Annotated in this window: 101 protein-coding genes and 3 pseudogenes; 42 read left to right on the top strand and 62 right to left on the bottom strand. The window is 61.3% G+C overall.

The genetic code is table 11. The annotated features are described in order from the left end of the window. Nucleotides 1–430: pseudogene (locus UP10_RS39865) on the bottom strand (DUF3363 domain-containing protein); the annotation flags it as partial. Nucleotides 431–811: 381 nt separating this feature from the next. On the opposite strand from UP10_RS39865, the gene tnpA reads away from it, so the two are divergent. From tnpA to tnpC, 3 genes are all read left to right on the top strand, one after another. After that, nucleotides 812–1,717, top strand: a complete 906-nt coding sequence (gene tnpA / locus UP10_RS46230) for an IS66 family insertion sequence element accessory protein TnpA (RefSeq protein ID WP_044592618.1) — start codon at nucleotides 812–814, stop codon at nucleotides 1,715–1,717. Continuing rightward, entirely contained in the window at nucleotides 1,714–2,067 is a 354-nt protein-coding gene (gene tnpB, locus UP10_RS39855) for an IS66 family insertion sequence element accessory protein TnpB (RefSeq protein WP_044592617.1), read from the top strand. The genes tnpA and tnpB overlap by 4 nt, the downstream gene beginning before the upstream one ends. Nucleotides 2,068–2,136: 69 nt before the next feature. Then, nucleotides 2,137–3,666 carry an IS66 family transposase gene (gene tnpC / locus UP10_RS39850; RefSeq protein WP_044592616.1) on the top strand — a complete coding sequence of 510 codons (1,530 nt, stop codon included), beginning with the start codon at nucleotides 2,137–2,139 and terminating at the stop codon, nucleotides 3,664–3,666. Nucleotides 3,667–3,767: 101 nt separating this feature from the next. Here tnpC and UP10_RS43715 read toward each other — a convergent pair whose 3' ends face one another. The 8 genes from UP10_RS43715 to UP10_RS39820 form a co-directional block, all read right to left on the bottom strand. Further along, nucleotides 3,768–4,685, bottom strand: a complete 918-nt coding sequence (locus UP10_RS43715; RefSeq protein WP_245322188.1) for a lytic transglycosylase domain-containing protein — start codon at nucleotides 4,683–4,685, stop codon at nucleotides 3,768–3,770. Further along, nucleotides 4,682–5,191, bottom strand: coding sequence for a S26 family signal peptidase (locus UP10_RS39845; protein WP_044592615.1), 510 nt, complete (start codon nucleotides 5,189–5,191; stop codon nucleotides 4,682–4,684). Before UP10_RS39845 ends, UP10_RS43715 begins: the two co-directional genes overlap by 4 nt. Further along, nucleotides 5,188–5,652: a DUF2840 domain-containing protein gene (locus UP10_RS39840; protein ID WP_044592631.1), complete on the bottom strand. Its 465-nt coding sequence runs from the start codon at nucleotides 5,650–5,652 to the stop codon at nucleotides 5,188–5,190. The genes UP10_RS39845 and UP10_RS39840 overlap by 4 nt, the downstream gene beginning before the upstream one ends. A 194-nt stretch (nucleotides 5,653–5,846) precedes the next feature. After that, on the bottom strand, nucleotides 5,847–6,149 hold the full coding sequence (locus UP10_RS44960; protein ID WP_156180721.1) for a hypothetical protein: 303 nt from the start codon (nucleotides 6,147–6,149) through the stop codon (nucleotides 5,847–5,849). Then, complete coding sequence (locus UP10_RS39835; RefSeq protein WP_044592630.1) at nucleotides 6,146–6,430, bottom strand: helix-turn-helix transcriptional regulator; 285 nt, start codon at nucleotides 6,428–6,430, stop codon at nucleotides 6,146–6,148. The genes UP10_RS44960 and UP10_RS39835 overlap by 4 nt, the downstream gene beginning before the upstream one ends. A 135-nt stretch (nucleotides 6,431–6,565) precedes the next feature. Then, a complete protein-coding gene (locus UP10_RS39830) occupies nucleotides 6,566–7,036 on the bottom strand; it encodes a DUF2285 domain-containing protein (protein WP_349644006.1) in 471 nt (156 codons plus the stop codon). Nucleotides 7,037–7,142: 106 nt separating this feature from the next. Further along, entirely contained in the window at nucleotides 7,143–7,265 is a 123-nt protein-coding gene (locus UP10_RS46225) for a transcriptional regulator domain-containing protein (protein WP_502692433.1), read from the bottom strand. 206 nt (nucleotides 7,266–7,471) lie between these two features. Further along, nucleotides 7,472–7,753 (bottom strand): DNA -binding domain-containing protein, encoded by a 282-nt coding sequence (locus UP10_RS39820; protein ID WP_044592613.1) that lies wholly within the window; start codon nucleotides 7,751–7,753, stop codon nucleotides 7,472–7,474. A gap of 117 nt (nucleotides 7,754–7,870) precedes the next feature. On the opposite strand from UP10_RS39820, the gene UP10_RS43710 reads away from it, so the two are divergent. Beyond that, nucleotides 7,871–8,122: a helix-turn-helix domain-containing protein gene (locus UP10_RS43710; RefSeq protein ID WP_082077528.1), complete on the top strand. Its 252-nt coding sequence runs from the start codon at nucleotides 7,871–7,873 to the stop codon at nucleotides 8,120–8,122. Between the two features lie 181 nt (nucleotides 8,123–8,303). On the opposite strand, the gene UP10_RS39815 is transcribed toward UP10_RS43710, so the two are convergent. Beyond that, a complete protein-coding gene (locus tag UP10_RS39815; protein ID WP_044592612.1) occupies nucleotides 8,304–8,585 on the bottom strand; it encodes a DNA -binding domain-containing protein in 282 nt (93 codons plus the stop codon). 110 nt (nucleotides 8,586–8,695) lie between these two features. On the opposite strand from UP10_RS39815, the gene UP10_RS43705 reads away from it, so the two are divergent. After that, complete coding sequence (locus tag UP10_RS43705) at nucleotides 8,696–8,980, top strand: helix-turn-helix domain-containing protein (protein ID WP_082077527.1); 285 nt, start codon at nucleotides 8,696–8,698, stop codon at nucleotides 8,978–8,980. Nucleotides 8,981–9,167: 187 nt separating this feature from the next. Here UP10_RS43705 and UP10_RS39810 read toward each other — a convergent pair whose 3' ends face one another. The 4 genes from UP10_RS39810 to UP10_RS39795 all read right to left on the bottom strand — a co-directional run bounded on the left by UP10_RS39810 (nucleotide 9,168) and on the right by UP10_RS39795 (nucleotide 14,028). Then, a complete protein-coding gene (locus tag UP10_RS39810; protein WP_044592611.1) occupies nucleotides 9,168–9,470 on the bottom strand; it encodes a DUF736 domain-containing protein in 303 nt (100 codons plus the stop codon). A gap of 1,118 nt (nucleotides 9,471–10,588) precedes the next feature. Further along, complete coding sequence (locus UP10_RS39805) at nucleotides 10,589–11,518, bottom strand: DUF2493 domain-containing protein (protein WP_197087019.1); 930 nt, start codon at nucleotides 11,516–11,518, stop codon at nucleotides 10,589–10,591. A gap of 337 nt (nucleotides 11,519–11,855) precedes the next feature. After that, nucleotides 11,856–12,881, bottom strand: coding sequence for a DUF7146 domain-containing protein (locus UP10_RS39800; protein ID WP_044592610.1), 1,026 nt, complete (start codon nucleotides 12,879–12,881; stop codon nucleotides 11,856–11,858). A gap of 187 nt (nucleotides 12,882–13,068) precedes the next feature. Next, nucleotides 13,069–14,028, bottom strand: coding sequence for an ArdC family protein (locus tag UP10_RS39795; RefSeq protein ID WP_044592609.1), 960 nt, complete (start codon nucleotides 14,026–14,028; stop codon nucleotides 13,069–13,071). Between the two features lie 1,157 nt (nucleotides 14,029–15,185). Between UP10_RS39795 and UP10_RS42445 the strand changes: the two genes are divergently transcribed. Next, on the top strand, nucleotides 15,186–16,496 hold the full coding sequence (locus tag UP10_RS42445) for a site-specific integrase (protein WP_050044046.1): 1,311 nt from the start codon (nucleotides 15,186–15,188) through the stop codon (nucleotides 16,494–16,496). Nucleotides 16,497–16,567: 71 nt separating this feature from the next. Here the strand turns inward: UP10_RS42445 and UP10_RS39780 are convergent, their stop codons facing one another. The 3 genes from UP10_RS39780 to UP10_RS39770 all read right to left on the bottom strand — a co-directional run bounded on the left by UP10_RS39780 (nucleotide 16,568) and on the right by UP10_RS39770 (nucleotide 20,723). After that, nucleotides 16,568–17,347 (bottom strand): enoyl-CoA hydratase/isomerase family protein, encoded by a 780-nt coding sequence (locus tag UP10_RS39780; RefSeq protein ID WP_044592607.1) that lies wholly within the window; start codon nucleotides 17,345–17,347, stop codon nucleotides 16,568–16,570. 80 nt (nucleotides 17,348–17,427) lie between these two features. Further along, nucleotides 17,428–19,527 (bottom strand): molybdopterin oxidoreductase family protein, encoded by a 2,100-nt coding sequence (locus UP10_RS39775; protein ID WP_044592606.1) that lies wholly within the window; start codon nucleotides 19,525–19,527, stop codon nucleotides 17,428–17,430. A 125-nt stretch (nucleotides 19,528–19,652) separates the two neighbouring features. Continuing rightward, entirely contained in the window at nucleotides 19,653–20,723 is a 1,071-nt protein-coding gene (locus UP10_RS39770) for an ABC transporter substrate-binding protein (protein WP_044592605.1), read from the bottom strand. A gap of 149 nt (nucleotides 20,724–20,872) precedes the next feature. Here UP10_RS39770 and UP10_RS39765 point away from each other — a divergent pair, with 149 nt between their 5' ends. Both UP10_RS39765 and UP10_RS39760 read left to right on the top strand, forming a co-directional pair. Then, complete coding sequence (locus tag UP10_RS39765; protein ID WP_044592604.1) at nucleotides 20,873–21,847, top strand: Bug family tripartite tricarboxylate transporter substrate binding protein; 975 nt, start codon at nucleotides 20,873–20,875, stop codon at nucleotides 21,845–21,847. A 47-nt stretch (nucleotides 21,848–21,894) separates the two neighbouring features. Further along, a complete protein-coding gene (locus UP10_RS39760) occupies nucleotides 21,895–22,593 on the top strand; it encodes a molybdate ABC transporter substrate-binding protein (protein ID WP_044592603.1) in 699 nt (232 codons plus the stop codon). Nucleotides 22,594–22,612: 19 nt separating this feature from the next. Here the strand turns inward: UP10_RS39760 and UP10_RS39755 are convergent, their stop codons facing one another. Next, a complete protein-coding gene (locus tag UP10_RS39755; RefSeq protein ID WP_044592602.1) occupies nucleotides 22,613–23,419 on the bottom strand; it encodes an SDR family NAD(P)-dependent oxidoreductase in 807 nt (268 codons plus the stop codon). A gap of 99 nt (nucleotides 23,420–23,518) precedes the next feature. Here UP10_RS39755 and UP10_RS39750 point away from each other — a divergent pair, with 99 nt between their 5' ends. The 7 genes from UP10_RS39750 (at nucleotide 23,519) to UP10_RS39720 (ending at nucleotide 30,212) form a co-directional block, all read left to right on the top strand. Beyond that, nucleotides 23,519–24,253 carry a GntR family transcriptional regulator gene (locus tag UP10_RS39750; protein ID WP_044592626.1) on the top strand — a complete coding sequence of 245 codons (735 nt, stop codon included), beginning with the start codon at nucleotides 23,519–23,521 and terminating at the stop codon, nucleotides 24,251–24,253. 51 nt (nucleotides 24,254–24,304) lie between these two features. Next, the gene (locus tag UP10_RS39745; RefSeq protein WP_245322187.1) at nucleotides 24,305–25,351 is read left to right on the top strand and encodes a TRAP transporter substrate-binding protein; all 1,047 of its coding nucleotides are present in this window, start codon (nucleotides 24,305–24,307) and stop codon (nucleotides 25,349–25,351) included. 24 nt (nucleotides 25,352–25,375) lie between these two features. Beyond that, complete coding sequence (locus tag UP10_RS39740) at nucleotides 25,376–25,888, top strand: TRAP transporter small permease (RefSeq protein WP_044592624.1); 513 nt, start codon at nucleotides 25,376–25,378, stop codon at nucleotides 25,886–25,888. Nucleotides 25,889–25,903: 15 nt separating this feature from the next. Continuing rightward, a complete protein-coding gene (locus UP10_RS39735; RefSeq protein ID WP_044592601.1) occupies nucleotides 25,904–27,199 on the top strand; it encodes a TRAP transporter large permease in 1,296 nt (431 codons plus the stop codon). A 93-nt stretch (nucleotides 27,200–27,292) separates the two neighbouring features. After that, nucleotides 27,293–27,979, top strand: coding sequence for a cyclase family protein (locus tag UP10_RS39730; RefSeq protein ID WP_044592600.1), 687 nt, complete (start codon nucleotides 27,293–27,295; stop codon nucleotides 27,977–27,979). A gap of 26 nt (nucleotides 27,980–28,005) precedes the next feature. Beyond that, complete coding sequence (locus tag UP10_RS39725; protein ID WP_050044044.1) at nucleotides 28,006–29,013, top strand: Bug family tripartite tricarboxylate transporter substrate binding protein; 1,008 nt, start codon at nucleotides 28,006–28,008, stop codon at nucleotides 29,011–29,013. Between the two features lie 104 nt (nucleotides 29,014–29,117). Next, nucleotides 29,118–30,212: an amidohydrolase family protein gene (locus tag UP10_RS39720; RefSeq protein ID WP_044592598.1), complete on the top strand. Its 1,095-nt coding sequence runs from the start codon at nucleotides 29,118–29,120 to the stop codon at nucleotides 30,210–30,212. A 73-nt stretch (nucleotides 30,213–30,285) separates the two neighbouring features. On the opposite strand, the gene UP10_RS39715 is transcribed toward UP10_RS39720, so the two are convergent. Together UP10_RS39715 and UP10_RS39710 are read right to left on the bottom strand one after the other, a co-directional pair. Next, a complete protein-coding gene (locus UP10_RS39715) occupies nucleotides 30,286–30,567 on the bottom strand; it encodes a hypothetical protein (protein ID WP_156180717.1) in 282 nt (93 codons plus the stop codon). 123 nt (nucleotides 30,568–30,690) lie between these two features. Beyond that, nucleotides 30,691–31,431: a Crp/Fnr family transcriptional regulator gene (locus UP10_RS39710; protein WP_044592623.1), complete on the bottom strand. Its 741-nt coding sequence runs from the start codon at nucleotides 31,429–31,431 to the stop codon at nucleotides 30,691–30,693. A 553-nt stretch (nucleotides 31,432–31,984) separates the two neighbouring features. On the opposite strand from UP10_RS39710, the gene UP10_RS39705 reads away from it, so the two are divergent. Then, the gene (locus UP10_RS39705; protein WP_245322186.1) at nucleotides 31,985–32,248 is read left to right on the top strand and encodes a hypothetical protein; all 264 of its coding nucleotides are present in this window, start codon (nucleotides 31,985–31,987) and stop codon (nucleotides 32,246–32,248) included. A gap of 15 nt (nucleotides 32,249–32,263) precedes the next feature. Here UP10_RS39705 and UP10_RS39700 read toward each other — a convergent pair whose 3' ends face one another. Genes UP10_RS39700 through UP10_RS39680 form a run of 5 tightly spaced genes read right to left on the bottom strand, consistent with a single transcriptional unit; the run spans nucleotide 32,264 to nucleotide 36,817 of the window. Beyond that, nucleotides 32,264–33,103 carry a phosphodiesterase gene (locus UP10_RS39700; protein ID WP_044592595.1) on the bottom strand — a complete coding sequence of 280 codons (840 nt, stop codon included), beginning with the start codon at nucleotides 33,101–33,103 and terminating at the stop codon, nucleotides 32,264–32,266. 8 nt (nucleotides 33,104–33,111) lie between these two features. Then, nucleotides 33,112–34,170: an ABC transporter ATP-binding protein gene (locus UP10_RS39695; protein WP_044592594.1), complete on the bottom strand. Its 1,059-nt coding sequence runs from the start codon at nucleotides 34,168–34,170 to the stop codon at nucleotides 33,112–33,114. After that, on the bottom strand, nucleotides 34,167–34,952 hold the full coding sequence (locus UP10_RS39690; RefSeq protein WP_044592593.1) for an ABC transporter permease: 786 nt from the start codon (nucleotides 34,950–34,952) through the stop codon (nucleotides 34,167–34,169). Before UP10_RS39690 ends, UP10_RS39695 begins: the two co-directional genes overlap by 4 nt. 3 nt (nucleotides 34,953–34,955) lie before the next feature. After that, entirely contained in the window at nucleotides 34,956–35,771 is an 816-nt protein-coding gene (locus tag UP10_RS39685; protein ID WP_044592592.1) for an ABC transporter permease, read from the bottom strand. A gap of 38 nt (nucleotides 35,772–35,809) precedes the next feature. Further along, nucleotides 35,810–36,817 (bottom strand): ABC transporter substrate-binding protein, encoded by a 1,008-nt coding sequence (locus UP10_RS39680; RefSeq protein ID WP_044592591.1) that lies wholly within the window; start codon nucleotides 36,815–36,817, stop codon nucleotides 35,810–35,812. Nucleotides 36,818–37,010: 193 nt separating this feature from the next. Between UP10_RS39680 and UP10_RS39675 the strand changes: the two genes are divergently transcribed. Continuing rightward, nucleotides 37,011–38,162: a zinc-dependent alcohol dehydrogenase gene (locus tag UP10_RS39675; RefSeq protein ID WP_044592590.1), complete on the top strand. Its 1,152-nt coding sequence runs from the start codon at nucleotides 37,011–37,013 to the stop codon at nucleotides 38,160–38,162. Between the two features lie 45 nt (nucleotides 38,163–38,207). Here the strand turns inward: UP10_RS39675 and UP10_RS39670 are convergent, their stop codons facing one another. The 8 genes from UP10_RS39670 to UP10_RS39635 all read right to left on the bottom strand — a co-directional run bounded on the left by UP10_RS39670 (nucleotide 38,208) and on the right by UP10_RS39635 (nucleotide 46,688). Then, nucleotides 38,208–38,912: an ABC transporter ATP-binding protein gene (locus UP10_RS39670; protein WP_044592589.1), complete on the bottom strand. Its 705-nt coding sequence runs from the start codon at nucleotides 38,910–38,912 to the stop codon at nucleotides 38,208–38,210. Nucleotides 38,913–38,916: 4 nt separating this feature from the next. After that, nucleotides 38,917–39,687, bottom strand: a complete 771-nt coding sequence (locus UP10_RS39665; protein WP_044592588.1) for an ABC transporter ATP-binding protein — start codon at nucleotides 39,685–39,687, stop codon at nucleotides 38,917–38,919. Next, nucleotides 39,684–40,670: a branched-chain amino acid ABC transporter permease gene (locus tag UP10_RS39660; RefSeq protein WP_050044043.1), complete on the bottom strand. Its 987-nt coding sequence runs from the start codon at nucleotides 40,668–40,670 to the stop codon at nucleotides 39,684–39,686. The genes UP10_RS39665 and UP10_RS39660 overlap by 4 nt, the downstream gene beginning before the upstream one ends. 7 nt (nucleotides 40,671–40,677) lie before the next feature. Beyond that, on the bottom strand, nucleotides 40,678–41,562 hold the full coding sequence (locus tag UP10_RS39655) for a branched-chain amino acid ABC transporter permease (RefSeq protein ID WP_044540313.1): 885 nt from the start codon (nucleotides 41,560–41,562) through the stop codon (nucleotides 40,678–40,680). A 52-nt stretch (nucleotides 41,563–41,614) separates the two neighbouring features. Next, a complete protein-coding gene (locus tag UP10_RS39650; RefSeq protein WP_044592587.1) occupies nucleotides 41,615–42,868 on the bottom strand; it encodes an ABC transporter substrate-binding protein in 1,254 nt (417 codons plus the stop codon). Nucleotides 42,869–42,934: 66 nt separating this feature from the next. Continuing rightward, the gene (locus UP10_RS39645) at nucleotides 42,935–45,328 is read right to left on the bottom strand and encodes a xanthine dehydrogenase family protein molybdopterin-binding subunit (RefSeq protein WP_044592586.1); all 2,394 of its coding nucleotides are present in this window, start codon (nucleotides 45,326–45,328) and stop codon (nucleotides 42,935–42,937) included. Then, nucleotides 45,325–45,798 (bottom strand): (2Fe-2S)-binding protein, encoded by a 474-nt coding sequence (locus tag UP10_RS39640; protein WP_044592585.1) that lies wholly within the window; start codon nucleotides 45,796–45,798, stop codon nucleotides 45,325–45,327. Before UP10_RS39640 ends, UP10_RS39645 begins: the two co-directional genes overlap by 4 nt. An 8-nt stretch (nucleotides 45,799–45,806) precedes the next feature. Then, nucleotides 45,807–46,688, bottom strand: a complete 882-nt coding sequence (locus UP10_RS39635) for an FAD binding domain-containing protein (RefSeq protein ID WP_044592584.1) — start codon at nucleotides 46,686–46,688, stop codon at nucleotides 45,807–45,809. Between UP10_RS39635 and UP10_RS39630 the strand changes: the two genes are divergently transcribed. Next, nucleotides 46,617–47,960, top strand: coding sequence for an LLM class flavin-dependent oxidoreductase (locus tag UP10_RS39630; RefSeq protein WP_349644005.1), 1,344 nt, complete (start codon nucleotides 46,617–46,619; stop codon nucleotides 47,958–47,960). The two genes, UP10_RS39635 and UP10_RS39630, sit on opposite strands and share 72 nt — an antisense overlap. 16 nt (nucleotides 47,961–47,976) lie before the next feature. Next, nucleotides 47,977–48,849: a polysaccharide deacetylase family protein gene (locus tag UP10_RS39625; RefSeq protein ID WP_044592621.1), complete on the top strand. Its 873-nt coding sequence runs from the start codon at nucleotides 47,977–47,979 to the stop codon at nucleotides 48,847–48,849. A gap of 6 nt (nucleotides 48,850–48,855) precedes the next feature. Here UP10_RS39625 and UP10_RS39620 read toward each other — a convergent pair whose 3' ends face one another. From UP10_RS39620 to UP10_RS39610, 3 genes are read right to left on the bottom strand one after another with little or no spacing between them, the layout of a single operon-like run. Next, nucleotides 48,856–49,512, bottom strand: a complete 657-nt coding sequence (locus UP10_RS39620; protein WP_245322185.1) for a TetR/AcrR family transcriptional regulator — start codon at nucleotides 49,510–49,512, stop codon at nucleotides 48,856–48,858. Nucleotides 49,513–49,538: 26 nt separating this feature from the next. Next, nucleotides 49,539–50,093, bottom strand: a complete 555-nt coding sequence (locus UP10_RS39615; protein ID WP_044540320.1) for a flavin reductase family protein — start codon at nucleotides 50,091–50,093, stop codon at nucleotides 49,539–49,541. A 9-nt stretch (nucleotides 50,094–50,102) separates the two neighbouring features. Continuing rightward, a complete protein-coding gene (locus tag UP10_RS39610) occupies nucleotides 50,103–51,329 on the bottom strand; it encodes an acyl-CoA dehydrogenase family protein (protein WP_044592581.1) in 1,227 nt (408 codons plus the stop codon). A gap of 681 nt (nucleotides 51,330–52,010) precedes the next feature. Here UP10_RS39610 and UP10_RS39605 point away from each other — a divergent pair. After that, nucleotides 52,011–52,196 (top strand): hypothetical protein, encoded by a 186-nt coding sequence (locus UP10_RS39605; RefSeq protein WP_044540324.1) that lies wholly within the window; start codon nucleotides 52,011–52,013, stop codon nucleotides 52,194–52,196. Nucleotides 52,197–52,980: 784 nt separating this feature from the next. Beyond that, nucleotides 52,981–53,241: a hypothetical protein gene (locus UP10_RS39595; protein ID WP_044592579.1), complete on the top strand. Its 261-nt coding sequence runs from the start codon at nucleotides 52,981–52,983 to the stop codon at nucleotides 53,239–53,241. A gap of 27 nt (nucleotides 53,242–53,268) precedes the next feature. Here UP10_RS39595 and UP10_RS39590 read toward each other — a convergent pair whose 3' ends face one another. After that, nucleotides 53,269–53,622 (bottom strand): phasin, encoded by a 354-nt coding sequence (locus UP10_RS39590; RefSeq protein WP_044592578.1) that lies wholly within the window; start codon nucleotides 53,620–53,622, stop codon nucleotides 53,269–53,271. Nucleotides 53,623–53,855: 233 nt separating this feature from the next. Between UP10_RS39590 and UP10_RS39585 the strand changes: the two genes are divergently transcribed. After that, nucleotides 53,856–54,041, top strand: a complete 186-nt coding sequence (locus tag UP10_RS39585; protein ID WP_044592577.1) for a hypothetical protein — start codon at nucleotides 53,856–53,858, stop codon at nucleotides 54,039–54,041. 20 nt (nucleotides 54,042–54,061) lie between these two features. Here UP10_RS39585 and UP10_RS39580 read toward each other — a convergent pair whose 3' ends face one another. From UP10_RS39580 to UP10_RS39570, 3 genes are all read right to left on the bottom strand, one after another. After that, entirely contained in the window at nucleotides 54,062–54,217 is a 156-nt protein-coding gene (locus UP10_RS39580; protein ID WP_349644004.1) for a hypothetical protein, read from the bottom strand. Between the two features lie 196 nt (nucleotides 54,218–54,413). Next, nucleotides 54,414–55,547: an alpha-hydroxy acid oxidase gene (locus UP10_RS39575; RefSeq protein ID WP_044592575.1), complete on the bottom strand. Its 1,134-nt coding sequence runs from the start codon at nucleotides 55,545–55,547 to the stop codon at nucleotides 54,414–54,416. 163 nt (nucleotides 55,548–55,710) lie between these two features. Further along, the gene (locus tag UP10_RS39570; protein ID WP_044592574.1) at nucleotides 55,711–56,730 is read right to left on the bottom strand and encodes a GlxA family transcriptional regulator; all 1,020 of its coding nucleotides are present in this window, start codon (nucleotides 56,728–56,730) and stop codon (nucleotides 55,711–55,713) included. Between the two features lie 63 nt (nucleotides 56,731–56,793). Between UP10_RS39570 and UP10_RS39565 the strand changes: the two genes are divergently transcribed. From UP10_RS39565 to UP10_RS39550, 4 genes are all read left to right on the top strand, one after another. Continuing rightward, entirely contained in the window at nucleotides 56,794–57,507 is a 714-nt protein-coding gene (locus UP10_RS39565; RefSeq protein ID WP_044592573.1) for a hypothetical protein, read from the top strand. Between the two features lie 77 nt (nucleotides 57,508–57,584). Beyond that, nucleotides 57,585–58,799 carry an MFS transporter gene (locus tag UP10_RS39560; protein WP_245322184.1) on the top strand — a complete coding sequence of 405 codons (1,215 nt, stop codon included), beginning with the start codon at nucleotides 57,585–57,587 and terminating at the stop codon, nucleotides 58,797–58,799. 73 nt (nucleotides 58,800–58,872) lie between these two features. Further along, entirely contained in the window at nucleotides 58,873–59,580 is a 708-nt protein-coding gene (locus UP10_RS39555; protein ID WP_245322183.1) for a YqcI/YcgG family protein, read from the top strand. Then, nucleotides 59,577–59,897, top strand: coding sequence for a cupin domain-containing protein (locus UP10_RS39550; RefSeq protein WP_044592570.1), 321 nt, complete (start codon nucleotides 59,577–59,579; stop codon nucleotides 59,895–59,897). The genes UP10_RS39555 and UP10_RS39550 overlap by 4 nt, the downstream gene beginning before the upstream one ends. A gap of 24 nt (nucleotides 59,898–59,921) precedes the next feature. On the opposite strand, the gene UP10_RS46215 is transcribed toward UP10_RS39550, so the two are convergent. After that, on the bottom strand, nucleotides 59,922–60,104 hold the full coding sequence (locus UP10_RS46215) for a hypothetical protein (RefSeq protein WP_044540336.1): 183 nt from the start codon (nucleotides 60,102–60,104) through the stop codon (nucleotides 59,922–59,924). A 25-nt stretch (nucleotides 60,105–60,129) separates the two neighbouring features. Between UP10_RS46215 and UP10_RS39540 the strand changes: the two genes are divergently transcribed. After that, nucleotides 60,130–60,315 (top strand): hypothetical protein, encoded by a 186-nt coding sequence (locus tag UP10_RS39540; RefSeq protein WP_016847356.1) that lies wholly within the window; start codon nucleotides 60,130–60,132, stop codon nucleotides 60,313–60,315. Between the two features lie 149 nt (nucleotides 60,316–60,464). Here UP10_RS39540 and UP10_RS39535 read toward each other — a convergent pair whose 3' ends face one another. The 4 genes from UP10_RS39535 to UP10_RS42440 all read right to left on the bottom strand — a co-directional run bounded on the left by UP10_RS39535 (nucleotide 60,465) and on the right by UP10_RS42440 (nucleotide 63,771). Then, nucleotides 60,465–61,727 carry a CaiB/BaiF CoA transferase family protein gene (locus UP10_RS39535; protein WP_044592569.1) on the bottom strand — a complete coding sequence of 421 codons (1,263 nt, stop codon included), beginning with the start codon at nucleotides 61,725–61,727 and terminating at the stop codon, nucleotides 60,465–60,467. Between the two features lie 320 nt (nucleotides 61,728–62,047). After that, nucleotides 62,048–62,470 (bottom strand): GFA family protein, encoded by a 423-nt coding sequence (locus UP10_RS39530; protein WP_044592568.1) that lies wholly within the window; start codon nucleotides 62,468–62,470, stop codon nucleotides 62,048–62,050. 350 nt (nucleotides 62,471–62,820) lie between these two features. Next, on the bottom strand, nucleotides 62,821–63,396 hold the full coding sequence (locus UP10_RS39525) for a DUF6456 domain-containing protein (RefSeq protein WP_044592567.1): 576 nt from the start codon (nucleotides 63,394–63,396) through the stop codon (nucleotides 62,821–62,823). A gap of 99 nt (nucleotides 63,397–63,495) precedes the next feature. After that, nucleotides 63,496–63,771, bottom strand: coding sequence for a GcrA family cell cycle regulator (locus tag UP10_RS42440; RefSeq protein ID WP_050044042.1), 276 nt, complete (start codon nucleotides 63,769–63,771; stop codon nucleotides 63,496–63,498). A gap of 417 nt (nucleotides 63,772–64,188) precedes the next feature. Between UP10_RS42440 and UP10_RS39515 the strand changes: the two genes are divergently transcribed. The 4 genes and pseudogenes from UP10_RS39515 to UP10_RS39500 form a co-directional block, all read left to right on the top strand. Then, the gene (locus UP10_RS39515; protein ID WP_044540340.1) at nucleotides 64,189–64,824 is read left to right on the top strand and encodes a S24 family peptidase; all 636 of its coding nucleotides are present in this window, start codon (nucleotides 64,189–64,191) and stop codon (nucleotides 64,822–64,824) included. A 151-nt stretch (nucleotides 64,825–64,975) separates the two neighbouring features. Beyond that, nucleotides 64,976–65,253: pseudogene (locus UP10_RS39510) on the top strand (hypothetical protein). 173 nt (nucleotides 65,254–65,426) lie between these two features. After that, nucleotides 65,427–66,581 (top strand): OpgC domain-containing protein, encoded by a 1,155-nt coding sequence (locus UP10_RS39505; RefSeq protein WP_044592566.1) that lies wholly within the window; start codon nucleotides 65,427–65,429, stop codon nucleotides 66,579–66,581. Nucleotides 66,582–66,613: 32 nt separating this feature from the next. Beyond that, nucleotides 66,614–66,850 (top strand): annotated as a pseudogene (locus tag UP10_RS39500) (ATP-binding protein); the annotation flags it as partial. Between the two features lie 64 nt (nucleotides 66,851–66,914). Here the strand turns inward: UP10_RS39500 and UP10_RS39495 are convergent. After that, nucleotides 66,915–68,147, bottom strand: a complete 1,233-nt coding sequence (locus UP10_RS39495; RefSeq protein WP_044592564.1) for an acetyl-CoA C-acetyltransferase — start codon at nucleotides 68,145–68,147, stop codon at nucleotides 66,915–66,917. A gap of 204 nt (nucleotides 68,148–68,351) precedes the next feature. Between UP10_RS39495 and UP10_RS39490 the strand changes: the two genes are divergently transcribed. The 5 genes from UP10_RS39490 (at nucleotide 68,352) to UP10_RS39470 (ending at nucleotide 73,564) form a co-directional block, all read left to right on the top strand. Then, complete coding sequence (locus UP10_RS39490) at nucleotides 68,352–69,380, top strand: TRAP transporter substrate-binding protein (protein WP_044592563.1); 1,029 nt, start codon at nucleotides 68,352–68,354, stop codon at nucleotides 69,378–69,380. A 16-nt stretch (nucleotides 69,381–69,396) separates the two neighbouring features. Further along, nucleotides 69,397–69,957, top strand: a complete 561-nt coding sequence (locus tag UP10_RS39485; RefSeq protein ID WP_156180715.1) for a TRAP transporter small permease — start codon at nucleotides 69,397–69,399, stop codon at nucleotides 69,955–69,957. Next, entirely contained in the window at nucleotides 69,954–71,243 is a 1,290-nt protein-coding gene (locus UP10_RS39480) for a TRAP transporter large permease (protein WP_044592562.1), read from the top strand. The genes UP10_RS39485 and UP10_RS39480 overlap by 4 nt, the downstream gene beginning before the upstream one ends. Nucleotides 71,244–71,285: 42 nt before the next feature. Then, the gene (locus UP10_RS39475) at nucleotides 71,286–72,329 is read left to right on the top strand and encodes a TRAP transporter substrate-binding protein (RefSeq protein WP_044592561.1); all 1,044 of its coding nucleotides are present in this window, start codon (nucleotides 71,286–71,288) and stop codon (nucleotides 72,327–72,329) included. A gap of 80 nt (nucleotides 72,330–72,409) precedes the next feature. Further along, nucleotides 72,410–73,564 (top strand): CaiB/BaiF CoA transferase family protein, encoded by a 1,155-nt coding sequence (locus UP10_RS39470; RefSeq protein ID WP_044592560.1) that lies wholly within the window; start codon nucleotides 72,410–72,412, stop codon nucleotides 73,562–73,564. Here the strand turns inward: UP10_RS39470 and UP10_RS39465 are convergent, their stop codons facing one another. The 10 genes from UP10_RS39465 to UP10_RS39420 form a co-directional block, all read right to left on the bottom strand. Continuing rightward, nucleotides 73,565–74,419, bottom strand: a complete 855-nt coding sequence (locus tag UP10_RS39465) for an HpcH/HpaI aldolase/citrate lyase family protein (RefSeq protein WP_044592559.1) — start codon at nucleotides 74,417–74,419, stop codon at nucleotides 73,565–73,567. 4 nt (nucleotides 74,420–74,423) lie between these two features. Further along, entirely contained in the window at nucleotides 74,424–74,879 is a 456-nt protein-coding gene (locus tag UP10_RS39460; RefSeq protein ID WP_044592558.1) for a MaoC family dehydratase, read from the bottom strand. Further along, nucleotides 74,879–75,655: an enoyl-CoA hydratase/isomerase family protein gene (locus tag UP10_RS39455; protein WP_044592557.1), complete on the bottom strand. Its 777-nt coding sequence runs from the start codon at nucleotides 75,653–75,655 to the stop codon at nucleotides 74,879–74,881. The genes UP10_RS39460 and UP10_RS39455 overlap by 1 nt, the downstream gene beginning before the upstream one ends. A gap of 13 nt (nucleotides 75,656–75,668) precedes the next feature. After that, nucleotides 75,669–76,868 (bottom strand): CaiB/BaiF CoA transferase family protein, encoded by a 1,200-nt coding sequence (locus UP10_RS39450; RefSeq protein ID WP_044592556.1) that lies wholly within the window; start codon nucleotides 76,866–76,868, stop codon nucleotides 75,669–75,671. 27 nt (nucleotides 76,869–76,895) lie between these two features. Beyond that, nucleotides 76,896–77,612: an ABC transporter ATP-binding protein gene (locus UP10_RS39445; protein ID WP_044592555.1), complete on the bottom strand. Its 717-nt coding sequence runs from the start codon at nucleotides 77,610–77,612 to the stop codon at nucleotides 76,896–76,898. Further along, the gene (locus UP10_RS39440) at nucleotides 77,609–78,367 is read right to left on the bottom strand and encodes an ABC transporter ATP-binding protein (RefSeq protein ID WP_044592554.1); all 759 of its coding nucleotides are present in this window, start codon (nucleotides 78,365–78,367) and stop codon (nucleotides 77,609–77,611) included. Before UP10_RS39440 ends, UP10_RS39445 begins: the two co-directional genes overlap by 4 nt. Nucleotides 78,368–78,369: 2 nt before the next feature. Continuing rightward, nucleotides 78,370–79,146, bottom strand: coding sequence for an SDR family NAD(P)-dependent oxidoreductase (locus tag UP10_RS39435; protein ID WP_044592553.1), 777 nt, complete (start codon nucleotides 79,144–79,146; stop codon nucleotides 78,370–78,372). Continuing rightward, nucleotides 79,143–80,171, bottom strand: coding sequence for a branched-chain amino acid ABC transporter permease (locus UP10_RS39430; protein ID WP_044592552.1), 1,029 nt, complete (start codon nucleotides 80,169–80,171; stop codon nucleotides 79,143–79,145). Before UP10_RS39430 ends, UP10_RS39435 begins: the two co-directional genes overlap by 4 nt. Then, nucleotides 80,168–81,070 carry a branched-chain amino acid ABC transporter permease gene (locus tag UP10_RS39425; RefSeq protein ID WP_044592551.1) on the bottom strand — a complete coding sequence of 301 codons (903 nt, stop codon included), beginning with the start codon at nucleotides 81,068–81,070 and terminating at the stop codon, nucleotides 80,168–80,170. Before UP10_RS39425 ends, UP10_RS39430 begins: the two co-directional genes overlap by 4 nt. Before the next feature lie 98 nt (nucleotides 81,071–81,168). Beyond that, on the bottom strand, nucleotides 81,169–82,428 hold the full coding sequence (locus UP10_RS39420) for an ABC transporter substrate-binding protein (protein ID WP_044592550.1): 1,260 nt from the start codon (nucleotides 82,426–82,428) through the stop codon (nucleotides 81,169–81,171). 168 nt (nucleotides 82,429–82,596) lie between these two features. Here UP10_RS39420 and UP10_RS39415 point away from each other — a divergent pair, with 168 nt between their 5' ends. From UP10_RS39415 to UP10_RS39395, 5 genes are all read left to right on the top strand, one after another. Continuing rightward, entirely contained in the window at nucleotides 82,597–84,093 is a 1,497-nt protein-coding gene (locus UP10_RS39415; RefSeq protein ID WP_044592549.1) for an AMP-binding protein, read from the top strand. Continuing rightward, on the top strand, nucleotides 84,090–84,734 hold the full coding sequence (locus UP10_RS39410) for a TetR/AcrR family transcriptional regulator (RefSeq protein ID WP_044592548.1): 645 nt from the start codon (nucleotides 84,090–84,092) through the stop codon (nucleotides 84,732–84,734). The genes UP10_RS39415 and UP10_RS39410 overlap by 4 nt, the downstream gene beginning before the upstream one ends. Continuing rightward, nucleotides 84,731–85,504: an SDR family NAD(P)-dependent oxidoreductase gene (locus tag UP10_RS39405; RefSeq protein WP_044592547.1), complete on the top strand. Its 774-nt coding sequence runs from the start codon at nucleotides 84,731–84,733 to the stop codon at nucleotides 85,502–85,504. The genes UP10_RS39410 and UP10_RS39405 overlap by 4 nt, the downstream gene beginning before the upstream one ends. A gap of 9 nt (nucleotides 85,505–85,513) precedes the next feature. Next, complete coding sequence (locus UP10_RS39400; protein ID WP_044592546.1) at nucleotides 85,514–87,424, top strand: flavin-containing monooxygenase; 1,911 nt, start codon at nucleotides 85,514–85,516, stop codon at nucleotides 87,422–87,424. 538 nt (nucleotides 87,425–87,962) lie between these two features. Continuing rightward, nucleotides 87,963–88,592, top strand: a complete 630-nt coding sequence (locus UP10_RS39395) for a 2-hydroxychromene-2-carboxylate isomerase (protein WP_044592545.1) — start codon at nucleotides 87,963–87,965, stop codon at nucleotides 88,590–88,592. Between the two features lie 2 nt (nucleotides 88,593–88,594). Here the strand turns inward: UP10_RS39395 and UP10_RS39390 are convergent, their stop codons facing one another. From UP10_RS39390 to UP10_RS39380, 3 genes are all read right to left on the bottom strand, one after another. Next, nucleotides 88,595–89,782, bottom strand: a complete 1,188-nt coding sequence (locus tag UP10_RS39390; protein WP_044592544.1) for a cytidine/deoxycytidylate deaminase family protein — start codon at nucleotides 89,780–89,782, stop codon at nucleotides 88,595–88,597. A gap of 196 nt (nucleotides 89,783–89,978) precedes the next feature. After that, nucleotides 89,979–90,989, bottom strand: coding sequence for a glutathione S-transferase N-terminal domain-containing protein (locus UP10_RS39385; protein WP_044592543.1), 1,011 nt, complete (start codon nucleotides 90,987–90,989; stop codon nucleotides 89,979–89,981). Further along, nucleotides 90,986–92,482, bottom strand: coding sequence for a M81 family metallopeptidase (locus tag UP10_RS39380; protein ID WP_044592542.1), 1,497 nt, complete (start codon nucleotides 92,480–92,482; stop codon nucleotides 90,986–90,988). Before UP10_RS39380 ends, UP10_RS39385 begins: the two co-directional genes overlap by 4 nt. Nucleotides 92,483–92,668: 186 nt before the next feature. On the opposite strand from UP10_RS39380, the gene UP10_RS39375 reads away from it, so the two are divergent. Further along, complete coding sequence (locus tag UP10_RS39375) at nucleotides 92,669–93,463, top strand: class II aldolase/adducin family protein (protein ID WP_044592541.1); 795 nt, start codon at nucleotides 92,669–92,671, stop codon at nucleotides 93,461–93,463. Between the two features lie 32 nt (nucleotides 93,464–93,495). Here the strand turns inward: UP10_RS39375 and UP10_RS39370 are convergent, their stop codons facing one another. The 3 genes from UP10_RS39370 to UP10_RS46210 all read right to left on the bottom strand — a co-directional run bounded on the left by UP10_RS39370 (nucleotide 93,496) and on the right by UP10_RS46210 (nucleotide 95,744). After that, the gene (locus UP10_RS39370) at nucleotides 93,496–93,933 is read right to left on the bottom strand and encodes a hypothetical protein (RefSeq protein WP_044592540.1); all 438 of its coding nucleotides are present in this window, start codon (nucleotides 93,931–93,933) and stop codon (nucleotides 93,496–93,498) included. Between the two features lie 480 nt (nucleotides 93,934–94,413). Next, nucleotides 94,414–95,550 (bottom strand): group II intron reverse transcriptase/maturase, encoded by a 1,137-nt coding sequence (gene ltrA / locus UP10_RS39365; RefSeq protein ID WP_245322189.1) that lies wholly within the window; start codon nucleotides 95,548–95,550, stop codon nucleotides 94,414–94,416. 20 nt (nucleotides 95,551–95,570) lie between these two features. Next, complete coding sequence (locus UP10_RS46210; RefSeq protein WP_245322182.1) at nucleotides 95,571–95,744, bottom strand: hypothetical protein; 174 nt, start codon at nucleotides 95,742–95,744, stop codon at nucleotides 95,571–95,573. Nucleotides 95,745–95,959 lie beyond the last annotated feature (215 nt).

Below are 95,959 nucleotides of genomic sequence, written 5' to 3'. Positions count from 1 at the left end.
CCTTCTCGCCATCCCTGGTCACGCCGTCCCGTTCGAGATAGCGCAGATGCGCATCCACCGCCTTGGCGCCGGCAAACTGCCGCCCGCGGACGGCGCCGCGCTGCGGGTTCAGCTTGACCACACGCGCCTTCACGGCCACCCGCCGTGAGCGGGTGCGTCCGCCGCTTCCGTCCCGGCTCCACGCACTCCGATCCTTCAACGTCAGCGCCGCTGCAGCGCCCCTGCCCCGCGCATTGAACCGGCCGCCGCCCTTCCCGGTGTCGCCAAGTCGGCTCGGATTGCCGCCTGCTCGCCGGATCGCCTGATGGACCTCACCGATGAAGCTGATCGGGCGTCCACGCGCACCGCCGATCCGGCGCGCGGTTGTCCGCCCGCTGCGATCACGCACCTTGCCGGGACGGATGCGAAAGTCGTCTTCGTCGTGTGCCATGAGACGACAATTGGAAGACGAAAGGCACAGCACAAGGGCAGAGATGTAATCCGCGTAATGCAGAGTAGGAACGCGTACTCCCGCGAAGACGCGACAATCTCATATGCCCAGCACGTCGCGAGCGACGGCTCTCGGAGCATTGAAAGACAACGACAATTGGGAAAAGCGCCGCTCGCTTATCTCGATCGGCACGTCCAAAACTAATCTAAAACAATGTGCAGACAACATCTTAGGACCAACGGTCCGCAGCGAGGCAACTCGCTTTATCTTGCCCTCAACTTCAAGTGCCTGTAACCGTCCGAATCCTGCACCTCTTTCGGGTATTTTGTTCTCGTTCCATTTCGAGTTCTCTGGTTCTCCTGTTGCACCTGAGAATCTGCGATGGCGCCTCGTCGTTCATGGGCAAAGGCCGACAATCCGTTCTGGTCGAACCACGTTACGGCCTGGTATCGAAGCGCGCTGGAAGCGGAGCGCTACTGCCGGAAACACGATCTCTCGACGTCGAGTTTGATGCGGTGGGCCCGCCATTTGCTGAGCGCGGAAGATCTGCGCAAGCGTGTGGAAGATCTGCAGAAATTGCGCCAGAAAGAGCGGTATCGGCAGCGAAGGAACGCGCAGCCGAAAAGGCCCAAGAGGCCCCCGCGCAATCGCTACAGCGTGCGCACGGACAGCGGTCCGATCTCTCTTCAGGCATTCTGGGGCATGCATGTGGAGGCGATGAACTTCAGCGGCATGGGTCATGCGGAGTATGCGGCAGCGCTCGGTCTATCGCCGCATTCGCTGCGCATCTGGCGCGATCGCCTAGAACAATCCGGCAACGAAATGGACTGGCGGTCCCTGCTTCATCCGAGCGCCCGGGCTCAATTAAGCAGCGCTGCTAATTGCGCGCGCTGCAAGTATCGCTTGACACCGCAGGAAGCGGACGGCCGGTCGAACCGGCGCCGCTTCAGCGACGAGCAGAAGCGGGAGATGGTGCAGGAAACCGAGAAACCTGGTGTCGCCGTGGCGGAGGTTTGCCGCCCCCATGGCATCGCCACCAGCCTGCTCTTCCGCTGGCGGTTGCAGTTCGGTCTACCTGCCCGGAAGGCGCCGCGACTGGCGACGGTGGCGCTCGCCGATGGCGCGACGAGTGACTTGCCCGCGCTTGCCGCCTTGCGCGATCTCGTGCAGCCGCCTGACGGCATGATGGCGATCGAACTCGACGATGGAAGGCGCGTGTTTGCGCCGGCCGGCAGCAATCCGGCTGCCGTGAAGCGGAAGCTCGCCAAAGGGGAGACATCACCATGATCGTTGTTCCGGCAGGCGTGAAGGTGCATCTGGCGCTGGGCCACACCGATATGCGCAAAGGACTCGATGGCCTCGCTACGCTGATCCAGGAACATCTTAAGAAGGATCCGTTCACGGGTCATCTGTTCGTCTTCCGCGGCAAGAATGCTTCGCTTCTGAAGATCCTGTTTTGGGATGGAACGGGGCTGTGTCTGTTCACCAAGCGCATCGACCGCGGAAACTTCTTCTGGCCGCGATTGGCCGAGCCTGGCGACACAGTGACGCTGTCGCCGGCGCAGCTTGCCATGCTGCTCGAAGGGATCGATTGGCGCACGCCGGAGCGCTTCTGGCGTCCGCTCCTCGCAGGCTGAATCGCAAAAACCTGCATCAAAAAAGGCTAAGTTGCTTCTTCGAATCAGCGTGTTCGAGTAGAATCGAACATGCAGCTCGATCTCAACAATCTCCCGACAGATACAGCACTTCTGCATCGTTTGGTGCGCGAAATCGCCACCACGATCGAACATAACAACGGCGAGATCGAGCGTCTCAAATCCATCATCAAGCAGTTGCAGCGCGCGCAGTTCGGTCGTCGTTCTGAGCGCCTTGATCCCGATCAGTTGGCGCTCGGGCTTGAAGACCTCGACAGCGATCTCGCCCGCGAACACGAGAGTGTTCCGCGGCTCGACAAGCAACAAACCGAACGATCCTCTCATCGCAAGCCGCTGCCCAACCATCTGCCGCGCGCGGATGTGCGGCTCGATCCTGACAACATGACCTGCGCCTGCTGTGGCGGAACGTTGCACCTCATCGGCGAGAGCGTAAGCGAGATGCTGGACTGGATTCCGGCGCAACTGCGCGTGATCCGCACCACTCGCCCCAAATACGGCTGCCGGAGTTGCGAGACCGTTGTGCAAGCGCCAGCTCCGGAGCGGGTGATCGCCGGCGGCTTGGCGACGCCGGCGCTGCTGGCCCAGGTGTTGGTCAGCAAATATTGCGATCACACGCCGCTTTATCGGCAATCGCAAATCTTCGCCCGCCATGGCGTCGATCTCCCGCGTTCGACGCTCGCTGGATGGGTCGGGGGCGCCTGCTGGTGGCTCGAGGCATTGCATGAGCGCTTGGCCAAAAACGTGTTCGCCTCGGATCATCTGTTTGCCGACGACACGCCGGTGCCGGTGCTTGATCCCGGTCGCGGCCGTACGAAGACCGGACGTCTCTGGGTTTATGCCCGCGAGCAGCGACCGTGGGGCGGACCAGAACCGCCAGCCGCGGTTTATCTGTTCGCGCCAGACCGCAGGGCGGAGCGACCAGCCTCCCATCTGGTGAACTTCAAGGGCGTACTCCATGTCGATGGCTACGCCGGCTTCGAGTCCTTGGCGAACAACGGCGAGGTCGTGCTTGCTGCATGCTGGAGCCATGCACGACGACGCTTCTACGAGGTGGCGCAGGCCACTAGCGCGCCGATCGCGGCTGAGGCGCTGCGCCGGATCGCCGAACTCTATGCCGTCGAAGCCGAGGTCCGCGGCCAAACGCCTGCGCACCGGCTCGCGGCACGCCGCAGCCGATCGAAGCCCGTTGTCGATGCCATGCGGCTCTGGTTCGAAGCACAGCTTCCCCTCGTCCCCGGGCGCAGCACGCTTGCCGAAGCCATCCGCTACGCGCTCTCGCGCTGGGAGGGTCTGACGCGCTTCCTACATGATGGTCGCATCGAACTCGACACCAATCCGGTCGAACGGGCGATTAGACCTGTTGCACTCGGTCGCAAGAATCATCTCTTCGCGGGCAGCGACGGCGGCGGTCATCGATGGGCTTTGCTCTGTTCCTTGATCGAAACCTGCAAACTTAACGGCGTCGAGCCCTATGCTTACCTGCACAACGTGCTCTCGCGCATGTTCGATGGACACCCGGTCAACCGTCTCAACGAATTACTGCCGTGGGCGTGGAAAGCCGGAAATCCTGTCAAGAGCTGAGCGGGGTGCAGAGCTCGGACGCTTACTCGACTTCTCCTCGCGACCTTCAGATCACGTTCGAGCCTACCGAAGCTGGCCATAGGCTGCAGCGAAATGCGATTTCAATCACCGGATCGCATTTCACTTGACCGTCGCACGAACAACCCTTCGGCATGCGGCGCCAGCGGAGATGAACTTGCTCCGGATAACACATCCGCCGATAATTTAGAACGCGAAGCAGGTGTCAACTGACGATCAGCCGGCGCGCTTTCGGATTGCCCGCTGAAGAGTGGAGCTTGCCGCCAAGGAACCACGCGACCGGCGACGAAAGAACCACCATCGCGAGGTTCGGAATCGATGACGGGCGAGAGCGCAGCCAAGTAGGCCTGCGTTTCCGCCGGAAGCGGTCGCCCCGTAGCCAGGTGCTGTTCATAACGCTCCGGACCCGCGTTGTAGGCGGCGAGGAACCCGGGAGATCCAAAGCGGTCATACATCTCGCGGAGGTACGCGGCACCCGCCATGATGTTGTCGTGCGGATCAACGGGGTCAATGCCCAACCCGTATCGAACGCTTAGCTCAACCCAGGTTCGCGGCATGATCTGCATCAGCCCAAGAGCACCTCTAGGCGATGTGGCTCGCTCGTCCCCTCCGCTCTCAACTTGCATGACAGCGCGGATCCATTGCGCCGGGATCACAAATCGACGGGATGCCTCTGCGACAAAGACTGCCAAGGATTCGATACGAGACGTCCCTGAGGGAAGCCGCCCAGATGCAATCGATTCAATACCAGCCAATGCCTCAGATGGCGCCATGATCGTCAGAAGGACTCCCGATAGAGACACCGTGATCCGAAGAAACAGGAAGCCTGCCATCGTGTTTACCGCCGACGAACGCAAAGCACAGCTGAGCAGGCCTCGGGGCGGCCCAGAACGGTTCCTGCGCGCGAAGAGCGGCGGGGGGTTAGTCGGAGCCGAGCAATTGCGCTCCGTGAGATCAAACGGAGAAACAACGGATTCTTCCAGCATTGGGATCACGATCATTCCTCTCTGATCCATACAGGCAGTGCCAGGCCGATGACGGACGAGCGAGGGAGAAACCCAAAGTAGCGGCCATCCAGTGAGCCTTCCGATTGCCAGTTCATGAGAAACAAACCGTCCGCGTCAATGACGCGGCACCCTTGCCAAACAGGCAAAGGACGGCCGCGGCTGTCGCGCGGCAACGCTGCTCCCACCTCGATCGCATCGACGGAGATCATCACCCCTCTCCTGCAGACCGTTTGTCCAGGAAGCGCCAACACACGTTTGAGCATGGGAACGCCGATCGGCAGATAGCCGTTCAAATCGAGAAAGGTCGCAAGCGGTTCCGGCGGTCGGACGGCAACGAGTTGGCCCACCGCAAGCCGACCGGTCGGCTGCAACCGGTAGAGACCGATCGGAACGCTCTTCGAGGCATTCCAAATGTAGGCTGGCGTTGACTCTCCCATTGTCGACATCACGAGGGTAACAGCGCCGAACATCATAGCAATTGTCCCCGACCGTCCTGTCATGGCGCAATCCTTCGCCGACGCAGCCAGGCTTCATGACGCGCACGGGTGTACGGCCGTGGCGTCTCATTCACGGACAGGCGGTTGTGGACGTGATGCCAATAGTCCGGCGCGACGTCGGCCGGATGGATGTTCAGCGCCTCCACTACATCGATCAATTCCAACACGCGCTCGACTTTCGGCCAACCGATCAACCGTAACAAAATCTCGCCACCGGGTTTGACCCATGGCACCGTCGAATAACGCTGTCCGGGCGTCACTGCCCGCAGGATGTCGATGCGCGAGATGACTACACCGAAATCAGGGGATGCCCAGCGTACGAACCCAAAGACGGTGCCGGGCGCGAATGACAGGATGCGCCGATGGCGATCAATGATTTGTTCCGCAACCGCGCGGCCGAACCGAATTCGATTCTCAATACGCTTTCCGAGCCACAAGAGCTCGACCGTCGTGAGGTCAATCACGTCGTGCTCCAAATTTCGTAAAGAGAGATGGTGGAAGGACCGACTCCGACGCACGTTGGTGGGGTCGCACTTAGGACACAGAACCGTCTTGTCATTGGCATATCCCGCCCCGACTGCCTGTCGGTGGCGGCGCTGGCCAGACAACGACCTGGCGGGACACGCAACTCCGCAGCAGCGCACGTTATCCAACGGATTCACGGTCTGCTTTCCGACTGAAGAGCGGAGCCATATTTGCGCAAACGGTCGGCAGAAATATCGACGGGAACTGGCACGAAGTGCAGTTGCTCTGCACCATGCCGGTCATGTGCGATGACCAACTGACATCCGGGTAGCGCCTGCCAGCGGACGATTTCGCGCCGGTCGTAAGCAAAGTAGTTCGGCGAGAGGCTGCTGGAGTTCGCATGACGATCGCCGGGCACTGCCCAGAACAGATCGAGTTGGTCACGTTCCGATTGACGTTCACTCCGCATCGCAACAACCTGTTCCGTGACGATCAACGGCGTTCTTTGCCGGCATAAGGATGCAGCGTCGCCGCATGCGGTTTTGCGGGCAACACGGTCCCTTTTCCCGGATCAGACGTCGAGGTTTTGACACCCCGATCGGCCCAGGCTCGCAGGTCATCCAGCGCGTATATGACCCGGCCACCGATCTTCCGGTACGTCGGACCGGTGCCGAAGGTGCGGTGCTTTTCGAGCGTGCGGCCGGAGAGACCTAGGAATCGCGCAGCTTCAGGCGTGAGCAGAAAGCGCAGCGGCAAGCCTGTCATTGGATCGAGCATCTGAAAACCTTCGTGATCATCGCGCGGATCAAGGAGAGCGGCGGCGCGGTGATGATGACGATAGAGGAGAGGCACAGCGAAGGGGGATGCCGATGATCGGGGGGCACGTTTGCGATACCCCGCGACATCTTCGCGCTACTTCCGTCTGCGCCGGAAGCGCAGCAACTCGCGATAGCCGCCGCGCATCAACGCCAAGCCGCTCTGAACGAGACGAATGGTGCGGTTGCGCAGATCATGGTTCTTCCAATCGCGTTCTGAGATACGCCTGGCGCCGAACAATCCGTCGGCGATCGCTCTGTAGGTGTTCCCGCTCGAGCGCCCGTCGAGCGCACGAAGCGCCAAAGCAAAGCGCTCGCGTCGTTGCACAGACAGATCATGGAATGCGGGGCCGGGCGCATGACCGTTGATCGCCCGCCATAGCCGTCGGCTCGCATATGCACGGACTTCAAAGTCATCGTCGAACGGTAGCTCGACAATGTAGCCGGCACCTATGGTCGGCGGGTCTTTCAGCCATAGCCGATGCTCGGTTCCGCGAAAGCGCAGAACCGCGTGCCAGCCATCCGACGACCGACGCATATTGCCGGCCGTCAGGTCAGCCCACGGCAAACTGACGGCGGCATCCGCAGACGACGCAGAGCGCCTAATCGACACCACTGTCGGCAGGGCTTCCGGCGCCCAAAAGACTGTTTGCTCGTGAAAGGACCCTTGCGGGTCAGCCGCGAAAGCAGAGGCCCCATTTCCTCCGGAATTCAGTGGTTACGTCCAGGCCGCGCTCGGCAATTTGGTTGTGATCGTACTGATAGTCGGGATTCCGGCGGAGACATTCCCAGGCCATATCCGCGGTCTCGGCATTTTGGGCACGAGCGTACGTATCTGGCGACCGCCAATTGAAATCAGGCATTGCTTCCTCACTCATCAACACAATTGCAATGCGATGATTCGTTGAGCGAGAGTTGTTGGGAAGTCCCTTTTTATGCATCACGCGATGCGCCAGAGGGATCGCCCACTAGAGTTTCATTCCCCAAAATGTGACCTTTGATTCTACTCCGAGCCGCCGGTGCCACGCAGGAGGTGCCGGTAACCGTGTTCTGTCATCCATTTGGCACGGGCGAGATGACTATCGAATGCATCACGTGCACGGACGGGCTCGCGATCCGGATCAATGTGAAGCACGATGCGCGCGACCTCGCGCCAGTCGGCGCCCTCAGCCTCGGCATCAAGCAGCCGTAGGTAGGTCACCAGATGCTCTTGGTCGTAGCTGGTCAGTACCAAATCGCTTGGCGCGCTATTAGAAACGTCTGGATCGAGCGGCAAGTTGGGCATCTTGCATCTGTATCTAGGAGGGCGAAAGACCTTAGACCGTGGTCAATCTTGGAACGCAGGCCATTTTGTCGATTTAAAGCGGTGGGTCAATAAGCGACAGCCGTATTTCCTTGGCGCATGGATTGGCGTCAGGTCTTCGCGACAAATTTGATCCGCGCCCGCCGGGCTAAAGGCCTGTCGCAAGAGACACTTGCGTACGAAGCCGATGTGAACCGTACCTATATTAGCAAGCTCGAAAAAGGCGCAACTTATGTAGGGTTGGAAATAATCGTGCGACTTTCGAATGTATTGGAAGTCGAGCCCGCAGATTTCCTGCGTAGACCGACAAGATCAAGAGCGGCAGTGCGTTCGTCCACCTCGAAACCGTAGGTACTATCTCGCGTGGCCATTGTTCGAAACCTCGTTAGGGCAACCTTGTTCGCCCGATTCCCTTGATGATTCGCTGATCGGGAGTTGTCGAGAAGTCTCTCTTTGCGCATGACGTGATGCGCCAGAGGGATCGCCCGCCCAAAATCTCATTTCCAGAATGTGATCCGGCGAACCGTTGATTCTACTTGGAGCTGCCGGTGCCGCGCAGGAGATGCCGGTAACCGTGTTCGGTCATCCATTTGGCGCGAGCCAGATGGCTATCGAACACATTGCGTGCGCGGGCGGGCTCAAGATCTGGATCAATATGAAGCACGATACGCGCGACCTCGTGCCAGTCGGCGCCCTCGGCACCGGCATCAAGCAGCCGCAGATAGGTCACCAAATGCTCCTGATCGTAGCTGGTCAACGTCGGCGCGTTCGGCGCTACGTCGGAAACATCGGAATCAAGAGGCAGTTTATTCATGTAACTATACAGTGCTCGTTGAAGCAAAGCTCCATCTCGCGGACTAATCTATCTAAATAGATTGGTTATAGCCAGTGGTTTGATGGTCGACAGAATGGCTGCTTTTGCGCATGAAAGCTCGTGCGCTTGTGGCCTGGAATATTCGCCGTATCCGAGTTGATCGCGGCGTTCCGCAAGAGCAATTGGCATATGATGCCGTGATCGATCGCTCGTACATGAGCGGCCTTGAGCGGCAAACGGAAAATCCAACGATTGATCTGCTCGAACGACTGGCCGAAACGTTAGGTGTCCAGCTATCGGAATTCTTCCTTCAGCCGGCTAAAGGAGCGACAACGCCCAAGGCATTACCTAAGGGTCGGAAACCGACTCGACCGAATCGCAAGGAGAAGGGATAGTTTCTCCGCTCTTCCGACCGCCTTGGGAATTGTGAGCTACCAAGCCCTTTGATCGCGCCTCTGTCAATTGCGAGCCGAAGCGTGAGCGAGCATCCCATCGCCGCCGATCCCTTGACTGCTGATGCGAGAAGCCCCGCCCGGCGGACCGGGCGGGGCTGTTTTTGGCGGGCAAACCTCAGTTGCCGTTCTAGCGCGCCCGCGACCAGATGAGGGTGTAGCCTTCCTCGTCGTCGAACAGGTTCGCGTAGATCGGCGCGTTGAACGAGGGATCGTCGAGTTTGAGCGACAGGTAATCGCGGCCCTCCTCGGAGCGCTTCGACCAGGCGGCTCCGATCTCGGCTCGGCCGACGAAGACGCGATGGCTCGGGGCGTTGTCGTTGGATCGGTTGGCCTCAGGTACGATCCGGACGCCCCTGGTCTGGAGGCTCAGGGTGACGATCTCGCCCTGAAATTCGCTGCCGACTTTCTTGAAAGAACCGATGTTAGCCATGTCACTTCTCCTTCTGGTTTCGAGCCGCGACCATCGCGGCCTCGATGGCGATCTACAGGCCAAAGACGATCGACGACGCACCCGCCCGCGGGCTGGAGCGCAGCGGAGGACGCCAGCGGGGAGACTTTCTTGCCTCGCGAGGAATGGGCGTTAGCCCAGGGGAAGAAAGTCGACCCGCGGCGTTGCGTTCAGGCGATCGAGGCGCAGCCGCTCTTTGGCCAGATCAAGCCATCAAGAGGCCAGGTGGTCCGTCGTCGAACACATCCTCAGGAGAAGTCATGGCGAATCTCGGTTGTGCTGCACAAGATGTCGCTGCGTTCGGGCGTAGAGACGGAAACAGACGCGAAGGAATGGGCGGGTTCGATACCTCGAACAATCGCGATGAGATGCCCGTCCGCCGCGTTAGTCGTGCGAGCGAGGCGTCAGGAACCAAGCGTTCGAGGTCGACCACATTACCAGCGTGGTCTATCACGCGGCCTGATCAACGCCTCTATTGCGAGCAATTTCGCTCGACAGGCAGGTGCATCCCTGCGGCGCGTTGGCAGAGAGAGAGCCGACAATGGTTCGCCCGGCAAAGCCCCGATCGGTCCCCCGGGGCTCAGCGAGGATAGTCATCTGAACCCCAGTCGTGGTGTTGCTCGCTATGGCGCCGATGCGCGCCAGCCTTATGCAGTCGGTCGATAAGGACCCGGCGCGCCGCCGGCGTTCCACGTTGCTTGGGCTCGCCGATCGGTCTGCCGGCCTTGGTCTTGAGAGTGGCGACCGTGTCTAGCTGTTCCGGATTTGCACTGAGCTCGTTCGTATCCAGACCCCTCGCCCGAGTAAAAAATCCGATCCAGCCTTGAAATTGCCCGTCAGAACGTAAGGGATCTCCTCCTGCCGAGTGAAGGCAAGGCGGGCGCGAAGCGCATCGCCTTTAACTGAGATAGCGTGTCAGACGGAGCGCAGCGAAGTGAACCCGCGGACGTCGAGACCGGTTAAAAGGGCACCCGGGACAGAGGCAGTGATAGCGACGCCGACATCGTAGATGACGGCGGGCCCTGGGCCGAGTGCCCCCGGCGAGACGTTCACTATTCATGGCGTCGGCTCTCGATGAAGAGATGCACGTGACGCGGCGCTCACGCGCCGCCGAACTTCCAGACGGGAATCCCGAACTTCCGAGCCTTGTCGGCAAGATTGTCTTGGATCCCGGTGCCAGGAAAGTGCATGACGCCGATCGGCAGCACCGCGAGCATGGCGTCGTTACGTTTGAACGGTGCCGCCTTGGCATGCTTGGTCCAGTCCGGCTTGAATGCGATCTGTGCCACATTGCGCTTGGAGGCCCATTTGGCGGCGATCAGCTCGGCGCCCTTGGGCGAGCCACCATGCAGCAGGACCATGTCTGGGTGTTTGGCGTAAACCTTGTCGAGCCGGTTCCAGATCAGGAGGTGATCGTTAAAATCGAGGCCGCCGGTAAGCGCGATCTTGGGTCCGGACGGCAGCATCGTCTCGGTTTCCGTCCGACGCTTGGCGGCGAGGTAGTCGCGGCTATCGATCATCGCTGACGTGAGCGTGCGATGATTGACCAACGACCCGGCACGGGGACGCCAGGGCGAACCGATGTGAAGTTCGAATTGGTCAGTGGCCAGATCGCGGAAGAGCTCCATGGCATTGCGGCGCTCTATGAGTGTGACGCCTTCGGCCGTGAGCCGCTCGAGTTCAACCGAGCGTACCTCCGATCCATTCTGTTCTCGCTGGCTCTTCTGCTGCGCCAACTCGTTACCATCTAGCTCGCGCTCGACGCGGCCTGTCGCGCGGTGGAACAGATTGACGATCGACCAGAGCAGATTCTCCAGGTCGGGTTCGAGCCGGGTGTCGCTTAAGGTCGCGACCATGGCGTCGAATATGTCGGCAATGGCGCCGGCAATTGCTTTGCCTTCGGGAAGCGGCCTGGGATCGGGCTCGTCATCGAAGGGGCGATGCCCATACAGCTGAAGTTCGTTGAGCACGTGATCAGTTGGTGAGGAGGCGTGCTGCGGTTCGAACTCGGTATCGTCATGCTCGGTCATCATCGTGAGGCTCCCTTTGCCGGATCGGCCGCGCCAATCGCGGTCTTCGTGGCGATCAAAGACGGCAGGCGGAGCGGACCAGAACCCAGAGGCGTAAGCCGACGGGCCGAAGCGGAGCGGAGGATGGCGAAAGCCGGCTATTTTGTTTCGCGATGCAAAGGCCCGCAGGGCCGGCGGAAAATAGCCGGGCGCAGCCATTGTCGGGCCGATCCACCTGCCGTTCGATCGCCCTCTAGAAGGCCGTGGTGTGGCTCCGTTCCCGCAAGGGTGACCTCGTATCCACCGGTCACGACGATCCGCGATCGTTGGATCGCCGCCATCCCGAATCGATCGCGGCTCATGACAGGAAGCGGACGACGTCCTGAGGAGCGAGTTGCTCACATAACGCAGCTCGGAACAATTCAGTGCCCAGCTTGCAGAGGTCAGCGTTGAAATCGTCGAACTTGGGCGACAGAATGAATACCTCGATGCCTGCCGCCTCTGCGCGGTTCGTCAGGCTGAGCGCTGCCGCCATTCCAGCCGCGTCTGCATCGCGCGCGATGTAAAGCTTGCGCAGCGACAATGGGAGCAGCAGGGCGGCAAGGTGGCTTGCCGAAAGAGCTGCTACTATCGGCATGTTCCGCAGCACGCAGCGAAGCGACAGCATGGTCTCGATGCCCTCACCAGCCACCAGTACGTCGTCAACTGACCCGAAACGCACTGCGTTACCGAGGAGATTGCCCATTGCACGACGCGGTGTTTCGACCGGCGCCTTGCTGTGCCCCAAGGGATGGAGCCAAGTCCGGTGTACGCCAGTGAACTGACCGTTGAGATCGGTCACGCGGGCGACCATTGCCGGCCAGACCAATGGCGGAGAGTCTTCGTTAGGTCGGTAGTAGCAGCGTGCATGAAAACGCAGAGTGCCTCCATGATGACCGGATTCAATACTCCTGTGCCGCAGATAGATTTGAGCGACAGTCCGATCGATTGGCCGCGACATGGCAAAGAGCCGGCGTGCCGCCTCAACAGATCTGCCTCGCGTTGCGGACCCATCCAGAATCGGTTGTGATCGAGGATCGGTTCGCGGCAGGTTCAGGAATCGCTGCGCCTCTCTCACGACATCGCGGAAATTAACCAGCCCGCAGCTAGCCCTGATAATGTCGAGAAGATCACCATGCTCTGCAGTTGCGGCATCTGTCCACTTGCCCGCGGGGCTCTGGGGCGATTGCTTCAGCCGGACAAACAGCGAGCGGCCCGGCGCATTTCTGCAGTCACCGACGACCCAATAGCACCCCTGCCGGCGGCCGCTGGAAAGATAGTGTCGACACACCGCCTCGGCCTCACGCGCGAGGCGACGCGCCAATTCGGAAGCGTTACCCGCCATTAGGCCTCCTCCCCTTTGTCGGCCCGAGCAAGCGGACCGTTACATGGGGGTGACAGCGCTCTCGTTTGGACAGCCATTATCATTTGAGTTCTCCACGATGGGCGAGCCGAAGAACCTCTCCCAGCCTCCAATCCGTCGCAGCGCCGTGCGCCGCCCCCTCTCTCTCGAGCACATCCGCAAACGTCGATCACGTCTCCTCCTCCGTCCCGACAGAGTGGGCCGGCAGAGTTAGAGACGGCTCAGGAAGAAAGCCGAGCAAATAGTCGGCGGCTTTGCTGGCCTGCGATGCGGCTCGCAGAATTGCGCGATTATCTTCTCGCAGGACATCGAGCCACGAACCGATATAGTCGGCATGGCGCACGGTGGGCGCGATGCCGAGCGACGTACAACAAAACGCAGCGCAGAGTTCAGCAATCAATTCTTCGAACGCATATCTCTTGGTGCCACAGGAGCCGCCAAGGTCGCGATCGAGGCGCGAAGGATGACCGCTCGCATGGCCAAGCTCGTGGAGCGCGGTCCGATGCCAGTTGATTGGCTCGAAATAGGCCGCAGGCGGCGGCACCTGGACATAGTCGTCAGACGGTGAATAGAACGCCCAATTGCCGCCGATGCGAAAATCGATGCCGGTCGCCTTGATCAAAGCCTCAACCGTCGGTTCAACCGTGTCGGGTCGCAGCGGTGGCGCAGCGGTCGCTATTTCTGTGGGAAGTGAACCGCATTGGTCGATGTTGAAGACGGTGAAGCGCTTCAAGAATGGAACAGCTTGCGGCTCCTCGCCGGCCTCGTAAGCACGCAGCTTTTCGTCACGCGGTACGAAATGGTCAGCATGAACGATGGTCGTGCCGCGCTCGCCTTTGCGGATGTGACCGCCGATCGCGAGTGCCTGACGGTAGGTAAGCCAGCGCTGACTTGAGAATCCGCGCTCGCGGGCCATGCTCCAGAGTATCAGGATGTTCACGCCACTGTACTGACGATCCGTCGCGGCGTTTCTCGGCATAGCCAGGAGTGCCTTTGCGGCCGCATTCTCCCATGGTTGAACCCAGGGTACATGGCCAGCCTCCAGCTCGGCGATGATCTTGTCGGTAATTTCGTCATACAGGCTCAACCGGTCTTGGCCGGTGCGCGTCCGGGACTGGTATTTGGACATCGCGGGTCTCCGCGACGGGCGCTGCGAGCCTCTCTCGCAATCTCCAACCCGTCACGGCCTCCTGAAGCCGCACTCCTACCTCTCTGTTTGCCTCCCCCGCTTGCTCAGTGCGACTGGCGGCCACCCGCTGCACCACACCCACCGCGTCAGGGATGGAAGCCCGAAGGGTGAAGACCCGGCGAAGCCCGGGCTTCAGCGCAGCCAATAGCCCGGCCCGTGAGGGCGACGTCCACTATGGTCGATTCGATTGAGGCGCCATCCTTGTCCGCTTTCAGCCCACCACCGGCCATCAGCACTCTGGGCCCGTCTCCTAATTTAATCGGTCACTCGGAGAGGCTCCTATCGATGGCATCAGCTCCGATCGGGCGACGTCGCCATTCCGATAAAGGAAAGCGCTATTGTGGTCTCGGCGCGGGATCAGCCACAGTCTTGGCGGAATGAGCGTTGATAGAGCGCAAGAGTCACATGCCTCTGGCCAAGCGGGCGAACATCGGAACGGCCGGTATGATACTCGCGGTTGAGATGGCCCCATTGCCCGATAATCTGTCCCACGCTTGCGATCATCTGGAGCGATGGTAGCTCGACCTATGTGTCGACTGCTGCCACCGCGATTCCACGCCGTGGCACTGCAAAATCCTCTCAACCGCTACCTACCACTTATTTGTACTCCCGGACCGCCGCTTCCCGCACCAGCTATTGGTGTCTCTTTCTTTCTGCAGCTTTCTCGTGCTCGAATTCGAGCGTTCGGAAAGGGTAGAAGCATGCACAAGAAACATCGTGCGCGAGTTGAGCTATCTGGGTCGGAGTTTTCCGACGCCTCGCACGAGGACGGACGCTGTTCCGTCAGGTTCGCGTGACCCATTGATGCGTGAGCCTGCACTCATGGGATCCCGCACCGCCCTTCCCGCCCGTTCGCCTATCGGCGCGTGGCCCGCACTCATGCGGGCCGACATGGCCGCCGCCTACCTGGATTATCGCGACGCAAGCGAACTCGCACGCGCCGTGGTCCGCGGGGAGGCTCCACCGCCAACCGGCTATCACGGGACGGGTCGCACTCGACAGCCCGTCTGGTCGAAGGTTGTCATTGATCGCTTCACCGCACCGTGCGGAGCCACGAATCTGGACGGATCGGAAGGCGAGAACTTGGCCTCTCTCGTATGAAAACACTCGACCCCGCATTGAAGCTTCCCCGCTATTTTCGGCCAAAGCAGCTGAAATGTGGTCGATGGGCATACTTCTTTGAACCGCCGACTTGGGCTCGCAAACAGAGCTGCCCTGTTAGAGCCGAGGCGCTGGGGGAGAACTTCGCGGCTGCCGTCGAGCGGACCAAGAATATCCTGTTGCCCGCCTTCGACAGCTGGCGTTCTGGAGGACTAACGGACATGGTTCCAACTTCGCCTGTGCCCGGCACTTTCGATTGGCTCGTCGGCATCTTCCGAGCGCACCAGAAATGGCGCGAAATCGATCACAAGACACAGCGTTTGTATGGCCAGGGGTTGACACTCTTCGCAAACCACGAGCTCAAGGACGGCAGCCGCGCTGGCTCAAAGCAGATTACTGATTTCACCAAGGCATTTGTCGACGCGGTCTATGCGAAGCTGCTCGTCGCAGAACAAAAGGACGCAGACGGCAACATCGTGAAGCGCGAGCGTCGACGCTTTGCAAATGCGGCCATGACCGCTTGCAGGCGCGCCTGGTTTGTCGGTCAGCGCGCTCAAGAATCGAACGTACCGGTGATCAACCCGTTCTCGCGGATGGGTCTAAAATCTCGCGCACCTGGCCAGCCTGCGCGAGAGACACCCACCGCGAGTTGGGAGGAGCTTGTGTTGTTCAGGCAGACTGCGAAGAAACTCGGATACTGCTCTGTTGGAACGGCCGCGTTACTGACCTGGGAGTGGCTGCAACGCGAGGAACACGTGTTCGGCGTCTTCGAAATCGCGCACTATCGGCCAAAGGAGAGACCAGATAGCGTGAGGATTATGCATCCAAAGAATGGTGAAGAAGCTTGGTGGCCACTGTTTGATGAAACCGGTGCAGCCCTGTTCCCCGAGTTGATGGCCGAGCTCGACGCCATCAAGGACTCGCTCGCCTCGGGACTGGCCTTTCGCCGAGATCACGCGCGTCGCAAATCGCCCGCCCTGATTCCATGGTTCACCGAACGCAAGGATCTGCGCTACCTCCGGCGCGTCGTCAAAAGGATAATCATCGCAGCCGGGCTTCGAACCGAACTCTCATTTACGTCATTTCGCCATGGTGGGTTCACGGAAGGCGCTGATAGCGATCTCACAGACGCCGAGTTGCGTTTCGCGGGGCGTCATCGCTCGACACAACAGCTGCCAATCTATGCCAAAAGGACACGGAAACAGCTGATTGCGGCCACCAAGAAACGCCGGGAAGAGCGAGCCAGAAAGGACATTTCGTTGGAAGGTTCGCTCGTTTCTCATTCCCCGATTATTCGACGCAATTGACGCGTCCGATTTCTCAGAATCCACACAACGGCGTCATTTCGAGTCAAGGAATGCTTGCGATCGGGCTCCGCCTAACGCCCGGTCCATGACGGCTTGCGCTTCTCGCCGAACGCCTTGAGGCCTTCCTTGGCGTCCTCGGTCATCGCGAGCAGCGCAATCTGGCTTTCGGTGTAGGCGATGCTTTCGTCAAACGACATCGCCGCGATCGCGCGCATGGCGTATTTGCCGCGGCGTATCGCGGTCGGCGATTTGTCGACGATACGGCCGATCAGCCAATCGATTTTGGCATCGAGCTCGGCCACTGGGACGACGTAATTCAGCAGACCAGCGGCCTGTGCGGTGCTGGCGTCGAAGGGCTCGCCGGTCAGCGCCCATTCGTTGACAAGGCGCGGCGGCGCGATCGATTGCAGCAGGCTCATTACCTGCATCGGAAACACGCCGACCTTCACCTCGGGCAGGCCGAAAATCACATGATCGGCTGAGACCGCCATGTCGGTCATGCACAACAGTCCCATGCCACCGGCCATGCAGACGCCGCCGACCCGCGCGATGGCGGGCTTGGTCGAATTCTGCGACAGCCGCAGCAAATCGGCGTAGTCGACGTTGGGGCGGGAATAATCCATCGAGAACGCCGCGCCGCTGTTTTGCAGGTCGGCGCCGGCACAGAATGCCTTGTCGCCTGCGCCGGTCAGCACGATGACGCGCACGTCCTTGTCGTCATGGGCGTCGCGATAGCCCTTGACGATACCAGCGATCACGTCGGCGTTGAGCGCGTTGCGCTTCTCCGGCCGGTTGATGGTGATCCAGAACGCCTGCCCGCGCTTTTCGAGAATGACGCTGTTGTCGGTCATGTTTTCCCGCCTGTTTTCTTGCCTGTGCGCTGTTTTCAGCCCACATTTGCGGCAGGATCGGCGCCGACTGCAAGCAGGATTTACGTGGCGGCCGACGCCTTCCTAATCCAGACCTTGTTGTCGTGGAACGCAGCGCCGCCGACCGGCGCGACCGCCTCGGCCCCGGTCAGCATGTTGATGCCGCGGCCACCGATATGCGATTTGTTCGGGTGGATCGACTCGGCGATCAGGACGCCGCGGCGAACGCCGTCGAACAGTTTCGCGGTCAGCGTGGTCTCGCCGCGCGTATTTCCGAGCGTCACTGCCTCACCATCGGCGATCAAAAGGGTGGCGGCATCCTCAGGGTGGATCATCACAGTCGGCACTCCCTCGCGGGCCTGTGACGACGGCGTTTCGTTGAAGCTGGTGTTGAGGAAGCTGCGAGAAGGCGAGGTGGCGAGGCGGAACGGGTGCTGCGCGTCGGCTTCCTCGATGATCGTCCAGTGGTCCGGCAGCGAGGGCATCTTGTCCCACTCGCCCATCAGGCCGCCGCTCCCGACCGGCAGCTTGCCCCATTCGACCTTGAAGTGGAACTTCTTGTCGGAATGGGCAAAGCCGTCGAGATAGTGCGACGCGCGGAAGTCAGGCTGCAGGTCGCGCCACAGCTCGGCCTCGAGCGTGTCGATATCGCCATGACCGCTTTTCTTCAGCGTCGCGTCGATCAGCTCACGCGCCGTCATGTCGAAGCCGGGATGGACCGCGTTCAGGCGGCGGCCGAGTCCCTGCATCACCTCATGATTGGAGCGGCACTCGCCGGGCGGATCGATCAGCTTCGGACCGACCGAAATGTGCTGGTGGCCGCCACCATAATAGAGGTCGTCGTGCTCCATGAACATCGTCGCCGGCAGCACGATATCGGCCATCTGCGCCGTTTCGGTCATGAACTGCTCATGCACCGCGACGAACAAATCCTCGCGGGCAAACCCCTGACGCACCAGCGCCTGCTCCGGTGCCACCGTCATCGGATTGGTGTTCTGGATCAGCATCGCCTTGACCGGGCCACCGCCCTTCAGCGCCTCGGCGTCGCCGGTCAGGATGCGGCCGATCTTCGACTGATCGAGCACCCGTGTGTTGCGGTCGATCGCGTCGTGGCCCTCGATAATAGATTCGTCGAAGCGCCAGATACCGGCATTGTTGAAGAACGCGCCGCCACCCTCATGCTGCCAGGCGCCAGTAACCGCGGGAATGCAGAGCGCAGCATGCATCTGGGCTGCGCCATTGCGGCTGCGCGTAAAACCGTAGCCGAGACGGAAGAACGAGCGCTTGGTCTGCCCGACCAGGCGTGCAAACGCCTCGATCTCCTCCACCGGCACGCCCGAGATCGCCGACGCCCATTCCGGCGTGCGGGTCTTCAGATGTGCTTCCAGCTCACCCGGACAATCGGTATAACGCGCGAGATAATCGCGATCGGCAAAGCCCTCGCGGAACAGCACATGCATCACGGCGCAGGCGAAGGCGCCGTCAGTGCCCGGCCGCAGCAGGATCTTGATGTCCGCCTGCTTCATCGTGTCGTTGTTGTAAACGTCGACCGCCGCGATCTTCGCGCCGCGCTCCTTGCGGGCGCGGGACGCATGCGTCATCACGTTGACCTGGGTGTTCACCGGATTGGTGCCCCAGATCACGACGAGGTCGGAGACAGCCATCTCGCGAGGGTCGACGCCGGCGATCTTGCCGGTCCCGGCCGTGAAGCCGATGCGGGCGATGGTCGAGCAGATCGTGCCGTAGAAGCGCGAGTACTTCTTCACATGCGACAGACGGTTGAGGCCGTCGCGCATCACCAGCCCCATTGTGCCGGCGTAGTAGTAAGGCCAGACGGACTCGGCGCCGAACTCGTGTTCCGCGGCGTCGAAACGCGCCGCGATTTCGTCCAGTGCCTCGTCCCAGGACATCCGCGCAAACTGGCCGGAGCCCTTCGGCCCGGTCCGGCGCATCGGATACATCAGCCGCTCGGCGTGGTGAATCCGCTCGGCATAGCGCGCCACCTTGGCGCAGACCACGCCGGCCGTATAGGTCTGCTGCTTGGAGCCTCTGACGCGGCCAATCGAGCGTCCTTCGATGACCTCAACGTCAAGCGCACATGCCGAAGGGCAATCGTGCGGACAGGTGGAATGGCGGATGTCGATCTTGGCGTGCTGGTTCATGTTAAATAGGTAACATCAAATGACCGATACGCCGAGAGGCTTTGTCTCGCCGGTTTGTGCAAAAACCGGGCATAAGCCATGCGTCGGACGCTCAAATAGCCCCACCATTGGCGGGATCGCCCCGGTCAAACGCGGAAGATGCGGGTGTAACGCGACTTGATCGATTCCCCTTCCCGCTCCACGGCCGCAGGGTCATCCTTCATCGTCTTGATGTCCTTCAGGGGCTTCCGTCCGGCCTTTTCCTGGACCTGTGCGTGGACGGACCGAAGGCCCCCAACGTCAATGTTCAGTTGCTGCGCCTCGCGCCCGAGCGCGAACGACTGAAACAGCCTTGCAGCGTTCGGATGCGGGCAATCCTTGAAGATTCCGTTCGGCCCGACAATGATCGGAGATCCTTCGGTGGCATAGACCGGCTCGACCGGTCGGCCCGACTCCTTCATCTGAAAAATGTTGTATTCGTTGCCATCGGCCATCACTGCGCGCTCGCCGAGATCAAGCTTCTTGGGCGGATCCGTCGAAGACTGCACCTGCATGATATTCTGTTTTGCGAGCTGCTCGAAATAGCTCCAGCCGAGATCGCGCTGCATCTGATAGGTCGCGGTCATGATGGTGCCGCTGTAGCCGGGATGCCCCTTGACGATCTTGCCCTTCCATTTGGGATCGAGCAGATCGGCAAAGCTCTTCGGCGCCTCCTCCGCCTTCACCAGATTGGTGTTGTAGGCGATGATCGAAAGCCAGACCCGGAAGCTTGCGAACTGGCCGTCCGCATCGCGGTGCTCATCCGGATAGAATTTTGCGACCTCCTCGGGAACGTAAGGCAAGAGAATGCCGTCCCGCTTCCAGACGATGAAATGCGCCGCGTCGGATGAGTTGACCACGTCGACCGCATGAATGTTGCTGGCGTATTCCTGGCCGATGCGCTGGAAGACGCGCTCCGCACCGGTGCGCTCGACGCGCACCGCAATGCCTGGATATTTCGTCTCGAACGCCTTTGCCAGTTTCTCCGCGACCGGCAGGTCGGTCGAGGTATAGTAGATCACCTGGCCTTCCTTTGTCGCTGCGTCGATCAACGCCGGCGTGACCGGTTCGGCGGCAGGCGCTGCAGCCATCACGCGTGTCGAAAAGGCGGTACTGACAAGCACCGCACCGGTGCCCTTCATCACATCGCGGCGCGACAGCCCGAGATGTTTCCTCATATGATTTCCCGCGTTTGATGGCGAAATTGGGTACACCGCTTCCCGTCTTTTATTCCGATGCGAGAGACGGAGTCTGTCGTCGACAGCCGCTTCACGTTGCAGCTAGACTTCCAATCAAGAAACAAGACTAAAGTCGAGGGAGAAGATCAATGGCGGGCTTACGGTACGCACTGGGGCTTGTCGCGGCGCTGCTGACCGTGTCGATCCCAGGCGCACGCGCACAAGCCGAAGATTATCCCGCGCGCCCGGTCAGGATCATTGTTCCCTTTGGCCCTGGCGGACCAGCCGACGTGGTCGCGCGACAGATCGGCAGCATTCTGCAGGAAAACCTCGGCCAGCCCTTCGTGGTCGAGAACCGTACCGGCGCCGGTGGCGTGATCGGCACGCTCGAGGTCGCGAAGGCGCCCGCCGACGGCTACACGCTGCTCATGATGTCGAATACCCAGACCGCGAATGAATCGCTGGTGCCGCAACGCAAATACGAACTGATGCGGGACTTGGCGCCGATCGCGCCGCTGAACTATTCCGATCTCGTGATCGTGGTTGCCCCGGCGGTGCAGGCAAAGACCCTGCAGGAGTTCATCGCGCTTGCGAAATCGCAGCCCGGGAAGCTGAATTATGCATCGTCAGGCCAAGGCACGCCGTACCACATGGCAGGCGAGTTATTCAAAGCCATGGCCGGAATCGACATCGTGCACGTGCCCTATCGCAACAGCGGTGAAGCGCGCAGCGGCGTGATCGGCGGTCAGGTCCAGATGATGATCGATGCAGTTCCGGCGATGGCGCCGAACGTTGATGGAAACCAGGTCCGCGCGCTCGCCACCACCGGCAAGACGCGCTCGACCGTGCTGCCCAACGTCCCAACGGTGATCGAGGCCGGCGTTCCCGGTTACGAGGCGACGATCTGGCTCGGCCTCATGGCGCCGGCAGGTACGCCGAAGCCGATCATCGACAAGCTCAATGCCGCTGTGAACGCGGCGATCAAACGGCCGGAAGTCGAGACGCTCTGGGCCACCCAGGGCGCATCACCAATGGAGATGTCGTCGGAGGCGTTCGACAAATTCCTGCGCGCCGATATTGTGAAATGGGCTGCGGTCGTCAAAGGATTGGACAAAACCCAGTAGCACCTGGCGACGAGGCCAACCACGACCGCAACCATGGAATCGAGCAGATGACGATCCTGAACATCCTGAGCGGCGGCGCGGCACACGGCCTGGTTGGCAAGCTTGGGCCGGCGTTCGAGGCCGAGACCGGCCTCGACATTGCCGGCGAGTTCGGCGCGGTCGGCGTCATGGCCGACAAATTGCGTGCGGGAGTGCCGGCCGACATCGTCATCCTGACCGCCGCATTGGTCACGAGGCTCGCGGACGAGGGGCTGATTTTACGCGGTTCGATCACAGACATCGGCCGGGTTGAAACCGCCCTCGCCGTTCGCACCGGCGATCCGCTGGTGAAAGTGACCGACGCCGCCAGCCTGCGTAATGCGATGCTGGCCTCGGACGCGATCTTTGTGCCGGACACCAAGGCATCGACCGCTGGAATTCACGTCGCCAAGGTTCTCGCGCAGCTTGGCATCGACAACGACGTCGTCGACCGGCTGAGGGTGTTTCCAAACGGTGCCACCGCGATGCGACATCTGGCCGAGTCCGATGCCCATCGGCCGATTGGCTGCACGCAATCGACCGAGATCATCAACACCGAAGGCGTGGTGCTGTCGGGCGCGTTGCCGCCGGGATGTGAGCTCGCGACCATGTATACGGCGGCCGTGGCGACGCGCGCGTCCCTCGCGCCGCAAGCGCAACGGTTGATCACGCTGCTGACGTCAACGGACGCGCGGGAGCTTCGCAGCCGAGCAGGTTTCGTCGCATAACAGAGGCGCGTGTTACGGCCTAACCCGCCAACTGGGTCAGACCTGTCGGCGGCCCATCGACTGCGGTCCAGCCACCGTCGACGAACAGTGTGCTGCCGCTGACATAGCTTGCGGCGTCCGATGCCAAATAAGCGACCGCAGTCGCCACTTCGTCCGCGCTGCTCCAGCGGTTGAATACGGTGTGTCCGGCATAGAGATTGTAGATGTCCGGCCGCTGCTTGAATGGCCCGGTCAGCGCGGTCTCGGCGATGCTCGGCGCGATCGCGTTGACGCGGACACCGGAACGCCCGACTTCGGACGCGAAGCCTTTCACCAAGAGCCCGATCGCCGCCTTGGTCGAGCCGTAGACGGCAAGCCCCGGCTCGATGGTGACCGCACGCACCGAGGAACAGGCGATCAGGCTGCCAGCTTGCTGCTTGACCATGATGCGGCCGAAGGCCTGGAAGAACCACACGGTGCCCTTGATGTTCAGAGTGATGACCCGGTCAAGATCCTCGTCGGTGTAATCAAGGATGGTCTTGCGGATGTTCAGCCCCGGCGTCGTGACAGCGATGTCGATGCGTTGAAATTCTGCGAGCGCCTTCGCCGCCAGAGCCTCGACATCTTTGCGATCGGCCGCGTCACACCTTGCTGCAGTGGCCGATCCGCCCTGCTCCCGAATTGCGGCGGCAGTTGCGTCCGCGCCATCCTGCGTGCGGTCGGCACACAACACGCGTGCACCCAGCGACGCCAATGCCTCGGCCGAGGACCTGCCAATCCCTGAGGCTGCGCCAAGCACAACGGCGGTCTTGCCGGTGAGATCAAACAGCTTGCGATAGTCGGTCACGTCAAAACTCCCTTCAGCGGCAAAGCACCGGGGATACCCATCCCGGGTTTGCGTTCGAACTACACTTCATATACTAATATATTAATCTGGGGAGCAGAGATACCCGTGCGCGCGCCGAACAAGTCCGAGCATCGCTCCCCGGCCAGCCACAGGCGATCCGGCCGGCCGCGCACGGCGACGGCAGCGGCGCGCATTTATGCCGACCTTCGCGCAGAGTTGGTCTCACTTCTGCGCCGACCGGGCGATCCGATCCTGGAAGCCGAAATCGCCCTGTCCTACGGCGTCAGCCGGACGCCGGTGCGCGAAGCCATCCTGAGATTATCGGATGAAGGCCTGGTCGAGATCTTCCCGCAATCGGGCATCCTCGTTTCCCGCATCCCGCTGGCCGCACTCCCCGAGGCGATCATTGTCAGGAGGTCGCTGGAAGAAACCACGACGCGCATGGCAACCGAGCGGGCCAGTGCAAGCCAGATCCTCAGCCTCCATTCCATCCTCGAGCGCCAGCGCGAGGCCGCTGTCGCGGGAGATCGCGAGGCATTTCACCAGGCCGATGAGGCGTTTCACGCCACCATCGCCGACATCGCCGGGCATCCGGGCATCTGGAAGCTGATCCTCCAGGTCAAGGTCCACGTTGACCGCTTCCGACGCCTCACCCTGCCGCAACGCGGGCGGATGGCCGAGGTGATCGCCGAGCACGAGGCTATCATGGCTGCGATCGAAGCGCGGAATCCCGCTGCTGCCGGAGCCGCGATGGTCAGGCATCTCGAACGGCTTCTCGTCGACATCTCGGCCGCACGACACAACAATCCGGAGCTTTTCGACCAGCGCAGCTAACAGACACGACCGCAGCCGGAACCCGGCACGGCATTCAGGGAAGGAAATGACATGGACAGTGCACGTCAATCGCAACGCGGCGTTGCGAGGCTGGGCCGTCGCGACTTCATCAAGATGAGTGCGGGTCTTATGAGCACAGGTCTTGGCGCGGCAGTGGCGACGTCATTGGCACCGGCTCGCGCCCAATCGAAAGCAATTTTCAAGGCGTCCGACGTCCAGCCTCCGGGCTACCCGACCGTGGTCGCGACCGAAAACTTCGGCAAGAAACTCGAGGCCGCCACCAATGGCCGCCTCTCAGTACAGATGTTTCCGTCGATGCAGCTCGGCGGCGAGAAGGAAACCATCGAACAGACCCAGATCGGTGCGATCCAGATGCTGCGCGTCAGCGCGGGATCGATCGGTCCGATCGTCGACGACATCAACGTCGTCAACATGCCTTTCCTGTTCAAGAGCATGGCGCATGCCGAAAAGATGATGGACGGCCCGATCGGACAGGAGCTGCTCGACAAGATCACAGCCAACGCCAACGCCGGACTGGTCGCGCTGTGCTGGATGAATTCCGGCGCGCGCAGCCTCTACAACACCAAACGATCGATCAAGACGATCGAGGACCTGAAGGGCCTGAAATTCCGCGTGATTGGCAACCCGATCTTCATCGACATGATGAACGCGCTCGGCGGCAACGGCGTCGCGATGGGTTATGATCAGGTGTTCAGCGCGCTGCAAACCGGGGTGATCGATGGCGCCGAAAACAATCCACCGAGCTACGTCTTCAGCAACCATTACACCGCCGCGAAGTATTTCTCGCTCACCGAACACCTGGTCGTTCCCGAACTGCTGGTGTTCTCGAAGAGAGCCTGGACCGCGCTTTCGACCGACGATCAGGCACTGATCAAGAAGCTTGCTCGCGAAGCGCAGATGGAAGAGCGCGGGCTCTGGAACAAGTATGAGCAGCAAGCGATGGAAAAGGCCAAGGCCGCCGGGTGTGAGATCGTCGAGATTGCCGACAAGACGCCGTTCCAGAACGCGGTCAAGCCAGTATGGAACAAGTACGGTCCGAAATACCAGGACATGATCGATCGCATCCAGTCAGCCTGATATGGCGTTGCACGGGGAATGAACATGGCCGGATCGTATCGCCAGGCGATGGATTTTCTGTATCTTGCATGCGTCGTCACGGGCAGCATCGCGCTGGTGCTGATTTCAGCCGTGATCCCATGGGCGGTATTTACGCGCTATGTCCTGAACAGTGCAGCGTCGTGGCCGGAACCCCTTGCGGTCCTGCTGACCATCGTCGTGACGTTCATCGGCGCGGCCGCAGGGTATCGGCTCAACCTGCACATGAACGTTGGCTACTTCGCCAACAAGCTGCCGGACCCGTTTCGGTCTCTGGTGGACCTGATCGTGCAGCTCCTGATGGGATTGATCGCGCTCTTCATGATCATCTGGGGATGGCGTCTCGTCGACGTGACCTGGCACAACACGATTGCCGATTTCCCATTCCTCTCGGTTGGCATCACATATCTGCCGATCCCGGTCGGCGGCGCTTGCTTGCTGCTGTTCATCATCGAGCGGATTTTTCTTGGCGCACCGCCCGACCCGATCGGACAGCATCCCGAAATGTCCATCGACTGATCGAGAGAAGCCATCATGGATATCTTCGTTCTGCTCGCGACGATGCTTCTCTGCTTCCTGATTGGCATGCCGATCGCCTATTCGCTGGCGATGGCGGCGATCGCCGGTGCGCTGTGGATCGGCATTCCACTGGAGGCGGTGATGCTCAAGATATCGGATGGCGTCAGCAAGGTTGCGATGCTGACAATCCCATTCTTCGTGCTGGCCGGCGCGATCATGGCGGAAGGCGGCATGGCGCGACGGCTCGTCGCGTTTGCGGATGTACTGGTCGGCTTCACGCGCCTGCGCGGTGGCCTCTCGATCGTGAACGTACTTGCGACGACGTTTTTGAGCGGCATTTCAGGCTCGGCCGTCGCCGATACATCCGCGATCGGATCGGTGATGATCCCGCAGATGGAGAAGAACGGCTATCCACGCGTCTTCGCCACCAATCTGACGATCACCTCGTCAGTTCAGGCCTTGCTGGTGCCGCCGAGCCACAACGCCGTGCTGTATTCGCTTGCCACCGGCGGTACCATCTCGATCAGTGCCTTGTTCATGGCGGGCGTCTTCCCCGGCCTCTTGCTGGGATTCTCGCTGATCATTCTTTGCCTGGCCATCGCCTACCGTGAGAAACATCCGCAGGGTCAAATCGTGCCCGCCAGGGATGCGATCCGGATTACGATTGATGCCGCCTGGGGGCTGATCACGCTGGTCATTATCCTCGGCGGCATTCTGGGCGGCATCTTCACCGCAATCGAGGCCGGGGCCGTCGCCTGCATCTGGGCGTTCTTCGTGACCATGTTCGTCTATCGCGACTATCGCTGGCGCGACCTGCCCGTGCTCCTGCACCGCACGCTGCGCACGGTGGCGATGGTCCTGACCCTGATCGCCTGCGCGTCCAGCGTCGGCTACATCATGGCGCTGACCCAGATGCCGGCCAAGATGACGGCGTTCTTTCTGTCGATCTCCGACAACAAATACGTCATCCTGCTTCTGATCAACGTCCTGCTGCTGGTGCTCGGCACGCTCGTCGATATGGCGCCGTCGATCTTGATCGCAACACCTATCCTGCTGCCGGTGATGAAGAATTTCGGCGTCGATCCGGTCCACTTCGGCATGATCATGCTGCTCAATCTCGGCATCGGCCTGTGCCATCCACCGGTCGGCTCGATCCTCTTTGTCGGCTGCGCGGTCGGCAAGGTCACGATCGAACAGGTCATGCGCAAGATCTGGCCGTTCTACGCCGTGATGTTCTTTGTCCTGATGTGCGTGACCTATCTGCCGGAAATCTCGCTGTGGCTGCCTCGGCAGCTCCACGTTCTGCACTGAGCGCGTCACGCATCTTGCGGAACTGCGGCAAACGCGTCAGCATTGCCGCCAGAAGCGCGCTCGCGCCAGCTCCGTCAAGAAAGGGCACAAGCCGTGAGGATCGTCGACCTGAGCCGAGAGCTCTATCACCGCACCCCGAGCTATCCCGGCCATCCACCAGTCATCCACGGGACATGGAAGACCCATGAAGAAGCCTTCGTGGAATCCAGAAACGTCTACGGATTGGCATCGATGTTCATTTCGATGCCTGATCACGGGGGCACCCACATCGACGCTCCCCGGCATTTCGGCCCGAGCGGAATACCGATCAATGAATATCCGCTCGAGAAGTGTATTGTTCCCGGCATCTGTCTTGATCTTCGCCACATTGCGCCACGCGCCGAAATCACCCCTTCCGATCTCGAAGCCGCTGTGAAGACGGCCGGCGCACCGGTGCCGAAGGGCGGCACCGTTCTGCTCTGTACCGGTCACCACGCGCGGACGTTTCCGCGCAAGGAGTACTCCACCGACAATTCCGGAATGAATGTCGCGGCGACCGAATGGCTCGCACGACAGGGCATCGTTCATTTCGGCATCGACTCGATGCGCCCGGGCCCCGACAGTGATGTGAACCTGCTTGTTCACAAGATCTGCCTCGACCTCGACATCACCCATATCGAGAGCCTGTGCAATCTAGAGGCATTGCTTGGACAGGGGCAGTTTACCTTCATCGGCCTGCCGATGAAGTGGCGCGAGGGAACCGCGTCCCCGATCCGGGCGGTCGCAGTATTCGGCTTGTAACGTCGTGATGAGGCGGGAGGAACCTGATGACAGGCAGACAGTCGGCCTATCCCTCACGCCGCGCAGTCCTGAGCGCTGGGGGCGCGCTCGCCGCTGCGGTCGCGACTGCTGGCCTGGCATCGCAAGCTGACGCAGCGGACTATCCGGAACGTCCGGTCAAGATCATTGTGCCTTTCGCTCCGGGCGGACCGACCGACATCATGGCCCGCATTCTCGGCACCCACCTCGGAGAAGCCCTGAAGGGCACCATCGTGATCGAGAACCGCCCCGGCGGCGGCGGCAATATCGGGATTGGCATCGCGGCCCATGCCGAGCCGGATGGCCATACGCTGCTGATCACGTCGAGCGCCTATGTCGTCAATCCCGGCCTGTACGCCAAAATCCCCTACGACCCTTTCAAAGACTTTGCAGCAATTGCCGAGCTTGGCACCTCACCCAATGTGATCCTGGTCAATGCAAAGCTGGGAATCAATTCGGTCGCCGACCTGATCGCACGCGCAAAGGCCCATCCGGACGAGTTGAACTATGCCAGCCCCGGCCTCGGGACGACGCCGCACCTTTCGGGTGAGTTGTTCAAGATCGTCGCCAACGTAGAGATGACGCATGTTCCGTTCTCCGGCGCCGGTCCGGCAATCCAGGCGCTCCTGAGCGGAACAACCCAGGTGACCTTTGCTGCACTCCCGCCCGCGCACCCGCACATCGAGTCCGGAGCGTTGAAGGCGCTCGCTGTCACTGGCCCCCACCGATGGTTCGACCTGCCCGATGTGCCCACGATGATCGAGTTGGGCTACGCCGACTTCATCACCGACACGTTCCAGGGATTTCTCGCGCCCGCGATCACGCCAATGTCCATCGTCGAGCGACTGTCGACCAAGTCGATCGAGATTCTGAAGACGCCAGGGATTGCCGAGCAGCTGCGCAATGACGGCTTCGAAGTGCTTGCAAACGGCCCCGATGGCATGCGCAAACGCATCGCGGATGAAGTGCCGAAATGGCGTGATGTCATTATGAAGGCGGGGATCAAGCCGGTTTGATCAGATCAGGATTGCGCGACACGCGCAGGGTGTAACCTTGCGACCGCCTTCCCGCATCCCTACCCTGCCTCCCACAACAAACAAGAACAAGGGAGGCTGTCGTCATGACCACAAGGCGAGATTTCCTGAAAGCAGGAGTAGCAGCTGCCACCGGCATCGTGTTTTGCAGCTGCGGGCTCGTGCACGACGCTTATGCACAACAACCGCGCCAGACATTGCCGGTCACAGTCAGCGGCAAACGCGTCAAGACCATCGATATTCACTCGCACTGCCATTTCCGGGAGGCGGGCGCGCTGCTCGGGGCCGATGCCGGCAAACTGCAGCTGCCGCCGGTCAACGGCGCGGCCGAAGCCTTTGTCGAAATCGACAAGCGCCTCGCTGTGATGGACGCGCAAGCTGTCGATATGGAGGTGCTCTCAATCAACCCGTTCTGGTACGATCGGAACCGCGACCTCGCCGGACAGATCGTCAAGATCCAGAACGAGAAGCTGGCCGAGCTTTGCGCCTCAAAGCCTGACCGGTTCGCGGCCTTCGCTTCGCTGACGCTGCAGGCACCGGATCTCGCCGTCCAGGAGCTTGAGATCGCGGTCAAGAGGCAGGGACTGAAGGGCGCGGCGATCGGCGGCGTTGTCGATGGCGTCGAATTCTCCGATTCGAAATTTCATCCGGTATGGGCCAAGGCCGAGGAACTCGGCGTTCCCCTGTTCATTCATCCGCAAGGCGTGCCGGAACTCAACAAGCGGCTCTCAGGCAATGGCTGGCTCGGTAACACGATCGGAAATCCGCTCGAGACCACGATCGCGCTCTCTCATCTGATCTTCGAGGGCACCTTCGACCGATTCCCGGGCCTTAAGGTCATCGCGGCACATGGCGGCGGCTACCTGGCTTCGTACGCCGATCGTTCGGATCACCCCTGCCTGGTCGGGCCAAAGGGATGCAACCCCGACATCAAGCTGAAGAAGACACCGACCGAGTATCTCAAGCAGATCTATTTCGACTCGCTGATCTTCACGCCCGAGGCGATCCAGCATCTCGCCGCCCAGGTCGGGGCAGAGCAGATCGTGCTGGGGAGCGATTACCCCTATCCATGGCAACTGGCGCCGGTCGACCACATCTTTGCTTGCTCATCGCTGAGCAATGACGACAAGGCCAACATTCTTGGCAATACGGCCGCAAAATTGCTCGGCATTGCGGCGTAAGGAGAGGATGCTGGATTCTTGAACGACCTCAATTGCCGTCGTCGCGCAACCGGCGCGGCGTCGGTATCCTCGATCAGTAGGCTCTCACCGCGCGGATTCCGTTGCTCGGCTGGGCCATTTGCGCCGGCCGTGCAGCGTCAGGCACCGGATCGGTGCCGCCGAAGTCAGATCCGACAAACTCGGCCTGCGCGGCGTCCGATATCCATTTGACCGCCACCGGGTGACTGACCAACATCCCGATCAAAGCAATGATGACGAGCACGGGCAGAGCGACAAGCTTGATGCTGAAGCTATGGTAGTTGCTCTGCTCGTCTTGCGGTTGCTTGTCGAAAGAGCCGTGCATGGATTCCTCCACATTGCGGATGAGATCCCCGAACGTCGCTTACCGCATTGCACAGCAAACCAATGTGAATGGCTTCACAGGCTTGTCCGGTTCACCGATTTGTGAGGTAGCTGGCTGGTCATGCAGCCCAAGCGGCTATACGCCGTCGTTCGACCCGGCGTCGACCAACTCCTGAAGCGCATCCGGCTTCAGCACGACGATCGCACCATGTTCGAGCCTGACCCAGCCGCGTGCCGCCCATACGCGCAATTGCTTGTTGATGCTCTCGCGCGTCATGCCAACCATCTCGCTGATCTCCTGCTGGGTAATCGAGATGGTACGGCCCTGTGGCGCGCTCTTGTGCTTGTCGCTCAGGCGCAGCAGCGCACTGGCAAGACGGCCGGGCAAGTCCTGCAGGATGACCTGCTCGACCTGATCACTGGTCCAGCGCAATCTCGCACAGAGCAGTTCGATGAACTTCATCGCCAGCGTCGGCTGACTGCGCACAAACGGGATGAATTCGCGCCGGTCAATGACGAACAGCTCGCAATTACTGTTGGCAGTGGCATCGGCCGTCCGCGACAAGCCATCGAGCAGTGCGATCTCTCCAAATATCTCTCCCGCTTCGATCAGGTTCAGGATCGCATTGCGACCGTCCGGCGAGGAGATACTGATCTTGACCGTGCCGGAGATGACCGCAATCAGGCTCGTACCTGGGTCTCCCTTGGAGAAGATCGTCGTTCCACGCTTCAGCGTAATATGCTTGGCATAGCGGCAGAGCTGGTCGAAAGCGTCGGGCTCCAGATCGGCGAAATAGGGGTGCTTGCGCAGCACTGACAGCTTGCTGCTCGAAAACAGCGGCGCGCCGACGGTTCTTTCTATGGGCGCACCGGTCATCGTCATCCAGAAAATTGTGTTGCGTAAGATCGCCCCGCGACCACGGTGGACACCGACAGAGCCATCGATCAATGAGAGCAGCTGGGATTATAGCTCCGCCGCTGGCCTACAGCAACAAAAGCTCCGATGCCATCACCATTCGGTACCGGGCGTACGCGAAATACAATTTTAAATTAATTAATTCTAATTATGAAACTTTGAGTGATGTATCGCCTGAAGAACCAATCTACACGTGATCGTAGTTTAATTCCATGGCCACACGCTGTGGTCGCAGGACGATCGATTGATGTCCCCTTTCTCCGATCAAACCGCTGCATTTGGCGACCTGATCGCCTACCGGAAGTACGGAGGGTTCCCCGCAAGAGCTCCCGCCAGCCGCAAATCCCGGCAACCCGAAAGCAGCACTCCCCTCCCCGGCTTAGCAACGCTTAACCAAGAACAAAGCCTTGCATGCAGTGCTCCCGGGCGACCAGGTGCAGGAAACCCACTATTCATCAACTTCCGCCAGTCTTTCCCCAAAAAGGGGAGTGCAAAGAGTATGCCGCAGATTTGGATGACCTATCACGAGATCGCCGACATGATTGGCTGCGACGTGGAGACCGCGCGCTCCGCAACCATCCAGCGTGCGCTGGACCGGAAGAAGAGCCGCGATGGAATGACTCGCGCAAAGCTCGATCCCGAGCTGATGGGAGTGTTTGTCGCTGTGATCCGGAATGCGGAGCCGGACCTGGATCTAGCGGTCCGCGAGCTTCGTAACATGCATCAGGCGATGCTGCGCAACGAGGTGAACAGCCCCGGACGTAGCGCCGCGGGTTGATCGCACCCGATCATCTCATAGCAATTTGCCGTCCGGACCGAAGAACGGATGCGGACCATCGAACTGGCCGATCGGAACGTGGTGCGTGACAACCCGCCCGAGGCTCTCGCCTGGAAACCAGGCGTGGATGTGGAACGCCGGCGGTTCGACCTTGAAGGACGGTCCTCGGAGTTGCGCCAGGTCGAGATCGACGACGTGGTTCGGCGCGGGACATATCGTGGCGGGAACTCCGGCAAAGATCGTCAGCATGGCGCGATGAACGTGCCCGCACGCGATGAGCCTCGCGCGCGGGTGACTTCTGACTATTTCGGCCAATTGATCTGCGTTGAACAGATCCTGTTGATCCATGTGCCAGATACCACCCTTGAATGGCGGGTGATGCAGGAAGAGCAGTGCCGGCCGATCTGCTGCCGCCGCCAGCGTCGCGTCGAGCCATTGCAGCGTGGACGCCTCTAGGGTGCCATGGGGTTTCCTGGGCACGCTCGAATCCAGCAGCAGGAGATCAAGTCCGTGCACCTCGATTTTCTGGTCGAGTGGGCCGGTTGCCTGGACATAAGGCGCAGCCGGGAAAGCGGCACGCATCAACTCACGCGAGTCGTGATTACCGGGAATTCCGGCAAAGGGAAGCTTGAGCGGCGCGAGCAATTGCTTGAGGTAGTCGTATTCCTCGGCTGTCGGCGTATCGACGAGGTCACCCGATATCACCACGAAATCTGGTGCTGGCTCGAATGCGTTCAGCGCCGCCACGCACCGTTCGAGCGCCTTGGCAGTATCGACGCGGCCATAGGCCAGGGCTCCCGGGGGTTTGACGTGAAGATCGGAGATCTGAGCGATCAGGACGGGCTTCGACAACATCGATTTTCTCAATCTTCGGACGGAAGCAGACGAATGGCTTCGGGCGCGATCGAAAGTCCAATCCGATCGCCCGCCTTCACCTGAATTGTGTTGGGAGCGTCCACATTGAGCGACTTGCTCGATGCACCACTCACGACCAGCCGTTGTCGATCACCGATGAAGCTGACGGAATCGATGATACCGGCGAGCGATCCGGCTCCAGGCTCTACCACGCGGATGGTTTCGGGGCGGGTCATGACGGTGGCGTTCGCCGTCGTCGATTCGACTCCAATCGACAATCGCCCACCCGGCAGGACCAACTCTCCTTTGTCCACGGGAGCTTCAATAATGTTTGCCGCTCCAACGAACTCCGCCACGAAACGATCCTTCGGCTCGAAGTAGATCTCGCGCGGCGTTCCGATCTGGGCGATCGCGCCCTTCCGCATCACCACGATGCGGTCGCCCAATTCCATGGCCTCGGCCTGGTCATGCGTGACATAGATCGTCGTGATTCCGAGCGCGCGCAGCAGCCGATTGAGTTCGCCCCGCAGTCGATCCCGCAAGGCCGCGTCGAGGGCGGTCAACGGCTCATCCAGCAGCAATATGCCCGGCCGGATTGCCACAGCACGCGCCAATGCGACGCGCTGGCGCTGGCCGCCGGAAAGCTGATCGATACGGCGATTCTCCAATCCCGTGATATTGGTCAGAGCGACCAGTTCGGCAACGCGCGCGGCGCGTTCCTCCCTGGCGATACCACGGATCTTCAAGCCATAGCCGATGTTGTCCGCCACAGTCATGTTGGGAAACAGGGCATAGGACTGAAACACCATCCCGACATTGCGTCGCTCTATCGCGACGGCTGTCACGTCCTTGCCGTCGAACAAAACTTTGCCGCCGGGATCCGGTAGCTCGAGGCCTGCGATGATGCGCAGCATTGTGGTCTTGCCGCAGCCAGACGGCCCCAGCAGGACCAGGGTCTCGCCACGCGCAATATCGAGGGTGGCTGGATCGAGGGCGCGCGTGCCGTCGGCAAAGGTTTTGCCGCAATCCTCGATCCGCACTGCCGCACCATGCCCAGCCGTACTCATCGCTTGTGATCCCTGTCGGCCAGCAGTTGCATCGCGACCAGGAGCGGAATGATCATCACAAAGAAGATCAGGGTATAGGCGGATGCCACTTCCAGCCGCATCGAGGCGTAACTGTCAGCAAGCCCAATCGGCAGCGTCTTCGTGAGTGGCGTATGCAGCATCCATGTGAGGTTGAACTCGCCCAGCGACAGCGTGATCACCATCAAGGCGCCGGCGAGGATTCCCGGTACGGCGTTTGGGACGATCACATCGCAAAACCGCCGCCATGGCGCGGCGCCAAGCGAGGCTGCCCCCTCATCAAGGGTCTTGATGTCCAAGGTCGCAAAGACAGCCATGACCGACCGGACCATGAACGGCATGGTGAAGATCACATGCCCGACCAGAATGAAGAGCCAGGAGCGGCGGAAGTTGCCGAAGCTCCCATAGGTCAATAGCAGCGCCAGCGCGATTGCAAGGCCCGGGATCGCGAGCGGGAGCGTGATGATCTCCTCGACGATCCGCGCAAGCCGGCCGCCCCGCACATGCAGCGCATAGGCTGCAGGAACACCGACGATCAGCGTGACTGCAAGCGTCGCAAACGCAATCACAAACGAGAGCAGGATCGTACCGGCATAAAGCTCCCAGACCTGCGCGACCCATTGCAAGGTTACGCCGGACTGAATGCCCCGGAAATAGTTGACGGTGACGCCGGCGGAAATCGAAAGCATCGCCGGCACCACCAGAAATGCCGCGACGAGCAAAGTAAAGAGGAGCTGTCCGGTGAAGATCAGGCGATCGCGCATGCTTCACCCGGCCGCGGCGACTGCGCTGCCGCTGAACGAGCGGGCGAGCGCAAGGATCAGCCAGGTGATCAAGCCGAGCCCAACCGACAATGCGGCCGATGTCGCGAAATTCGCTGACAGCGTGAACTCGGTGTAGATCAGCATCGGCAGCACATCGATGTTCGTCGCCAGCGTGAAGGCGGTTCCGAACGCGCCCATTGCCGTTGCGAAGGCAATCGCACCGGACGCCACGAAGGCCGGTGCAAGCGCCGGCAGCACGACATCGCGCTGGACCGCCCACGGGCTGGCACCAAGCGAACGTGCAGCCTCTTCGAGGCCGACGTCCAGCTTCTGCACCGCCGCCATGATGGTGAGGATCACGCGCGGAATCGAGAAGTAGAGATAGCCGAGGAAGAGTCCATAGATCGAATACGCCAGGACGATCTTCTCACCGAACAGGCGGCCCGACAGATCGCCGAGCAGCCCTTGCCGACCGGCCAGCAGAATGATCATGAAGCCGACAACGACCCCGGGAAAGGCCAACGGAAAGGTCAGCATCGCGATCAAGACAGCCCGCCCGGGAAAGCGGTGCCGCTGCAGGAACATTCCGGCAATCGTCGCCACCATCAGCGTGACAACCGTGGTTGCCGCCGCCAGGATAACCGTGTTGATCAGCGTGGCGCGATAGCGCGGTTCAACAAGAATGGCGAGGTAACCGGCGAGCCCATGCTCGCCCTCTGCACCGACGACGACCAGTCGTGCCATCGGCAGCAGGAAGAACGCCGTCGTGACGACCGCAAGCGGCAGCAAACAGAGCCAGACGAATAACTTTTGCGACATTGTGAGAATAGCGCCCCGGCGAGGGGAGCCATATTGCCTCAGCGGACCTCTGCGAGATAGCGGTCAACGAAGGCTTTTTGCACGTTTTCCATCTCGCCCCAGTCCACGCTCTTGGCACGGGCATAGTCGCTATCGGGCAGGAATTTGCCCTTTACGGCGGCCGGCAACTCGATGGGGCGGGCCGGACGCAGGTAGGCATTGGTCCAGATCGCCTGCCCCTTGTCGGACAGCAGATAATCTATCACCTTCTTGGCCTTCTCCTTGTCGGGTGCGTTCTTCACGAGGCCGACGACATAGGGAAACACCACCGAGCCCTCGCAGGGAATGACAAACTCGAAGTTGCCCTTCTCCGAATATTTCGCGCGATAGGCGTTGAAATCATAGTCGAACAGGATCGGCATTTCGCCCGAGACCACCCGGGCATAGGACGTCTGCTTCGGCACGATCGGGTCGTTCTTGCGCAGTTCCTTGAAGAAGTTGATCGCGGGATCGAAGTTGGTGGGTGAGCCCCCCAGTGCGAGATTCACCGCAACGGCCCCGACATAGCCAACCGCCGCCGACGACGGGTCGAGATAGCCGACCATTCCCTTGTAGTCCGGCTTCAACAGGTCCTTCCAGCAGGCCGGCACCGGCTTGCCGCCAAGCGCATCCTTGTTCACGAACAGGCCGAGCGTGCCGGAATGGATCGTGGTCCAGTAGCCGTCAGGGTCCTTGAGACCTGCGGGGACCTGGTCCCAGTGGGCGGGCTTGTAGGGCTCGAGCGCATCCTGCGCCTTGGCCTTCATTCCGAAGGTAACGCCGAAATAGCCGATATCGCCGACCGGATTGCTCTTCTCCGCCAGGATTTGCGCGAGCGCCTGGCCGGAATTCTTGTTGTCATGCGGAATGTCGTAGTTGAGGTCGGCCTTGATAGCCTTGAGCATCGAAGCCCAGTCGGCCCATTCAGGCGGGCAATTGTAGCAGATGACATCGGCCGCCCTGGCCGATTGCCACGGCGCAATCAGCATCAGCGCCAGCAAGGCAAGGACAAGGCGGGCGGTCTTCATGGGAGGCTCCGGTTCGACGGGGATGCATGGAGGACTTCAACATCAACCGTCGGACCAAGTATAGGCCGCGTATGAAGGTTTTGCGACGCATATGCTGCCGTGCAGCAAGTGGCGGGGATTGGCTGCCACGATCGGAGGCTCACAGCAGCGAGCCGTTTTGCGTTAGGCTGGAAGCCGAAAAGAGGAAGCGCGTATGTACCAGCCCACCGGCGTCACGACCTCGCCCGATCTTCATATTCCGGATCAGATGCAGGCTTGGGTTCTCGGCGACCCGGACAAACTTATTCTTCGCGAAAAGCCGACACCGGTCCCGTCACGCGCCGAGGTGTTGGTCCGCATTGACGCGGTCGCGATCTGCGCGACCGATCTGGAGATCATTCATTCCGGCTCACCAGCGAGCATTCAGGGTGGCCTCCCCTTCAACAAGAATTTCACGCCGGGCCATGAATATATGGGCACGGTCGCGGCACTCGGCCCTGCCGTTGACGAGTTCAGGATCGGTGAAAGGGTCAGCGTTGAAATTCACGCCGGCTGCGGCCAGTGCAAACGCTGCCGCCAGGGCATGTACACGTCATGCCTCAACTATGGAAAACCGGAAAAGGGACATCGAGCCAACGGCTTCACGACCGACGGTGGGTTCGCTGGGTATGCCGTCAATCACATCAACACGCTCGCGCGCGTGCCCGACACCATGAGCGACGCTGAGGCAACGCTCGTGGTGACAGCAGGTACGTCCATGTATGGACTGACGGAGTTGGGGGGATTGGTCGCGGGCGAGAGCGTCGTCGTAATCGGCCCCGGTCCGATCGGACTGCTCGCGGTCGCGGTGGCCAAAGCGCTCGGGGCAAGCCCGGTGATCTTGACCGGAACGCGCAACAGGCGACTGGCGATCGGGCAAGAACTGGGGGCCGATCGCGTCGTCAACATCAACGATGAAGACGCGGTTCAAATTGTGAGGCAACTAACCGGGGGGATCGGCGCAGACTACGTCGTCGAATGCGCCGGGACCGAAGCGACGCTCAACCAGGCCATTCATATGACCAACCGCGGCGGCAAGATCTGCCTTGCCGCCTTTCCGCACGCGGCCGCAACGTTGGACATTGCGCATCTGGTGAGGAACAACATCTACGCCTACGGCATCCGTGGCGAGGGCCGCAGCGCGACCCACCGAGCAATGACATTGATGGCGGAGAAGCGCTTCGACGCGACGAAGATCCACACGCATACGTTCCCGCTGGCCGATCTGCCGACGGCGCTCAGATATGCGCGGGATCGTGTGGATGACGCGATCAAGGTCGTCGTCACCAATCGAAACGCTGACGCGATCGCGAGCGCGGCAGAATAGGAGTACTCCGATAGGCCGAGGTGACGCCGATCCGGGCCGACCGCCTCACACCGAGCAGTACCGCTCCTTGATCTCGCTGTCGGCCAGTAGCTCCTGGGCTGATGCCTGATGCACGACGGCCCCCTGATCCAGCACATAGGCGCGGTCGGCGATGTCAAGCGCGAGTTCGACATTCTGCTCGACCAGCAGTACCGTCGTCCCCTGCGCCTTCATGTTGCGAAACAGCGCGAACATCTCGTCGACAAGCACCGGCATGATGCCCTCGGACGGCTCGTCAAGCATGATCAGGTCGGGCTTTGCGATCATCGCACGCGCGATCGCCAGCATTTGTTGCTCACCGCCGGACATCGTGACGGCCTCCTGATCCAGGCGCTCAGCCAATCGTGGGAATATCCCAGCGATCTCCTCGATCAGCTCGGCTTCCCGCCTCTTCTCCGGCGACGCAACCAGGCCGAGCCGCAAATTCTCCCGCACCGACAATCCCTGCACGATCCGCCGCTCTTCAGGTACATAGGCAAGCCCCAGCGCGAAACGCGTATGCGCCGGCTTATTCAGCAGCTCCTTGCCTTTGAAGATCACCGAACCGCCGGCTCGATCCATCAGACCCATAATCGACTTCAACGTGGTCGTCTTGCCGGCCCCGTTGCGACCGATCAGGCAGACGATTTCACCCCTGGCAACCTCCAGACTGATGTCTTGCAGCGCGTGGCTCGCGCCATACCAGGCATTAAGCTGGCTGATCTGCAGCATCCAGTCAGTGCTCCCGTTGGCCGAGATAGACGCGCTTTACAGCCTCATTTTGCCGAACCTCCTGGGGTGTCCCCTCGGCAAGCAGCTCTCCGTGATGCAGCACGAGAATACGGTCGCTGATCCCAAGCACCAGCTTCATTTTGTGCTCGACCAGGATGACCGTACGCTCCCTTGCGAGCTTCACGATCAGATCCATCATGGCCCGGGTTTCCTCCGGGCTCATGCCTGCCGTCGGTTCATCCAGCAGCAGCAGGCGAGGTTGACTGGCCAGCGCCATGCCAATCTCCAGCGCCCGCTGCTCGCCATGCGCCAGCGTCTTGGCTGCGCGCTCGCGGGACTCCCACAACCCGACGAGGGCCAGCAGCTCATCTGCCCGCTCGATCAGTTCGCTCAGGCGGGCGCGTGGACGCCAGATGTCGTATCTCGAAACCAGTGCCTGCAGGCCGATCCGGATGTTCTCGCGTGTCGTGAGCTGCGGAAACACGCTGGTAATCTGAAACGACTTCGCAATCCCCATATGGGCAAAGCGATGTTGCGGCAGACCGGTGACATCCTTGCCCTCGAACTCAACACGGCCTCTCGAAGGCGGAAAGGCTCCGCAGAGCAGATTGAAATAGGTGCTCTTTCCAGCGCCGTTCGGACCTATGATGGAAGTGATCGCGCCCTTGGAGAACTCGGCCGAGATATTGTTGAGCGCGACAAACTTTCCGAACGTCTTGCCGACGCCCTTGGTACGCAGGATGATCTCCCTCGATTGCGCTTCCATGGCAGTCATCGCCTGCCCCGTGCAATCAACGTACCCCAGATGCCGGCGGGGAAGAACAGCACGCATGCAACGAAAATGGCACCGACGATCAGTTGCCAGTGAACAGTCCAGACCGAGACCAGGTTCTCCAGGACGAGGAACACCGCCGCGCCGATCATCGGCCCGAAGAATGTCCCCATGCCGCCCAGCAATGCGATCATCACCACCAGACCCGACGTCTCATAGTGCAAGATCTCGATTGGAACGATCGAAAGATGAAGCGCCTGCAACGCGCCCGCGAGACCGCAGAATCCGCCTGACAGAACAAAGGTCAGCAATCGGGTCAGGGTGACGTCGTAGCCCGATGCGCGCGCGCGCATCTCGTTTTCTCGCACCGCCTCAATGACCGCACCAAATGGAGAGGCGAGGATACGCGACATCACGAAAAATGCGGCAATCACGAAAGCTGCAATGACGTAGTACCGGGTCATCGGGTTGATGAAGTCGACCCGCAAGCCGAACAGATCGATCGCGCGGACGTTAATGCCGCGAAGGCCGTTTTCGCCACCGGTCAAGTCAACGGCCTGATAGAACAGATAGTAGACGCATTGCGACAGCGCCATCGTCACCATGGCGAAGTAGATGCCGCGGGTCCGGATCGCAAGCACACCAATCAACAGCGCCATCGACAGGCCGCCGAGAACGCCGGTCGCGATTGCCGCGTACCATGGCCAGCCGAAATGCACGATTGCGATGCCACAAAGATAGGCCCCAGTTCCGAACAGCGCGGCATGACCAAATGACAGCAGCCCCAGATATCCGAACACAAGGTTGAATCCCAGGGCATACAGTCCGTAGATCAGGATATTCACCGCCAAGGCCGTGAACGGCATCACCAGAGGGAAGATCAGGATCACCGCGGCCGCGATGCTGGCACGATGTCTCGTCGCGAACTCGTACCAGCCGACCGTCGTGGCTCGAGGTTGCTTGATGGACCCGGTCGCTTCGGTCATACCCGGTTCAACTCATCAGTCCTGCACGACCGAAGAAGCCTTGGGGCCGAATGATCAGAACGATCGCCATCAAGGCGAAGATCGAGACCTTGGCCATTTCAGGCGCGAACAGCGACGTCATGCTGACGACAACGCCAACCAAAAGACCTGCCAGCACCGCACCGCCGATCGAGCCCATCCCCCCGACCACAGTGACAACGAAGGCTTCGGCCAAGATAGTGCCGCCCATCTCGGGAATGACGCCTTGAAGTGGGGCCGCCAATAGGCCCGCGAAGCCTGCAATTGCGGTTCCGATTCCGAATACGATCAGCCAGACCCGCGATACATCGACCCCGAGGACACGGACGATTTGCGGATCACGCGCACCGGCACGGATGATGAGCCCGAAGCTGGTTTTTTCCAGGAACAGCCAGAGCGCCAGCAACACGACAGCCGTCGCACCGATCACGAACAAGCGATAGAGGGGGAAATATCCGACGCCGATATCGACGGCCCCCTGCAGAACCTCGGGGGTATCGAACGGATATCCGGTCTTGCCAAAGGCGATGCGCACACATTCAACCATCACGTAGCTCAGCCCGAAGGTCAGCAGCAACGGATAATCGATGCCACGCCCGTAAAGCGGCCGGATCAGGATGCGCTCGACTGCAAGGCCGAACAGTCCGACCAGGAGCGGCACCGCCACCAGGCAGAGCCAGAAATTGCCGCCGAGCGAGATCAAATAGAGCCCGACATAGGCGCCGACCATATAAAATGCCCCATGGGCAAAGTTGACGACGGTCAACATCCCGAAGATCAGCGAGAGCCCGATCGCAAACAGCACGTAAATCGCACCGAGCGCCAGCCCGGCGAATAATTGCAGCGCAATCAGATCAAAGCTCAGGCCCGCCATCCGCCCCCCCCAACTTGCGCGCACCGACCGCGGCGCGCGCCACCTCGCAAGCTCAGCTCTTGTGGCCTAACGCTTCGCAGGTACGCAGGCTCTTCTCGCTGGGTTCTTCGGTCGAAATAACCTCGAACACATCGGAGTCGTTCTTCATGTCCGTAGACTTCGACTTGATGACAAGCACCGACTGCACCGACTGGTGATCGCATTTGCGATAATATTGCGGTCCCTTGTAGTAGTCGTACTTCAAGGCCTCCAATGCTGCGATTACCTTATCGGTCTCGACGGTGCCGGCACTCTTGACCGCCTCCAGCATGGTCCGGACACCACCATAGCCGAGCGCGCCGTAGTCAGTTGGCAGTTTGCCATCATACATTTTGCGGAACGCTTCGTTGAACGCCTTGGTCGAGGCGAACTTATCCTCGATACCCCAGTAGAACGAGCAACCACCGACGACGCCTTCGAAGGCCTGTGCGCCCGCCGCGACGCGACTGGCATGCGAGAGTAGCGGCGCAATGATCTGGATCGACTTCTTGACGCCGAAGTCAGTCGCCTGCTTGAGCACGATTTGCTGATCCCGACCGAAATTGCTGATGCACAGAATGTCGGGCTTCAGCGCTTGAAGACGCGGCAGCAGGGTCGAGAAATCCGTCGTTCCCAACGGATGGCGGATGTCGCCGAGGTTTTCGATGTTGAACTCCTTGCCAACCTCAAGGAAGCCGCGCACCATCTCGTGGCCATAGGCATAATCCGCGGTCAAGAACGCAACCTTCTTGCCGAACTTGGAAAAGGCGTAGCGGCCGACCGCGCCTGCCGTCATGTGCGGATTGAGGGCCTCGTGGAATGTGTACTTGCTGAAGTCGCTCGCCTCGTTGATGGCGTCGGACTGGCTGATCGAATTGAAGATGATGCCGCGCTCTTTGGTGACATTGTTGATTGCAAGCTGGACTGCCGCGGATAGACTGCCGACGACAAAATTGACCTTTTCCTTCTCGACCAGTTCGAGCGTCCGTGTCGCCGCCTCACCCGGATTCAGCTTGTCGTCGCGCACGACAAGCTCGGCCTTGCGGCCATTGAGACCGCCCGCATCGTTGAACTGAGCTATGGCGAGCTGCGCCGCACGGACCTGGTCCTGTGCCTCAGCGCCATAAGGACCGGTCAGGGGAACCGGGAAGCCGATCTTGATCGGCGTTTCCTGAGCCTGAGCCAGGTTGATGCGAAAGGAAGAAGCTGCGAGGACGGCACCAGCGCTCGCTGTTGTCAGCAGCCGACGCCGCGATATCGACCCGGCCCTGGTGACCTTCTTTGTCATGACGATTCCTCCCCAAAATTGTTTTCTTGCTTGATTGCACTTGTTTTTACCCGTCGCGTCCCCGCTTCAGATTCGCCTCAGAGCAGTCAGGATAACCTGAGGCGTCAATGGAATCTCGGTAATTATGGCACCGAAGGGCCGGAGCGCGTCATTAACTGCATTGGCCACCGCGGCCGCCGCCCCCGCCGTGCCGGCCTCCCCCGCCCCTTTGGCTCCCAACTCCGTTTCCAGTGTCGGCGTCACGACGTGACCGATCTCAATATCGGGCATCTCGCCCGACATCGGAACCAGGTAATCAGCCATATTGGCGTTGGTCAGTTGACCGCGCTCGTCATAGATACACTTCTCGAACAGCGCCGCGCCAAGCCCCTGCACTACTCCACCCCGGATCTGCTCGTCGACCAATTGCGGGTTGATGATGGTGCCGCAATCTTCGACCACCCAGTGCTTCAGCAGCTTGACGAACCCGGTCTGGGTGTCGACCTCAAGCCATGAGGCCTGAACGCCGTTGGTGAAGGCAAAGGGATACTGGCGCGGGACAAAATGCCGGGTCGCCATCAATTCAGGCTGGATGCCCGGCGGCAGTGTATCCGGTCGGAAATAAACGATCCGCGCCAGCTCGCTCAGTTCGATCCGCTGCGCGCCATCACTCGTGTTGACAATGCTATCGCTGACGATATCGAGCTCGGCCGGCGTGGATTGCAGGATCGCCGCAGCGACATCCAGGATATTCCCGCGCAGGACTTTGGCCGCCTGGAGCGCGGCTTCGCCGCCAATGCCAGCACCACGAGATGCCCATGTGCCGCCGCCATAAGGCGTGTTGTCCGTGTCCCCGAGTATGACGCGGACACGTTCCATTGAAACGCCAAGCACACTGCCTACGATCTGAGCGGTAAGCGATTCCGACCCTTGCCCCTGCTCCGTGATGCTGGTCTGGCAGATCACCGAGCCCTGCGCGTCCAACCGAACCGCTACGCCGTCCTGTGACGAAATCTTTGCCCCGCCGACGCCATAAAATGCGGCGCTCGGATTGGTCACTTCTATGAAGCTCGCGATGCCGATACCCCGATGAATGTTCCTGACCCGCAAAGCCGCCTGCTCGGCGCGCAGAGCGTCATAGTTCATCATCCGGAGCAGCTTCGCCAATGAGGCGTGATGCGACAGCCGCTCGAACCGCATGCCGGAGGGCGATACGCAAGGATAAGCATCGTCCGCGATCAGGTTGCGGCGGCGGATTTCGACCGGATCCATGCCGATCCTGGCGGCGGCCAGATCAACCAGCCCCTCCGTCACCGAACAGGCAATCGGATGGCCGACCGCGCGGTACTGGCACATGACGTTCTTGTTCTGGAAAACAACCCGGGTCCTTGCCCGATAGTTCTGGGTGACATATGGCCCACCGACCAGATTGACCACCTGATTTGCCTCGATCGCACTGGTCCGGGGATACATCGAATAAGGGCCGATCCCCGTCAGATCGTCGATCTCGAAGGCTGTGATCGTGCCGTCCTGCTTGACACCGATCCGACCCTTGCAGCGGTGGTCGCGGGCGTGAATGTCGGTGTTGAAGCTTTCGACGCGGTCGGCGACGAATTTGACAGGTCGTCGCAACAGCTTGGACAGCGCATAGGTCGCCATCTCATCGGCATAAATGTGGACCTTGATACCGAAGGACCCGCCGACATCCTTGCAGACCACGCGAACCTGGGCTTCCTTCAATCCCAGATGCAGAGCTGCAATGTTCTGCACCATATGGGGCGCCTGAGTGCCCTGATAGATCGTGAGTCGGGCCTCCGCGGCATTCCAGTCGGCAACAACCGCTCGCGGTTCAAGCGTCACGCCGGTGTGACGTCCGAAGACAAATTCGGCTTCGACCACCGCATCGGATTCGAAAAATGCTCGATCGACATCGCCCGCATTGTGGGTTCGCTCAAAAGCAAGGTTGTCGCCGAGCGATCCGTGAATGACTGGCGTCGTTGGATCGAGCGCGGTGCGCATATCCGTTACCGCCTCGAGCTCCTCGTAGTCGACCGCGATTTGCTCCATTGCGTCTTCAGCGATCGCACGGCTGGTGGCTACCACCGCCGCAATGGCCTCGCCCTGCCAGCAAACCCGGTCAATCGCGATCGCACTCTGCGGGGCCGACTTCAATCCCTTCAAGTGCGCGAGCACGCCGACCCAAGGCGTGATGACGACCTCCAGCTCACGACCGGTAACTACGGCGATCACACCCGGCATACGCCTCGCCCCGTCGGCATCGATCGCCGCGATCCTGGCATGAGCATACGGCGAGCGCAGGAAAACCACATGGGCCATCCGCGGCAGCTCGAGATCGCTGACATATTGTCCGCGCCCCTGCAGCAGCCGGTCGAGGTTCGGCCGCGGCACCGTTTTGCCGATATAGGAATTCGGACGATCAAGCACCGAGAGCCCATCTGCGGCCGGACGGGTCGGGGTCATGACGATCGCCCTGCGCGCGCCATGGCTGTCGCCTCCACGGCGTCGATGATGGCCTGATAGCCAGTGCACCGACAGTAGTTGCCGGAAAGATGCTCCCGGATCGCCTCGCGATCAGGCGTGGGCGATTGTTTCAGCAAATCCTGCGCCGTCATCAGCATTCCGGGCGTGCAATAGCCGCACTGCAACGCGTTGCGCTCGCGAAATGCCGCCTGAAGATCGGCAATCTCGCCGCTGTCGGAAAGGCCTTCGATTGTCTCGACGGACGCGCCGTGCGCTTGCACCGCCAGCGTCAGACACGAACGAACGATCTCGCCGTTGATGCGGACCGTGCAAGCGCCGCAGACCCCGTGCTCGCAGCCGACATGCGTTCCGGTGAGCTCTAGATCCTCCCGGAGGAAATCGGCAAGATTGAGCCGAGGCAATACCACGGCATTGACGGGTTCGCCGTTCACCAGGAGGGAGACCGACATCGGTGCAATCACCCGGCGGCTCCCGTGTCCAGTTCGGGGCGCGCAAGCAGGGCCGCCACGCAGCGCAACAGCAAGACCTTCGCAAGGTGTCGACGCATGGCCGGAGACCCCTGCTGATCCTCGTGCGGATCGAGCTCTTCAACCAGCGCGGCCGCGACTTGGGCCAATGAAGCAGGGGTAACGAACACGTCGATCAGCTTGCCGGCAACCGCGGCGAGCAGCGGCCGATCGCCGACCGCAAAGAAGCCAAGCCGAAGATTTGCGAACGTGCCATCCTTGACGACCGCCTGAGCTGCAAGACCGACGATGGCGTAGTCACCGTGCCGCCGAGCAAACTCCTGGAAGAAGCAGGTCGAGCCTGCAGGAGCAACCGGCAACTCAATCGCGACGAGCAACTCATGTGGCAATAGCGCCGTCTCGTATATGCCCTTGAAAAACTCGGCTGCCGCGATCCGGCGCTCGCCACCCGGACCTCGGACGACAATGGTTGCGTCAAGCGTGACCATACAAGCCGGCAGCTCCGACGCCGGATCGGCATGGGCCAGGCTTCCGCCAATCGTGCCACGATTGCGAATTGCGGGATGTGCGACATGGGCAATGGCATCCCGCAACAACGGCGCGCAGGTCGCAACGTCAGCCGACCTCTGCAGGTCAACGTGGCGGGTCAATGCGCCAATGACGAGCATGTTTCCATTCACCGCGATGCCGCGCAATTCGGCGAGGTCGCAGATATCGATCAGAATGTCTGGCGATACGAGCCGGAGATTCATTGCCGGCATCAGGCTCTGACCGCCCGACAGCACCTTCGCCTTGTCGCCATGTATGGCAAGCAATTCCAGCGCATTCACGACGCTGGTCGCGCGGGCGTAGGCGAAAGCCGCAGCTTTCATATGGGCGTGGCCTCCCCGGACCAATCTCCGCTTTTCCGGATTAGAAGACGCGCCTTTCCAAAGGTCAAGCTTGTTTATCGAGTGATTATTTGCTCGGCCGGGGCTTGTCATCGGGTCGCGAAGGACGCACGTTCCTCGCCGACAGAAAAGTCTGCCCGCGGGGAGCAGCAGATCATGAAGCTCGGGTTCTTTACGATGCCGATCCATCCTATCGACAAGGATTGGCGGCAGTCGCTCCGGGAGGATCGTGAAGCGTTCCTGCTCGCCGACGAGCTCGGCTTCAGCGAGGCCTATGTCGGCGAGCACGTCACCGACAAGGCCGAAAACATCACCTCCAGCATTGCTTTCATCGCCTGGATTGCAGCTGCCACCCGGCAGATCAAGCTTGGAACCGGCACGATCAACATGCCGAACACGCATCCAGCTGCGGTCGCCGCATCTGTCGCGATGCTTGACCATATGCTCGATGGCCGTTTCATCCTTGGCATCAGCCCCGGCGGATTGCTCTCTGACGCAGAGATCTTCGGCAATCTCGACGCGGATCGTAACGCGATGTTCCTCGAGGCAATCAATCAGGTGCTTGATATCTGGGCCGGTAAGCCGCCCTATGAGCTGCAGGGCAAATATTGGAACATCTCGGTCAGGAAGACCTTGATCGAAGACATCGGGCAAGGATTTATAGCCCGCCCCTTGCAAATCCCGCACCCGCCAATCGTCGTGACCGCAGTCGCCCCGTTCTCAAAGGGCGTCACGGAAGCAGCAGCACGCGGCTGGGACCCGATCTCGGCAAACTTCCTGATGCCAACCTGGGTGAAGAGCCACTGGCCGAAATATGTCGAAGGCTGCGAGCGCATGAATCGTACGGTTGACGCCGCCAATTGGCGGGTCGCCAAAAGCGTGTTCGTTGCCAAGGACGAGGCGACGGCGAAGGCTTACGCTACAGCCCCTGACGGACCTTACGTGTACTACTATCACCAGCTGTTCACGAAGCTGAAACGCAGCGGTCGACTCGAGCTGTTCAAGACACGGCGGGAACAGCCAGACTCGGAGATCACGCTGGAGTCGATCTGTGACGAGCTCATCATCTACGGCACGGCCGAAAGCGTGGCCGACCAGTTGCTGTCGTTCCAGGAGGAAGTCGGCACTTTCGGAACACTGCTTTATGCAGGCAAAGACTGGAAGGATCGCGAACTCGGCCGTCAATCGATGATCCTGATGGCCGAGAAGGTTTTGCCGCGGGTCAATGCCGCCGCTGTCGGATCATCGGCGTGATCAAGGAGTTCCTGACGTGGCCCTCACTGATCGCATTCCCTATCTAGCTCAGGTCGATCGACCGAAACTCACATTACCTGCCGGCAAGAAGCTCGCGGTATGGGTCATCCTCAACGTCGAGGAGTGGCGTATCGAGAATGCCATGCCACGTACCGTTCTTAGTCCACCGATGGGCCAGCCGCTGTTACCGGACGTCCCAAACTGGTCATGGCATGAATACGGGATGCGCGCCGGCTTCTGGCGACAGTTCAAGGCGCTCACCGATCGGAAGATACCCGTAACGCTGGCCATAAATGCCAATGTCTGCAGTTCCTATCCGCGCGTGGCCGCCGCGGCGCTGGAGGCAGGTTTCGAATTCATGGGACACGGGTTCATTCAGGGACCGATGCACAAGGTCGAAAACCAGGCCGATGCGATCAAGCGCTCGGTCGACACGATCGCGAAATTTGCGGGGAAGCCGCCGCGATCGTGGGAAAGCCCAGGCCTGACCGAGACGGAAGAAACCCTCGACCTCTTGCGCCTCAACGGGATCGAATATTTGGCGGACTGGGTGATCGATGACCTTCCGCAAGACATCGCAACACCGCATGGAACCATAACGACGATTCCTTATTCCGTCGAAACCAATGACATCGTCATTCACGCTCTGCAGCACCTTCCATCGGAAGAGTTCTTGAAGCGTTGCACCGATCAGTTCGACCGGCTCTATCTTGAAGGAGCGGAAAACGCCCGGATCATGGCGATCTCGGTACACCCCTACATCACGGGGGTACCCCATCGGATCAAGTACCTGGAGGCCCTGCTCGATTATGTCATCGGCCATGACGGCGTAGCACTGATGACGGCGAGTGAGATTGGAGATTGGTATCGTGGCGAGATGACGAAGTAACGCGACTCAACCAATGACCTTGATCGGCGCCGGCGAGCGATCGGTCGAGCTTTCGGCTATCTTTTCAAATCCCGCCAGAAAGATGTTCAGCGCATCGCTTATCATCTGCGTCTTATCCTCGAGAACAGGCGCTTCATAGATGTACTTCCGCACGCCGTAGTAAAAGATGCCGCCGTGAAACACCCAGGCCAGTTCCAACTCGGCCGCACTTGGTCTGGTCTGCACCACAAGCCCCGCCTCGTGGCGACATTCCTTTACGATGCGGGTCAGGATCTTGTCCTTGACCATGCCGACGTACCAACGATTGATGTCGAGGCCTTTTAGACCCGAATAGAGATAGATTCGAAGCCATTTGCGGGTGAAGATCGTGTCCGTATAGGCTTGATAAAACTCCTGCAGCCGCTCGCGGAGCGGACGGGACCGATCGGATAGCGAGGTTTCCCAACCGGTCTCGAGCGGTCCGAGATATACCTTACGGTAGACCTCCTTGATGAGGTCGTCCTTGCTCGGAAAGTATCGGTAAAGCAGCGGCTGGGTCACACCGAGTTTGCGCGCAAGTGCTCTGGTGCCGCCGCCAAACCCTTCTTCCGCGAAAAGTTCGGTCGCCTTGGTCACAAATTCGTTGCGGCGGTCATCGGCCGATAGTCGCCGTTGCTTGGCCACTGTCCGTTTCGCCGGCGTTCTTCGGTTCATGATGCCTTGTCACCATCACCAGCAAGAAATCGGCCAAAACCACCTTGCGCGAACAACAGAGGCTCTTGCCGGTTGTAGGCGTAGGCTTCCACTGCACCGAGGAAAATAACGTGGTCACCACCATAATAGCGGTTGGCGGCCCGGCACTGAAAGCTGGCGACCACGTCGGCAAGCACGGGAGCATTTCCGAGGCCAGGTGCCCAGCTCACACCGGCGAACTTGTCTCCGGACGACCTTGCGAATTGCGATGCCAATACATGCTGCGAAGCACCAAGGACGTTCACCGTGAAATGGCTGGCATTCTGGAAAACCGTGAGCCCTTGCGAAAACATGCCGAGGCTCCACAGCACGAGTGGCGGATTGAGAGACACCGACGCGAAGGAGTTGCACGTCACTCCGTATGGCTTTCCTTCGGCCGACATCGCCGTGACAATGGTGACACCGGTCGCAAACGTACCAAGCGCGTTTCGGAAATCACGGGGATCAATCGACGAATTATCGCTTGCGAGCTCGTTGGCCGGATCTGCGGGATGTTTAGGTGCGTCAGACATCCACCGACCTCAGAGCGTCAGATTCTCGGATGGCAGCCCTAGCGCGACCCGCCCGTAGTTGGTCCCCGCCGCGTCGAAGTTGAATGCGAGGTGCGAATTCACCGCATGTGCGTCACGGAACTGCCGTTGCAGGGCTCCAGAGGTAAACAGGCTGCGGGCTCCGCTCGCCGTAAACAGAAGAGACACTGCATCGGTACACAGGTTGACCGAGAAGGCACCGTCACGCCGCAGTTTCGTCTTCGCCGCGATATTCGGAACATGACCATGCCGGACATCGGCTAATACCTCGATGCAGTTGGTTCGCATGATGAGGCGCGCCGCATCTATCTTGGCTGATGCTTCGGCGATCTTGATCTGTGTGGTCTGCATGTCACCGAGCTTGGCCCTGTTATACGTCGAAGCACGATGTCGTGCGATCTCGACGTAGTCGTCCAAACAGGCTTGCGCATTGCCAAGCCCGACCCCCGACAATACGTATGGAAACAGCGAAAATACCGGAAGCGCGTAGAGCGCGTTCGGGTTGACGGCGCTTCCCGGAGTTGGACCGCCCGCCAGATCGCTGACAGCGATCGTCATATGCTGGGGGACAAATACATCCGTCACTTGAACGTCGTTCGATCCCGTTCCCCCCAATCCGGTCGCGTTCCAAGTGTCGTTGATCCTGTAGTCGCGCCTGTTTAGCAGGAACAGCCGATACTCGATCCCGTCAGCTTCATCGTCAGTTTCAATGATGCTGGCGAGCATGTTCCATTCGCACGACTCCACGCCGGACGAGAACGGCCAATGACCATTCAGCAGGTACCCACCCTCGGCCCTTCTGGCTCGGCCGGCTGGAAATACGAACGATGATGCTATCAGGGTGCCTGGATTCTCATTCCAGACCGTGTCCTGCGCTTCAGGCGCGAACATGCCGAGCATCCAGTGATGGCTGGCCAGATTGGCAAAATTCCAGGCGACGGAAGCATCGCCTTGACCGAGGGCGTCAGCACAGTCGACCAGGGCAACATAGTCGAGTTCGCTTCCGCCGACGCGCCTGGGCTGCAGTATCCGAAACAGTCCCCTGTCATGAAGCTCACGCTCAGTTTCCGGCGGCAATCGCCGCAGTTCCTCGGTCTTGGGGGCCCGTTCGCGCAACATCGGAATGAGCTCCCTTGCCCGTGCGACCATGATCGCGCTGCGGTCAGACTCTGACCCTGGCGGCGTGCTAGCATCAGGCCTGCGACCGTCCGCAGCCATCGACGTTTCCCTTTCGTCCCTCGGGCAATCGGCATCTGGTCGAACCCGCAACGCAGTCTATCGACGGTTCACCGAGGATCAAGGCACCCTCGCATATGCCTTGCGCACAATATCATGCCTCGAGAACTGCGGTCCTCCAAACGCACGGCGAACCTAGCCAGGCGTCAAGCCGCGCCGCTGGGCCGGCGCTTTCGCGTGCACCGGCCAATCTATGTCTGAATCAAGAGGTTCGGACGGCGGCGCGCTGACGACACTCAGGCGGCAGGCGTGGAGGATGTGACGTCGTGACGTGCGGCCGCCGTCCGATCGGTGAAACGGCAAAGAAAAAGCCCGCCGCGGATTTCTCCGCGCGGGCTTCAACAATCTGGCTATGATGGAATTATGCTGGTGAGTTGCCGGACGTGTCAAACATTTTTGTAAACTAAACCAAATCGGTAAAATGCGCCCCGCCGGCTTCGACGGAGAGAAACTGCATTCATCGAAAATCTGCGCAAAACGCGGAATCGCAACCCTTGTTTCGGCCGGCGGCCCGTATGTTTGCTGCGATGATGTTAGTGTGCAGCTGAGTTGCCCGACGCGTCAAGCCGGCGGCCAGTGCGGCGCCTGGATCGGCATCAGGACAGTTTTGGCTGGCGTTGGTCGGACTGGCCTGCGCCGTATTCGCATCGCAAGGAGGCGTCGATGTATTTCGTTGCTGCCGTGCTCGCGGTCTTGTCGGGCCTGTTCTATGCTGCAGGCCATCATCAGGTCGGTTCGCTCGGCGCCACCATGTGCACGTATGGCGGCTTGTTCTGCGACAGCCCGTTCCTGGTGTTGGTCGCTGCCGGGCTAGCCGCGGCCTGGGGCATGTTCGTCAGCATGCGCTGACCACCTCTCGCTCGACATTCGCGATGATGGCTTTATGCCGTTGAGTTGCCCGACGAGATGCCGCTGAGTTGCCCGACGAGTCAAATTCTGTTTTACGGCTTTCCCGGCTTCCCGAACGGGAGCCGCATGACCACAACTTGGCGCGCTCCCATGCGGCTCCGGCGCGGGTCGGGCCTGAACGCGCCGCAGCGGCATTTGGCCAACAGGATGCGGTGACGATGCACGGCTCCTACTGCGGTTGACTCGGGTTCGCCGGACGAACCGGCTTTGGGCCAGGCGGGACGGGCTCAATGGGCGACGTGGGTTCAGTCTGCTTCACCGTTGCACCGACAGCGCGTGCAGCCTCGCCGGTCGTCGAGTAGTTGGCGGTCTCGGCCGTCCGCACCTTTGGCTTGTTCCACGGACCATGGTCGACGATCAACATGCCCGATACACCGAGGATCGCGACTACCGCGGCTACCACAAGTGGCGTGCCGCCGTGCCGCTTTCTGTCCTTCATCGTGCTAACATTCATCATGGCGGAGGCCTGCGCTGTAATTGTGTGCGCTGAGTTAAGCCCCGACTTGCTCAGAAGTTTCCGGTTCCACCGCACTGAAAACGAGGTATGTCCACGGAACTAATCCTCAGCTACGGCATTTTCAGAGTGTGGCCGTCACCCGCCGTTCCAAAACGGCGCCTGTTGCGGATAGCGAAGGTCGTCGGACCCGCTGTTCAACCGTAAGCGCAGCACGGATAGCCAGGGTGACGGCCACCTTCGTCTTTCGGTGAACCGGCGGGACATCATATGACTTTGGAAATACCCGAATCCCCGCTGCGACCCAGCCTCGGCGAGCGCGCCATAGATGCGGCGACCGATGTGTCGCGCACGATCACCGAAGTGTCGGACGGACTTCGAACCGCCGTCGATCGGCTCAGCGGCGCAATTGCCGCCTCGCGCCGGCCGGGCGGAGCCCTTGCCACAGTGAGCGCGGTCACGCGCGAAGCGCCGCTCGCCAGCCTGTTCGTTGCGTTCCTGCTCGGCTTTGCCGTTGCCCGCCGACGTTAATCGCTGAGACGGCCGGAAGCTCTCCCGCTAGAATTTCCCCTTGGTCGCGTCCTTGGTGGCTGTCATCACGCTTCCGGTGATCTGCCGCATATGTTCGCCGGCATTGGTGAACTGGCTGCGCAGGAACTCCGACTGGATCCGCATCGCCTCCTGCAGATCGGTCGCATGCACCAGCTTTCGCGCATGCTCGAACGCCGCCTTCATGTTCTGTTCGGTGAAGGACAGCGCCTGTTTGGACATCTCGGTTCCAGTGCCGGGCATCGCCGTCATCGACTTGCTGGCGGCATCGAAGAACATGCCGAAGGCCTTCTCGGCCTGGTCGATGGTCTTTTCCGCGAGGTCGCGGAGTTCGGCAGGAACTTCAAGCTTCGGCTCGATCATGATTGCCCCCCTGATATTTGCTTTCCGCAACGTTAGCATAGATTGCGCTCGCGTCAGCGCCGGATCGCCAACAACCGTGGCCGTCGCTCGCCCTCGCCCCTCTAGGAAAATTTACCCAAACAGGAGCCTGCAGACCCCGCTACCGCCCGGATTCCAATCATGTCAGCACTGTGGCATAGTGATTCGGGCTTCAGTTGGTGGCGTTTGCGTCTCTGTTGGGACATGGGGATACGATGCTGCACACTTTCCGTCCGACACCGACCTGCACCCGGTTCAAGACCAGCATAGAAATGCCGTGCATGAAGTGCGGTGCGCAGATGCGGCTCGCGGTGATCGAGCCGCGCGACCACGTTTATGACGTGCTGACCTATCAGTGCGCGCCCTGCAATTCCGGCGAGAGCTTCCTGAAGGTTCGCTAGATCGCCGTATGCGGCCCCAGCTAGCCGCTCGGCACCGCGGCTCCCGCGGGCGTCAGCACCGGCTCATCGTCGCCTAATTCGATCAGACCAAGCGCGGCGAGAACCTGCAAATCCTCGTCGCTGGGCGGTGACAATTTGAGTCGGCCGGCCTGGATGTCCCGCAGCGTCCAGCGCAATCCAATAGCTCTCTCGAGGGAAAATTCAGCGAATGGGTTATCTGCCATCCGTTTCGACTATTGCGGCATTTCGCTCAGACTTTGTCGTTGCCGCGGCGTCTTCATGAACATCACAGAATGATCCGGCGAGCGCGAGCGAGGCTCGCGATGGCCGCGATCCCCCCTGCCGAGCGATTTACACGGGCCGCGTAGCTATTCAGTAGCGGTACGCCTCGATGTCCAGAAGCGGGAATGCGCTGAACACGGTCGGCGGATTGGTTGGCATCGCCGGGTGCAGATAGGACTTGTCCAGCTCGGCAAAGCTGGTGACGCCGAGCAGCCCGAGGCAACGGATCACCTCGTCCTCCAGCAATTCAAGCATGCGCACAATGCCCGCCTCGCCCGCGGCGGCAAGCGCCCAGCAGTGCAGCCGGCCGATGCCGACGAGATCGGCTCCCGAAATGATCGCCTTGACGATGTCGGTGCCACGGTAGAACGAGCCGTCGACCATGACCTTGGCCCGGCCGGCGACGGCCTGGACGATCTCGGGCAATACGTGCATCGAACCACGGCCGTGGTCGAGCTGCCGCCCGCCATGGTTCGACACATAAATCCAGTCGACCCCATGATCGACGGCGATCTTGGCATCTTCCGCGGTGGCGATCCCCTTGATGACGAGTGGAATCTTGAACTTGTCCTTGATCAACTTCACGGTCCGCCATTCCAGACCCTTCTGGAAATCACCGCCGGTGGCGCGGATGCGGCTTTCGCGGACGTAGCGCTTGGCAATGTCGCGCTCGCGCCGGCTGTAATGGGCGGTGTCGACGGTGAGGCAGAACGCAGCATAGCCGTTGGCGATGGTACGGCTGACCACATCCTCGACGAAGGCGTCGTCGCCGCGCACATAGAGCTGATAGATACGCAGCGCGTCGGGCGCGGCCTTCGCGGTATCTTCCAGCCCCGGCTCCGAGACCGAACTCAGCATATGCGCCGCACCGAACCGGCCCGCGCCACGCGCGACAGCGCCACCGGCGCCGGGATCGAAGATCTCGAGCGCACCGACCGGGGCGATCATCACGGGAATCCGCAGTTTGCGCCCGAACACTTCGACCGAAGGATCGACACGAGCCACGTTGCGCAGCACCCGCGGCCGGAAAGCAATTTCGTCCAGCGCCATTCTGTTGCGGCGCATCGTGGTCTCGGTCTCGGAGGCACCGACGATATAGTCCCAGGCATTCTGGTTCAGCCTGGCGCGGGCCTTCCGCACGAATTCGTGCAGATTCTGGTACTCCTCGCCGCTGGCGCCGAGTTCGACATTGCGCGCCGGTTGAATGGAGGTCCCGTCATTCATGGTGTTTCTCTCCCGATTTGGCCGGCACATTAGCCGCAGACAAACCGGAAAAGCTACCGCCTCGACCCGATGAATCCGCCTTCGATGGTCTGCCATTCGCTGGCGGGATAGATCGGCATCAGTGCCGGGATTTCGCAACCCGTGCCGTGCAGCGGACCCCGCTCTACCTGCCCGAAAACCGGTTTCGGTATTCTGTCGGGGAGACACCGAGGTGCCGCAGGAAAGCTCGACGCATCCGTTCGTCATCCCCGAAGCCTGCGCGCTTCGCCACCTCGACCACACCGCCGATCTGTCGGCTCTCAAGCAGCAACCGCGCCGTTTCCACGCGTAGCGCCTCGACGCCGCTCGCGGGCGTCATTCCGGTACGACTGACATAGGTGCGGGCGAACGTGCGCGGCGTCATCCCGGCCTTTTCCGCGAGCGTCTCCACCTTGAGGTCGCTGGCAATGTTCTCGATGATCCACGCATGCAGCGCACTGAAGCGCCCCTCAACATCCGATGCCTGCGCCGCAAGGACCGTCGAAAACTGGCTCTGGCCGCCCGGCCGCTTCAGGAACACGACAAGCCTGCGCGCGACATCGAGCGCGGTGGTGTGGCCGAAATCCTCCTCGATCATGGCAAGCGCCAGGTCGATGCCCGCGCTGACACCGGCTGACGACCAGACCCGCCCGTCCTTGACGAAGATCGCGTTGGGCTCGACGCGGATCCTGGGGAAGCTGTCTTGCAGTCGCGGACAATAGCGCCAGTGGGTCGCGGCACGCTTGCCGTCGAGAATGCCGGTCCAGGCAAGCGCAAACGCTCCGAGGCATACTGACGCGACACGGCGCGCCTTCGGCAACGCCTGCGTCATCCACTTCATCAGCTTGTCGTCATGACGGATCTTCCAGATGCCCGGCCCGCCTGGGATTACCAGCGTGTCGACCTCGACGGGTGCAACACTATCGATCGAGACGGTGTCGATCATCATGCCGACATCGGTCGGCACCAGCCCACCCGCGGTCGAGAGATACGACAGCGAATAGCCTGGCCCGGACAGCTCGATCGCCTCAAGTTCCGCGAACACCTGCGCAGGACCTGAGATATCGAGCAAGGTCACGCCCGGAAAGGCGACGATGGCGATCCGTCGCGTGGGGATCTTGTCCAGAGGCTCGAGTCGGGTCGGTTTGGCAGTTTTCGAGGGCATATTGTCCTTTAAGCCATTCGAGGCTCCCCTGTATAGCTCGCGGTGGAATACTGGAGTTCTGCCATGTCGCGACATCTGGGCAGCCGATATCAGGCGATCAACTCGCCTTGGACAGATTACGCGATCTATAGCTTCCCCGACGCTTCCCAGATTCAAGCTGCCGACCGCCAGCCCCTGATGGACGCCATGAACGGCATCATTGCCGTCAACTGGCAAGCCACCGAACCGCACTGGACGTCCGCCTCCTCGCCGTTTGACAGGAAATACAGCCTCGTCCTGGTCTATGACAGCGGGGGTCTCGTGGCCTTCTCGGTCTACCGCGTGCTGCATATGTCGGCCGGACTTGCGATTTATCGTAGCGGCACCGAGGTGCTGCCGGCCCATCAGGGCCGCGGTCTTTACGGCTTCTTTACCACTGAAGTCCTGAAATGCTCGGGCGCGGCCGAGAGAGCCGAGGGCAGCGTGCTCTACGGCTGGCGGACCCGCAATCCCATCGTTTGGGCCGCCAACGCCAAGATCTGCAAGAAGGTCACGCCGTCACTGCTCGACGACGCACAAGACCCCAGATTGCAGGCGGCCTGTGTCGAAATGTGCGCGTCGCTCTATCCGGGCAAGCCGCTCGAGGTACCCGACATGATCATGCGCGGCGCCTACGGCCACATTAAGCACCATCGGCAGACCTATCACGGTGCCGCTTCGCTTGTCGATGCGGCGATGTCGCGCAAGATCCCGAATTCAGCAGATGCCCTTTTCTCGGTTGGCTACGCGAGGGTGTGATGTCGACGTTTGGACAACAAGCGGTATATGCCCCCACGTCACGTCTGACCGATCGTGCCTACCTGGCATGGACGGCGGTGGCCATCGCGTACGCGATCGCGTTCCTGCAGCGCGTATCACCGCAATCGGTGAGCCTGAGCTTCATGCACGACTTCAACACCGACGCGGCCGGTGTTGCGATGCTCGCATCCAGCTATTTCTGGGGCTACACCTTGATGCAGATTCCGGCGGGTCTCCTGGTCGACCGTTACGGCGTCAAGCGCGTCGTGCTGGCCAGCATGATCGCCTCGTCGCTCGGCAGCGCGGCATTCGCACTCGCGCCGAATCTCCTTGACGTTTTTGCGGCCCGTCTGGTGGTCGCCTGCGGCGACGCGCTGGTCTTCACCGCACTCCTGAAACTCGTCGCGCAAAGCTTTTCTGACGAGCGGTTCGGCGTGATGTCGGGCATTTCGCAGGTCTCCGGCTACGTCGGAGGCGTGATCGCGACCACGCCGCTCGCAGCCGCGGTCTCGGGCTTTGGCTGGCGGGCGTGCTTCCTGTTCATTGCCTGCATCGGCCTCGCCAACCTCGCTTTCGCCAAGCTCGCGCTCAAGCCCGATCCGGTCTCGCACAGCAGCAAGACGCTGAAGGGCGTCGCCATGGCTGCACGGCAATCATTGGCACACGTCGCGAACTGGGGTTGCGCGATGACGTTTGCGTCGCACTTCGCAGTCGTCACGACGCTATCCGGCGTGTGGGGAATTCCGATGGTGGCGCATCTCTTCAACATTTCACCGACGACCGCAGGCACGCCCCTGCTCGCGTTCATGATCGGCAACGCGGTTGGCTCGATCTTCCTTGGGCACGTCGCCGATCGCGCCGCCGCGGCGCTCGACAGCGCGCTGGTCCGCATCTGTCTGCTACGCATGGTTCTGATCGCGCTGCTGCTGCCCCCGGTCGCGCACGCCCTCGGCTTCGTCTACGTCACCGTCGTGTTCACGGCGTTGGGTCTCGTCGCCGGAGGCACCGTTCCGCTGGTGCTGAAATGCGTCAAGAAACTTTACACCGCTGACCTGATCGGAGTCGGCGCTTCGGTAAACACCACCGCCGCCGGAATCTTCGCCGGCGCTTCGCAACCCGTCATCGGCTTCGCCATGCTCGCCGCCAGCCAGGTCCCGGGGACGGACGCCGTGCACAACTCGGCTGTGATCAGTGATGCCGGCTACAGCGTCTTGATCGCCATTCTACTGCTCATGTCGTTGCCCGGCATTGCCGGGCCGTTGCTGATGAGAAGCAAGTTGATTGCTCGTTAGTCTCATTGAGAGCGAAGGGGATATTATGGAGCGCTTGTTTTTAAGAAGAGACGAAGTCGCGTCGAACTATCCGGTGAGCAGCTGGCAAAGCGTGATGTTCTCCGAATTCGAAGCACAGATGAGCAGCGAGGCAAGGCCGTTTCCTTGCGTATTCGGAGTGGCGGGACATCGCCAGGATCAGCTGCGCTACCTCTTCCTTGATCCGTACGATGTTGCGGTGCTCGGCGAACAGCTCGCACAATATGTGTCGCAGTCGCGCTCGTTTGGCACCAACACCTCGTTGATCGTATTCACGCGGCCCCGGCCGGTGCAAACCCTCGATGCCTATTATCGCAAGCTGTGGCTGACGCTCGACCAGCTCGCGCACCTGGACAAGAATCCATGGCCGGCTGAAATTCCCGAGCAGATCGACCATCCGATGTGGGAGTTCTCGTTCGCGGGCGAGCCGATCTTCGTGGTGTGCACGACGCCTGCGCATGTGATGCGGCAGAGCCGCAGATCCAGTGCCTTCATGCTCACCTTCCAGCCACGTTGGGTGTTCGAGAAGATCCTCGGGACCGAGAAGGCGGCCAACGCCGCTTTCGCCGAGGTCCGCAAGCGTCTCATCCCCTACGACAGCGCGAGCCCCTCGCCTCTGCTGGGCCGCTATGGCGCGGCCGATGGGCGCGAATATTTGCAGTACTTCCTGGACGACGACAATAACTCCGGCGGAGGCTGCCCCTTCGCCAAGCTCGCGCAGAACAAGACGCCATCCATCGAGAACAAGGAGCAGGCAGCATGACCCGGATCATCGCAGGCACGAAGACCGAATTCGCCATCGATCCGGCGATTCTGAACCTGCTTCCCGCGCAGGGATCCGTGGAATTGCAGCACGACGCCGCCGGCAAGGTGCATCACTTCCACACCCATCCGGTGGACGAAATTCTGATGATCCTCAGCGGCCGTCTGAATTTCATCTGGGATAGCGGGGAACGCATCGTCAGCGCCGGCGACACCATCCTGTTGCCAGCCGGCACCCGCCATCAATCGGAGGCGCTCGAAGGTGGCGCAGTCTACGTGATCGCGATGCAGCCGCCTGCCAAGCCAATGAGCAATTGATAACCAGGGGGAACCCGAAGCCCTTCATGACAATGAGGGATCATCCGGCGGTTGAGCCGCCAAACGTTCGACCAGTTCGATCACTTCGCCGCGCTGGTCGGGCGCAAGCCGAAGGAAGGCCTTCAACAGTCGCAGGCTTTCCATTGTTTCGCTCGACGGAGCTCCGAGCTTCTTCTGCAGCTCTGCAACATAAGTGGGATTTTTCATCTCGCACCGTAAATGAGGATCACGAATGGCATACCCAGGTAAACGTGAAGGCTTGGCCCAGAAGGTCGATACTGCAGCCCAGGAGGCCGAACGTCTCGGCCTGACGACCGCAACCTTGATACTCCGGATGGCACGCCTCGAAATCGATCGGGCGGAGCCCGAAGAAGTTGAAAGTATGCCAAGGAACAACCTGCGCAGCAAGCCGAACTGAGTGCCGAAACGGCCCTATTTCGGCTCAGATATCGTTGGCACGCGCCGCCCGACCCGTAACGTCGGAGCGGCGCGCGCGCGAATTAACGGCGGATGATTCTCCGCTCGATAATGGTTGCCCTGCGATGAACGGCGGTCCACCCGGCAGCGCTAGCCGGTCGTTGCAGCCTTACCGAAAGCGCCCGCCTCGGCCAACGCCGCGATACGCCGGTCGTCGTAGCCGAGCATCTTGCGCAACACGTCTTTGGTGTGCTGGCCAAGCAACGGAGCGGCAACGGGATCGACCGTCGGCGTAAAACTCATATTGACCGGCGACTCGATGTTTGGAACCGAGCCGGCGGTGGGATGAGGGATCTTGCTGAGTCGATCGCGATCGCGCACCTCGGGTGCATTGAATCCCTCTTCGACCGTGCGCAGATAACCGACCGGAATATTGGCCTTCTTCATCTTCGCCATCCAGTACTCGAGTGTGGCGCTCGCAAATACAGAGGCAATAATGGAGCGCAGCTTCTCCTTGTTGGCACTCCGTGCCTTGCGGTGAGCGAATTCGGGGTCGGTGACGAGATCGGGCCGCTCCAGCACGTCGGTCACAAGCCGGCGATACAGGCGATCATTGGCGCAAGCCATGTAGAGCGGTCCATCGGACGCCCGGTAGACGCCCACGGTCGGCGACCCGTTTGGCGAGTTGCCGAAACGGCCCGGATTGTTGCCATTGATCAGATAGGCCATGCCATAAAATCCGGTCATCGCCACCGCCGTGTCGATCAGCGCGACCTCGACCTGCTGACCGCGGCCAAGCCGATCACGCGCAATCAACGCCAGCAGGATGGCGTTACACGCCGACATGCCCGTTGCCATATCGACTATCGGTGGACCGGTGCGCACCGGCTCGCCATCCGGAAAGCCGTTGAGCGACATGAAACCGCTTTCGGCTTGCGTGATCGGGTCGAAACCGGGACGCAATGCAAAATCGCCTCTGCGGCCGTAGGCCGAGATCGAACAATAGATCAGGCGCGGGTTGCTCGGCGCGACCGCCGCGTAGTCGAGGCCGAATTTCCTCATCACGCCGCCGGAGAAATTCTCGACAACCACATCGGCTTTCGCGATCAACTCGCGCGCCACGTCGAGCGCAGCCGGATTGTTGAAATCGAGCGCTATGCCGCGCTTGTTTCGATTCAAGCTCAGGAACGCGGCGCTTTCGCCGCCAATTTCGGCGTGCTCGTAGGCACGCGTGTCATCACCGCCGTCCGGATTTTCGATCTTGATGACGTCGGCCCCGAAATCGGCGAGCGTTTGCGTACAGGCCGGGCCTGCGACGACACGGGTAAAATCGACCACCAAGAGACCATCGAGCGCCGTCGGGACGCCCTCTCCACGCGGCGTGCGCTCCGGCAATTCTGGTCTGGCGCTCATGATGGGAGCTTCCTCTGCTTATTGTGTCAGGCGAAATTCGACGGTCGCCGTTCTGGGCGGCGCAGTCGCCTTTTAGCGGATGCGCATCACCAAGACCAAATCCGGATTTTGCAGGGCCGGACTTCCGCCTGACATGGCTGTCACCGGCCAAACGGGTCCCCACTGCGAGCGGATCGATAGGATCCGGCGCAGCCACGCCGTTCAGTTGCACGGAAACACGTCGGATCCCAGCTTGACCGGATGTCGGACGGCGAGGAAACAAGATTATCGCGTGGCGACGCCTTGTCGCCACGCGACCTTCGTTGGTGGAGAATCGTCGGCTACTCGGCGATCATCTCGCCGGAGCCACCGAACTCAGCCGGAAAATCCTTCAGCTTCGGCAAACCATCGCGTATCGGCAGGACCGCCTCGGCATAGTTGACGTGGACGCCAGGGGTGAAGGTCAGCGTCGGGATCGTCGCCGTGAAGACATCGACAAGCCCGAGCGTCGGATGGTTGGTCATCAGATGACCACCGCATTTGGTGCAATATTTGCGCTGGCTCATCGCTGTCTTCTCGAATGCCGCGATATGCTGCGCGCCCTTTGTCACCTCCACCGCTTCGGGCTTCCAAAGGCTGAACGCATTTACGGGACCCCCGGACCAGGAACGGCACGAACGGCAATGGCAGTAGCCCATCGCTTCCGGATCCCCTGTGACCTGCAGTTCGACGGCGCCGCAAAAGCAATTTCCAGTGTGCTTCATCAGTCAGTTCTCCTTGGGTGAATTGATCAGATCAGCTCTCACAGCGGATCCTCCATTCAATCGATCGTAGAATGGAGTGCGCCCTTTATTGCTTAGGTGATTTTCGGGCTATCACACTGTGCTCAACTGCAGACGGGATCCTCAGCACGAGTGGGAGGTTACATGAGAGCCCGCGCCGCTGTCGACCGTCTTGGGCAGGATACGGGCGGACAGCAAACCAATGGCTTGCACGATAGTAATCAGAAGTGTGAGGCAGGCCACAGAGTTACAGGTGCAATACTGCAACACATTCGCCGCGCCGGACTAAATGACGGCGCGGCGAATGGACGTGTGAACTCATTGCTTCATTGTCAGCGCCGGTGGTCCTTCACCGGAACCGGATGCGACGTGGCAAATCCATACAGGAGCGCCAGTCGGTCCAAGCATTCTCTGAAGCGCCGCGCAAAATAGTCCTTAGAACGCTGCGTGGGCGGTCCGCGCCTCCGCCCAACTTGCTCCATGGTCATGCCGAGGATCAGGACGTCGTGCACGAGCATGGCACCGTCCGCACCAAGCTCATGCTGTGCGCGATTCAACCTCAGGCTCGCCTGACGTTGGCCCTCCGTGATCGGCTCACGCCGCCGACCTCCATCGACATATTCGCGTGTGGTATCCACCGCGCGCGGCCCGCGCTCGGCCCTTTCCCAGTCGCCTTGGAAGGCACGCCCGCCACGATACTGAGCGTCGTCGATCTGGCGGTGCGCATGCAGCCGCCCAAGCGGATCGTTTCGGATCGAGCGTAGTACGACGATTTTCTCCCCCGGCTCCAGCCCGAGAGGATCGTCGACCTCGACCGTCGCCACCTCGGCGTTATAGAGCAGATCCTGGGACCGGCGATCGTGCGCCCTGGCTGGATCATGCGGTCTTCGGCGTCTAGCTCGCGGCATTGATGGTCTCCTTGGTGGCCTGATGGAGGGCGCGCGGACAGGTGCTTCCGCGCGATTGCGATCGGGAACCGAAGTCCAATGGTCAGCAGGTGAAGCGCCTCAGATCGCGCCGATAGCGCGAAGCCAGTCGATGCTCAGCACCGGGCTCGCCAGCAGCTTCGGGTTGCGGCTCAGCTCGAAATGGGGCGTGCAATAGCTCGACCCAGACTGGCGCGGATGCCCACAATAGGTGACCACCTCGCCCTCGCTGTCGCCGCCATAGGGATACCGGCAGTCCGCGGGCCCGAGTTCGACCAGCGAAAGATGGCGCGCACCACCTCGGCGCAGCGAAGCTTGGGCAATTCCACGGCTTCCGAGAAGGCTTTCGGCCAGCAAAACACGTCAGCCGTCGGCCCGGCACGAACCTCCCGAAGGGATTGAAAGCTGGGGCGCTCCGGCGAGGACGGTTGGGGCCGGTCCGCGCCCCCCGGCAGGGACGGCGCGGGCCGATCGAGGCTCCCCAGCCCCATCCGCTGCCCCCGGCTCAGGGCCGCGTATCTCGCATAGGCCGTGTTGAACTTTGCGTTGATCGTGTCAGCAATCTTCGAATAGGACATGCCGTGGACCCGAAGATCCCGCACCGCCGCCGAATGTTCTGGCAGCCAGTTCGTCATTTCCATTCCAGATTCTCTGTTTTTCTGTCATTCCGCCGGCGCCGCACTTCACTTACGATATTCCGAAGGAAAAGTCAAGCTTGATTTCCGATTATCGTAACTGCTATGAAGGAGTCGGATTCGAGGAGGATGAATCATGATGCTTGACGTGGCTATGATCGAACGGGCCCTGGAAAAGACGGGCAAATCCAAGGGCGGACTTGCCCAGGCGATGGGGGTACGGGCCGGGGCGGTATCCGAAATCCTGTCGGGAATACGGTTGATTAAGGCATCGGAGATCGCCCCAATCATGGAATACCTGGAGCTGAACTCGGTGCCCATCATGGGCCGGGTCGGTGCCGGCGCCTCGATCGAGCCGGACCTCGAGCAGGTGCCGCCCGAAGGCCTTGGTGACGTCGAACTTCCGTTTGCCATGTCGGAAGAGACCATCGCCTTCGAGGTGTCGGGCGATTCGATGCTGCCGAAATACGAGAATGGCGACGTCATTATTGTGTTTCGCGAGCAGCGCTATCCGCTGTCGAGCTTTTACGGCGAGGAAGCCGTGGTGCGCCTGAAGAGCGGCGAGCGCTATCTGAAGACAGTCGAGCGTGGCAGCTCTTCAGGCCTGGTCAATCTCAAGAGTTTCAACGCCAAGCCGATCAATGGTGTAAAGCTCGAATGGATCGGCGAGATTTACGTTACGCTGCCGCGCGGTCAGATCGAAAGGTTGCGCGGCAAGACGGCGTCGAAGAACCGCAAGGCCGCCCGGACAGGCGGGCGGTCTTCCGAGAAATAGCAGTCCCACCGGGACGGGCGGGCCGATTCGGACGAGATGAACCCGAATCGGTCACGTCAGCGGATATTTTCCGATTATCTGAAATTATGCTTGACATAATTCGGAATATCCGGAATGATCGCCGCTGACCGTCCACATCGAACTTTCGAACATGCAGTATTTCGTCGTAATGATCGACTACGGTCGCCGCGGCCGTGAAGCGATCGTCGATCCCGAGATGACACGGCGCGAGGTCGTCGCGCGGGTCGCGTCGGGAGAGTATACCAATATCAGCTTCATCCACGAGGTTGCGGAGCCTTCGGTTGAGGACATCACGGGCGACATCTTCGCCGAGGCCACGGCCTGCCAGAAGTCGGCTCGGCCGGCGACGACTTGCAGGCCGGCGCCTTCGATCACGCCCGCGATCTGCGCAAACACGAGCCTGCCTGAAGGCAGGCGCGATCACGCGGTGGTTTCGAAAATGTGATCCTCACCACGGTTGGGCCATTACGTCCGAATTGGAAGCAGACTAGATATGACCCACGCAAAGTCCGTTCGGACTGAGCGGAAGTTCGCGCTAGATTAGCGATTCGTTTCTCGGACCGACAGACTCCTGCTTTCAAATGAACCCGACAACACACGCCGAAATCGTGGCACGCGGTGGCGATCTGCGGATCGCACTGCTGCTTGGCATCGCTAACTGGTTTTTGTTCCTGGACCACATCCCCCACGACGCGGTCAGCGCGCTGACTTTGCGCAACTTCGGCTTTAGCGGCGCGACCGACCTGTTCGTGTTCGTCGGCGGTTACGCGGCAACGCTCATCTACGCCAGAATGACACTGGAACGCGGGTTCCTGGTGGCGGCCACCCGCATCTTCAAGCGCGTGTGGCAGCTCTATGCGGCCTATATCGTGCTGTTCGTGGTCTATGTTGACCTGATCAGCTACGTCGCGGGCCGAACCGCAGCACCCGAGATCTTCAGCGAGTTCAACATCACGGGATTTATCGATCACCCGATCCGGACGCTGATCTACGGCCTGTTCCTGCAGGCCAAGCCGCTCAATCTCGACGTCCTGCAACTCTTCATTGGCTTGATGGCGTTCCTGCCCGTCATTCTGTTCGGGTTGCTGCGCGTGCCGAACATGACGCTCGCTGCATCGGTGGCGCTCTATACCGCGGCACGTGTGCTCGACTGGAATCTGGCGTCATATCCGGACGGGCGCTGGTACTTCAACCCCTTCTGCTGGCAGTTGCTGTTCGTGATGGGCAGCTGGTTCGCACTTATGGGCAAACGATACAAACGCGTGACCCGCGCGATGCAGGCCATTCCAGCGCTACGCGCCGTGGCGTTGCTGTATCTGCTGTTCGCCCTGATGCTGACCTGCGGCAGCAGCATCCCGGCACTTGCCGATATGATCCCGGGCTCATTCGCCGACGCATTCCTGCCAACCGACAAGGAGAACGTCGCGCCTTACCGTATCCTGCATTTTCTGGCGTTGACGTTTCTGTTCACCCTGTTGCTGCCGCAGGGGTGGAAAGGCCTGCGATCTTACGCGCTACAGCCGATCATCAAGTGCGGCGAGGAGTGGCTGGCTGTGTTCTGCTCAGGCGTGTTCCTCTCCTTTGCTGCGCACTTCCTACTGATTACCGGCCCGAACTCGCTGGCGATGCAGATCGTCGTCAGCGTCGCCGGCATCGTGGCCATGACCGGCGTTGCCTATTACGTCTCCTGGTCGAAGCGTCAGGACTACAAATCAGCCGTCGGAGCAGGGTCCTGATGGGGCTTGCGATCGCGCAAGCCGTCCAGATCGAAGCGGCTGATGAAGCCGCCACCATCAGGATGACGGTGAACAATGACGGCGACCCGATCTCCGATGCCAATCGCGACAAGATCTTCGACGCCTTCCTCACCACCCGACGCGATACCGGCGGCACCGGCATGGGGCTCGCGATCGCGCAAGCCGTCATGGTGACCCACGGCGGCTCTATCGGACTTCTGCAGCCCGACAGGGGTGTCGCCTTCGAGCTGCGATTTCCCGCCGTCTAGAGCATGATCCGGAAAAGTGGAAACCGGTTTTCCGGAAAGATCATGCTCAAACAAAGAGACGAGCTCAGAGCCGCTCGATGATGATCGCCGGCGCCATGCCGCCGGCGGCACACATCGTGACCAGGCCGCGTTTGAGGTCGCGCCGCTCCAGCTCGTCCAGCACCGTTCCAATCAGGATCGAGCCGGTCGCGCCGATCGGATGACCGAGTGCGATCGAGCCGCCATTGACGTTGACCTTGTCGCGATCGAGCTTGAGGTCGCGGATGAATTTCTCGGCGACTACCGCAAACGCCTCGTTGATCTCGAACAGGTCGATATCGTCGAGCGTGAGCCCGGCCTTGGCAAGCACTTTGCGCGCGGCCGGCACCGGCGCGTTCAGCATCAGCGTCGGCGAGTCACCCATATTGGCCATCGCGACCACGCGGGCACGCGGCTTCAAACCGTGCTTGCGGGCGTAATCCGGTGACGCCAGCAGGATCGCAGCGGAGCCATCAACCACGCCTGAGGAATTGCCCGCGTGGTGGACAAAATTGATGTCGAGATCGGGATATTTGTCCAGGATCAGCTTGCGGTAGGTCGTACCCTTGTCGTCGAGCGCGTAGTCGGCAATAGCGGGGAATGCCGCCTTCAGCGCCGCGAGACCTTCCAGCGTCGTCTGCGGCCGCGGATACTCCTCTCGCTCGAGCGCCAGCGAACCGTCCTCGCGATGAACCGGAATCAGGCTCTTGTCGAAATGGCCGCCCTTGATCGCCGCCGCCGCACGCTTCTGGCTTTCAAGGCCGAGTTCATCGACGTCCTGCCGGCTAATCCCTTCCAGCGTCGCCACCGCGTCGGCACAGACGCCCTGATGCGACTGTGGATGGCGGGCGCGCAGACGAAGATTTCCGTTGTCCATCATGAACGGACCTTCGCCGCGGCGGCCTTCCATCGACATCATTTCCGTGCCGCCGGCGATCACGAGGTCCTCGGAGCCCGCCATGATGGCGTTGGCGGCCATGTTGACGCTGGTGATGCCGGAACCGCAGAAGCGATCGAGCGTGACGCCGCTGGCGCGCACGTCATAGCCGGCATCGAGCGCCGACATCCGCCCGAGGTCGCCGCTCTGCGGACCGCGCTGCGAGCTGGTGCCCCAGATGATGTCATCGACGTCGGCGGTGTTGATGCCGGTCCGCTCGGCCAGCGCCCGCAACACTGTGGCGCCGAGCTGCTGCGGATGGATACCCGAAAGCGCTCCCTTGCCGGCCTTGCCGATGCCTCGCGGCGTCCTGCATGCATCGATGATCAGCGCGTCAGCCATGGTGATTTCCTCTCGGCAATATTGGTTTGAGGCATTTGCCGCCGATCCCCGATCGGAGTCAATTCGTAGGCACTGGTTAGATGCGCATGGCCCCCCGCGCCTTCGGGTTGTCGCGTCAGCCATGCTCAGCCGAGCCATGCTTGACGCGCAAATTCGTTTATGCGCAGCTACTTGGAACAATAAGAGATTTCCGGGAGAGGAAATATGGGCGGGGTTCGGCGGGCGCTGGTCGGTTACGGCTTCCTCATCGCATCGGTCAACCTAGCGGCAGCAGATCCGATCAAGCTCCGCGTGGCCGACTCCTTTCCGAAGGGCCACTACCTCGTCAAGCTCGTGCTCGAGCCCTGGATGGAGCAGGTCCAGAAGCGCACCAATAATGCAGTGACGTTCGAACATTATCCGGCGCAGCAACTCGGCAAGGCTGCCGACATGCTGAAGCTGACGCAGACCGGCGTGGCCGATATCGGCTACGTCGCGCCCGCCTATGTGTCCGACAAGATGCCGGTCTCCGAAGTTGCGATGCTGCCGGGCGCGTTCGAGCACTCCTGCCAGGGCACGCTGGCCTACTGGAAGGCCGCGCGGAGTGGCGTGATTGCGGAGCAAGATTATACCGCAAACGGCATCCGCCTGTTGCTCGCGGTGAGCCTGCCGCCCTATCGCATCCTGACCGTGAAGCACCCGGTGAAGGACGTCGCAGATCTCAATGGATTGAAGCTCCGCTCGACCGGCGGCGCGCAGGATCTCACCTTGCGCGCCATCGGTGCGGTGCCGGTGCGCATGGCAGCGCCCGACGCCTATGAATCATTGTCGCGCGGCACGATGGATGGCCTGCTGTTTCCGCTCGAGAGTGTCGTCGCCTATGGCGCAGACAAGCTCGTGAAATATTCCACCGACGGCTTCGGCTTCGCAAGCTTCGTGGTCGCCTACTCGATCAGCGAGAGCGCGTGGAAGAAGCTTTCGCCCGAGATCCAGAAGGCGATGGTCGATGCGGCCGAGGATATCCTGCCCTCTGCCTGCAAGGAGATTCAGAAAGCGGATAGCGAGACCATGAAGTCGATGGAGACCGCAGGCGTCCACTTCGAGACCTTGCAGCCCGATGCGGTCGCCAAGCTCACGGATTTGACCAAGGGCGTCGGCAAGGCGTGGGCCGACGGACTCGATGCCCGCGGCAAGCATGGCAGCGACGCCCTGAAAGAATTCAGCGCTGCCGTCGCCGCTGTACCCGCCAAGTAACGCGACGGAGCCAAATGTGATCAAGGCAAGCCTGAAGGCTTTGACCGCCATCGAGAAGGTGACCTCGGCTGTCGCCGCCGCATTCATGTTCGCGATCATGATCATCGTCTTCTCCGATGTCGTGATGCGTTACGTCTTCAACCGGCCGTTCTCCTGGGCTTACGACCTGATCTCGCTTTACATCATGGCCGGCGTCTTCTTCCTCTCCTTGTCCGGCACTTACGCGGTGAATGGGCATATCAGCGTCGATATCCTGCTGCCGCGCTTCTCGGCGATCATTCAGCGCGTCTGCGTCATCATCTCCAACCTTGTCGGCCTCGCCATCTTCATTCCGATCACCTGGCTCGGCTATCAGCGGGCGCTCGACAATTACGTATCTGGCGACGTGATGGCCGGCGCGATTCCCTGGCCGACCTGGGCGTCCGCGGCGTTCGTCCCGATCGGGGCTGGGATTCTGGCACTGCGGCTCGCCGTTCATCTCATTGCCAACACCGCGAGCCTTTTGACGGGCGAGAACCTGCTGCCGCTGCCGGCGATCTCGGGTCATTCGGAGAAGGCCGCCGGAGGTTTCGAATGATCCCCACGTTTGTCCTTGCGCTGCTGTTTGTCCTGCTTGCGATCGGAACGCCGGTGGCGTTTGCAATGGCGTTCTCCGGCGGGCTCGGCCTCTATCTGACCGGCGGCCTGCCGATCCTGCTCGGCGTGCTGCAGACGACGCCGCTGTCGGCCGTCACCTCCTATGAATTGATCACGATCCCGATGTTCCTCTTGATGGCCGACCTGGTGCTGCTGTCTGGCGTCGCCGACGATCTATTCAAGACGGCGGCGGCCTGGGTCGGACGTATCCCCGGCGGTCTCGGCATGGCGACTGCGCTAGCCGGCGCCGGGTTCGGCTCGATCTGCGGCACCAGCACCGCATCGGCCGCAACGCTCGCCTCGACCAGCCTGCCCGCGATGATCCGCCAGGGCTACGAGCCGAAAATGGCCGCCGGCGTCGTTGCAATCTCGGGCACGCTCGCCATGCTGCTGCCGACCTCGGTGGCGCTTGTCATCTTCGGCCTGCTTGCCGAGGTGAATATCGGAAAGCTGCTGATCAGCGGCATCATCCCGGCGATCTTCGTCACTATCATCATCATGTCGACGATCTATCTCCTGGTATGGCTGGATCCCTCGCGCGCGCCGACGGTATCGGCGGTGTCATGGTCTGAGCGCTTCAGCCTGTTGTGGCAGGTCAGCCCGATGGTGATCCTGTTCACGATCGTGACCGGCACCATCTATCTCGGGATCGCGACTCCGACGGAAGCGTCAGCTTTCGGCGCTTTCGGTGCGTTCTGCCTCGCCTGCTGGAAGCGCAAGATCAACATGACGTCACTCTATGTGACGCTACGGCACGCGGCACAGGGCACCTGCATGATCGTGTTGATCATCATGTGCGCGCATATTTTCGGCTACTTCTTCACGCTCACCCAGGTCACGCAGAACATTGTCAGCTGGGTCGGCGCCCTCGACGTCTCGCGCTGGGTTATCATCGCGCTGATCCTGTGCGGCTACATCGTGCTCGGCTCGTTCATGGATCAGATTGCGATCCTGGTGCTGACGGTTCCGATCGTGCTGCCGCTGATCAAGTCGCTCGGCTTCGATCCGATCTGGTTCGGCGTCATCAAGATCGTCACCGCGGAGGTTGGGATGATCACGCCGCCGATTGGGCTGAACTGCTTCATCGTGGCGCGCTATGCCGGGCGTCCCGTTGGTGAAGTCTTCCACGGCACATTCCCGCATTTTATCGCGCACCTGTTCGCAATCGCAATTTTCGTGGCATTTCCGGACATCATCCTCTGGCTGCCGAACCATATGCAACGTTGAAGAAGCCGTCGGTCGAGACGGCCATCTGCTGGGAGATTAATAATGAAGTTCTATTCCCAATTGCTCATACCCGCCGGCGTTGGCGCAGCGTTGCTGGCGACATCCGCGTCATCGGTCCTGGCGCAAGAGAAGATCACGCTCCGCCTCGCCGACAGCCTGCCGTCCGGTCACGTCATCCACGAACTCGTCGGCAGGCCGTTTTCTGAGCTGGTGACAAAACTGACCAACGGCCAGGTCACGTTCCAGCACTTCCCGTCGGAGCAGCTCGGCAAGGCCAAGGATATGGCTCAGCTCACCGCGCTCGGCGTCGCTGACGTCTCCTACATCGTGCCGTCTTACTCGTCGGACAAATTTCCGCTGACGGCCGTCGCCGAGTTGCCCGGTATTTTTGACAGCGAATGCCAGGGATCGCTCGCCTTCTACAAGATTTCGCACAATGGCGGCGTCCTGGAGACCAAGGAATTCGCTCCCAATCAGCTTCGCCCGCTGGTGACGCTGGCGCTGCCGGCCTATCAGGTCCAGCTGGCGACCAGCCGGGAGATCAAGACCGCAAAGGATCTCGAAGGGCTGAAGATCCGCACCACCGGTGGCGCCATGGATTTGATGATGCGTTCGATCGGCGGCGTACCGGTGCGGATGGCAGCTCCCGAAATCTATGAGTCCTTGACGCGCGGCACGCTCGACGGGCTGATCTTCTCCTACCAGAGCTCGGCGTCCTACGACTTCGGCAAGATCCTGAAATCCGGCACCGAGGGGCTGAACTTCGGCACCGCGATATTCACCTATTCGATGGGCGAGGCAAAATTCAAATCGCTGCCGGAGAACGTCCGCAAGGCCCTGGTCGAGGCCGGCGAGCAGACCACGCGTGAGGCTTGCAAGCGCTTCGAAGACGGCGAGAAGGCCGCGACCGACAAGATCAAATCGCAGGGCATGAAGGTCATCACCTTCGGCGCCGACGACAAGACCGTGTTCGACACCGCCTTCAAGTCCGTCGCACTGGATTGGGTGAAGGACGTCGACAAGCGAGGCAAACCCGGCACCGAGGTCTTCAAAGCCTTCACCGAAGCGTTGGCCGCAACCCATTGAGCGGAACGCCGACCAAAGAGACGCCATCCCCGCCGGCAGGTCCGCTTGCCGGCGTCAGGATCATCGACCTTACCAGTGTGATGATGGGACCCTATGCGACCATGATCCTTGGCGACTACGGCGCCGACGTGATCAAGGTCGAAAGCCCCGACGGCGACGTCATGCGCCATGCGGCCCCGATGCGCCATCCGGCGATGGGCGCGATGTACCTGCAGGGCAACCGCAACAAGCGTTCGATCGTGCTGGACCTGAAGAAGGCGGGCGGGCGCACGGCGTTGCTGCGGCTCGCCTCAAGCGCCGACGTGTTCGTCCACAATGTCCGTCCCGCGGCGATGGCGCGGTTGAAGCTCGGGGCCGACGACCTGCTCGCCGTCAACTCAAAGCTCATTTACGCCAGCCTGCACGGCTTCGGCGAAACCGGCCCCTATGCCGGCCGTCCGGCCTATGACGACCTGATCCAGGGGCTGACCGCCCTGCCCGCGCTAACGGGCACGATCACCGGTGAGCCGCGCTACTCGCCGGCGACAATGGCCGACCGCATTGTCGGCCTGAACGCGGTCCACGCCATCCTCGCGGCGCTGTTTCACCGCGAGCGGACCGGCGAAGGCCAGGCCATCGAGATCCCGATGTTCGAAACCATGGCGCAATTCGTGCTCGGCGATCACATGGCCGGCCGCAGCTTCGAGCCGCCGATCGGACCGCCGGGCTATTCCCGGCTGCTGTCGCCCGACCGACGCCCCTACCAGACCAGCAACGGCTATATCTGCGCCCTGGTTTATTCCGACAAGCAATGGAACGCGTTCTTCACCAAGATCGGGCTTGCGAACGGAGCCGACCGCGATCCGCGCCTCAACAGCATTTCGGCGCGAACCCGAAACTACGATTTCGTCTACGACTGGTTCTCGCAGATGATGAAGACCCGCACGACCGCCGAATGGATGAGCTTCTTCGCGGAAGCGGACATTCCGCACGCGCCGCTGCATGATCTGGACAGCCTGATCGACGATCCGCATCTGGCAGCCGTCGGCCTGATACAGTCGCTGGAGCACCCGACGGAAGGAACGCTACGGGTCGCCGGCCCCGCCGCGACCTGGAGCAAGACGCCGCCGTCGATCCGGAGCTACCCGCCGCGGCTGGGCGAACACGGCGAAGAGGTCCTGCGCGAGGCCGGGCTTGCCGAGGCAGAGATTGTCTCCCTCGTCGCCGATGGCGCGTTGGTCATGCCCGAGAACTGACTACCGTCCGCGCGCCGCCAAAATCTTCTCGGCCGCGCGAAGATGCGGCTTGTCCAGCATCTTGCCGTCCATCTTGGCGACGCCGGACGGATTGCCCGCAAACACGGCCACAACGCGTTGCGCCCACGCGACCTCCTCATCCGTCGGCATGAACGCCGCGTTGACGATATCGACGTGCTTGGGATGGATCACGACCTTGGCCTGAAACCCGTCCTGGCGTGCGGTGATCGCCTCGGCTTTCAACGCATCGAGATCGTTGATGTCGGTCGCGATGGTATCGATCGCCACGACGCCCGCGGCTGTTGCGCCAAGCAGGCAGAGATCGCGGGCCAGAATGAACGGCGAATGGTAGCGGCCATCGGTGCGGTTGCGCGTGGCGCCCAAGGAAGCTGCGAGATCTTCCGCACCCCACATCATGCCCCACAGCCGCGGACTCATGTTCTCGAAATCGAGGATCTTGAGCACCGCCCGCGCTGTCTCGGTCGCGACAGTCACGATCCGCGTGGTTCCATGCTCGATCCCGAAGGCAGCTTCAAACGCATCGAGATAGAGCGCGAGCTTGTTGACGTCGGCGGCACCGGCACATTTCGGCAGGACGATGCCATCAGGCTTTCCTGGCATCACGGCGGCCAGGTCACCGAGCGTCATATCCGTGTCGAGAGCGTTGACGCGGATGTAGAGTTTCTGGGTCGGGCTTCGCTCGTTGAGCATTTGCCGCGTGATACCGCGCGCAACCACCTTCTGGTCCGGCGCAATGGAATCCTCGAGGTCGAGGATCAGTGCATCGGCCGCGGTCTTCTTCGCGCTTTCGTATTTCCGGGTGCTGTCACCGGGAACGAACAGGAACGATCGCATCGCCTTACGCCTTCGGTTTGCAGTGCATCAGGCCGGTGCGGCGGCAGCTTGCGACCACCTCGCCGCGCTGATTGGTCATGGTGTGCTCGAACTCGACCAGCCCCTGGGTCGGCCGCGACTTGCTGGCGCGCTTACTGATGATCTTGGTATGCGCCTTCAGCGTATCGCCATGGAAGACGGGCTTTGGGAACTTGACGTCGGTCATGCCGAGATTGCCGACCGTGGTTCCGAGCGTCGTGTCGTACACGCTCATGCCGATCATGATGCCGAGCGTGTAGAGGCTGTTGAACAGCCGCTGGCCAAACTCGGTCTTCTCGGAAAAATGCGCGTCGAGATGCAGCGGCTGCGGGTTCATGGTCAGCAGGCTGAACATGGTGTTGTCCATCTCGGTCACGGTCCGGCTGAACTCGTGATGGAATTCCCGCCCGACCTCGAACTCGTCAAAATACAATCCAGCCATTATCGTCCCTTGTAGTTGGGCGTCCGTTTCTCAACGAATGCATTGAGTCCTTCCTGACAGTCTTCCGTCGACGCGACCACCACGAAGCTTTCGGCCGCGTTCTCGACCGACCTACGGAAATCGGCATCGACCGCGCGCATGAAGGCATCGCGGCCGATCTTCATCACGATGGACGACTTCGTAGCCAACTTCCGCGCGATCTCGCGGGCCCGGTCGAGCGCCGTACCCTTCGGCACGACCTCGCTGAGCAAGCCCATGCGGAAGGCCGTCGCCGCATCAAAGGACTCGCCGAGGAACAGCGGCCCGAATGCCTGGTGTTTCCCGACCAGCCGGGGCAGCTGCACGAAGTGGATCGCCGGGATCAGCCCGACATCGATCTCGGGGTAGCCAAAGGTGGAGGCATCGCCCGCGATGATCATGTCGCAGGAAATCGCGATCGTCATGCCGCCGGCCCGAACCGCGCCGTCGACCGCCGCAATGGTCGGCTTGCCCATGCGATATTGGGTGTCGTTCAGCGCGAAATAGAGACGCTCGAGGAATGTCTTGGTCTCGATCGCGGGCTTGCCCCTGACGATGTCGAGATCAAGGCCGGCGCAAAACACCTTGTGAGCGCTGTGGATGACGACCGCGCGCACCGCATCGTCGTCGCGGGCTTTCGCCAGCGCCGCCAGCAGGGCGTCGATCAAGGGTATGCTGAGCGCGTTGACCGGGGCACGATCCAGCGTGATCTCCGCGATGTGGTCGGCGACCGCGTAACGAATAAGGTCTGTGCTCATGATATTCTCCCCGCTATCCCTTGGCCTGCCGCACAGCGCCGGACTGTAGCAACTCATCGATCTCGGCGGGACCAAACCCGGCCTCGGCGAGCACGGCCCGGCTGTCCTGTCCAACGTCCGGCGCCGGACAGAGGTGATCCTCGGACAGGCTCGCGATCCCCGGCGTGCGTGGCGCATAGACCGCTCCGACACCGGGCGTATCCTGACGGACGGCCGCCTTGGTCGCCTCGACATGAGCGTTACGCAGCCATTCGCCGGGATTGAGTATCCGTTCCGCGATGATGTCGGCGGCATGCAGCCGCGTCAGCCAGGCGTCGGTCGGCTGGGCGAGGAAGACTTCGCGCAGCTGAGTGATCAAGGCATCGGCCGAATCGGCACGCCGGGCGAAATCGGCGAAGCGTGGATCGCTAGCGAGGTCGTCGCGGCCGATCGCAGCACATAGACGCTTGTACTGCGGCTCGTTCACCAGCGTCACCATCATCCAGCCATCCTGGGTCTGGTAGGTGCCGGCCGGCACGTTGAGCGCGCGCGGCGCACCGCCTTCGAGAATGAACTCGGCGACCTTGTGCCCGAGCAAGGCCGACGTCGCCTGGCAGAGATTGACGTCGATCCAGCGGCCGGTGCCGACCGTCGCCCTCGCGAACAGTGTCGTGGCAATGGCCTGGAACGCATACACGCCGGTCACGATATCGGAAATTGTGGTGCCGACCCGGTGTGGAACGCCATCGGTGCCGACATTGATCGAGACCAGCCCGGAAAAGGCCTGCGCGACGGAATCCGAGCCGGGTCGCTTTGAATACGGCCCGCTCTGCCCGAAGCCGCTGACAGACAAATAGACCAGACCCGGATTGTCGCGCGACAGGCTGTCGTAACCAAGCCCGAGCCGTTCGGCGACACCGGGCCGGAATCCCTCAATCAGAACATCGGCCTCTTTGGCCAGCCGCTGGGCGATCGCAATCCCGTCCTTGTGCTTCATGTCAAGACACAGGCTGCGCTTGCCGCGGTTATAGACAGCCGACAGGGTCGTGTGATTGCCGTAGGTCGTCCCGAGATAGCGCGACCAGTCGCCTTCGGGCGGCTCGACCTTGATGACCTCGGCTCCATAGACCCCGAGCAGCATCGCGCAATAGGGCGAGGCAATGCCTTGCCCGAAATCGAGCACCTTCAGGCCCCGATACGGCGCCTCGTGCGTCGGCGTTAACTTGCCCGCCATTCGTCCTCCCACAGCTTTCGAAGAGCCCTACAGCGCCAGATAGCGCTGCCGGATGTTGTCGTTGGCTTTCAGCTCTTCGATGGAGGATGTGTAGACGATCTGTCCCTTGTCGATAACCGTCGCGTGGCTCGCAAGGCCAAGGCAAAAATGCATGTTCTGCTCGGCGATCAATATGGTAGCCCCGGTGCGGCGGAGCTGCCGCAACAGCTCACCGATGCGCTGCACGATGATCGGCGCCAGTCCCTCGCTAGGTTCATCCAGCAGGAGCAACGCCGGATTGCCCATCAGGGTGCGGGCGATCGCCAGCATCTGCTGCTCGCCGCCCGACAGCCGTCCGGCGATCCGCTGCTGTAGCGGCTCCAGCAGCGGAAATACATCGTAGACGCGGCGGATCGACCATTCGTCCTCGCCGTTCGGCCCCTTCTTCTGGCCGATGACGAGATTGTCCTCGACGGTGTGCTCGGGGAAGATCTGCCGGTCCTCAGGCACGAAGCCGAGCCCGGCCCGCGCGATATGATGCGGCTTCATCCCGGACACGGCGCTGCCCCGCAAGGTCACCCTGCCGCGGCGCGCGGGCGCCAGACCCATGATCGCCTTCATGGTCGTCGACTTGCCGGCACCGTTGCGGCCGAGCAGCGCCATGGTCTCGCCCTGCCGCACCGACAGGCCGACGCCGAACAGGATCTGGCTGGTGCCATAGTAGACGTCGAGGTCCTCGACCTGCACCACCGGCTGCGTGCTCATGTGACGGCTCCCGCATGGTCTTCGCTGCCGAGATAGGCTTCGATGACGGCATCGTTCTTGCGGATCGCCTCCGGCGTACCGGTCGCCAGGATCCGGCCATAACAAAGAACGACGATCTGCGGCGCGATCTTGAACACGATATCCATGTCATGCTCGATGAACACGACGGTTATCTTCTGCGTCTCCCAGAGCTCTTGCACCTTGTCGATCATGCGCCAGCGCTCTTCGGTGCCCATGCCGGCCGTCGGCTCATCCAGCAGCAACACCTTGGGCTCGAGCACCAGCGCCAACGCAATGTCGAGCAACTTCTGGTCGCCGTGCGACAATGTCGCCGCAGTCCTGCTGCGCTTGTTGGCAAGGCCCAGCAGCTCCATGGCATGCTCGGCGCGGTCGCGCGTCTCAGCCAGCGGAAAGCGGCGATGCAATACGCTGGCGCGGCGCTGATCGGCGCAGACCGCGGCCAGCATCGTCTCCTCCACGGTCAGCGACGGGAAGATGCTCGCGACCTGGAAGGCGCGGCCGATGCCATGGCGCACGATCTCCGGCGGCGTCCGGCCCGCCATGTCGACGCCGTTGAGCAAGATCTCGCCGGCGTCCGGCTTCAACGCCCCCGTGATCAGGTTGAAGAACGTGCTCTTGCCGGCCCCGTTCGGACCGATCACGGCGGTCAGCGAACCGTCGGCAAAATCAAGCGACACGTTGTCGGTCGCCTTGACGCCGCCAAAGGATTTCGAGAGGGCGCGGATCTCCAGCATGACTAGCCGTTCGCCTCCCGCAACCCGCCATAGCTGTTCCACGATGTGGCGACGAGCCAGCCGCAATCCACCGGCACATTGGCGCCGGTCATGGCGGACGCCGCGTCGGAGGCCAGGAACGCAACCACGCGGCCGATCTCGGCAGGGTCGACCAGGCGGCGCAACGCAGCGTTTGCGGCCAATGCGGAGACATCCCGCTCGCCGCGATCAATGGCATTCTTCAACGCCGGCGTCAGCGTGTACCCGGGCGACACGGCATTGACGCGGATACCTGATGGACCCCACTCGGCCGCCAGGCATTCGGTGATGGCGATCACCGCGGCTTTGGCCGGCGCATAGGCGTGCAGCGGCATCGACCGCATGCCGGCGATCGAGGCGATATTGACGATGCTGCCGTGCTTGCGCGCGATCATCTGCCGGGCAAAGGCGACGCAGGCAACATAGGTGCCGCGCTGATCGACGCGCACGACGTCATCCCAGGAGGACATCGGCAGATCGTGCGGTCGTACCGGCACCTGGATGATCCCGGCGCTGTTGACCAGCACATCCACAGGGCCGCATTCGCGCTCGATCGCAGCAGCGCAGGCCTCGACACCAGTTTCATCGCCGACGTCGGCGGCATAAGCCCTGCCGCCGAACTCGGCGGCCACGGCTTCCGCCCTGGCCATGTCGCGGTCGACGACCACGACCCGATCGCCCGATGCGGCCAACTCGCGCACGCAGGCCGCCCCGATACCGCTCGCGCCGCCGGTGACGACGCTGATACGTCCTTTGCTCATAGCGTGCGCTCCCCGGCTTTTTCGCGACGTTGGACGACCCATTCGACGACGAAATCCATCAGGCCCTTCCGCAGACCGATGGCAAAGAACAGGATCACGATGCCGAGCACGATGCCGTGGTACTCGGTCAGGCGCGTGACGGTATCGTTCAGGATCAGGAACAGCATGGTGCCGACCATCGGCCCAAGAAACGTGGTGACGCCGCCGAGCATGTTGATGAAGATGGCATCGCCCGAGATCGTCCAGTAGGCGAACTCGGGATAGGCGCCGGACACGAACAGCGCCATGATCATGCCGCCGGTCGATGCGAACAGCGCCGCAAGCACGAAGATCACGAGCTTGGCGCGCCAGACATCGATGCCGATGAAGCTCGCCCGCGTGGCATTGTCGCGGATCATCCGCAGCGTATAGCCGAACGGCGACTGCGCGACCTGGCGCATCAGCAACAGCCCGATCACCAGCAGCGCACAGCTCGCGATGTAGAGATGCAGATGGTTCGACAGGTCGATGCCGAGAAACGGCGGCCGCGGAATGCCGCCGCGCAATCCCTGGTCGCCACCGGTTAGCGACTGCCACGACAGGATGGTCGAGTGGATCAGCATCTGGAACGCCAGCGTGACGAAGGCGAAGTAGATGTCCTTCAACCGCACGCAGATCGCGCCGATGATCGCCGCAATGACGCAGGTGATGGCCAGCGTGGCAGCGAAGGCCACCGGGACCGGCACACCGGTCTTCTGCATCATCAGGCCAAAGCCGTAGGCGCCAAGGCCGAAGAACATGCCATGGCCGAACGAGATCATCCCGGTATAGCCGACCAGCAGGTTGAGCGACGTCGCAAACAGGCCATATGCCGCACAACGGATGATGAAATCGAGCAATTGCTTGCTGCCGAAGAACGCAGGCAGAAGTGCCAGCACGACAAAGGCGGCGAGCGCGATCAGGACATCGCGATAGCGCTGCGGCCTGGCGTCGATACGGGGCACCTTGAGGGTCTGCGCGCCCTCGCCGGCCTGCAATTCGGTCATGCGACCTCCTTGCCGAACAGGCCGGTCGGACGCGCCACCAGCACGATCACCATGAAGAGATACATCAGCCCCTCGGTGAACAGCGGAAAGCCGAGTGAGCCGAATGAACGTATCAGGCCAATCAGGAGCGCTCCGATCAGCGCGCCCAGGATCGAGCCCATGCCGCCGATCACGGTGACGATGAAGGACTCGATCAGGACCGAGAACCCCATACCCGGCGTCAGTGAACGCACTGGAGCAGCTAGCGCTCCGGCCAGCCCCGCCAGCATGCCGCCGAGCGCAAATACGCCGCCATAGATCAGACCGGTGTTGATGCCGAGGGCGGAGACCATCCCTGGATTATGCGCGGCCGCACGGATCACCTTGCCGATCCTCGTGCGCGCCAGTCCCAGTCCAAGAACAAGCGCAACGGCCAGCGCCACGCCGATCAGCAGCAGATAGTATGGTGGCACCACGCCACCCGCGATGAACAGCGGCGGCACCTGGAACGCGGCCGGCATACCCATCGACCTGAATTCCGGCCCCCAGATCATGCGCACCACATCGTCGAAGATCAGCACGAACGCGTAGCAAACGAGAAGCTGCATCAGGACGTCGGCGCCGTAGACTCGGCTCATGAACGCGCGCTCGAAGACCAGGCCAAGGATCGCAGTGCCCGCTGCGCCGCACAGCATCGCCAGGGCAAAGCTGTCCGTGAGCTGATAGGCGGTCATCGCGAAATAGGCACCGAACATGTAGAAGGCGCCGTGGCTGAAATTGACGACCTTGAGCACGCCAAAGATCAGGGTCAGCCCGACGGCGACGAGGAACAGCAACATCCCGATGATCAAGCCGCTGGTGGTTTGCGTCACCAGGCAGGCGGGACTGGTGAGACAGCCGGCGAGCGCGTCGAGGTCCACGGGCAATCATCCATTACGGCGCGCCGCAATTTCGGCGCGCGACAAACGTCAGATGGCCGGCGGAGACAGCTGATCGCGGCCTCCGCCGTCCATGCGGATCAGGTGTAACCCTTGCTCTTCTTCCACTCGGCTTCGAGTTCGAAGATGGTCTTCCAGTCACCGGCCTGCACGTCAGGCACGTAAGGCTCCTGCGAGATCGTGGTGCCCCACCCGATCGCGTAGCCAACCAGCGTATGGTCGTCGGCGCGCATGGTGACGGTGCCATCGGCACCGAACGGGCACTTGATGGTCAATCCGGTCAACGCCTCCGCAACCTTCTTGCCGTCGGTCGAATTGGCCTTCTTGACGGCCTCGCTGAGGAACATGACCGCCGTGGCGTTCTGCCAGGACCAATTGGTGGGATATTCGTTGTACTTCGCCTTGTAGGCATCGCCCCAGGCCGCATTCTCCGGTGTCGCCGGAAATGTCTTGATGTAGCGGTCGCCGGAGTGGATGCCCTTCGGGAGGTTCTTCACCACGGTGAGCGCGGTGTAGTCGGCCATGTTGACCGCGAACACCTCCATCTGATTGAACATCGCGTAGATGTTGGCCTGGTCGATATAGGAGGTGAGATCACCGCCCCACAGGCATGAATAGAGCGCCTGCGGCTTCGCCTGCAGGATCTTGGTCACCACCTCGGTATAGTCGGGCTGGAACAGCTTTGGCCAGGACTCGCTGATGATTTCGACATCTGGCGCGAACTTCTTCAGATACAGCGTGAACTCGCCGGTGGTGTCGCGGCCATAGGCATAGTCCGGCGAACAGGTCGCCCACTTCTTCAGGCCCTTCGCCTTGGCGATCTTCGCCGCATAGCTGGCGCCGACGATCGAGTCGTGAATGCCCTGCCGGACGCAGCGGAACGCGTTGGGAATGTGCTGCTTGGGATCGGCGGTCAGCGACGAGGCTTCGGAGCAGGTGTGGATGCAGAGCACGCCGAGATCGCGCGCCACCTCGTGAACCGCAAACGATCCCGATGACGCCTCGCCATCAAGCAGCATCTCGCAGCCGTCGGTGTTGACGAGTTCGCGCGCGATACGGGCCGCCTCCTGCGGCTGCCCCTTGGAATCGCGGATCACCATCTCGATCTGACGGCCGGCAAGGCCGCCGCCGGCATTGACCTTCTCGACCTCCAGCATCACGGCGTTGCGCGACGAGGTTCCGAGTTGCGCGACGCGGCCCGACAGAATGGTCGGCATGCCGATCTTGATGGTCTTGGCTTGCGCGCGCGCAGCCCATGGCGCAGCGAAAGTCATCGCACCGGCCCCCATCAGCGCGAGAGTCGCGCGCCGACTTACGCCCGGTTTACGGGTTCTCGTCATTTTCCCCTCCCTGTCGGGTTGGCGTTCCCAAATCCCAGTTGGAGATCGTCCCGTCTCCGTATCCACGATGTTTTCAGAGCAAGGGGGGTGACGTCAAGCCAAATATGAATTACGAGTCATCATTCATCTAGGGAGAAACGGCGCCGGAAACCGGCCCTTGAGCGGTAAATGATCAATCTTTCCAGCTTCATCGCGTTTCATGCCAGGCGGACTCCGGACCGCTGTGCGCTGAAATATCGCGGCGAAGATATCTCCTACGCTGACTTCGATCAGCGGATCAGGCGGGTCGGCGGCTGGCTTACCGCACGCGGCATCGGCCCTGACGATGTCGTCGCCGTCCTGATGAAGAACAGCACGGCCTTTCTCGAACTGGTGTTCGCGACGAGCCATATCGGCGCGGTATTCCTGCCGATCAATTATCGTCTGTCCGCCGATGAGGTCGCTTACATCGTCGGCAATTCCGACGCTCTCCTTCTGATCGCCGACGAGGAATTTGCGGCGATCGCAGCCGGTGATGCGACCGTCGTACTGCTCGACGAGGTCGCGCAATCCAGCGTCACGAACCTAGCGCCCGATATCGCACCGGCGCCGATGCATGTGCGTCAGCCCCACGATCTGATGCGGCTGATGTACACGTCTGGCACGACCGATCGTCCCAAAGGCGTAATGCTCACCTACGAGAACATCTACTGGAAGTCGGCCGACCAAACGTTGGTGCTCGGATTGAATGCCGACACACGACTGCTCGTCGTCGGTCCGCTCTATCACGTCGGCGCGCTCGACCTGCCGGGTATCGCCGTGCTCTGGCACGGTGGCATGCTGTGCATTCATCGGACCTTCGAGCCCGAGCCCGCGCTCGCCGCGATCGAACGGGACAAGCTGAACGCCGCCTGGTTTGCGCCTGTCATGACCACGGCCCTCCTCACCTGCCCGAACAGCGCGCGCTACGACGTCTCCAACCTGAAATGGGCGATCGGTGGCGGCGAGAAGACGCCGGAGGCCCGGATCCGCGCCTTCTCGGACCTCTTCAGGAACGCGCGCTACATTGATGCCTACGGCCTCACCGAAAGCTGCGGCGGCGACACCTTCATGGAGCCGGGCTGCGAGATCGAGAAGATCGGCTCGACCGGCCGCGCCATTGCCCATGTCGAGATCGAGATACGCGATGATGTCGGCAAGCGCCTGCCCGCCGGCCAGAACGGCGAGATATGTCTCCGTGGTCCGAAGGTGACGCAGGGCTACTGGAAGGATCCGGAGAAGACGGCATCCGCTTTCTTCGGCGACTGGTTCCGCACCGGCGATATCGGCTATCTCGATGATGATGGCTTCCTGTATCTGACCGACCGCAAGAAGGACATGATCATCTCGGGCGGCGAGAACATCGCCTCCTCCGAGGTCGAGCGCGTCATTTACGACATGCCCGGCGTACGCGAGGTCGCCGTGATCGGCCTGCCTGACGACCGCTGGGGCGAAAAGCCCGTTGCGGTCGTCGTGTTGGCCGACGATGCGACGCTCGACCTCTCCACCCTCACCGATCATTGCCGCATCCGCCTCGCCGGCTTCAAGATCCCGAAGCAATTGATCATCCGCGACAGCCTGCCGCGCAATCCATCCGGCAAGGTGCTCAAACGTGTTCTCCGCGCCGAACTCGAGGCCACTGCATGACGCAAGCGATATCCGCCAAGGTGGCCAAGCTCAACCGGGTCGAGCGCAACGCCTGGACCAAGCAGAAGATCTTTGACGCCGCGACCAAGATCGTCGGCAAATACGGCTACGCCGAAGCTTCCGTCGCCCGCATCACGGAAGCGGCGGGCGTCGCGCAGGGCACGTTCTACAATCACTTCGAGAACCGCCAGGAACTGCTCGACCAGCTGTTGCCAAAGATCGGGCTCGACATGGTCCGGTTTATCCGCGATCGCACCGGAACGGCCAGCGCGGCGCGGGAGGAGATCGAACGTTTCAGCGCCTTCTTCGACTTCATCCGTGAGGTACCGGAGTTCCTGCGCATCCTCAACGAGGCCGAGTTCTTTGCGCCGGTCGGCTACCAGAAGCATTTCGATAACATCTCGAGCGCCTATGTCCGGATCCTCCAGCGCGCGCGGACTGCGGGAGCCACCAACGCTTTCAGCGACCAGGAATTCGAGGCCATCGTTCAGGTGTTGATGGGCGCGCGCGGCTATCTCAGCCGCCGCTATTCCTATTCCGAACACGGCGTCACGGCAGTACCCGACTACGTCGTCTCGGCCTATCGGAAGCTGGTCACGCACGGCCTGTTCACCACTGGCGATAAAGAAAGAAAATCATGAGCGCTGACGGCACCATCCTCGTCACCGGCGGCAGCCGCGGCATCGGTGCGGCGACCGCGACCTTGCTCGCTGATCAGGGGCATCGCGTCGTCATCGTCGACATTGCGCCCGAACCGCTGGTCGGCACCAATGCGATCCTTTGGCCTGATACATTCGACGTCGCGAGCGAGAGCGCTGTCATCGTCGGTGTTGCCGATATCGAGGCAGCGCACGGCCCGATCACGGGCCTCGTCAATGCGGCCGGCGTGTTCGGCAAGATGCATTCGATCGAACGGGTGCGGATGGAGCAATGGGACCGCGAGGTCAATATCGATCTGCGCGGCACCTTTCTGGTCGCCCGCAGCGTCGGCATTGGAATGGCGAAGCGCCGCCACGGCGCGATCGTCAACGTCGCCTCGGTGGCCGGCATGACGTCGGGTCCGATCCACGCCTATACCGCGGCCAAAGCCGGCGTCATCCAGATCACGCAGACGCTCGCCGCCGAATGGGGCCGTGCCGGCGTCCGCGTCAATGCGGTGTCGCCGGGTTTCACCCGTACCGCAGCGCTCGAAGCCGGCATCGCATCGGGCGCCCTGAACAAGGACCTGCTGGCGCGACCGACCGCGATGAACCGGTTGGTCGAACCCATGGAAGTGGCGCAGGCGATCGCCTGGTTGCTCTCGCCCAAGAGCAGCGGCGTGACCGGCATCAATTTGCCGGTCGACGCCGGCTACATCGTCGGCACGACCTGGGCCGCCTATGGCGGCCTGCCGGAAGCACCAGCGAGTTGAGGTAACACCATGAACATCGAGCTCCCGCGCAAGACCCTCGATCTGTCCTCCGCCATCGCCGAGGGCGATATCCGCGTGCTGCTGATGGTGCTGGTGCACATGACCGGCGACGAGAAATGGCTGGAGCCTCCCTACAAGCCGAAACGCGACATCCGCCTGATCCCCGATCCTGAAGCCGGCGTGCCAAAGGAGATCCAGGACGGGATCCGCGCCGCGGTGCTGAACCTGTTCGCGCATGGCGAGCCGACGCCCGTCATCACCGATCCCGGCAACGAAATGATGCTGCGGATGATGCGCGCAACCCTCGGCGAGAACGTCACGCCGGAATATGCGCCGCTGATGCGCGAGGAGATGGGCTTTGTTCCCCGCGACGCCCGCTGGCAGACGCGCCCCTCCGATGAGAAGCTGGCACAGCAGCATGTCCTGATCGTTGGCGCCGGTGTTTGCGCAATCGCGCTTGGCGTTACGCTTGGGCGGCTCGGCATCCCCTACACGATCGTCGAGAAGCAGGACGAGATCGGCGGCACCTGGCATGTCAACCGCTATCCCGGCTGCGGCGTCGATACGCCGAACCACTCTTATTCCTTCTCCTTTGGCGCACGCAATCCGTGGACGCGTTATTTCGCGCAGCGTCAGGAGCTGTTGGACTATCTGCTCAAGGTCGTGCGCGAACACGACATCCGCAAGCATGTCCGCCTCAACACCGAACTCGTCGCCGCCCGCTGGGATGAGAGCAAGCGGCGCTGGATTTCCACGCTCAAGACGAAGGATGGCGAAGCGACGTTCGAATCGACCGCGCTGGTCAGCGCCATCGGCCAGCTCAATGACCCCTCGCCGGCCCACTTCGAGGGAGATGAGGATTTCGGCGGCTTGAAGGTCCATTCGGCGATGTGGTCCGACGACATCAAGCTCGACGGCAAACATGTGGCCGTGATCGGCACCGGCGCGACCGCAATGCAGCTGGTGCCCTCGATCGCCGGTCGCGTCGCCTCGGTCACCGTCTACCAGCGCACCGCGCAGTGGGCGCGGCCGGTGAAGGGCTATTCCGATCCGATCACCGAGGGCGCGCAATGGCTGCTCGCCCATCTGCCATTCTATGTGCAGTGGTACCGCTTCAACATGTTCTGGCGTTACGGCGACGGGCTGTTGCCGTTCCTGCGCAAGGATCCGGCCTGGCCACATCCCGAGCGAGCCGTCAACAAGGGCAACGACCGCCACCGCCAGGAGTTGACCGATTTCATCCTCTCCGAATTGAAGGATCGGCCGGACCTGATCGAGAAATGCGTGCCGACCTATCCGCCCTATGGCAAGCGCATCCTGCTCGACAACAGCTGGTTCAGGACGCTGACCAGGCCGAATGTCGAGTTGGTCACCGACGCCATCGACCATTTCACGCCGGAAGGGATTGTCACCACGGATGGCAGGCTGCGCCCGCACGACATCATCGTGATCTCGACCGGCTTCAAGGTCTCCGAGATGGCGGCACGTCTCAACATCACCGGACGTGACGGCAAGAACCTCAGGCAAGCCTGGGGCAAGGACAACCCGACGGCCTATCTCGGTCTCACCGTGCCGGACTTCCCCAACCTGTTCCTGATGCTCGGGCCGAACTCGGGGCCTGCACATGGCGGCAGCGTGATCTTCCAGTCGGAATGCCAGAGCCGCTACATCTCGGCCTGTCTGGTCGAGATGATCGAGAACAACATTGCAGCGATCGACGTGCATCACGACGCGCATGATCAATATATCCGCGAGATCGATGCCGAGCATGAGCAGCTGATCTGGACGCATCCGGGCATGACGACCTACTACCGCAACAGCCGCGGCCGGGTGTTCTCGGCAATGCCGTGGCGGTTCGTCGACTACTGGAACATGACTCACGATCCGGATTTCAATCAGTACCGCCAGACCAGAGCGTGACAGGGACGCTGACCTGAATCGGCCTCTCCTTAACTTGACAGGCGGCGATATCTGCCGCAGCATTTCGACACTGCACCTGTTGGGGTGCCGGAGCGCTTGCTCCCCGCGTCGCAGGAATTGACGGCTGATTCTATAGTCGGCCGGCACGCAGCAGAAGCGGACGGATGTCCGTCGGCCCACCCTTGGAGAGGAGCATGACGCCACCGGCGCAAGCCAGCGACCTTGCTCAGCAGCAAGGTATCGGCGCAATCGAGGCGAACAGCAGCTGCTAGCCGCATTGCGCTGCCGACAATCCAAGCATATCCGCAGGACGAGAGCGCGAAGGCCAAGCGCTGATCGATCCCGAGATGATACTGGCATATCCCAGACATGCTTCGCTAAAACGAAGTTGCAGGGCCCCGCGATGCTTGAATGCACCGGGGCCCATTCGTTTGGCCCCCCTCTCGATCGCCGCGTCGCATTGCGTCACCGCTTCGGATCGGAAACAATTGTCCGAGCCAGGTGAGGATCCAAGTGAGGACCGACGTGAGGATCGACGATGGAAAAGCCACGGGTGCGAATTTACACCGACTACAAGAGCCCCTACGCCTACGTTGCCAACAAGCGTCTGTTCGAGCTCGAGGACAAATACGGCGTCGATCTTGAATGGCTTCCCTACACCTTGCGCATTCCCGAGTTCATGGGCACCGTCGAAGAGCGCACGCCGCACTTCTGGCGCAAGGTGCGCTACCTCTACATGGACGCGCGGCGCTTCGCCAACGCGCAAGGGCTCGTCATGAAGGGCCCGCGCCGGATCTATGACGCGTTCTATTCCAGTGCAGGAATGCTGTTCGCCCAGCGTCACGGACTGTTTCGGCCCTATCACGATACGGTCTTCCGGCGGTTCTGGAACCACGACCTGGAAATCGACGAGCTGTCGGAGATTTCCGGCGTGATCTCCGCCATCGGCGGCTCGGCCGGCAACTTCGAGGCCTATGTGCACGGGCCGGCCCGCGCGGAGCATGACCGAATCATCGAGGAAGCCGAGACGCTCGGCGTGTTCGGAGTGCCGAGCATGGTGTTCAACGGCGAGCTGTTCTGGGGCGGCGATCGGATCGACATGCTGATCGAACGGATCGAGAAGCCGGAGACGATCGCGGTCGCGCTGGGAAGCAGGTATCGCAAGTAAACTCAGAGCTTGTGGGGCGATCCGCGATAGCCCTCGATGTCGACATACTCGAAAAACTTGCGCGCTTCCGACAGGCATTCGTCGTTGGTCAACGCCCGCTTGGCCGGATCGTCGGGCAGCGGGTCCTGGATTGGAAACCGGTAGCCGCCAAACTGGGGCTGAAGACTATCGAGATTGGCCGCACCGGCCTTGAAGATGTCATAGGCATCGTCGGTGCACAGGAACGAGGTGATCGACGGATCGCGATCGGTGAAGCTGGCCGAACGAAAGAACGGCTCGTTGCCATCGTTCATTGTCTTGATGAAACCCAGATTGCCCTGGTTCAGCCGGTCGAACTCCGCGATTCCGACCTTCGATGCCGGGATCGGCACCGGAGCTCCGGCGAAGCTCCCGGTGACGTTACCGTCCTTGTCCTTGATCGGCGTGCGGTTCGCCAGATTATACATGATGTTACCGATCTTGTAGGCCGTGAAGTCGTTCTGCATGTAGACGATCTGCTTCACGCCGGCGAGCGACATCACGCCGGAGCACTGCGCACAGGATTCCAGCGACGTGTACAACGTCACCTCGCTCAGCAGCGCGGCATGCGGCTTGGCCTCGACATGCGGCCCGGTCTTCCAGTCGTCGAAGATGTCAGTCAGGCTGAACAGCCGCCGCACCAGCCGCGCTTCCGCATGCTCCGCCGAGCTGCGGAAGAACGCATTGTGGTTGAAGTCGAAATCGATGATGTGGCCGAGGCCGTCGACCGCGACGCAGGCGATGTTGTGGCCGAGATAGCGATCCCAGCTGGTGTGGCTGCGGTCGTCGCGCTCATTGAGATCGCCGCGATAGCGGTTTGGTGCGGACGGATCGATTTGCCTTGCTCGCTGCGGATAGCTGCCGGTCGGGCCGTTCTTGTTGCCGTTCCAGAAGCGCAGGATCAGCTTCATCAAGAGATAGCTGTAGATGCGGTGGCGCTCCTGGCTCTCCGGCCGTTCCAGCTCCTTTGCATCCTGACTGTAGTCGACGTGAACGATTTCACCGAGCGGCCTGGTCCAGTAGTGCTTGAGAGGGTCCTGCTGGTCGAAGCCTGGATCGAGCGGATCGGCCTGGTCTGCCGCAGCAATCGACGTGCCGGCAGCCAGCGCGCTGGTGGCGCCCGCCGTCGTCACGATGAAATCGCGCCGATTTAGTTTATCGCTGTCGCTCATCGATATCTCCCGCGGCAAAATGGACGGGGCAGTATCTCAAATGGATCCGCACAGGTCGGTTACGTTTAAAAAATGCAGTCTCGCCGAAGCACATTCAGGAAAGGAAAACATCGCATTCATCGGGGTAACGCCCCATACTAACATCCTATGGTTGCAATTGAAAGCGTCCACCAAGACTTTCCGAACGGCCAAGTGATCACCTCCCCGCCAAAACGGCCCAGCACCCGGTGCGTTCGAGCACCGGCTTCAACGCCGAGCGATCGTCGCCATCAAGCGCGGCAAATTTCTCGCGGATCTGCTGCAGGCATTTGACCTGGTATTTGAACGGCGCCAGCGCATAAGGCAGCCCCCACACATTGATCTCCAGCCGGTCGAGCCCTTTCGCGAAAGCATCCGCATTGGCGGCGAGGAACGGCAAATAGAGCTCGCCGGCGATCCGCAGCAGCGCCTCGGTGAACCCGCCAAGCGCCTGCTCACGCAGAGACCAGGCGCCCTCGACACCGGATGCATCATCGAGCCGGCGCACCCAATGATCGGTGAAGGGCGCCCGCTCTCGCATGATCCGCATCGGCGTCGGGTCGGTCGCCATTTCGCTGAGCTGGCCGAACCAGGCAAAGTCCGCCAGCGACGGCCGGCTGCCGAACAGATAGTTCGTCATACCGACATGCGGCTCGAAGGCTGCCAGGATACGGCGGTAGCTCTCCTCGAGCAGCGGCCTGTTCTCGGCGGTGGCGCCGAGAATGACCATGCGCGAGATCTGCCGCTGCCGGAATTCCTCGGCCTCCTGCGGGCTACCGGCCTCGGCCTCCGAGGTTGACCATTCCTCGGCGGCCCAGCGCGAGACGAAGGCCTGGTCTTCAGGATCCCACCAGCGATAGAGGAACAGCGGCTTCACCGCCCATTCGTCCGCCAGATCTTCCAGCAGATCGCAGACGAATGCCACCGCCTTGTCGTCCGGGATCACCGAGCGTCCCCGGTGCCGCGCCTCAAGGTCGTAGGCGAGCGCCGTGGTTTCGCCGCGATAGCTGCCATCAGGATATTGCAGCACCGGGATCAGCATCGGCTTCAGATGCGCAGTCGCCGCGCGCAACGCCTTGGTCATGATCACCCAGTCGTGGGGAATCCGCCGGTAGCGCATCAGGGCGCGCAGCTTGATCGCGTAGGGCGATGCGGTCGATCCGATCAGGCGGTAGCGGCCGTCAGTCATGACTGTTCCGCCGAGAATGCCGGATTGCCGTGCGGATAGAATTTGGTCAGGTCGACGTTCTCGTAAGGCAGCTTGTCGAGACGCGTCGTGCCGAGGAAGGGCTGTTCCGGCTCGACCAGGAGGATGGTCTTGGCAAAGCCGTTGTCGTCAAACCCGCGCCGGAAGTGAACCCGCGACTTGATCGCCATCACGTCGAAGGCGCTGATGTCAGGCACCAGCGCCTTCAGCGAGAGCGGGTCCATGATTTGCACAAGATAGGTGGAGAGGATCAGCACATTGTTGCGGCCGAAGCGCACGCAGACCCAGAACTGGCCGTAGCCCTCGACCACAGCTGTAATCGTGCCCTGGATGCGCACCGGCTCTCCGGCCGACTCGTCAACCATTCCGCCGACCTCCATGTCGAAGGCATCGCCGGCCTTGGCCCCGGCCGCCTTCAGGCTCGCGGTCGCCGTCGCGTCCGCAACGGTGGCGATCAGCGTGTTTGCGAGGTCCTGTGCGATGATCTCGCGCAACAGCCAGGTCGCCGATCCCGAACGGTCGCTGTGATCCGCCAGCACCGCCGGCGTGTTGCCCTCAGCAATGGCCTGCTTCGCCAGCGCAACGCCATCGGCAATGCTGTGAAGCTTCGTCGATTGCAGCAGGGCCTCGCGCAGCCGCCAGATCGTGGCGGCAAGGTCGCGCGCAACCTGCTCGGCGAGCTCTGGATTGTCGTTGGTCAAGACCTGCACCGTCATGCCGACATCGGGCACGTCAGCAAACGGGAAGCCGAAGAAGATGTTGGCATAAACATCCACCTCGCGGGCTTCCCACACCAGCGCCCGCTGCACGAGGTCCATCCACGGACGCGCCCCGGTCCATTGCAGCACGGTCGGCGAGATTACGGGGACCTTGATGGTTATGTGTGCCGGCATGTAGTCGCCGCGGATCGCCCGCACCAGCGTGCGCGCAGCCCGCTCGCCCTGCAGATAGGCATCGTAGTGGGGAAAATATTTGACTGCGAACGCCATATCCGCCTGTTCGAGGAAGGCCTCGTCTTCGTTGCCATGAAGGTCGAAGGTCGCGGCGATGAAGGCGCTTCGACCGACGATCTCGCGGACCTGCCGCGCCAGATCAGCCTCGGGACGCAGAACGTCGCGCACGGCCATGGCGCCGTGCAGGCACAGATAGACGCCATCGAACGGCCCCTCCTCCTTCAGCCCGGCGATCATCTTGCCGGTGAAGGTCCGATAGGCCTCTTGCGTGATCCAGCCCGATCCGGTGCCGGTCTTCGGCCATAGCGGGGATTCGATGCCGACCAGCTCGACTTCAGGAAACTCCCGCACCGCCTTCACGAAGCCACCCATATAGTTCCTGGGATCGAAGCGCAGCAGCGCCTCGCCCTTGGCCGGCGAGCCCGGATATATGAAATCGTCGAGCGTGGTCTCGTTCGACAGGAACGAGACGGTTTCGTGGGAGAAATGCAGGACGGCGATACGTATCTTGCGATCGCTCATTCGTAGGCCCTCGGCTCTTTTCCCATATCCTGACATCGAAGGCGCCGCACGCCAACGGCGCATTCGGATTTTGCCCGCCAGACCTGCAAATAAGCAGACGAGGCGCGCCTTGCCGCCATGCGAATTCTGCTATCTTCGCTGCCAACCAACCGGCACCGGCCCGCACTGCCTTTAGGAGAGAATGCCATGAATCCACCCGTCAGCTCCCCCGCGATCAAAGTCGTCAAATCGGTTCGCGACCAGGTGAGCGCCGAGGAGTGGCAGACCCGCGTCGACCTCGCCGCCTGCTATCGCCTCACCGCGATCTACGGCATGACGGAGATGATCGCCAACCACATCTCCTGCCGCGTGCCCGGCACCACGGACCAGTTCCTGATCAATCCCTACGGCATGCTTTACGAAGAGATCGACGCCTCCAGCCTGATCAAGGTCGACGTTCAGGGCAACACGCTGTTCAACGCCTCCGACTATGACGTCAATGTCGCCGGCTTCGTCATTCACAGCGCCATCCACATGGCCAAGCACGACATCGACTGCGTCGCACACACCCACACGCCGGCCGGCATGGCGGTCTCCGCGATGGAATGCGGCCTGCTGCCGATCGCGCAGACCTCGATGCGCTTCCTGCACATCGCCTATCACGACTTCGAAGGCATCGCCGACAATGTCGACGAGCGCGAGCGACTGGTCCGCGACCTCGGCGACAACGAGGCGATGATCCTGCGCAACCACGGTCTGCTGGTTGTCGGCCAAACCGTACCGGCCGCCTTCAACGTGCTGTTCCGCCTCGAACGCGCCTGCCAGACCCAGGTGATGGCACTGTCCTGCAACACCAAGCTGGTCTATCCGCCGAAAAATGTCCTCGAAGACACCTATGAGCGGATGCCGCCCAAGCCCGGCCGCGCCGCACGCAACGGCGAACTCGCCTGGCCTGCGCTGCTGCGCAAACTCGATCGCGCTGATCCGTCGTATCGGGATTAAGTTTAGTTGGGCGTAGGGTTCTTCCCATTCGCCTACTGCCCCTGACGGATCGCGCTGGGCATCGCCTTCAGCTCCGCAAGCGCGAAGTTGGCGGCAATTTCGATCTGGCCGATGGTGTTCTGCAGGAAGCCCGCCATCTGGTCGCTCTCGAAATGCCAGTGGCCGATCTTGGACAGCGCTTCGGCAAGCGCGCGCGACTGCTCAAGGTAACCCGGCAGCGCCGCTTCGATGGCAGCGACCTGCTTGCCCAGCTTGTCCGCCGCAGCAGTACGCTCGGTGCGCTCGCGCTCAGTGGCGAGTTGGCGCTCGGCTTCTGCCTTCTGGTGCGTCAGGATGGCGAGCGCGTCGTCGATGCCTGCCAGGTCGGACGTTGCCGCCACGACGGCAGCCTGCATTTTGTCGAGTGCCCGCTGATCGTCGAGGTCGCCCGACAGGAGCGCCTGCTGGCGGTTCTTGATCGCCTCGCCCAAAGCGTCCTGAGCGGTGACGCGCTTGGTGGCGAGCTGTTCGCCGCGCTTTGTCAGCGAGGCTGATGGTGGTTTCGTGTTGCTGTATGGGAACTTTCCGGAAGAGATATTTCATGCAGCAAGTCTACGCCAATGTGGCGCGATTTGCGTGCCCGTCCCGTTGAGCGCTCCACATTCGGTGCAGATTGTTGTCGCGCGCTCCACATCTTGGAGCTTTTCGTGGGCTGGCTCGGCGGAGAAAATGACTTCGGCAGGCGGTGCGCTATGTCTGCTTTACCCCGCTAAGCCGACATTGCTGGCTTGGCTCGTCAGGTCCGAAAAGGGTAGAGTCGAAGTGTGACGCGGTAGCTTTAGGTTCGAACATATCTGTTTCCGCCCCTTTCGTTCGGCGGTGCCTTACTGGTTCGACCATGGCCCCGTTTTCACACCTCGCTCATCCAACCGGACGTGCGGCGCTACCGCATCCGGCTCTCGGGCAAGACCTCACGCCTTCACCCACGGCACGTCGTGTCCAAGCCTGCTCAGACGTACGAGCCCAAAGTGCCCGTAAAGATGCGAGAGTGGATAGGTCCCGCCCTTTCGACGCCTGGTTTTGTGCTTGAACTGCAACCACCGGCGCAACCGCATCGCTGTATAGCTGTCGAGTGCCCGATACGCCTTGCTGACGGTGCCTACCTTGAAGTAATTCGCCCATCCGCGCAGCGTGCGGTTCACCTCACCCACCAGCTTTGTGGTTTCTTGCCATGTCCCCGTTCGGTCCGTCAGTGCGTGGATTTTCTCAACCATGCGCTTGATGCTCTTCTTCGATGGCCGATAACCCAGGCGCGCCTGGCCGGTTCTCGCCGAATACATCCGTCCGAACGAGTATCCCAGGAAGTCGAACTCCTCTTCCGGAGCCTTGCAGATTCGTGTCTTCTCCTCGTTGACCGTGAGCTTCAGCTTGCCCATGATCTTGCGTAGTTGCTGCAAGGCTTCTTCGGCTTTGCCTCTCCGGCACAAGATCACGAGGTCGTCGGCATAGGTCACGATGCGAGAGCCGAGGCTTTGCTCCAGCCCGAGCATCTTCCATCCCAACACAAACCGGCGCATGTAGAGATTCGCCAGCAATGGTGAGATGGGTGAACCCTGCGGAATGCCGCGCCGGTTGTCCCGGGCTTCGGTCGTGCGTGTCTTCCTTCCTCGATCATCGGTTTCTTCTACGGGGCATTCCAGCCACATCTTGATCAGATGCAGCACGCGCCGATCAACAATCCGGCGCGCTACCGACTTTAGAAGTTCGGCATGCGGGATGCTCCCGAAGTAGTCCGCGAGGTCAGCGTCAACGACTTCCGGATGGCCGCGGAACAGCTGCGCCTCCACCTCGACCACCGCCTGTTGGGCATTGCGCCCGGGACGGTAGGCATACTGCTCTGGTGGAAGGTCGGCTTCGAAGATCGGTTCCAGCACCAGCATCGCTGCCGTCATGCAGACCCGATCCCGCACGGTCGAGATGCCCAATGGCCTGAGTTTGCCGTTGGCCTTCGGGATAAACACTCTTCTGATAGGATCCGGTTGGTAGCTCTCCTCCCGGAGCGCAAGCGCCAGTTCGCCAAGCCACCGCTCGACGCCATACGTCTCAATGTCCGTGAAGTCCTGACCGTCTACCCCCGGTGCGCCCTTGTTTGAGCGACACTGCGCGAGGCGTGTGCCAAAATGTCATCACGGCTGATCTTGTCGTACAGCGCGTAGAAGCGATAGCCGGCTTCTGCCTTCGCTTTCGCGTGCAACGCCTTCTGCAGTTTCTGAACAATTTTCGGAGTTGATAGGTTGCCCAATCTCCAAATCCCTCACCACTTGTTGCGTCTGTCTTGAACTGAGGTCCCTTCCCTCCACCGGAGTTACCCGGTCTCAGCGGTAATACGAACCTCTCCGCCACCCCATGGCGCCCGACCTGTCCCTCGCGGGCGTTCGGTTGGTCGTCGCTGACCTCGCCTTGGGGCTTCCCGTGTTGCGTACGCTTTCCTTGTGTACATGCCGCCGTCACTACCCC

The sequence above is a fragment of the Bradyrhizobium sp. LTSPM299 genome (assembly GCF_000938235.1).
Lineage (GTDB): Bacteria > Pseudomonadota > Alphaproteobacteria > Rhizobiales > Xanthobacteraceae > Bradyrhizobium.
Note: the sequence above shows the minus strand (reverse complement) of the source record. Positions and strands in the feature narration are given on the sequence as shown.

Coding starts and splice junctions, on each gene's coding strand:
- tnpA (WP_044592618.1), top strand. CDS start 812: ATGGCGCCTCGTCGTTCATGGGCAAAGGCCGACAATCCGTTCTGGTCG.
- tnpB (WP_044592617.1), top strand. CDS start 1,714: ATGATCGTTGTTCCGGCAGGCGTGAAGGTGCATCTGGCGCTGGGCCAC.
- tnpC (WP_044592616.1), top strand. CDS start 2,137: ATGCAGCTCGATCTCAACAATCTCCCGACAGATACAGCACTTCTGCAT.
- UP10_RS43715 (WP_245322188.1), bottom strand. CDS start 4,685: ATGATCGTGATCCCAATGCTGGAAGAATCCGTTGTTTCTCCGTTTGAT.
- UP10_RS39845 (WP_044592615.1), bottom strand. CDS start 5,191: ATGACAGGACGGTCGGGGACAATTGCTATGATGTTCGGCGCTGTTACC.
- UP10_RS39835 (WP_044592630.1), bottom strand. CDS start 6,430: ATGCTCGATCCAATGACAGGCTTGCCGCTGCGCTTTCTGCTCACGCCT.
- UP10_RS46225 (WP_502692433.1), bottom strand. CDS start 7,265: ATGGCCTGGGAATGTCTCCGCCGGAATCCCGACTATCAGTACGATCAC.
- UP10_RS39820 (WP_044592613.1), bottom strand. CDS start 7,753: ATGCCCAACTTGCCGCTCGATCCAGACGTTTCTAATAGCGCGCCAAGC.
- UP10_RS43710 (WP_082077528.1), top strand. CDS start 7,871: ATGGATTGGCGTCAGGTCTTCGCGACAAATTTGATCCGCGCCCGCCGG.
- UP10_RS39815 (WP_044592612.1), bottom strand. CDS start 8,585: ATGAATAAACTGCCTCTTGATTCCGATGTTTCCGACGTAGCGCCGAAC.
- UP10_RS43705 (WP_082077527.1), top strand. CDS start 8,696: ATGAAAGCTCGTGCGCTTGTGGCCTGGAATATTCGCCGTATCCGAGTT.
- UP10_RS39810 (WP_044592611.1), bottom strand. CDS start 9,470: ATGGCTAACATCGGTTCTTTCAAGAAAGTCGGCAGCGAATTTCAGGGC.
- UP10_RS39805 (WP_197087019.1), bottom strand. CDS start 11,518: ATGACCGAGCATGACGATACCGAGTTCGAACCGCAGCACGCCTCCTCA.
- UP10_RS39800 (WP_044592610.1), bottom strand. CDS start 12,881: ATGGCGGGTAACGCTTCCGAATTGGCGCGTCGCCTCGCGCGTGAGGCC.
- UP10_RS39795 (WP_044592609.1), bottom strand. CDS start 14,028: ATGTCCAAATACCAGTCCCGGACGCGCACCGGCCAAGACCGGTTGAGC.
- UP10_RS42445 (WP_050044046.1), top strand. CDS start 15,186: ATGAAAACACTCGACCCCGCATTGAAGCTTCCCCGCTATTTTCGGCCA.
- UP10_RS39780 (WP_044592607.1), bottom strand. CDS start 17,347: ATGACCGACAACAGCGTCATTCTCGAAAAGCGCGGGCAGGCGTTCTGG.
- UP10_RS39775 (WP_044592606.1), bottom strand. CDS start 19,527: ATGAACCAGCACGCCAAGATCGACATCCGCCATTCCACCTGTCCGCAC.
- UP10_RS39770 (WP_044592605.1), bottom strand. CDS start 20,723: ATGAGGAAACATCTCGGGCTGTCGCGCCGCGATGTGATGAAGGGCACC.
- UP10_RS39765 (WP_044592604.1), top strand. CDS start 20,873: ATGGCGGGCTTACGGTACGCACTGGGGCTTGTCGCGGCGCTGCTGACC.
- UP10_RS39760 (WP_044592603.1), top strand. CDS start 21,895: ATGACGATCCTGAACATCCTGAGCGGCGGCGCGGCACACGGCCTGGTT.
- UP10_RS39745 (WP_245322187.1), top strand. CDS start 24,305: ATGGACAGTGCACGTCAATCGCAACGCGGCGTTGCGAGGCTGGGCCGT.
- UP10_RS39740 (WP_044592624.1), top strand. CDS start 25,376: ATGGCCGGATCGTATCGCCAGGCGATGGATTTTCTGTATCTTGCATGC.
- UP10_RS39735 (WP_044592601.1), top strand. CDS start 25,904: ATGGATATCTTCGTTCTGCTCGCGACGATGCTTCTCTGCTTCCTGATT.
- UP10_RS39725 (WP_050044044.1), top strand. CDS start 28,006: ATGACAGGCAGACAGTCGGCCTATCCCTCACGCCGCGCAGTCCTGAGC.
- UP10_RS39720 (WP_044592598.1), top strand. CDS start 29,118: ATGACCACAAGGCGAGATTTCCTGAAAGCAGGAGTAGCAGCTGCCACC.
- UP10_RS39710 (WP_044592623.1), bottom strand. CDS start 31,431: ATGACCGGTGCGCCCATAGAAAGAACCGTCGGCGCGCCGCTGTTTTCG.
- UP10_RS39705 (WP_245322186.1), top strand. CDS start 31,985: ATGACCTATCACGAGATCGCCGACATGATTGGCTGCGACGTGGAGACC.
- UP10_RS39700 (WP_044592595.1), bottom strand. CDS start 33,103: ATGTTGTCGAAGCCCGTCCTGATCGCTCAGATCTCCGATCTTCACGTC.
- UP10_RS39695 (WP_044592594.1), bottom strand. CDS start 34,170: ATGAGTACGGCTGGGCATGGTGCGGCAGTGCGGATCGAGGATTGCGGC.
- UP10_RS39690 (WP_044592593.1), bottom strand. CDS start 34,952: ATGCGCGATCGCCTGATCTTCACCGGACAGCTCCTCTTTACTTTGCTC.
- UP10_RS39685 (WP_044592592.1), bottom strand. CDS start 35,771: ATGTCGCAAAAGTTATTCGTCTGGCTCTGTTTGCTGCCGCTTGCGGTC.
- UP10_RS39680 (WP_044592591.1), bottom strand. CDS start 36,817: ATGAAGACCGCCCGCCTTGTCCTTGCCTTGCTGGCGCTGATGCTGATT.
- UP10_RS39675 (WP_044592590.1), top strand. CDS start 37,011: ATGTACCAGCCCACCGGCGTCACGACCTCGCCCGATCTTCATATTCCG.
- UP10_RS39670 (WP_044592589.1), bottom strand. CDS start 38,912: ATGCTGCAGATCAGCCAGCTTAATGCCTGGTATGGCGCGAGCCACGCG.
- UP10_RS39665 (WP_044592588.1), bottom strand. CDS start 39,687: ATGACTGCCATGGAAGCGCAATCGAGGGAGATCATCCTGCGTACCAAG.
- UP10_RS39660 (WP_050044043.1), bottom strand. CDS start 40,670: ATGACCGAAGCGACCGGGTCCATCAAGCAACCTCGAGCCACGACGGTC.
- UP10_RS39655 (WP_044540313.1), bottom strand. CDS start 41,562: ATGGCGGGCCTGAGCTTTGATCTGATTGCGCTGCAATTATTCGCCGGG.
- UP10_RS39650 (WP_044592587.1), bottom strand. CDS start 42,868: ATGACAAAGAAGGTCACCAGGGCCGGGTCGATATCGCGGCGTCGGCTG.
- UP10_RS39645 (WP_044592586.1), bottom strand. CDS start 45,328: ATGACCCCGACCCGTCCGGCCGCAGATGGGCTCTCGGTGCTTGATCGT.
- UP10_RS39640 (WP_044592585.1), bottom strand. CDS start 45,798: ATGTCGGTCTCCCTCCTGGTGAACGGCGAACCCGTCAATGCCGTGGTA.
- UP10_RS39630 (WP_349644005.1), top strand. CDS start 46,617: ATGTATGGCAAGCAATTCCAGCGCATTCACGACGCTGGTCGCGCGGGC.
- UP10_RS39635 (WP_044592584.1), bottom strand. CDS start 46,688: ATGAAAGCTGCGGCTTTCGCCTACGCCCGCGCGACCAGCGTCGTGAAT.
- UP10_RS39615 (WP_044540320.1), bottom strand. CDS start 50,093: ATGTCTGACGCACCTAAACATCCCGCAGATCCGGCCAACGAGCTCGCA.
- UP10_RS39610 (WP_044592581.1), bottom strand. CDS start 51,329: ATGGCTGCGGACGGTCGCAGGCCTGATGCTAGCACGCCGCCAGGGTCA.
- UP10_RS39605 (WP_044540324.1), top strand. CDS start 52,011: ATGTATTTCGTTGCTGCCGTGCTCGCGGTCTTGTCGGGCCTGTTCTAT.
- UP10_RS39595 (WP_044592579.1), top strand. CDS start 52,981: ATGACTTTGGAAATACCCGAATCCCCGCTGCGACCCAGCCTCGGCGAG.
- UP10_RS39590 (WP_044592578.1), bottom strand. CDS start 53,622: ATGATCGAGCCGAAGCTTGAAGTTCCTGCCGAACTCCGCGACCTCGCG.
- UP10_RS39585 (WP_044592577.1), top strand. CDS start 53,856: ATGCTGCACACTTTCCGTCCGACACCGACCTGCACCCGGTTCAAGACC.
- UP10_RS39575 (WP_044592575.1), bottom strand. CDS start 55,547: ATGAATGACGGGACCTCCATTCAACCGGCGCGCAATGTCGAACTCGGC.
- UP10_RS39570 (WP_044592574.1), bottom strand. CDS start 56,730: ATGCCCTCGAAAACTGCCAAACCGACCCGACTCGAGCCTCTGGACAAG.
- UP10_RS39565 (WP_044592573.1), top strand. CDS start 56,794: ATGTCGCGACATCTGGGCAGCCGATATCAGGCGATCAACTCGCCTTGG.
- UP10_RS39550 (WP_044592570.1), top strand. CDS start 59,577: ATGACCCGGATCATCGCAGGCACGAAGACCGAATTCGCCATCGATCCG.
- UP10_RS46215 (WP_044540336.1), bottom strand. CDS start 60,104: ATGAAAAATCCCACTTATGTTGCAGAGCTGCAGAAGAAGCTCGGAGCT.
- UP10_RS39540 (WP_016847356.1), top strand. CDS start 60,130: ATGGCATACCCAGGTAAACGTGAAGGCTTGGCCCAGAAGGTCGATACT.
- UP10_RS39535 (WP_044592569.1), bottom strand. CDS start 61,727: ATGAGCGCCAGACCAGAATTGCCGGAGCGCACGCCGCGTGGAGAGGGC.
- UP10_RS39530 (WP_044592568.1), bottom strand. CDS start 62,470: ATGAAGCACACTGGAAATTGCTTTTGCGGCGCCGTCGAACTGCAGGTC.
- UP10_RS39525 (WP_044592567.1), bottom strand. CDS start 63,396: ATGCCGCGAGCTAGACGCCGAAGACCGCATGATCCAGCCAGGGCGCAC.
- UP10_RS39515 (WP_044540340.1), top strand. CDS start 64,189: ATGCTTGACGTGGCTATGATCGAACGGGCCCTGGAAAAGACGGGCAAA.
- UP10_RS39505 (WP_044592566.1), top strand. CDS start 65,427: ATGAACCCGACAACACACGCCGAAATCGTGGCACGCGGTGGCGATCTG.
- UP10_RS39495 (WP_044592564.1), bottom strand. CDS start 68,147: ATGGCTGACGCGCTGATCATCGATGCATGCAGGACGCCGCGAGGCATC.
- UP10_RS39490 (WP_044592563.1), top strand. CDS start 68,352: ATGGGCGGGGTTCGGCGGGCGCTGGTCGGTTACGGCTTCCTCATCGCA.
- UP10_RS39480 (WP_044592562.1), top strand. CDS start 69,954: ATGATCCCCACGTTTGTCCTTGCGCTGCTGTTTGTCCTGCTTGCGATC.
- UP10_RS39475 (WP_044592561.1), top strand. CDS start 71,286: ATGAAGTTCTATTCCCAATTGCTCATACCCGCCGGCGTTGGCGCAGCG.
- UP10_RS39470 (WP_044592560.1), top strand. CDS start 72,410: ATGATGGGACCCTATGCGACCATGATCCTTGGCGACTACGGCGCCGAC.
- UP10_RS39465 (WP_044592559.1), bottom strand. CDS start 74,419: ATGCGATCGTTCCTGTTCGTTCCCGGTGACAGCACCCGGAAATACGAA.
- UP10_RS39460 (WP_044592558.1), bottom strand. CDS start 74,879: ATGGCTGGATTGTATTTTGACGAGTTCGAGGTCGGGCGGGAATTCCAT.
- UP10_RS39455 (WP_044592557.1), bottom strand. CDS start 75,655: ATGAGCACAGACCTTATTCGTTACGCGGTCGCCGACCACATCGCGGAG.
- UP10_RS39450 (WP_044592556.1), bottom strand. CDS start 76,868: ATGGCGGGCAAGTTAACGCCGACGCACGAGGCGCCGTATCGGGGCCTG.
- UP10_RS39445 (WP_044592555.1), bottom strand. CDS start 77,612: ATGAGCACGCAGCCGGTGGTGCAGGTCGAGGACCTCGACGTCTACTAT.
- UP10_RS39440 (WP_044592554.1), bottom strand. CDS start 78,367: ATGCTGGAGATCCGCGCCCTCTCGAAATCCTTTGGCGGCGTCAAGGCG.
- UP10_RS39435 (WP_044592553.1), bottom strand. CDS start 79,146: ATGAGCAAAGGACGTATCAGCGTCGTCACCGGCGGCGCGAGCGGTATC.
- UP10_RS39430 (WP_044592552.1), bottom strand. CDS start 80,171: ATGACCGAATTGCAGGCCGGCGAGGGCGCGCAGACCCTCAAGGTGCCC.
- UP10_RS39420 (WP_044592550.1), bottom strand. CDS start 82,428: ATGACGAGAACCCGTAAACCGGGCGTAAGTCGGCGCGCGACTCTCGCG.
- UP10_RS39415 (WP_044592549.1), top strand. CDS start 82,597: ATGATCAATCTTTCCAGCTTCATCGCGTTTCATGCCAGGCGGACTCCG.
- UP10_RS39410 (WP_044592548.1), top strand. CDS start 84,090: ATGACGCAAGCGATATCCGCCAAGGTGGCCAAGCTCAACCGGGTCGAG.
- UP10_RS39405 (WP_044592547.1), top strand. CDS start 84,731: ATGAGCGCTGACGGCACCATCCTCGTCACCGGCGGCAGCCGCGGCATC.
- UP10_RS39400 (WP_044592546.1), top strand. CDS start 85,514: ATGAACATCGAGCTCCCGCGCAAGACCCTCGATCTGTCCTCCGCCATC.
- UP10_RS39395 (WP_044592545.1), top strand. CDS start 87,963: ATGGAAAAGCCACGGGTGCGAATTTACACCGACTACAAGAGCCCCTAC.
- UP10_RS39390 (WP_044592544.1), bottom strand. CDS start 89,782: ATGAGCGACAGCGATAAACTAAATCGGCGCGATTTCATCGTGACGACG.
- UP10_RS39385 (WP_044592543.1), bottom strand. CDS start 90,989: ATGACTGACGGCCGCTACCGCCTGATCGGATCGACCGCATCGCCCTAC.
- UP10_RS39380 (WP_044592542.1), bottom strand. CDS start 92,482: ATGAGCGATCGCAAGATACGTATCGCCGTCCTGCATTTCTCCCACGAA.
- UP10_RS39375 (WP_044592541.1), top strand. CDS start 92,669: ATGAATCCACCCGTCAGCTCCCCCGCGATCAAAGTCGTCAAATCGGTT.